108 protein-coding genes and 3 tRNA genes (2 of these 111 cut by a window edge) are annotated in these 115,343 nt (G+C 38.7%); 57 read left to right on the top strand and 54 right to left on the bottom strand.

Features of this window, described 5'->3' with window-relative positions:
- On the bottom strand, positions 1-380 hold the 5' portion of the coding sequence (locus tag EHQ52_RS07005) for an ABA4-like family protein (protein ID WP_135614512.1). The gene continues 46 nt to the left of window position 1, outside the view; the window shows 380 of its 426 coding nt (coding positions 1-380); its start codon is at positions 378-380; the stop codon falls past the left edge of the window.
- A gap of 121 nt (positions 381-501) precedes the next feature.
- Between EHQ52_RS07005 and EHQ52_RS07010 the strand changes: the two genes are divergently transcribed.
- Positions 502-1,152, top strand: a complete 651-nt coding sequence (locus tag EHQ52_RS07010) for a TetR/AcrR family transcriptional regulator (RefSeq protein WP_135614513.1) — start codon at positions 502-504, stop codon at positions 1,150-1,152.
- Positions 1,153-1,157: 5 nt separating this feature from the next.
- On the opposite strand, the gene EHQ52_RS07015 is transcribed toward EHQ52_RS07010, so the two are convergent.
- From EHQ52_RS07015 to EHQ52_RS07030, 4 genes are read right to left on the bottom strand one after another with little or no spacing between them, the layout of a single operon-like run.
- Positions 1,158-1,973 carry a PhzF family phenazine biosynthesis protein gene (locus tag EHQ52_RS07015; protein ID WP_135614514.1) on the bottom strand — a complete coding sequence of 272 codons (816 nt, stop codon included), beginning with the start codon at positions 1,971-1,973 and terminating at the stop codon, positions 1,158-1,160.
- A gap of 17 nt (positions 1,974-1,990) precedes the next feature.
- Positions 1,991-2,380, bottom strand: a complete 390-nt coding sequence (locus EHQ52_RS07020) for a DUF423 domain-containing protein (RefSeq protein ID WP_135614515.1) — start codon at positions 2,378-2,380, stop codon at positions 1,991-1,993.
- On the bottom strand, positions 2,361-2,951 hold the full coding sequence (locus EHQ52_RS07025) for a hypothetical protein (RefSeq protein ID WP_135614516.1): 591 nt from the start codon (positions 2,949-2,951) through the stop codon (positions 2,361-2,363). Before EHQ52_RS07025 ends, EHQ52_RS07020 begins: the two co-directional genes overlap by 20 nt.
- Positions 2,948-3,274 (bottom strand): TRL-like family protein, encoded by a 327-nt coding sequence (locus EHQ52_RS07030; RefSeq protein WP_135614517.1) that lies wholly within the window; start codon positions 3,272-3,274, stop codon positions 2,948-2,950. Before EHQ52_RS07030 ends, EHQ52_RS07025 begins: the two co-directional genes overlap by 4 nt.
- Before the next feature lie 145 nt (positions 3,275-3,419).
- On the opposite strand from EHQ52_RS07030, the gene rocD reads away from it, so the two are divergent.
- The 4 genes from rocD to EHQ52_RS07050 all read left to right on the top strand — a co-directional run bounded on the left by rocD (position 3,420) and on the right by EHQ52_RS07050 (position 7,131).
- Positions 3,420-4,655, top strand: coding sequence for an ornithine--oxo-acid transaminase (gene rocD / locus EHQ52_RS07035; RefSeq protein WP_135614518.1), 1,236 nt, complete (start codon positions 3,420-3,422; stop codon positions 4,653-4,655).
- A gap of 26 nt (positions 4,656-4,681) precedes the next feature.
- The gene (locus EHQ52_RS07040) at positions 4,682-5,011 is read left to right on the top strand and encodes a hypothetical protein (RefSeq protein WP_135614519.1); all 330 of its coding nucleotides are present in this window, start codon (positions 4,682-4,684) and stop codon (positions 5,009-5,011) included.
- A 141-nt stretch (positions 5,012-5,152) separates the two neighbouring features.
- Complete coding sequence (locus EHQ52_RS07045) at positions 5,153-6,931, top strand: cation:proton antiporter (protein ID WP_135614520.1); 1,779 nt, start codon at positions 5,153-5,155, stop codon at positions 6,929-6,931.
- An 8-nt stretch (positions 6,932-6,939) separates the two neighbouring features.
- Positions 6,940-7,131 carry a DUF1289 domain-containing protein gene (locus tag EHQ52_RS07050; protein ID WP_135614521.1) on the top strand — a complete coding sequence of 64 codons (192 nt, stop codon included), beginning with the start codon at positions 6,940-6,942 and terminating at the stop codon, positions 7,129-7,131.
- Between the two features lies 1 nt (position 7,132).
- Here the strand turns inward: EHQ52_RS07050 and EHQ52_RS07055 are convergent, their stop codons facing one another.
- Entirely contained in the window at positions 7,133-8,257 is a 1,125-nt protein-coding gene (locus EHQ52_RS07055) for a glycosyltransferase family 4 protein (protein WP_135614522.1), read from the bottom strand.
- 140 nt (positions 8,258-8,397) lie between these two features.
- On the opposite strand from EHQ52_RS07055, the gene folE reads away from it, so the two are divergent.
- Complete coding sequence (folE, locus tag EHQ52_RS07060) at positions 8,398-8,949, top strand: GTP cyclohydrolase I FolE (RefSeq protein ID WP_008591026.1); 552 nt, start codon at positions 8,398-8,400, stop codon at positions 8,947-8,949.
- On the opposite strand, the gene EHQ52_RS07065 is transcribed toward folE, so the two are convergent.
- The gene (locus EHQ52_RS07065; protein WP_135614523.1) at positions 8,906-9,646 is read right to left on the bottom strand and encodes a lysophospholipid acyltransferase family protein; all 741 of its coding nucleotides are present in this window, start codon (positions 9,644-9,646) and stop codon (positions 8,906-8,908) included. The two genes, folE and EHQ52_RS07065, sit on opposite strands and share 44 nt — an antisense overlap.
- A gap of 154 nt (positions 9,647-9,800) precedes the next feature.
- On the opposite strand from EHQ52_RS07065, the gene acs reads away from it, so the two are divergent.
- The 5 genes from acs (at position 9,801) to mtnP (ending at position 16,805) form a co-directional block, all read left to right on the top strand.
- Entirely contained in the window at positions 9,801-11,768 is a 1,968-nt protein-coding gene (acs, locus tag EHQ52_RS07070; protein WP_135614524.1) for an acetate--CoA ligase, read from the top strand.
- The gene (locus EHQ52_RS07075; RefSeq protein WP_135614525.1) at positions 11,765-12,562 is read left to right on the top strand and encodes a cobalamin-binding protein; all 798 of its coding nucleotides are present in this window, start codon (positions 11,765-11,767) and stop codon (positions 12,560-12,562) included. Before acs ends, EHQ52_RS07075 begins: the two co-directional genes overlap by 4 nt.
- 66 nt (positions 12,563-12,628) lie before the next feature.
- Positions 12,629-14,224, top strand: coding sequence for a methyl-accepting chemotaxis protein (locus EHQ52_RS07080; protein WP_208653494.1), 1,596 nt, complete (start codon positions 12,629-12,631; stop codon positions 14,222-14,224).
- Positions 14,225-14,271: 47 nt separating this feature from the next.
- Positions 14,272-15,861, top strand: coding sequence for a methyl-accepting chemotaxis protein (locus EHQ52_RS07085; RefSeq protein WP_135614527.1), 1,590 nt, complete (start codon positions 14,272-14,274; stop codon positions 15,859-15,861).
- An 80-nt stretch (positions 15,862-15,941) separates the two neighbouring features.
- A complete protein-coding gene (gene mtnP, locus EHQ52_RS07090; RefSeq protein WP_135614528.1) occupies positions 15,942-16,805 on the top strand; it encodes an S-methyl-5'-thioadenosine phosphorylase in 864 nt (287 codons plus the stop codon).
- On the opposite strand, the gene EHQ52_RS07095 is transcribed toward mtnP, so the two are convergent.
- Together EHQ52_RS07095 and EHQ52_RS07100 are read right to left on the bottom strand one after the other, a co-directional pair.
- Complete coding sequence (locus tag EHQ52_RS07095) at positions 16,796-17,653, bottom strand: alpha/beta hydrolase (RefSeq protein ID WP_135614529.1); 858 nt, start codon at positions 17,651-17,653, stop codon at positions 16,796-16,798. The genes mtnP and EHQ52_RS07095 overlap by 10 nt on opposite strands.
- The gene (locus tag EHQ52_RS07100) at positions 17,650-19,011 is read right to left on the bottom strand and encodes an alkaline phosphatase D family protein (protein ID WP_244244816.1); all 1,362 of its coding nucleotides are present in this window, start codon (positions 19,009-19,011) and stop codon (positions 17,650-17,652) included. Before EHQ52_RS07100 ends, EHQ52_RS07095 begins: the two co-directional genes overlap by 4 nt.
- Positions 19,012-19,073: 62 nt before the next feature.
- Here EHQ52_RS07100 and EHQ52_RS07105 point away from each other — a divergent pair, with 62 nt between their 5' ends.
- Positions 19,074-20,876: a methyl-accepting chemotaxis protein gene (locus tag EHQ52_RS07105; protein WP_135614531.1), complete on the top strand. Its 1,803-nt coding sequence runs from the start codon at positions 19,074-19,076 to the stop codon at positions 20,874-20,876.
- On the opposite strand, the gene EHQ52_RS07110 is transcribed toward EHQ52_RS07105, so the two are convergent.
- Positions 20,873-24,802, bottom strand: a complete 3,930-nt coding sequence (locus tag EHQ52_RS07110; RefSeq protein WP_135614532.1) for a PAS domain S-box protein — start codon at positions 24,800-24,802, stop codon at positions 20,873-20,875. The two genes, EHQ52_RS07105 and EHQ52_RS07110, sit on opposite strands and share 4 nt — an antisense overlap.
- A gap of 145 nt (positions 24,803-24,947) precedes the next feature.
- On the opposite strand from EHQ52_RS07110, the gene EHQ52_RS07115 reads away from it, so the two are divergent.
- The 4 genes from EHQ52_RS07115 (at position 24,948) to EHQ52_RS07130 (ending at position 30,998) form a co-directional block, all read left to right on the top strand.
- Positions 24,948-27,941 carry a DUF2339 domain-containing protein gene (locus EHQ52_RS07115; RefSeq protein ID WP_135614533.1) on the top strand — a complete coding sequence of 998 codons (2,994 nt, stop codon included), beginning with the start codon at positions 24,948-24,950 and terminating at the stop codon, positions 27,939-27,941.
- On the top strand, positions 27,931-28,815 hold the full coding sequence (locus EHQ52_RS07120) for a M48 family metallopeptidase (RefSeq protein ID WP_135614534.1): 885 nt from the start codon (positions 27,931-27,933) through the stop codon (positions 28,813-28,815). Before EHQ52_RS07115 ends, EHQ52_RS07120 begins: the two co-directional genes overlap by 11 nt.
- Before the next feature lie 109 nt (positions 28,816-28,924).
- The gene (locus tag EHQ52_RS07125) at positions 28,925-29,608 is read left to right on the top strand and encodes an SIMPL domain-containing protein (RefSeq protein ID WP_135614535.1); all 684 of its coding nucleotides are present in this window, start codon (positions 28,925-28,927) and stop codon (positions 29,606-29,608) included.
- A 238-nt stretch (positions 29,609-29,846) separates the two neighbouring features.
- Positions 29,847-30,998 carry a hypothetical protein gene (locus EHQ52_RS07130; protein WP_167492186.1) on the top strand — a complete coding sequence of 384 codons (1,152 nt, stop codon included), beginning with the start codon at positions 29,847-29,849 and terminating at the stop codon, positions 30,996-30,998.
- 174 nt (positions 30,999-31,172) lie between these two features.
- On the opposite strand, the gene EHQ52_RS07135 is transcribed toward EHQ52_RS07130, so the two are convergent.
- From EHQ52_RS07135 to EHQ52_RS07160, 6 genes are all read right to left on the bottom strand, one after another.
- A complete protein-coding gene (locus EHQ52_RS07135) occupies positions 31,173-32,090 on the bottom strand; it encodes an SHOCT domain-containing protein (protein WP_425269382.1) in 918 nt (305 codons plus the stop codon).
- Positions 32,008-32,268, bottom strand: a complete 261-nt coding sequence (gene csrA / locus EHQ52_RS07140; RefSeq protein ID WP_008589574.1) for a carbon storage regulator CsrA — start codon at positions 32,266-32,268, stop codon at positions 32,008-32,010. Before csrA ends, EHQ52_RS07135 begins: the two co-directional genes overlap by 83 nt.
- Complete coding sequence (fliW, locus tag EHQ52_RS07145; protein WP_100708573.1) at positions 32,269-32,718, bottom strand: flagellar assembly protein FliW; 450 nt, start codon at positions 32,716-32,718, stop codon at positions 32,269-32,271.
- 96 nt (positions 32,719-32,814) lie between these two features.
- Positions 32,815-34,080 (bottom strand): flagellar hook-associated protein 3, encoded by a 1,266-nt coding sequence (locus EHQ52_RS07150; RefSeq protein ID WP_135615674.1) that lies wholly within the window; start codon positions 34,078-34,080, stop codon positions 32,815-32,817.
- Between the two features lie 32 nt (positions 34,081-34,112).
- The gene (flgK, locus tag EHQ52_RS07155; protein ID WP_135614538.1) at positions 34,113-36,023 is read right to left on the bottom strand and encodes a flagellar hook-associated protein FlgK; all 1,911 of its coding nucleotides are present in this window, start codon (positions 36,021-36,023) and stop codon (positions 34,113-34,115) included.
- 22 nt (positions 36,024-36,045) lie between these two features.
- Entirely contained in the window at positions 36,046-36,582 is a 537-nt protein-coding gene (locus tag EHQ52_RS07160) for a flagellar protein FlgN (protein WP_162494895.1), read from the bottom strand.
- 239 nt (positions 36,583-36,821) lie between these two features.
- On the opposite strand from EHQ52_RS07160, the gene EHQ52_RS07165 reads away from it, so the two are divergent.
- From EHQ52_RS07165 to EHQ52_RS07185, 5 genes are all read left to right on the top strand, one after another.
- Positions 36,822-37,538: a glycoside hydrolase family 25 protein gene (locus EHQ52_RS07165; protein WP_135615675.1), complete on the top strand. Its 717-nt coding sequence runs from the start codon at positions 36,822-36,824 to the stop codon at positions 37,536-37,538.
- A gap of 155 nt (positions 37,539-37,693) precedes the next feature.
- Positions 37,694-38,068, top strand: a complete 375-nt coding sequence (locus tag EHQ52_RS07170) for an acyl-CoA thioesterase (protein ID WP_135614539.1) — start codon at positions 37,694-37,696, stop codon at positions 38,066-38,068.
- On the top strand, positions 38,069-38,533 hold the full coding sequence (locus EHQ52_RS07175) for a hypothetical protein (protein ID WP_135614540.1): 465 nt from the start codon (positions 38,069-38,071) through the stop codon (positions 38,531-38,533).
- A gap of 104 nt (positions 38,534-38,637) precedes the next feature.
- Entirely contained in the window at positions 38,638-39,552 is a 915-nt protein-coding gene (locus tag EHQ52_RS07180; protein WP_135614541.1) for an alpha/beta fold hydrolase, read from the top strand.
- An 87-nt stretch (positions 39,553-39,639) separates the two neighbouring features.
- Entirely contained in the window at positions 39,640-40,743 is a 1,104-nt protein-coding gene (locus EHQ52_RS07185; RefSeq protein ID WP_135615676.1) for a M23 family metallopeptidase, read from the top strand.
- A gap of 82 nt (positions 40,744-40,825) precedes the next feature.
- Here the strand turns inward: EHQ52_RS07185 and EHQ52_RS07190 are convergent, their stop codons facing one another.
- On the bottom strand, positions 40,826-41,959 hold the full coding sequence (locus EHQ52_RS07190; protein WP_135614542.1) for a citrate synthase/methylcitrate synthase: 1,134 nt from the start codon (positions 41,957-41,959) through the stop codon (positions 40,826-40,828).
- Positions 41,960-42,034: 75 nt separating this feature from the next.
- Between EHQ52_RS07190 and EHQ52_RS07195 the strand changes: the two genes are divergently transcribed.
- On the top strand, positions 42,035-43,282 hold the full coding sequence (locus EHQ52_RS07195; protein WP_135614543.1) for a citrate synthase family protein: 1,248 nt from the start codon (positions 42,035-42,037) through the stop codon (positions 43,280-43,282).
- 69 nt (positions 43,283-43,351) lie between these two features.
- On the top strand, positions 43,352-43,921 hold the full coding sequence (locus tag EHQ52_RS07200) for a DUF1569 domain-containing protein (protein WP_135614544.1): 570 nt from the start codon (positions 43,352-43,354) through the stop codon (positions 43,919-43,921).
- Positions 43,922-43,926: 5 nt separating this feature from the next.
- Here the strand turns inward: EHQ52_RS07200 and EHQ52_RS07205 are convergent, their stop codons facing one another.
- Positions 43,927-45,015 (bottom strand): hypothetical protein, encoded by a 1,089-nt coding sequence (locus tag EHQ52_RS07205; protein ID WP_208653496.1) that lies wholly within the window; start codon positions 45,013-45,015, stop codon positions 43,927-43,929.
- Between EHQ52_RS07205 and EHQ52_RS07210 the strand changes: the two genes are divergently transcribed.
- Positions 45,014-45,628, top strand: a complete 615-nt coding sequence (locus EHQ52_RS07210) for a hypothetical protein (protein WP_135614546.1) — start codon at positions 45,014-45,016, stop codon at positions 45,626-45,628. The genes EHQ52_RS07205 and EHQ52_RS07210 overlap by 2 nt on opposite strands.
- On the opposite strand, the gene hpt is transcribed toward EHQ52_RS07210, so the two are convergent.
- Together hpt and EHQ52_RS07220 are read right to left on the bottom strand one after the other, a co-directional pair.
- Positions 45,613-46,158: a hypoxanthine phosphoribosyltransferase gene (gene hpt, locus EHQ52_RS07215; RefSeq protein ID WP_135614547.1), complete on the bottom strand. Its 546-nt coding sequence runs from the start codon at positions 46,156-46,158 to the stop codon at positions 45,613-45,615. The two genes, EHQ52_RS07210 and hpt, sit on opposite strands and share 16 nt — an antisense overlap.
- Complete coding sequence (locus tag EHQ52_RS07220; RefSeq protein ID WP_135614548.1) at positions 46,155-46,649, bottom strand: SixA phosphatase family protein; 495 nt, start codon at positions 46,647-46,649, stop codon at positions 46,155-46,157. The genes hpt and EHQ52_RS07220 overlap by 4 nt, the downstream gene beginning before the upstream one ends.
- 89 nt (positions 46,650-46,738) lie before the next feature.
- Here EHQ52_RS07220 and EHQ52_RS07225 point away from each other — a divergent pair, with 89 nt between their 5' ends.
- Positions 46,739-47,401 carry a hypothetical protein gene (locus tag EHQ52_RS07225; protein WP_135615677.1) on the top strand — a complete coding sequence of 221 codons (663 nt, stop codon included), beginning with the start codon at positions 46,739-46,741 and terminating at the stop codon, positions 47,399-47,401.
- Positions 47,402-47,403: 2 nt separating this feature from the next.
- On the opposite strand, the gene EHQ52_RS07230 is transcribed toward EHQ52_RS07225, so the two are convergent.
- From EHQ52_RS07230 to EHQ52_RS07250, 5 genes are all read right to left on the bottom strand, one after another.
- Entirely contained in the window at positions 47,404-48,501 is a 1,098-nt protein-coding gene (locus EHQ52_RS07230) for a quinone-dependent dihydroorotate dehydrogenase (protein WP_135614549.1), read from the bottom strand.
- Between the two features lie 24 nt (positions 48,502-48,525).
- Positions 48,526-49,593, bottom strand: coding sequence for an ABC transporter permease (locus EHQ52_RS07235; RefSeq protein ID WP_135614550.1), 1,068 nt, complete (start codon positions 49,591-49,593; stop codon positions 48,526-48,528).
- A complete protein-coding gene (locus EHQ52_RS07240) occupies positions 49,590-50,528 on the bottom strand; it encodes an ABC transporter ATP-binding protein (RefSeq protein ID WP_135614551.1) in 939 nt (312 codons plus the stop codon). Before EHQ52_RS07240 ends, EHQ52_RS07235 begins: the two co-directional genes overlap by 4 nt.
- 33 nt (positions 50,529-50,561) lie before the next feature.
- Entirely contained in the window at positions 50,562-51,563 is a 1,002-nt protein-coding gene (locus EHQ52_RS07245) for a patatin-like phospholipase family protein (protein WP_135614552.1), read from the bottom strand.
- A gap of 71 nt (positions 51,564-51,634) precedes the next feature.
- Complete coding sequence (locus tag EHQ52_RS07250) at positions 51,635-52,822, bottom strand: class I SAM-dependent RNA methyltransferase (RefSeq protein ID WP_135614553.1); 1,188 nt, start codon at positions 52,820-52,822, stop codon at positions 51,635-51,637.
- 54 nt (positions 52,823-52,876) lie between these two features.
- Here EHQ52_RS07250 and EHQ52_RS07255 point away from each other — a divergent pair.
- From EHQ52_RS07255 to EHQ52_RS07295, 8 genes are all read left to right on the top strand, one after another.
- A tRNA-Ser gene (locus EHQ52_RS07255) sits at positions 52,877-52,962 on the top strand.
- 13 nt (positions 52,963-52,975) lie between these two features.
- Positions 52,976-53,064 (top strand) — tRNA-Ser (locus tag EHQ52_RS07260).
- 41 nt (positions 53,065-53,105) lie between these two features.
- Positions 53,106-53,552: a magnetosome magnetite crystal formation protein family gene (locus EHQ52_RS07265; protein ID WP_100708592.1), complete on the top strand. Its 447-nt coding sequence runs from the start codon at positions 53,106-53,108 to the stop codon at positions 53,550-53,552.
- Entirely contained in the window at positions 53,506-53,937 is a 432-nt protein-coding gene (locus tag EHQ52_RS07270; RefSeq protein WP_135614554.1) for a hypothetical protein, read from the top strand. Before EHQ52_RS07265 ends, EHQ52_RS07270 begins: the two co-directional genes overlap by 47 nt.
- A 6-nt stretch (positions 53,938-53,943) precedes the next feature.
- Positions 53,944-54,020: transfer RNA gene (locus EHQ52_RS07275), tRNA-Arg, on the top strand.
- Positions 54,021-54,316: 296 nt separating this feature from the next.
- On the top strand, positions 54,317-54,793 hold the full coding sequence (locus EHQ52_RS07285) for a WbuC family cupin fold metalloprotein (RefSeq protein WP_135614555.1): 477 nt from the start codon (positions 54,317-54,319) through the stop codon (positions 54,791-54,793).
- Positions 54,794-55,232: 439 nt separating this feature from the next.
- Positions 55,233-55,511, top strand: coding sequence for a hypothetical protein (locus EHQ52_RS07290; protein WP_135614556.1), 279 nt, complete (start codon positions 55,233-55,235; stop codon positions 55,509-55,511).
- 19 nt (positions 55,512-55,530) lie between these two features.
- The gene (locus EHQ52_RS07295; protein WP_135614557.1) at positions 55,531-56,241 is read left to right on the top strand and encodes a lysophospholipid acyltransferase family protein; all 711 of its coding nucleotides are present in this window, start codon (positions 55,531-55,533) and stop codon (positions 56,239-56,241) included.
- Here the strand turns inward: EHQ52_RS07295 and dapF are convergent.
- Positions 56,238-57,107 (bottom strand): diaminopimelate epimerase, encoded by an 870-nt coding sequence (dapF, locus tag EHQ52_RS07300; protein WP_135614558.1) that lies wholly within the window; start codon positions 57,105-57,107, stop codon positions 56,238-56,240. The genes EHQ52_RS07295 and dapF overlap by 4 nt on opposite strands.
- Positions 57,108-57,259: 152 nt before the next feature.
- On the opposite strand from dapF, the gene EHQ52_RS07305 reads away from it, so the two are divergent.
- Positions 57,260-58,120: a class I SAM-dependent methyltransferase gene (locus EHQ52_RS07305; protein ID WP_135614559.1), complete on the top strand. Its 861-nt coding sequence runs from the start codon at positions 57,260-57,262 to the stop codon at positions 58,118-58,120.
- A 16-nt stretch (positions 58,121-58,136) separates the two neighbouring features.
- Here EHQ52_RS07305 and EHQ52_RS07310 read toward each other — a convergent pair whose 3' ends face one another.
- Complete coding sequence (locus tag EHQ52_RS07310; RefSeq protein ID WP_135614560.1) at positions 58,137-59,306, bottom strand: FAD-dependent oxidoreductase; 1,170 nt, start codon at positions 59,304-59,306, stop codon at positions 58,137-58,139.
- Positions 59,307-59,414: 108 nt separating this feature from the next.
- On the opposite strand from EHQ52_RS07310, the gene EHQ52_RS07315 reads away from it, so the two are divergent.
- A complete protein-coding gene (locus EHQ52_RS07315; RefSeq protein WP_135614561.1) occupies positions 59,415-59,975 on the top strand; it encodes a TetR/AcrR family transcriptional regulator in 561 nt (186 codons plus the stop codon).
- A gap of 20 nt (positions 59,976-59,995) precedes the next feature.
- Here the strand turns inward: EHQ52_RS07315 and EHQ52_RS07320 are convergent, their stop codons facing one another.
- Positions 59,996-60,748, bottom strand: a complete 753-nt coding sequence (locus EHQ52_RS07320) for an HAD family hydrolase (RefSeq protein WP_135614562.1) — start codon at positions 60,746-60,748, stop codon at positions 59,996-59,998.
- A 115-nt stretch (positions 60,749-60,863) separates the two neighbouring features.
- On the opposite strand from EHQ52_RS07320, the gene EHQ52_RS07325 reads away from it, so the two are divergent.
- The 3 genes from EHQ52_RS07325 to EHQ52_RS07335 all read left to right on the top strand — a co-directional run bounded on the left by EHQ52_RS07325 (position 60,864) and on the right by EHQ52_RS07335 (position 64,084).
- On the top strand, positions 60,864-62,468 hold the full coding sequence (locus EHQ52_RS07325) for an NAD(P)-binding protein (protein ID WP_135614563.1): 1,605 nt from the start codon (positions 60,864-60,866) through the stop codon (positions 62,466-62,468).
- Entirely contained in the window at positions 62,468-63,613 is a 1,146-nt protein-coding gene (locus EHQ52_RS07330; RefSeq protein WP_135614564.1) for a hypothetical protein, read from the top strand. Before EHQ52_RS07325 ends, EHQ52_RS07330 begins: the two co-directional genes overlap by 1 nt.
- 99 nt (positions 63,614-63,712) lie before the next feature.
- Complete coding sequence (locus EHQ52_RS07335) at positions 63,713-64,084, top strand: VOC family protein (protein ID WP_008589759.1); 372 nt, start codon at positions 63,713-63,715, stop codon at positions 64,082-64,084.
- A gap of 82 nt (positions 64,085-64,166) precedes the next feature.
- Here EHQ52_RS07335 and EHQ52_RS07340 read toward each other — a convergent pair whose 3' ends face one another.
- A complete protein-coding gene (locus EHQ52_RS07340; RefSeq protein ID WP_086447553.1) occupies positions 64,167-64,367 on the bottom strand; it encodes a hypothetical protein in 201 nt (66 codons plus the stop codon).
- A gap of 69 nt (positions 64,368-64,436) precedes the next feature.
- Positions 64,437-65,165, bottom strand: a complete 729-nt coding sequence (locus EHQ52_RS07345; RefSeq protein ID WP_135614565.1) for an LIC10067 family putative lipoprotein — start codon at positions 65,163-65,165, stop codon at positions 64,437-64,439.
- Between the two features lie 125 nt (positions 65,166-65,290).
- Here EHQ52_RS07345 and EHQ52_RS07350 point away from each other — a divergent pair, with 125 nt between their 5' ends.
- Positions 65,291-66,064: an enoyl-CoA hydratase/isomerase family protein gene (locus tag EHQ52_RS07350; RefSeq protein WP_135614566.1), complete on the top strand. Its 774-nt coding sequence runs from the start codon at positions 65,291-65,293 to the stop codon at positions 66,062-66,064.
- A gap of 70 nt (positions 66,065-66,134) precedes the next feature.
- The gene (dcd, locus tag EHQ52_RS07355) at positions 66,135-66,665 is read left to right on the top strand and encodes a dCTP deaminase (protein ID WP_135614567.1); all 531 of its coding nucleotides are present in this window, start codon (positions 66,135-66,137) and stop codon (positions 66,663-66,665) included.
- 7 nt (positions 66,666-66,672) lie between these two features.
- Here dcd and EHQ52_RS07360 read toward each other — a convergent pair whose 3' ends face one another.
- From EHQ52_RS07360 to EHQ52_RS07370, 3 genes are all read right to left on the bottom strand, one after another.
- Complete coding sequence (locus EHQ52_RS07360; RefSeq protein ID WP_135614568.1) at positions 66,673-69,867, bottom strand: SpoIIE family protein phosphatase; 3,195 nt, start codon at positions 69,865-69,867, stop codon at positions 66,673-66,675.
- 199 nt (positions 69,868-70,066) lie between these two features.
- Positions 70,067-70,990 (bottom strand): hypothetical protein, encoded by a 924-nt coding sequence (locus EHQ52_RS07365; RefSeq protein WP_135614569.1) that lies wholly within the window; start codon positions 70,988-70,990, stop codon positions 70,067-70,069.
- Positions 70,987-74,172, bottom strand: coding sequence for a SpoIIE family protein phosphatase (locus EHQ52_RS07370; RefSeq protein ID WP_135614570.1), 3,186 nt, complete (start codon positions 74,170-74,172; stop codon positions 70,987-70,989). Before EHQ52_RS07370 ends, EHQ52_RS07365 begins: the two co-directional genes overlap by 4 nt.
- 188 nt (positions 74,173-74,360) lie before the next feature.
- Here EHQ52_RS07370 and EHQ52_RS07375 point away from each other — a divergent pair, with 188 nt between their 5' ends.
- Both EHQ52_RS07375 and EHQ52_RS07380 read left to right on the top strand, forming a co-directional pair.
- The gene (locus tag EHQ52_RS07375; RefSeq protein ID WP_135614571.1) at positions 74,361-75,671 is read left to right on the top strand and encodes a dicarboxylate/amino acid:cation symporter; all 1,311 of its coding nucleotides are present in this window, start codon (positions 74,361-74,363) and stop codon (positions 75,669-75,671) included.
- On the top strand, positions 75,668-76,993 hold the full coding sequence (locus EHQ52_RS07380) for an MATE family efflux transporter (protein ID WP_135614572.1): 1,326 nt from the start codon (positions 75,668-75,670) through the stop codon (positions 76,991-76,993). The genes EHQ52_RS07375 and EHQ52_RS07380 overlap by 4 nt, the downstream gene beginning before the upstream one ends.
- Here the strand turns inward: EHQ52_RS07380 and EHQ52_RS07385 are convergent.
- Both EHQ52_RS07385 and EHQ52_RS07390 read right to left on the bottom strand, forming a co-directional pair.
- Positions 76,986-78,431, bottom strand: a complete 1,446-nt coding sequence (locus EHQ52_RS07385) for a Vgb family protein (RefSeq protein ID WP_135615678.1) — start codon at positions 78,429-78,431, stop codon at positions 76,986-76,988. The two genes, EHQ52_RS07380 and EHQ52_RS07385, sit on opposite strands and share 8 nt — an antisense overlap.
- Complete coding sequence (locus EHQ52_RS07390) at positions 78,428-79,372, bottom strand: site-2 protease family protein (RefSeq protein ID WP_135614573.1); 945 nt, start codon at positions 79,370-79,372, stop codon at positions 78,428-78,430. Before EHQ52_RS07390 ends, EHQ52_RS07385 begins: the two co-directional genes overlap by 4 nt.
- A 150-nt stretch (positions 79,373-79,522) precedes the next feature.
- Between EHQ52_RS07390 and cysE the strand changes: the two genes are divergently transcribed.
- Both cysE and EHQ52_RS07400 read left to right on the top strand, forming a co-directional pair.
- Complete coding sequence (cysE, locus tag EHQ52_RS07395; RefSeq protein ID WP_135614574.1) at positions 79,523-80,236, top strand: serine O-acetyltransferase; 714 nt, start codon at positions 79,523-79,525, stop codon at positions 80,234-80,236.
- An 86-nt stretch (positions 80,237-80,322) separates the two neighbouring features.
- Entirely contained in the window at positions 80,323-80,589 is a 267-nt protein-coding gene (locus tag EHQ52_RS07400; protein ID WP_135614575.1) for a hypothetical protein, read from the top strand.
- A 54-nt stretch (positions 80,590-80,643) separates the two neighbouring features.
- On the opposite strand, the gene mpl36 is transcribed toward EHQ52_RS07400, so the two are convergent.
- Positions 80,644-81,546 carry an RlpA family plasminogen-binding lipoprotein MPL36 gene (gene mpl36 / locus EHQ52_RS07405; RefSeq protein ID WP_135614576.1) on the bottom strand — a complete coding sequence of 301 codons (903 nt, stop codon included), beginning with the start codon at positions 81,544-81,546 and terminating at the stop codon, positions 80,644-80,646.
- Positions 81,547-81,649: 103 nt separating this feature from the next.
- On the opposite strand from mpl36, the gene EHQ52_RS07410 reads away from it, so the two are divergent.
- Together EHQ52_RS07410 and EHQ52_RS07415 are read left to right on the top strand one after the other, a co-directional pair.
- A complete protein-coding gene (locus EHQ52_RS07410) occupies positions 81,650-82,558 on the top strand; it encodes a tetratricopeptide repeat protein (RefSeq protein ID WP_135614577.1) in 909 nt (302 codons plus the stop codon).
- A gap of 79 nt (positions 82,559-82,637) precedes the next feature.
- Entirely contained in the window at positions 82,638-83,528 is an 891-nt protein-coding gene (locus EHQ52_RS07415) for a tetratricopeptide repeat protein (RefSeq protein WP_244244817.1), read from the top strand.
- Here EHQ52_RS07415 and folP read toward each other — a convergent pair.
- A complete protein-coding gene (folP, locus tag EHQ52_RS07420) occupies positions 83,516-84,415 on the bottom strand; it encodes a dihydropteroate synthase (RefSeq protein ID WP_425269383.1) in 900 nt (299 codons plus the stop codon). The genes EHQ52_RS07415 and folP overlap by 13 nt on opposite strands.
- A gap of 51 nt (positions 84,416-84,466) precedes the next feature.
- Here folP and EHQ52_RS07425 point away from each other — a divergent pair, with 51 nt between their 5' ends.
- The 4 genes from EHQ52_RS07425 to EHQ52_RS07440 all read left to right on the top strand — a co-directional run bounded on the left by EHQ52_RS07425 (position 84,467) and on the right by EHQ52_RS07440 (position 89,683).
- On the top strand, positions 84,467-86,545 hold the full coding sequence (locus EHQ52_RS07425) for an OmpA family protein (protein WP_135614580.1): 2,079 nt from the start codon (positions 84,467-84,469) through the stop codon (positions 86,543-86,545).
- Between the two features lie 90 nt (positions 86,546-86,635).
- Positions 86,636-87,790: a DUF1577 domain-containing protein gene (locus EHQ52_RS07430; protein WP_135614581.1), complete on the top strand. Its 1,155-nt coding sequence runs from the start codon at positions 86,636-86,638 to the stop codon at positions 87,788-87,790.
- A 5-nt stretch (positions 87,791-87,795) separates the two neighbouring features.
- Entirely contained in the window at positions 87,796-89,118 is a 1,323-nt protein-coding gene (gene hisS, locus EHQ52_RS07435) for a histidine--tRNA ligase (RefSeq protein WP_135614582.1), read from the top strand.
- A gap of 52 nt (positions 89,119-89,170) precedes the next feature.
- Positions 89,171-89,683: a phosphatase PAP2 family protein gene (locus EHQ52_RS07440; RefSeq protein ID WP_167492210.1), complete on the top strand. Its 513-nt coding sequence runs from the start codon at positions 89,171-89,173 to the stop codon at positions 89,681-89,683.
- Here the strand turns inward: EHQ52_RS07440 and EHQ52_RS07445 are convergent.
- The 5 genes from EHQ52_RS07445 to EHQ52_RS07465 all read right to left on the bottom strand — a co-directional run bounded on the left by EHQ52_RS07445 (position 89,630) and on the right by EHQ52_RS07465 (position 95,810).
- A complete protein-coding gene (locus EHQ52_RS07445; protein ID WP_135614584.1) occupies positions 89,630-90,799 on the bottom strand; it encodes a Re/Si-specific NAD(P)(+) transhydrogenase subunit alpha in 1,170 nt (389 codons plus the stop codon). The two genes, EHQ52_RS07440 and EHQ52_RS07445, sit on opposite strands and share 54 nt — an antisense overlap.
- A gap of 78 nt (positions 90,800-90,877) precedes the next feature.
- Entirely contained in the window at positions 90,878-91,813 is a 936-nt protein-coding gene (locus EHQ52_RS07450) for a UDP-glucuronic acid decarboxylase family protein (RefSeq protein ID WP_425269005.1), read from the bottom strand.
- Positions 91,806-92,678: a M50 family metallopeptidase gene (locus EHQ52_RS07455; protein WP_135614585.1), complete on the bottom strand. Its 873-nt coding sequence runs from the start codon at positions 92,676-92,678 to the stop codon at positions 91,806-91,808. The genes EHQ52_RS07450 and EHQ52_RS07455 overlap by 8 nt, the downstream gene beginning before the upstream one ends.
- A gap of 28 nt (positions 92,679-92,706) precedes the next feature.
- Positions 92,707-94,401 (bottom strand): methyl-accepting chemotaxis protein, encoded by a 1,695-nt coding sequence (locus EHQ52_RS07460; RefSeq protein ID WP_135614586.1) that lies wholly within the window; start codon positions 94,399-94,401, stop codon positions 92,707-92,709.
- A gap of 170 nt (positions 94,402-94,571) precedes the next feature.
- Positions 94,572-95,810 (bottom strand): DUF445 domain-containing protein, encoded by a 1,239-nt coding sequence (locus EHQ52_RS07465; RefSeq protein ID WP_244244818.1) that lies wholly within the window; start codon positions 95,808-95,810, stop codon positions 94,572-94,574.
- A 64-nt stretch (positions 95,811-95,874) separates the two neighbouring features.
- Between EHQ52_RS07465 and EHQ52_RS07470 the strand changes: the two genes are divergently transcribed.
- Genes EHQ52_RS07470 through EHQ52_RS07485 form a run of 4 tightly spaced genes read left to right on the top strand, consistent with a single transcriptional unit; the run spans position 95,875 to position 98,562 of the window.
- Positions 95,875-96,348 (top strand): LIC_10042 family TonB-like protein, encoded by a 474-nt coding sequence (locus tag EHQ52_RS07470; RefSeq protein ID WP_135614587.1) that lies wholly within the window; start codon positions 95,875-95,877, stop codon positions 96,346-96,348.
- On the top strand, positions 96,341-96,862 hold the full coding sequence (locus tag EHQ52_RS07475; protein WP_208653461.1) for a UpxY family transcription antiterminator: 522 nt from the start codon (positions 96,341-96,343) through the stop codon (positions 96,860-96,862). Before EHQ52_RS07470 ends, EHQ52_RS07475 begins: the two co-directional genes overlap by 8 nt.
- Positions 96,863-96,864: 2 nt before the next feature.
- The gene (locus EHQ52_RS07480) at positions 96,865-97,833 is read left to right on the top strand and encodes a KpsF/GutQ family sugar-phosphate isomerase (RefSeq protein ID WP_135614589.1); all 969 of its coding nucleotides are present in this window, start codon (positions 96,865-96,867) and stop codon (positions 97,831-97,833) included.
- Between the two features lie 6 nt (positions 97,834-97,839).
- The gene (locus EHQ52_RS07485) at positions 97,840-98,562 is read left to right on the top strand and encodes a type I 3-dehydroquinate dehydratase (RefSeq protein ID WP_135614590.1); all 723 of its coding nucleotides are present in this window, start codon (positions 97,840-97,842) and stop codon (positions 98,560-98,562) included.
- A 4-nt stretch (positions 98,563-98,566) separates the two neighbouring features.
- Here the strand turns inward: EHQ52_RS07485 and EHQ52_RS07490 are convergent, their stop codons facing one another.
- From EHQ52_RS07490 to EHQ52_RS07520, 7 genes are all read right to left on the bottom strand, one after another.
- Positions 98,567-100,078, bottom strand: coding sequence for a tetratricopeptide repeat protein (locus EHQ52_RS07490; protein ID WP_135615680.1), 1,512 nt, complete (start codon positions 100,076-100,078; stop codon positions 98,567-98,569).
- Positions 100,079-100,189: 111 nt separating this feature from the next.
- Positions 100,190-101,803 carry a GMC family oxidoreductase gene (locus EHQ52_RS07495; protein ID WP_135614591.1) on the bottom strand — a complete coding sequence of 538 codons (1,614 nt, stop codon included), beginning with the start codon at positions 101,801-101,803 and terminating at the stop codon, positions 100,190-100,192.
- Positions 101,804-101,808: 5 nt separating this feature from the next.
- A complete protein-coding gene (locus EHQ52_RS07500) occupies positions 101,809-102,312 on the bottom strand; it encodes a hypothetical protein (RefSeq protein ID WP_135614592.1) in 504 nt (167 codons plus the stop codon).
- A 73-nt stretch (positions 102,313-102,385) separates the two neighbouring features.
- Complete coding sequence (locus EHQ52_RS07505) at positions 102,386-104,929, bottom strand: ribonuclease R family protein (RefSeq protein ID WP_135614593.1); 2,544 nt, start codon at positions 104,927-104,929, stop codon at positions 102,386-102,388.
- Complete coding sequence (gene tsaB, locus EHQ52_RS07510; RefSeq protein WP_135614594.1) at positions 104,926-105,615, bottom strand: tRNA (adenosine(37)-N6)-threonylcarbamoyltransferase complex dimerization subunit type 1 TsaB; 690 nt, start codon at positions 105,613-105,615, stop codon at positions 104,926-104,928. The genes EHQ52_RS07505 and tsaB overlap by 4 nt, the downstream gene beginning before the upstream one ends.
- A complete protein-coding gene (gene tsaE / locus EHQ52_RS07515) occupies positions 105,612-106,172 on the bottom strand; it encodes a tRNA (adenosine(37)-N6)-threonylcarbamoyltransferase complex ATPase subunit type 1 TsaE (protein WP_135614595.1) in 561 nt (186 codons plus the stop codon). The genes tsaB and tsaE overlap by 4 nt, the downstream gene beginning before the upstream one ends.
- An 8-nt stretch (positions 106,173-106,180) precedes the next feature.
- The gene (locus EHQ52_RS07520) at positions 106,181-107,038 is read right to left on the bottom strand and encodes an Hsp33 family molecular chaperone HslO (RefSeq protein WP_135614596.1); all 858 of its coding nucleotides are present in this window, start codon (positions 107,036-107,038) and stop codon (positions 106,181-106,183) included.
- A gap of 172 nt (positions 107,039-107,210) precedes the next feature.
- On the opposite strand from EHQ52_RS07520, the gene EHQ52_RS07525 reads away from it, so the two are divergent.
- The 3 genes from EHQ52_RS07525 to EHQ52_RS07535 are packed head-to-tail and all read left to right on the top strand — an operon-like array spanning position 107,211 to position 110,991.
- Positions 107,211-109,190 carry a beta-galactosidase gene (locus tag EHQ52_RS07525; protein WP_135614597.1) on the top strand — a complete coding sequence of 660 codons (1,980 nt, stop codon included), beginning with the start codon at positions 107,211-107,213 and terminating at the stop codon, positions 109,188-109,190.
- The gene (locus EHQ52_RS07530; RefSeq protein ID WP_135614598.1) at positions 109,187-110,128 is read left to right on the top strand and encodes an LIC_10030 family protein; all 942 of its coding nucleotides are present in this window, start codon (positions 109,187-109,189) and stop codon (positions 110,126-110,128) included. Before EHQ52_RS07525 ends, EHQ52_RS07530 begins: the two co-directional genes overlap by 4 nt.
- Positions 110,129-110,145: 17 nt before the next feature.
- Positions 110,146-110,991 carry an inositol monophosphatase family protein gene (locus EHQ52_RS07535; protein WP_135614599.1) on the top strand — a complete coding sequence of 282 codons (846 nt, stop codon included), beginning with the start codon at positions 110,146-110,148 and terminating at the stop codon, positions 110,989-110,991.
- Between the two features lie 46 nt (positions 110,992-111,037).
- Here the strand turns inward: EHQ52_RS07535 and EHQ52_RS07540 are convergent, their stop codons facing one another.
- The 5 genes from EHQ52_RS07540 to EHQ52_RS07560 form a co-directional block, all read right to left on the bottom strand.
- Positions 111,038-111,412, bottom strand: coding sequence for a c-type cytochrome (locus EHQ52_RS07540; RefSeq protein ID WP_135614600.1), 375 nt, complete (start codon positions 111,410-111,412; stop codon positions 111,038-111,040).
- A 10-nt stretch (positions 111,413-111,422) separates the two neighbouring features.
- Positions 111,423-112,127, bottom strand: coding sequence for a urate hydroxylase PuuD (locus EHQ52_RS07545; protein ID WP_167492188.1), 705 nt, complete (start codon positions 112,125-112,127; stop codon positions 111,423-111,425).
- Positions 112,128-112,273: 146 nt separating this feature from the next.
- Complete coding sequence (locus EHQ52_RS07550) at positions 112,274-113,473, bottom strand: LIC10025 family lipoprotein (protein WP_135614602.1); 1,200 nt, start codon at positions 113,471-113,473, stop codon at positions 112,274-112,276.
- Position 113,474: 1 nt separating this feature from the next.
- On the bottom strand, positions 113,475-113,978 hold the full coding sequence (locus EHQ52_RS07555; protein ID WP_135614603.1) for a hypothetical protein: 504 nt from the start codon (positions 113,976-113,978) through the stop codon (positions 113,475-113,477).
- A gap of 118 nt (positions 113,979-114,096) precedes the next feature.
- Positions 114,097-115,343, bottom strand: partial view of an adenylate/guanylate cyclase domain-containing protein gene (locus EHQ52_RS07560; RefSeq protein WP_135614604.1) — the 3' portion only. 688 nt of this gene lie beyond the right edge of the window; the window shows 1,247 of its 1,935 coding nt (coding positions 689-1,935); its start codon lies beyond the right edge, outside the window — the gene reads right to left on this strand; the stop codon is at positions 114,097-114,099.

The raw sequence follows: 115,343 nt of genomic DNA on the forward strand, positions 1-115,343 counted from the left end.
AATAATAAGTAACCAATTGGTCCAAACATCAGTGTGAAAAATAAACAAGGAATAAGTATCCATCTGGAAATTCCTAATTCTTCTGCTTCCTTAGTTTCCCAAATTCCAACGAACAGGTCGAATGCAAGATAGTGAACCCAACCTGCGAGCAATACCCAAGGATTAGCGAAAAGTTTAGTCACACCTTCCAAAGATCCAAAATCGAATCCTCCTCTCGCATGAAATGCAAGTATCAGCAAATATAATCCGGAAAGGATCAAAGGCCAAACCCCGTTCCTTACCAATAATTTGGTTACCTTAGCATTTGGCAGACCTGCGAGTAATAACCAGCCTATCATCGCAAAATTGCTAGCCAGTTTAAATGTTAGTTCTGGAGTCATAAAACCTCGTCCTTTCCCGATTTAAGCTGGGATTTACTTGAAATTCTAGGACCTAGTCCCAGAATGTTACTATTGGTAACACTAAATGTTACCAACGTCAACATTTTTTAGGAAATTTTTTATGCCTGCAAAGAAAAAAATGAAAAAGCCAGAAGGTTCCTATCACCATGGAAATCTGGCAGAAACCCTAAAAACACTAGCACTTAAACGTCTGGAGATAAGCAAAGATTCAGCGTTTACGATCAGAGAGATCGCAAGAGAAGCGGGAGTAAGCCATACTGCTGCTTATAGACATTTCCCTTCTCACAGGGACCTTCTCGCCGAAATTTCCAAGGATGGGTTTATAAAAATAACGGAAGAATTTACAAAAGCGGAGAATACTTCTTCTCCTTCTGATCCGTTTGATAGATTAAGAAGACTAGGACTTGCTTATATTTCTTTTTGTTTGGAGAATGTCGGTTATTACAGGGCGATGTGGCATATAGATCTTGGGCCCATTGGTGATTTAGAAGATCTATCCGAAGAGGGTAAAAATTCTTTTTTAAAACTTTGGGAAACTGTATTACTTTGTGAATCTCACAAGATCAATAAATTCAAAGCAAAAGAAATGGCTACTGCGGCCTGGTCATTAGTTCACGGATATTCAGTTCTTCTTAACGAATGCCAACTGAATAATCCATTATTACAAATTGATAAGAACAACGCTTTGCAGGAAGCGGAGAAGATATTACAAATCATAGATGCGGGTCTGAAAAATAAATCTTATAAGTAAAACTTTTACTCTATATAAAAGACACCTTTCAGATATAGTTTGCAGTTTCCTCCAATGCGGACTCTTTCTCCTCTATTCTCGCAAACTAAATGTCCACCTCTTGCAGAGGCTTGGTATGCATTCAGTTCCTTCTTCCCAAATTTTTCAGACCAAAAAGGGATCAATGTGCAATGAGAAGAACCAGTCACTGGATCTTCTAGAACTCCTTTTGCTGGAGCAAAAAATCTAGAAACAAAATCGTAGGACTTTCCACTGTCTGCGGGAGCAGTCACAATCGCCGCAAAGAATGGAAGATTTTTCAGAGCTTCATGATTCGGGATTAAATTTCGGACATCTGATTCTTTTTCGAAAACAAATAAAATATCTCGAGCTTTCAAAATCTCTTTTGCTTTTATATTAAAACAAGAAGCAACATCGTCCGGTGAATATTCAGTCTTTACCGGAGGCCTTGCAGGAAAATCCAAATAGTATTTTCCATTCTGTCTAAACACTTCCAATACTCCACTTTTAGTATGAAACTTTAAAGAAGGAATGTCGGATCTATTTTCCAATACTTCATAAATTGCAAATGCGGTTGCAAGAGTTGCATGGCCACAAAGATCCACTTCTACACCTGGAGTGAACCATCTTAGATCATATTCTCCCTTTTCTTTTCTTGGGCGAAAGAATGCAGTCTCTGATAAATTATTCTCTGCTGCTAGATCGATAAGTTTGGAGTCTGGCAACCAGTCTCCTTCCCAGGGAACAACTGCTGCAGGATTTCCTTTGAATAAAGAATCTGTAAATGCATCTATTTGAAAAATCGTATATTCGGTTTCCATATTACCAGATAGAGAATTTATTCTTTATCTGAAAAAGCAGAATAAGCGATCGAAGCCCAGCCAGTTAAAAATGCCAATCCACCAAAAGGAGTGATCGCACCTAAAATTCTGATCCCTGTTAAAGAAAGTGCATATAATGAACCGGAGAAGATCAAGATCCCACTGAAGATCAGCCAAAAACCAATTCTTCTAAACTTGGATTCTGAAAGTTTTCCACTCAATGCTAATACAAATAAAACTACTGCGTGGATGAGATGATATCTTGCTCCAGTTTCGTAGATCACAAGCAAGTCAGGAGTTAATATTGATTTTAATCCGTGAGCTCCGAACGCGCCAAGAGCTACTGCTAAAAAACCTAATATTGCAGATAAGAATAATGGAATAGAGTTAGAATTTTTGGATGCCATAACTATAAAACCTCAGACATTTTCTTCTGAATAATCCGAAGATATAGGCGGTATACTCTACGTCCAGCCTACTATCGAATAAGGCTTCAATAGAATTCAACTTCATCTGTTCGTCTATCTCTTCGTAAAAACTTTTGTTCCCGAAAGTAAAATGGATCGGGATAAATGCTTCGTTAGATCCTCGTTTAATTGGAAGAAACAAACGTACACCAAATTGACAGCCCTTACTTTCTCCTTTGAATTTTACAATCCTATGTTCAGACCAATCCCAACCATCTAAAGACGCATGAAACATATCTTTATGAGGAAGAGAAGTTGTAGTTCGGATATACCCATCAAAACCACCGGTCCGTAGCTTAGTGGATGATTCTCCGTAATGGATAGAAGGATCCCTAAAATTTGCACCATTCAAATGAACATCATTGTCAGGTGGAATTCCAATCCCTGTAGGATAAGGTTCAGGGTTCCTGCGAACCAAGGCCTTGTTCGCCCCACCCATCTGGATACAACTAACCAACTCAGTAAAGATCAGAATTAGAAAAAAGGTCCGTTTATAAGGATTGAGTTTCATTCTTTTTTAAGAAGTCTTTGAGGAAGTTTCACTCCAATACCGGTGACGCGGGTGCATTTCTCAAAATAAAGAGCGAATATAAAGGATTTGTAACTATAATCCGTTTGAACATCGAATAGAAGGTCCGCTTTATCCTTAATTGCATTTTGGACAGCAGCTTCGTAACTCTCATCACCGGTATAAACTGCCCAAAGCCAACTAGTTCCGCAGGAAGTACCTTCTAATTTTCCTACCGGTTCCATTCCTCTTACATCAGAATAACTTTGAGAATAGTACCAGCCTGGAGATTTGATATTCGTATAAAGGCAGTTCGTAAGGAACATAATCGCAAAAACGATCGGTATAAAAGCTGATATTTTCGGGGAAGAGAATTGCATGCGATAAATTTCAACAAGTTGAAACACAAAAGTCAAGGTAAAATACCGAAATCTCCTTGTGTGACTCTTGAACTGGTTAGAATCGAGTACGATGCACACGCAAACTTCCCAATTTTACTTCGATACTGAAAAAGAGTACGGAGCATTTAACTACGAACCTCTTCCCGTTGTGTTGGAGAAAGGGAAAGGTATCTTTCTTTGGGATACAGATGGAAAAAGATATTTTGATTTTTTATCTGCATACAGCGCAGTGAACCAAGGACATTGCCATCCTAAAATTATAGAAACGTTAAAGGCCCAATCCGAGAAACTAACTCTTACTTCCAGAGCATTCTATAATGACCAACTAGGTCCTATGGAAAAATTTTTATGTGATACGTTCGGATTCGATAGAATGGTCCCAATGAACACTGGAGTAGAAGCCGCCGAAACTTCTGTAAAACTCGCAAGAAGATGGGCGTACCAAATAAAAAAAGTACCTGCAGATAAAGCTAAGATTGTTTTCGCTTCTGGAAATTTTTGGGGCAGAAGTATCGGTGCAATTTCCGCTTCTACTGATCCTACTAGCAGAGGGGATTTTGGTCCCTTTGTTCCAGGATTTTCTATCATTCCATTTAACGATACAGAAGCTTTAAAAAAAGAATTAGAAGACCCTAATGTAGCTGCGTTCATGGTAGAACCAATCCAAGGAGAAGCAGGAGTAATCGTTCCGAGAGAAGGTTATCTAAAAGAAGTCCGCAAACTATGTTCCGAGCATAATGTACTTTTGATCTTGGATGAAGTACAAACCGGTCTTGGTAGAACTGGAAAACTTTTAGCAGCGGATCATGAGAATGTAAAACCGGATTTGCTAGTACTCGGCAAAGCTCTGTCCGGAGGAACCCTTCCTGTATCTGCAGTTTTGAGTTCTGATGAGATTATTCTTACCTTAAAACCAGGAACCCATGGTTCTACATTCGGTGGAAATCCATTAGCCGCAGCAGTTGCCAAAACTGCCATCCAAGTATTATTAGAAGAAAATCTTTCAGAGAACTCGGAAGCGAGAGGGACAGAATTCCGCTCTTCTCTACATGCTTTGAAATCTGAATATCCTGATAAAGTCAAAGAGATCAGAGGGAAAGGATTGTTAAACGCAGTGGAATTTTTCCCGGATGCGACTGGTCCAAGAGCAAAAAAAATCTGCTACAAACTTTTAGACTCTGGAATTCTCGCAAAACAAACTCATGATCATACGATCAGATTTGCTCCTCCTCTTTGTATTTCCAAAACGGAATTGGAAGAGGCGACTTCTCTCATTCTTCAGACAATCCGTAAAACCCTTGACTAATCTTTCGAATTCGTTTTTTTAAAAGAATGTCGGCAGAAGACAAAAAGTATATCCGGGTTTGGCAAAAACTGAGCATAGGCGAAGTTTCTTCTCAATTGATGATCATAGATGATCTATACGGAACTTGCGGAAAATGTAAACATCTGGGACTGAACTATACTAAGGACAAATCTTGTCCTGAATGCGGGACCAAATTCAAATATCTGGCAACAAACTTAAAATCTCCAGCAGACATCACCAAAGTATTGGCGAGAATAGAAAAAGAAAATTTAGATTTTATACTGATCGATAGAGAAGATTATACTTTATCCAAAGCGAAAGACGCTGTTAAGGATCTATTCAAGTCCAACGACTAAAATTTCTCTTGGAGCATTGCTCCCTCATTCTCTGGATACGAAAATTCATATTAAAAAGTGAATGGACTATATTCATTTAATAATTTCTTTTTGTAATATCCTTCCAACAAAACTAATCTAAGGGGAATTCATACCGAAAAGATGGAACATCATTCACTTACTCTATTAGTTGATATCGCCCTAAGTATTATTTTCGCGACCTTCTTCGCAATCATAGCAAAAGCAGCAAAACAACCTCTTGTATTGGGTTATGTAATCGCGGGACTAATCATCGGTCCATTATTCGGACCTTATGTAGGCGGGCAGCTTACCATTGGTTATGTTAAAAGTGAAGAAAGTATAGAGCTGATCTCAGAGATCGGTTTGATCCTTTTATTATTCATCATCGGTTTAGAGATCGACCTAAAAGAATTAGCCAGAATGGGGCGATCCATGTTTGCTCTGGGGGTTTTACAATTCTTCTTAGGCGTTGCGGCCGCTTGGTTTGCATTCCGCACATTCTTCCCACCTGCTCCTGGAAATTTTGATCTTCTATACTTTGCGATCGCACTTTCTCTCAGTTCCACGATGATCGTGGTCAAACTTCTACATGATAAGTTTGAGATCAGCACTGTTGCAGGACGACTTACGATTGGGGTTTTGGTCTTACAAGATATTTGGGCAATTCTATTTATGGGGATCCAGCCGGACTTACAAGATCCTCAGATCATAAATGTACTTATCTCTTTAGCCAAGGGTATCGTTCTAGTTGCGTTGGCTTTTGCAGTCAGTCGTTTTATTTTATCTTATTTATTTTTATTCGCTGCTTCCAAACCTGAATTAGTTTTGATTACTTCAATTGCTTGGTGTTTCTTCTTATGCGGCGTCGCAGAAAAATTCCAACTTTCTAAAGAGATGGGAGCCTTGATTGCTGGTGTGAGTATCGCTGCCTTCCCATATGGTGCAGATGTAATCAGTAAACTTTCCGGGATCAGGGACTTTTTCATTACATTATTTTTCGTAGCTCTTGGAATGAAAATCCAGGCTCCAAGTGCAAGTGATTTAGGTTTAGCATTCTTGGCAGTTGGATTTGTTTTAGTGAGCAGGGTTATAATCATTGCTCCAACTGTATTTTTCTCAGGCAAAGGTTTAAGAGCAGGGATTGTAGCAGGTCTGAACCTGGCGCAAATTTCAGAATTCTCTTTAGTAATCTTAGCGCTCGGAGTGCAAAAGGAACATATAGGAAAAGATCTGCAAGCGATCGTTCTTACTTCTATGATCATCGCTTCTATCATTTCCACTTATGTGATCTTGTTTAATGATAAGATCGCGAGGGGAATTATTGCCTTCTTATCTATTTTCGGAGTGAAAGAAAACAAAGAGCCATTAGAGTCCCAAGTTACCGGCGAGACAAAAAGAGATATCGTAGTATTAGGATATTTCAGAATAGCTCAGGGTTTGATCGATGGGATAGAAAATGATAAACCTTCTTGGCTCAAAAGAATGTTGGTAGTGGATTTTAATCCGATCTATAGACAAACTTTAGAATCTAAAGGAATTCGTTGGGCATACGGAGATTTAGCAAATCCGGAAAGCCTTCATCATTTAGGAATAGAAGAAGCAAGATATATTGTTTGTACAGTTTCCGATATGATCCTAAAAGGAACTACAAACCGCAGATTATTAGAGTCCTTAAAAAGTATCTGTAGGCATCACCAACCTAAGATCATTCTAACTACGGATGATCCAAAAGAGGCAGAAGTTCTTAGAAATAATGGAGCGGCCCATGTAATCGTTCCAGGTAAAATTTCAGGACTTTCTCTATTTACTGAATTGTCTGGAATGGTAGATCAAAACGGAAGCGTTACAATTGCAAAATCCGTAAAAGCAAAACCTAAAAAAACAACGTCGAATAAGAAGAAGGTCAAAAAGACCAAGTAGTTCTTAAGATGATTGTTCGTTCTCCATGCATCAAGATCTGCAATATGGATTATGACACCGGTCTCTGCGAAGGTTGTTATCGCACCTTAGAAGAGATCGGCAGATGGACTATGTATACGGAAGACGAAAGAAAAACGATCCGACTCAAAATAGAAGAAAGAAAAATTTCCCTCGGAAAACCTTCTTTCAAAAATCCTTAATTCAGTTCTTCACTAATTGCAGATATTCTTCTACGACCTCAGTCGCAGATTTTTTCCAATCAAACCTTTTAGAATTTTTTAAACCAACTTTGGTTTTAGAACTTAGAAGTTTAGGGGAATCTAATAATTTCACTAAGCCAATTTCGAAAGAATGCGAATCTGTTGGATCAAAGAAGAATGCGGTATCTTCTAAAATTTCAGGAAGAACACTTGAGTTAGAAGAATATACAGGACATCCGCATGATTGAGCTTCTACAGGAGGAAATCCAAATCCTTCGTACAAAGAAGGATAAACAAGTAACCCTGCTGCAGAATATAAAGTGGCCAGTTCTTGTTCAGACAGATAAGGAACTAGTTTAATTCTATCTTCCCAACCTTTTGCTTCTTCAGCTAAATAGTCAGGAAGTTTTCCGCCTGAGCCTGCGATCACCCAATCTGCTTTGATCTTTTTTTCGGACCAAAGTTTTTTGAGAGAATTAAGAACAAATCCTAAATTTTTATGCTCCTTTCCGATCCCAACGCTAAGTAAGTATCCAGGTTTGAGTCCATATTGTTTCAGGAACTTCTTCTTTTCTAAATCGCTTTTAGGTGAAAATATTTTTGAGTCCAAGCCGTTATAGATGGTTCTTATCTGTGATTTGGAGAAAGAAAAAACTTCTATAATGTCTTTTGCAGTAAAATCGGAAACAGTAATTATCTTTTTGGCCTTCTTCCTAATGAGCAAAAACACAAACTTCATATACGCTTGTTTCAAAAAAGAAGAATGGAACTGTTTCATTCTGAATGGAATAATATCGTGAATGGTAACAACACAACGATCTAAGAATTTTAAAGGCGCGTTAAAATGTGGGATATCCAACAGGTCAAAATCTTTCATTTCAGGAATGCCGAACCATTCTTTGATAGAATAAATCCCTGCATTGTATTCCAAGATTTCGTAATTAGCTAATACCTTAGGTGAAAGATTCTTTTTTATAAGAGTAGGATTTCCAAGAAGAACGATCTGGATTCCTTTCTTAGAAGCAATATCTCCCAGCCAATGTAAAAGTCCTTTAATTCTGGAACCGATCCCTGAATGGGTAATCATCCTTGCGTCGTATCCGATCTTGATCTTTCTGGCCATCATTGAAAATTAAACCATCGTATAGTTTGAAGTAGGAATGGCAAGCCAATCGCTTTTCCCCTTGAAAAGAGAACTAATTTACCAAGACTTGTCCAGACGAGTCTAACTACATACATTTTCGAAGCGAAGAACGGAGAGACACCTTGGAAAACGAAGTAACGAGTATATTAAAAGCAATCGGAGAAGATCCGAATAGAGAAGGACTTTTAAACACTCCTAAAAGGGTCCGGAAAGCTTATGAATTCCTGACCTCCGGTTATAAGGCAGACATTGATACAATTGTGAACGGAGCGATCTTCGAAGAGGACAGCCAAGGTATGGTTCTTGTCAGAGACATCGAAATGTATTCTCTCTGCGAACATCATCTTCTTCCATTTTTTGGAAAGGCTCACGTAGGTTATATTCCGAACAAAAAGATCATAGGGATTTCGAAGATCCCTCGTATCGTAGACGTATTTGCAAGAAGGTTACAGGTTCAAGAAAGAATGACTGAACAAATTGCATACGCCCTAATGGAAGTTTTAGATCCTTTGGGCGTTGCAGTAGTCATCAAAGCAAAACATCTTTGTATGATGATGAGAGGTGTCGAAAAACAAAACTCCGAACTTTTCACTTCTTGTATGCTCGGAGAATTTAAAACGAATATGGTGACTAGGAGCGAGTTTCTAGATCTAATCCGGACTGGCTCGACCTAGAAGATTTAGATCTAAGCTCTTCCGCTTTTTGCTCTGCTCGATTTTTATTTTCGAGCATTGCTTTCTCCACTCTTAGTCTTTCTCTTTCGAAGCCAGCCTCATCTAGATCTCTTGGGATCATGATTGGTTCCCCGTAAGAGATCACAAAGGTTGTAAAAGGTTTTGGGATCCTATGTTTATCCCAAGACTTCTCCGCGATCCATTGTTTTGTACATTCATAATGAAATGGTAAGATTGGGACCTGAGCGACTTGGGCGGCAGCAATCACCCCAGGTTGAACGATCCAAGCAGGACCTCTGGGCCCATCAGGAGTAAATGCTGCAGGAAGATTTTTTCTTAAATGAACGATCATTGCCTTAAGCGCTTTTGATCCACCCTTTGAGGAACTACCACGAATACTTCCGTTACCGAATCTATGCACTACTCCGGTAATAAAATCTCCGTCCTTAGATTCTGAGATCAAAACTGCTAACTTACGATTCTTATTCAAGTATGGTGAATAAAGAACGTTCGTATGCCAAACACATAGGATAAATGGCTTCTTCAAAGGATAAAGAGAGTTAAAATGCTCCTTACCTAATTCCACCTTTCTTGAGGTGAGTCCGATGATCCTTTGTAAAAAAACTACAATTGTAGGCACCAACCAAACTAAGAACCTACGCTTAAAACTTTCCCGAGTATCCAATTTTTCCGACATTGAGGCGAGCCTGGTTAGATGCGGTCGGGGGGCATTCTTTTTTTTACATAACGAGGTGGATTTTATACAAAAACTCTATTAAAAGTTAATGAGAAGAATGAGTGGACAATACCGAAATTAAAAAGTTTCGTATTCGATTGCGAAGGAATAAGCCATGTCGAAAGAAAGAATCGTCCAGCCGTTCGCCAATTTCAAAAAAACGGCAAATATCAACCTTAAAGATTATAAGGCATTATACAAAGAATCCATAGAGAATCCTAAAAAGTTCTGGGCCAGAGAAGCTTCTACCAGACTTACCTGGTTCAAAAAGTGGACCAAAGTTTTAGATCATGATTTTAAGAATGCAAAGGTAAAATGGTTCGAAGGAGGCAAGATCAATGTCTCTTATAATTGCCTCGATCGTTATATCGATACCCCTTTAAAGAATAAGGCGGCTATCATTTGGGAAGGGGATAATCCCCAAGAATCTAAAACTTATACCTATTACGATCTTTATCGTGAAGTGAATAAGTTCGCAAACGTTCTGAAAAATTCAGGCATCCGAAAAGGTGACGTGGTCATGGTTTACCTACCAATGATCCCTGAACTTGCCATTACAATTCTTGCATGTACTAGAATAGGCGCGATCCACTCAGTAGTGTTCGGAGGTTTTTCTCCGGAAGCTCTACAAAGTAGGATAGAAGATTGTAAACCAAGACTGATTATAACTTCCGATGGAGGTTATAGAGGCGGTAAAAGTCTGGATCTAAAAAAAGCAGTCGATACTGCTTTGGATCAATCTTCTGAAAAAGTAAATAATGTAATCGTTGTCAGAAGAACTGGACAAGAAACAGAACTAAATTGGAAAGAAGGAAGAGATCGTTGGTGGCATTATCTAATAGGTGATCCAAATCTCCCTGCGTATTGTAAGCCTGAACAAATGGATTCGGAAGATCCTTTGTTCATTCTATATACTTCAGGTTCTACAGGAAAGCCTAAAGGAGTTCTTCATACTACTGGAGGATATCTTTTAGGGGTCAATATGACCTTTCATTATGTTTTTGATATCAAACCTACAGACACATATTGGTGTACTGCTGATATTGGTTGGGTAACAGGTCATAGTTATTTAGTGTATGGTCCGCTTTCTAACGGAGCCACTTCTATCATGTTTGAAGGAGTTCCTACATACCCTGATGCGGGAAGATTCTGGGATGTGATCGATAAACATGGAGTCACTGTATTCTATACTGCACCAACTGCTATTCGATCTTTAATGAGAGAAGGAACAGATCGTATTGAAAAAAGAAACCTAAGTTCTCTTAGATTGATCGGATCAGTAGGAGAACCTATCAACCCAGAAGCATGGGAATGGTATTTTAAACATGTAGGGAAATCCAAATGTCCTATCGTAGATACTTGGTGGCAGACAGAAACTGGAGCCATCATGATCTCTCCTTTGCCTGGTGCAATCGCTCAAAAACCAGGATCTGCTACTCTTCCATTCTTTGGAGTACAGCCTGTTCTTTTAGATGATGAAGGAAAAGAGATCAACTCCAAAGGAGAAGTTTCCGGTAATCTCGCAATCAAATCTCCTTGGCCTTCTATGATGAGAGGAGTGTTCAAAGACCCGAAAAGATTTTTCGATACCTACTTCTCCGTTTATAAAGGTTATTATTTTACAGGAGACGGAGCAAGAAGAGATAAAGACGGATATTATTGGATCACTGGTCGTGTGGACGATGTGATCAACGTATCTGGTCACAGGATCGGCTCCGCAGAAGTAGAAAGCGCACTCGTAGAAAATCTTTCCGTAGCAGAAGCAGCGGTTGTAGGATTTCCACATGATATCAAGGGCCAAGGAATTTATGCGTATGTCACAGTGAAAGAAGGTGTGACTACGAATGATTCTCTTAAAAAAGAATTGATCGCCACTGTTGAAAAAATGATCGGAAAGATCGCAAGACCTGACGTGATCCATTGGGCACCTGGGCTTCCTAAAACCAGATCCGGAAAAATTATGAGAAGGATCTTGCGTAAGATTGCTTCAAGCGAGTTCGAAGGTCTGGGAGATATCTCTACCTTAGCAGATCCAAGCGTAGTAGAAAAATTAATAGATGATAAGAAGAAGTATCACAGTTGAATAAAATCGGTCCGCAAAGAATCGTATGTTTAACTGAAGAGACTACAGAACTTCTCTATTTATTAGGGGAAGAAGAACGGATCGTAGGAATTTCCGCATATACGGAAAGACCTCCTCATGCAAAAGAAGAAAAGCCTAGAGTATCTGCTTTTATTAACGGAAACATAAAGAGGATCAAGGAACTAAATCCGGATCTGGTTGTTGGTTTTTCGGATATTCAAGCACAACTTTCTCATGATCTAGTAAAAGAAGGACTGAATGTTCTGATCACCAACCAAAGAAGTTTGGAGGAAATTTTCCAAACTATTTTGATGGTGGGATCATTGATCGGAAAATCGGAACAGGTTTCTAAACTTGTAGAATCGTATAAGAAAAAATTAAAAGATATCAAAGAACGTTCTTCTTCTAAACCAAAACTTAAGGTATTTTTCCAAGAATGGGACCATCCGATTATCACCGGGATCAGATGGGTTTCCGAATTATTGGAGATCGTTGGAGCTATAGATTGTTTCGGTCATTTGAAAGAAAAGTCCATGGCCAAAGACAGGATCGTAAGTCTTCATGAAGTAGCCGATGCAAAACCGGATCTGATCATCGGAAGCTGGTGCGGAAAACCTATGGACTTTGAATGGGTACGTACTAGGGAAGAATGGAAAGACATTCCAGCGATCAAAAAGGATAAAATTTTCGAAATGGATCCTGCGATCATTTTACAACCAGGACCAGCCTTATTCGAAGAAGGTATCCTAGAAATGGATCGTATTTTAGAAGAAGTGAGATCTTCTCTTTTTTAAGATCCGAAACTAATATTAGGCGAATTTAATAAATTAAAATCTGCCGGAAGGTGAATGATGAATTCCATGGTAAATTCCGCGATCTCTAAAGAATCGTCTATAGCGAAAATCTGGACGAACGGTGCTATCGTTATCAACCGTATCCGATTAGGGTTAGTAGTTCTTTTTATTCTAACCTTGATCGGAGTTTCTAAAACAAATCACCCTACTCAGGTAATCGCTCATTCTGTAGGAACAGGCTTGATGGCATTATACTGTATCTTCGAATTTTTCCTGGCGAGAGGAGGAAAGGTTGGGATCGGATTCCAAAAGACATTAGTGATTTTGGATGTAATCATTCTTTCTGCGATTATGGCAGCGGACTGTAGTATCGGTCCAATAGTGGCGAGAGATACTCTTGCAAACATGATCCTATTCTTCATTTATTTTTATATAATGATCTATTCTTCTTTATTGGGAGAAAAAAAATTCGTACTTCTTATCGGCCTATTAACTGCTATCGGAGTTGCAATTGCACTTTATGTAGGTTGGAAAAGTGGACTTGTATTAACTGAGAACGCAAGTAAGGCAAAAGACCCTGACACTTTGATCTTCTCAGTTCAAATCGTAAAGCTCGGTTTTATGATCACTGCAAGTGTGATCTTATACCAATTGATGAGATTATTCGAAAACCTAACTGCAGAAGGTTCTAGATTATTTGGAGAATCCCAAGTATTCTTAACTCAAATTAAAGATAACCAAAACATCATTCGTAACTCAGCAGAAAACTTAGAAACATCTATTAAAGAATTTGCAGGTTATATCGCAAGAACTGGAGAAAAAATGGAATCCCAGGCTGCTGCTTTGGAAGAAGTGAACGCAGTATTAGAAGAACTTTCTGCCTCTTCTATCAATAATACACAATCTATTGAAACTCAGAATGAAGGTATTTCAGGTCTTGCTTCCAACTCTCAAAAGTTGGGAGGAATTATAGGAGATATTACAGAATACAGCGAAACACTTTCCGTATTTGCAGAAGAGAACAAAGCGGACATGGAGAATGTGACCATTGCCGCTGAAAAAACGAATTCTTATCTCGCAGACATTGCAAACTCATTCAATAGAGTAGATGAGATCAATCAGATCATGGGGGAAATTGCGGATAAAACTAACCTTCTCGCATTGAACGCATCTATCGAAGCAGCAAGAGCTGGAGTCGCAGGAAGAGGATTTGCGGTAGTTGCAAACGAAGTCAGCAAACTCGCAGACTTCACTTCTGAAAACGCCAAATCTATTTCTTCTATCGTGAAACAATCCCAAAGTTTTATCAACGAAGCTAAGGTAGCTTCTGCAGAAACTGGAGATCTGACCGAAAAACAAAAGTTCAAATTAACACAAACTACTGATCGGATCCTAAAAATGAATGAGCTCTATAAGGAGCAAAAATTTATTCTTAAAAGTTTCCTAAACGAATTGGATACAATCAAGTCCGCATCCACAGATATTCTTGAATCTACTAAAGAACAAACTCTCGGCCAGAACGAATTGATGAAGACGATGAGCCAATTGGAAAAAGACATAAACGAGATCAGCGAAGAATCCACCAAATTAAACACTGAGATCGATAAGATCAATAGCCAAGCTTCAGAGTTAAGAGTATTAAGCGGACATTCTACCGAATAAAAGAACTCCAACGTTAGTCTAGCCCGGGAAATTCCGTCTATTGATGGATGGAAACTTCCCATATAAAAACAGAGTCCACGATCCTACAGATCTGGAAGAATGGCGCTATTGTAATCAACCGAATCCGATTAGGTTTGGTCGTACTTTTTATCATTTCCTTAGCCGGAGCTTATAAAAGTTTTCAGCCCTTACAATTTATGGTCCACGCGGGCGGCACAGCTTTCATGGGGCTTTATTGCATTTTCAATTTTGTAGCGAATCGCAAAAGGAATATGTCCATCGGATCACATAAACTTTTCGTTTTATTCGATGTGAATGTTCTAAGTGCCACGTTGATCTTGGATACTTTCGTTTCTCCCGATGTAGCAGCCGGAACATTAAAGAACGTAGTATTATTCTTCATCTATTTCTATATAATGATCTATTCCTGCCTTTTGGGAGAAAGGATCTTTGTTTTGGTCGTTGGTGCATTTTCCACCGCGGGTGCGATAGTTGCCCTCGTATGCGCACTTCAAAACGGAGTTGGATTTGTAAATGATCCAGAATCAGCAAAACTTCCTTATAATATAAGCGGTTCTACTGAAATTATCAAGATTGCATTCATATTTGTCGCAAGCGTGATACTCGCTCAATTGATGAGGCTATTCTTAAGACTAACTGTAGAAGGAAACCGACTTTATACAGACTCAAAAGACTTGCTCGAAAAATTAAGCGAGAACCAAACAATCATTAAGGATTCTGCAATTAGTTTAGAAGATTCTATCGTTAAATTCGCTCAATTTATCAATCGTACAGGAGAAAAGATGGAATCCCAAGCTGCCGCCTTGGAAGAAGTCAACGCAGTATTAGAAGAACTTTCTGCTGCTTCTACAAATACTTCTATGTCTATTGAATCTCAGAATATAAGCTTAAGCGAACTTGCTGATGATTCTAAAAAATTGGGAGAAATAGTTTCTAATATTACAGGTTATAGTGAGGCACTTTCCACATTCGCAAATGATAATAAAGCAGACATGGAGAATGTTACTATCGCTGCTGAAAAAACAAAATCTTATCTGGCAGATATCGCTGGCTCCTTCGACAAAGTGGACCAGATCAACCAGATCATGGGAGAAATTGCTGATAAAACAAACCTTCTTGCATTGAACGCATCTATTGAAGCGGCAAGAGCAGGAGAAGCAGGAAGGGGATTCGCAGTAGTTGCAAACGAGGTCAGCAAACTCGCAGATTTTACTTCCGAAAACGCAAAGTCAATTTCAGCAATCGTAAGACAGTCCCAAAATTTTATCCAAGAAGCAAAAAGTGCTTCTGCTGAAACGGGAGACCTGACTGAAAAACAAAAATTTAAGATCTTGGAAACTTCTGACAAGATCGTTCAGATGAATAAACTTTATCTGGAACAGAGAAATATTATACGTAAGTTCTTAAATGAATTAGAAAGTATCAAATCAGTTTCGAACGAGATCCATGAATCTGAAAAGGAACAATCCGTGGGCCAACAAGAAATGATACGGACCATGTCCCAATTAGAAAAAGATATTAATGAAATTAACGAAGATTCAGCTAGCTTAAACTCAGAGATCGATCGGATCAAAACAAAGGCTTCTGAACTAAAAGTATTGAGCAATAATTCCTAAAACCTTTTCATTTCCTTCTTCTTTACAATCGGACCCATATTTCGATATATGGAATTTATTCCGATTCAAAGGAGAAGGATATGGGGACTAAAGTAAAAGCTGCAGTTATCGGAGGCACAGGTCTCTATAGCCTGGACGGAATGGAACTTGTAGAGGAAGTTCTTCCGGAAACTCCTTGGGGCAAACCTTCCGACACGATCAAGATCGGAAAGATCCACGATAAACTAATCGCATTTCTCCCTCGCCATGGTGTGGGACATTTTATTATGCCTCACGAAGTTCCAATGAAGGCGAATATCTGCGCTCTTAAAATTTTAGGAGTAGAAGAGATTGTAGCATTCAGCTCCGTCGGGAGTTTGAGAGAAGAGATCAAACCTTTGGATTTCGTTCTTCCAAGTCAGATCATAGACAGAACAAGAGGGAGAGAGTCCACATTCTTTGGAAAAGGTGTGGTGGCTCACGCTCCTTTCGCAGATCCTTTCTCTCAAAATTTAAGCGATAGAATTAATAAAGCCGCTGCAAAAGTAAATCTTCCGATCCACCAAAACAAAACTTTGGTTTGTATGGAAGGTCCTTTATTTTCTACAAGAGCGGAATCTCATATGTATCGTTCTTGGGGTGGAGACATCATCAATATGAGCGTTCTTCCGGAAGCAAAACTTGCAAGAGAGGCTGAGATCGCTTACCAAATGGTCTGTATGTCCACGGACTACGATTGTTGGAGAGAGAATGAAGAAGCAGTTACTGCAGAAATGGTAATGGCAAACTTAGGAAAGAATGCAGAGAATGCTAAAAAACTTTTAAGCGCTTTGATCCCTGCACTTGGGAACGGAGACGATCTTAGTTTAAAGAATAGCACCAAGTATTCTATCATCACAGCTCCTGAACGCAGAAACCCGGATACTGTTGCAAAACTGAAAGTATTATTCCCAGATTATCTCTGAGAGTTTGATTTTCTTCGGTTTAGATGAACAGATCCTAAAATATTAGCTAGTCCCTTTTGGTATTCTGGAAAGAAGGAGAGATTATTATGATTTCCTCCTTCTATTTCTAAAAATTCTATTTTTACTCCTGATTCCAAAGCAGTCTTGAATAATTTTTTTCCTTGTCTGAATGGAACGATCTCGTCCTCATTTCCATGTATAATCGTCGCAGGAGAATGGATTTTTCCTATCTTGTTTTCTGATTTAAGAGAATAAGCCAAAAACCATTCAGGTACAAATGGATAATATTCTTTTGCGAGATCCGCCAAAGAAGTATAAGGAGTTTCTAATATAATATAACCTGGATTTGTTTTGGTCCCTAAATCTACTACAACTCCAGTTCCGATAGATCTTCCATAAAGAATGATCTCATTTTCTTTTTTTAATTTATCCGTTTTCAAATATTCGTACCAGCGTTCTGCATCCTGGTACATTCCCTTCTCACTTAACTTGGCCCTACTTTTACCGTAACCTCTATAATCTGTCATGAGAAGGTCCCACCCTCGCGGAACAAAGTCCTCAGCAACACCTCCCCAACTTCTTAAACTTCCTGCGTTTCCATGAAAATAGAGGACCGTGCCCTTAGAAGGTCCTTGGGCTGGGAAGAATAATGCATACACCTTCTCTCCATTTTCCAACTCCAGAGAAACTTCTTGAAAAGTATAAGGAAAGGAGAAGTGAAAGTCCTCGGGTAAAATTTCTGGGAAGAAGATCAGCTTGTCTTGATTTGAATATAATAAGCCGAAGAGTCCCAGAAAAATAATAAATATGACCGAGAGAAGATATAACATAAACTTTTGGATTTTCATTTGGCCTGAATATCCTTGGACCAAAGTTCTTTTCCGGCAGAATCAAAAACTCTAAACACCAAGCTCCTTTGTTTTAAAGGACCTGTAATTTCTATTATTCCAAAATTCCTTTTGTCATCCACCATTGTGCCCTCAATCCTTAATGGATTTTTTTCGGTAATAGGCGCATGGGTAGAAGAAGTTAAAGGTGAAACAGTAAAATCATATACTGGATATTCGAATCCTTCCTGGATATATGATAATTCCGTAAAGTGTCTGTCCCCGGTCAAAAATACCAGGTTTTTTATCTTCAATTTTGAAATTTTGGAAAGAAGTTTTTCCCTTTCTTCTGCGTATGTTGAATAATTTTCAAAGACGGTTAACGGATTTAAGACCTGGCCACCTACAACCACAAACTTAAAAGTCGCTTTGGAGAATGCTAAGCCGTTTACAAGCCAATCCAGCTGTTCTTCTCCAAAAAATGATCTGGCCCCAGTTTTATTATCGTTCGCAGTCCTAAAACTACGATCGTCCATCAAAAAGAATTGTGCATCTCCCCAAGTGAAAGAACCATATATTCCTTTTTTTGAATAGTTTGGGTTAGCCCAAAATAATTTGAAAATTTCTTCTGCGGTAGCTCCCATCCAAAAGGAAGCGTCCCCATCATTAGGCCCCCAATCATGATCATCCCAAACTGCATAATGGTGAACATTTGCGAGTAATGGCTGGAGTTCCGCCAAAGATCTTTGTTCAGTATAACGATAAATGAATCCAGTGCGAGATTCCCAATCAGGTTCTCTTAGATAAATATTATCTCCGCCCCAGAGCATGAAGTCCGGTTTTTGAGCAGAGATAGATTTGTAGATAAAGTACTCTCCTCCGTATGGTTTCGCTTGCGTATCATACTTAGTATCGTTTACGAATGCACAACTCCCCAAAGCAAATTTGATATCCGGAGGCCCGCTTTGTTTTCCAATCCAAATGGGTTGTGTTCTAAATTTTTGTTCTGATTTAGGTTCTTGATATTTTCCATTTACATAAATTATATAATCGTATGTTTTTCCAGGTTCCAATACGTCAGCGATTAGATGGGCAACATTTCCTTTATGATGTTCAGTAGTTACTTCGCGAGTTACCTGGCTTTGTTCTGAATTTCCGGAAATAAAATATTTCGCATAAACTTTAGAAGGGTTCTTAGTCTGGACCCAAATTTTCACTTCCTTATGAGTTGAGTAACCTAACATCGGCCCTGATTGGATACTAGAAGGCGAAGCTGTGTCGGTTGACTGACTTTTTCCATAAATTGCAAAATCGAAGTAAAAGAATCCAAACAGTAAAAACAACAAAGAGGTGGATGATAAAAGCAATCTGCGTCTCATTGTCATGAAATATCTTGAAGCCGCTGGCTTCTTTCAAATCAAAAAAAAGGGAAAGAACGGAAATGACGAGGGGAGAATCTAGAAAACTCAGATGGAGACTTACCTTAGGCCTGGAGCTATTAACTTCCGTTCTGGCTGTCCCTTTAGCCGTTCTATTCATTATTGCAGCGGGAGCGTATGACTTCAATAAGGCGATCGCGCTGATTGGGTCCTCAACAGTCGTATTAACCACCTCTTATTTTTTCCCTACACTTCGATTCTTATATTTGGGAAGGCTCCTATCCAATCTGGAACCAAATAATTGGGAGAAATTAAATACAAAAGGTAAGGTAGCAGTTAAGAAAAAACTTCTAAACTTCCCTCTTCTAAATACTGGATTTTATATCGTACAGTGGAGTTACGGAATTCCTGCGGCTTGGAAAATGATGCATCTTTTCTTTATACCCGAATTCTTTGAGTCTGCGCCATTCTTACTCTTACCTTTGATCATTTACCCAACTTTAGGAATTTCCCATTTCTTCTTAACCGAGTCAGTACTTTCAGAAGTGTTGGAATCAGACAGATTGAATGGACTTCCTTTAGAAGAAAAAGACATTCGTAAAGTTTCAATCTTCGTAAGAATTATTTCTACGATCGCATCTATCGCATTATTACCGGTCGTGATCTTTGGTTATCTATTAGTGGAAGAGACTTCCGGTTGGTTAAAATTGGGTGATGTTACCTTAGCACTTTCTCTCACCATTCTTTTTATGGTGATCACTCTCACTATTTCTTCCTACTTATTGGCTTCCAGCATTCGTAGAAACTCTAAAAATATGATGAATGCGTTTACTGAGATGTCCCAAGGCGAGTTGAATATCCTACTTCCTATGGTTTCCACAGACGAATTGGGAAGAAGTAGCAAGATGTTAAACGATTTTGTGAAAAGACTTAGGATTGTTGTTAAAACAGTAATCAAAGAATCAGAAAAACTTTCACAAAGCTCCAAGGTACTGGAAGAAAAAACAAAAGATCTTTCTATAAAAATGCAAGAGCAAGCTGCGTCTACAGAACAGATGAGTTCCGGAGTAGAAGAAATTGCAGCATCAATTCAATCTACTTCTTCCAGAGCAGAAAGTCAGTCTAGTACTGTAGAACAAGCATCCGCATCTCTTACAGAACTCGAAGATAGGATCCGAAATGTTCATATTTCTCTAATGGATACAAAAAATGATGCGGAGAGAATGAGATTAGAAACTTCTAATGGAGAATCCGCGTTACAATCCACTCGTGATGCAATGGCAGAGATAGAATCCAATACTGCTAAAATGGAAGCGAGCGTAAATGTGATCCATGAGATTACAGATCGAATCGGACTTCTATCCTTAAATGCGGCAATTGAAGCTGCTCGTGCAGGAGAAGCAGGAAAAGGTTTTGCAGTAGTAGCCCAAGAAATTTCAAAACTGGGAGAACAAACCCAGGAGAATGCAAAGAGGATCCGTGCAACATTGGCAGAAGCTGTAAAGGCCACCAACTCGGGGAGAGAAGTTTTAGGAAATACTGAGGTAGCTTTCAGAAGAATAGGAGACACCGCTCAAAATACTTCTGAAAGAATTTTGCAAGTTTCCTCCTTGTCTGAATCTCAGTTGGTAGCAAGCGCTCAGGTAAAAAATGCATTTTCTGAATTGATCCGATCTGCAGAAGAGATCAGAAATCATACAAAAGAACAATCCCAAACTTCTTTAGAATTTTCTAAAACGATTGGAAGTATTTCAGAAGCTACTGAGTTTTTGAATGGGATAGTAAACGATATTGATTCTCTTGCTGAGAAGCTGGCTCACCAAGCAAGTTCTTTGAAAAAGGAAGTAGAATTCTTTAAAACCTAAATTTTAGGAAGAAGTACTTTAAATACTGTCTTTCCAGGTTTGGAGTTGAATTCTATTCTTCCTCCATGTTTTAAAACGATCCTTCTGGAAATATCTAAACCCAGACCACTTCCTTCTCCTGGAGCTTTAGTGGTATAAAAAGGATCGAAAATTTTAGATTTAATATCTGCAGGGATCCCAGGACCGTTATCCGAAATCAAAACGGAAACATCAGAGTCAGAATCTACAATGGAAATTTTGATCTTTCCTTTGAACTGCATGGCTTGCAAAGAATTGTATATTAGATTTGTCCAAACCTGTATCAAATCATCCGGATACGCGTGAATGATGGGTCTTGCTTGGAAGTCCAGCTCTACTTCTACTCCATTCTTGATCTGGTTATGATAGATTGTGAGAACTGTTTCTATATTCTCAGCAAGATCTGTTTCGATCTTACCTTCTCCAGAATCGATATGAGCAAAACTTTTAAGAGCATAAACAATTTTAGAAGTTCTATCCACCGCTAAACGAATGGATGCGGCATTCTTATATGTTTGGATCTCTTCGATCGCAAAATCCAAAAGTGCAAGATTTGTCTTAGCTTCGAAAATTTCAGGGAATTCTTGAGTAGAATGATAAAGACCTACATCCATCAATCTGTCAGCAAGATCATATGGATTTTCGAATCCAAGTTCACTTAGAGTATTTTTTAATTTTTTGAGTACATTCCTTCTCTCTTCTCTTGAAACCTGAATTTCCTTATTCGAAATTCCTGCGCGAATAAACTCTGATAATCGTTTGATATAATATGGTTCTGCTTCGGCAAAAACTGGACCTAACTTTTTCAAACGTTCTGGAGAAGAATCCAAATAAGCTCTCAATTCACCACTCAAAGCAGAGATCGCTCCTAACGGGTTATTGATCTCGTGAGCAATACCTGCAACCAACTGTCCGAGTGCTGCCATCTTTTCGGAAAGGATAAGTTGATCCTGAGTTTTTTTCAAATTATCCAAAGCGGATGCTAACTCAGATGTACGGATTAGAACTGCATGTTCCAATTCTTCTTTTGCTTCTCTTCTTTCGGAATTTAATAATAACTGAGTGACTTGTTCAGCGGCCGTAACTACGAATTGTTGTTCATATCCTTTCCATCTGCGAAGAGCACCTCTATGTTCTAAACAGATTGCTCCGTAAATCCCACCTCTTAAAAAGATTGGAGCATTCAATAAGGATTGGATCCCAAGAGGAATACTATAAGACTCAGCAAACTCAGAAGTTCTTGGATCATTCACCACGTCATATGCATCTACTAATCTTTCGGTTTTCATTGATGCAAAATATTTAGGATACACTTTCAGATCCATCGTATCTGAATCTATATAAGATAGAAGTTTTTGATCCCAACCCGAGACCAAAGACCAGACTGTTTTTTCCTTATCAGAAAAAAGCCATATAGAAGCACGATCACATCCCAAAGTTTCCGAGCACATTTTGACTATATTATTCAAACCGGCAGAAATATTGCCCGAAGCAAAATCAAGATCAGTCGCCATATTCAAAAGGACTCTAGCCTGTTCGGAGAGTTTTAAATTCTCTTCCTCTTTTTCTCTCGCTGCCGCTTTTCCTGCAGTATTATCCTTTGTAATGGCAACAATTGCAGGTCTTCCGACTAAATTTACAATACGACCTGAAAAAATAGAATCAACAGTAGTTCCATCTTTTCGAATAAAAGGTATATCAAGATCTCTTAATATACCCTCTTCTTTCATTTGATTGATCAATTTACGTTTGAGATTAGGATCAGGCCAAATCCCGAGATCTACAGAGTTCTTTCCGATCGCTTCTTCTTTTGTGTATCCGAATAGATCATAAAACATTGAATTTACACTGATATACTTGCCTGTTTCCAAATCGGAAATGCAGATAGTATCTGGATTTAGATCGAATACCTTTTCAAAAAGATCTTTGCTTTCTTCTAGTTGGTGAAGATACTGATCTCTTTCTTGCTCTACCTTTCTTTTGTCAGTTACATCGATCAGAAGAGCCAAAAGCATCATCTTATCTCCGATCTTAAACACTCTATTTCCCGAAATCACATGTCTTTCGGTATTATCAGATCGATTGATAGTTGCTTCTATATTTTTAGACCAACCAAGTTCTTCTAATTCTTTGCGGATCTTAGCTCTATCCAAAGGACCTTTCCAAATCCCTAACTCGAAGGATGTTTTTCCTATGATCTCTTCTCTAGAGTATCCAATCAGGTCACAGTATTCTTGGTTGATCTCTCTATAGGTCCCAGTTTCCAGATCGGAAAGAGAAACTGCAGCTGGATTCATCTGGAAAATTTTTTCGAAAAGTTCCTTATTATGCCGGACCTCTGCGTTCAATTTTCTGGTTTGTTCTTCCGCTTCTAAACGTTCTCTGATATCTGTTGCAAGAGAAATAACATGAGGTCTTCCGTTTAATTTTACGATCCTACCCGAGTATAGAACCGGGATCCCAGTTCCATCGGCCGCTCGAAAAACCGTTTCGATATTACTGACCTCACCTTTCTCATCTAACTGGCTATAAATTTCAGCTCTTCGATCCGGATCATAATCCCAGACCTTTATGTCTGTGGTAAGTTTTCCGATCACTTCTGATCTTTTGAGTTTTATAACTTCTAAAAATCTTTCATTTACATCTATAATCTTTCTGGAAACCAAATCTGTAAGAACTACTGCAGAAGGGATTAGCTGAAATAATCTTTGAAAAAGTTCCTTACTCTTTTCGAGTTCAGTAGCAAGATTTTCTAGATCCGATTGTGCCTCTTTAATATGAGTGATATCGTGACCAACCGCTAAGATCTTTTTTTCACCACCTGCTTCTATTACTCTAGCCGAAAATAGAATGGACCGGATCTTCCCGTCTGCAGTTCCCATCTTCACTTCAAGATTATCTACAGCGCCTTTTTGGATTAGAAGTCCTCGAATGATCTCTCTATCACTTAGATCGTAATAAACTCCAAGGTCCGTTGGAGACTTACCTATAATCTCTTCGTTCGTTTTGCCTATCAAACTTAAGAATACATCATTTGCATCTAAATACGTTCCGTCCGCCTTTGATAAAGTGATGGCAGTTGGATTTAGTCGAATGATCTGATTTAAAATTTCTTGGTTCTCTTTTAGGTCATCTAAAAGTTTTTGTTTTTCTACTTCTTCTTTTACCCTGTCAGTTATTGGAACTGTGATAGTAAGAAGTTTTAAAGAACCTGAATATTCAATAGGGTGAGCGGAGAAGAGTCCCCAAAATTCTTCTCCCAATTTATTAGTAAAACGTAATTCTATATCTCTGACAAAACCTTCTTTTTTAATGGCTTCTACTATATCTGCTCTGGTCTCGGCAGAACTCCAGAAGCCTAACTCTAATGCGCTCTTACCAACAATCTCATCTTCGGAATATTTTACCTGAATACAAAACTGTCTGTTTACTTTTAGGTATTTGCCTGTTTCAATCTCTGTGATCGCCATAGGCAATGGGTTCATGTCGAAAAATTTTTCGAGAGCTCTCCATCCAATTTCTGGATGAGTTATATCTTCTTTAGAAAGTTCACTTTGTTGTTTGGGAGAACGAATATGGATCCAAGTAGTTGTTTCTGGATCTGTTTCACCTTGGATCTTAAATCCTTGGCAATAGAATGTCCTGATCTCTTTACTCTTGAGTAAAAAATAACCTAAGTACCAATTAGTCTTTTCTTCTTTTTTGAGACTTTCGAAAATTCCGTTTCGAATATCAGAGATCAGATTAAAATCTATCTCTTTTAACTCTTTGGCAGAATAGCCCAAGATCTGTAACGCAGCAGGATTCGCTTCGATCAGATTTCCAGAAGAAGAGAATACAAGAACTCCGTCCCCGATCCTTTCGAAAAACTGCCTGAGGATACTGAGCTGTGAAACGGAAGATTCCAAACTTTTATCACCAAGGGAATAAACCCTCAAATACTAATGGACTAAATAACGCTAGAAACTACTTTTCTAAAACTTTCATTTTTTTTCCAAAATTCAAGAAAGTTGCGATCCTTAAGGACGCGTTACTCGAAAAGGCCTACCTATAATGGAATTTTTAATCGGTTTATTAGCATTCTTTGCCGGCGCATTCTACCTTATCATTCCCTTCGTTTTATTGTCCAAGATCAACGGACTTCTAGAAAGGATCCAAGATCTGGAAAATCGATTAAAGGATAAGGGACCTTCTACCCTTCCTGAAACTCAGGTAGAAAAGAAAAAACAACCTATCAAAGAAGAAAAGCCAATCTTGGTAAAAGAAACAATTCCTGAAGCCAAAAAAGAAGTCTCCACTTCTAAGCAGGTTACAAAAGATCCAAAACCTTCAGCTGTTGTAACTCCAACCATTATAAAACAAGAGCCTCAACCTATTGCTAAAAAATCAGAGGCTTGGGAAAAATTCGAGAAGCAGATTGCTAACAATTGGACCGGGATCTTAGGAACAATCATACTCGTGATGGGTGTTGGATTCTTAGGAATTTATGCGGCCCTAAACATGTCTCCTTTTTTCAGGTTCCTAATGGTATTAGGGATCGGTATTGGTTTATTCGTAATTTCCCTGCTTCTAGTTAAAAGAGAATTCTGGAAACAGATCGGTTATTGGATCAGAAGTGGTTCAGGTGCGGTTATCTTGTTTTCTTGTATCGCCGCTGTTTCTGTTCCAGGAATGAAATGGATTGAGTCTGAATATTACGCGCTTATCTTAATCATTGCTGGAATTTCAATAAACTTGGGACTTGCTTGGCAGACTTCGCAGCAAAAGTTCGCGAGTCTTCATATTGTATTAAGTTTGATCTCTCTAGCAATTCTTCCACTAAGCACTTTGATCTTTTTCTTAGCGGTTGGAGTTTCTGCTTTCAGCGTAGTTTTATCTTATAGAACTAAATGGGAATTTCATTTAATACAAACTGCGATCTCCTTTTTAATTTTAAATTTTCTTTATAAAGGACATTTCTCCGAACAATTACATGTATTAAATTCTCCTCTTTCTAGGACCTGGGGAATTTTAGGAACTCTTGTTGTTGGAATTCCATCCATCTTAGCTCATTATAGAAAAGTATATTCTTCCCCAAATCTACAACGACTTCCTTTTATAACCCACTTGATCATTTGGGCAGGAATTGGATTAGGTTTATCAGTTTATTCAACAGGATCTAAATGGAATCCTCCTGTATTGATCTTTGTTTCTATCGGATTATTTTTCTGGGCAAGAACTGCTCGAGAAAAATTAAACATCCGCTGGCTTTATCTCACTGATACTTTAGTTTCTCTGGCTCTTGCTTCTATCGGAATTATTTTACTCACTCGATGGGAAGTAGATCTATTCCTGATCAATGTTTATGTTTCACTTCTATTCTCCATCTTCTTTGTCGTAAGTGCAGAAGAAAAAGAAAATCTACTTAAGAATATAGGAGCAGTTCTTCTGCATATTTCTTGGGTTTGGTATATTCTTCTTCTGATCATAAAATACTCAGGTGGCGTCAATCTTGGAACTTGGCCAATCGTTATCACTACGATTGTGATGATCATTCTTACATTCTTGATCCAATTCTACGATGAGATACGAAACAAGGAAGTTTCCACTGCAAGTGACGATGTGTATGGGATCGGAGGAGAGGATAGAATTTCTCCTGCAGGGGTTTTTTCAGGATTATTAGCATCTGCTATTTGTTTCCAATTATTCGATTGGAAACATTCAGAACTCTATCTTCCAGCGTTCGGAGTCATTTTGTTGGCTATCCGACAAAACAGAAATTGGAATGGTTTAGGAGTTGGGATTTTCTTCTTTGTTGCTGCATTACACTTTGAAGTGATCTATAGAATTTATTCTTTAGAAAGATGTGAAGTTCTACTAAGAGATTTTCCTACAATTCTATTCTGTTTCCTAATGATCCCACTTTCTAAAGTGAAGATGGGTCCAGGCAAGATCAGATATTTTTCTTCTCCTGGAGCGATCCTTCTTTCTTTACATATCGTATTCTTAGCGTATTGGACTACCCAAAGTGTTTCGCCATTCTTACCTGGAATACTTTGGCTTCTTCTTTCCTTGGTATATCTAGAAACCAAAAACTTTTTCTCAGAAAGAGAGAAAGTATGGGAGAATACTTGGAAGTCTTCTATCAATTCTGCGGGACCCGTCTGGCAATTTTTTGCGTTGATATTCGTAGGATTATTCTTGGGCGCTCATGTTCTGGTTCATTTGCAATCAGAACTATATGTAGGAATTTTCAAGATCAGATTTTTGATCCAAGCATTAGCAATCGGAGTATTTTTATATTGGGCAAACAGTCCGAATCCTAAAAAAGAAACTCCTAATTATTGGAACTCTCTTCTTCCATTATTTTGGGAATTAACTGCAATATTCATTACGGCAATCATTGCATTAGAAATTCCGAATACTTGGCTGCCTGTTGCCTGGATTGTTTGGGCATTCTTCCTGAATCAGGTCAGTTTAAAAACCTCCTGGGAAATTTCTAGATTCAGATTTTATTCTCTCTGCTTCTATTGGTATTCTTGTATCCATGTTGCATTTATTTCCAGTTCAGCATTAACTCCTTCTGAATATTGGGCGAACCAAGAATGGCTGGGCGGACTAATCGGGATCGTATTACAAATTTCTTATTTAGTGAGGATTCAGCTTCTTCCTCCATTCCAAGGAATAGAAGCGGAAGGTTATCCTGGTAAGATCAGAAATCTCTCCGAAAAGCTGGACCAAAGATCCGACTATATCATATTCTATCCTTTGTTTGCAGCAGGAGCATTCTTCTTATTCTGGAGCTTTGATTCTTCTTTATTAACTCTATTATGGATGGTAGAAGTGTTCATCGTCTTCTTAATGGGGCTCATTCTTAAAAAAGAACATTTCCGTTATGTATCCTTAGTAGCGATGATCGTATGTTTATTAAGACTTATCTTCTGGGATCTTTCTCAATCTTCTACAATCACTCGCGCTTTAGTATTCTTGGGAGTGGGAGGAATACTCATCTTAATGAACACTCTTTACGGCAAATTTGGAAATAAGGAGAAAACAGATGCTCCGTAATCGATTATTATTCTTTGTTATACTTTTAGTTTCCGGAGCAGCCATTTCGTTTTTGGCGATAAAGAGTAAGGCAAATGTAGAAATGCCTGCCACCCTTTCTCCTGCATTCCAATTGCTTGGAAAACCGATCAAAACCTTGGATCGTTCTCTTACTAAGCTCATGCCTATCAGCGATTTGGATGAAAAGAAGTTAGGAGATTCAGTTGCATTACGTTACGAATCCTATGCAGATGAAAAAGATCCGGATCTGATCTATCTAAGAAGTTTGGTATCCAATCTTACAGTTGGAAAAAATAAAAGATTCGAATATAGAATTTTCGTAATGGATTCTTCCATTCCAAATGCTTATGCAATGCCTGGAGGAATCTTATTCGTGACCAAAGGACTTCTTTCTATGGTAAGTTCAGAGGCAGAATTGGTCGCTGTGATCGGACATGAAATTGGCCACGTTGAACTTTCTCACTGCATGGACATGGTCAGGGGAGAATTATTAGCGAAGAAGATCGGCGCCTCCACACTCGGAGAGCTCGCTGATATGACTGCTGCCTTACTTTTAAAACCTGCTTTCGGCAAAAACCAAGAAGATGAAGCAGACTCTTATGGTTATGATCTATTGCTCAGAGAATATTACGACCCATTCGCAATGGGAAGAACATTCCTCAAACTTCAGGAAGCCAGCGGTGGAAAAGAAAATGCAGCTTCTCCTATCCAAGAATATTTTATGACACATCCTTATCTTTCTCATCGTTCCGAAAAATTTACGGAAAAGGCAAAACGAGAAGAAGAAGGCCAATATTATGTAGGAAAGAAAAACTTAAAAAAACGGGTCAGCCGTTACGCAGACGAACTTGATAAAGAATTCGTAAAGTACTGATAGTTTCTTCTTACAGATTTCAATTTTTATAACTTGGAATAAAATCTAAAAATCCGGAACCGTTCGGGAATTTTCTCGGACGGAAAAAGGTCTTACCTTCGGAGTTTTTATGAAAAAGATATTATTCGGGTGCATATTATTATTCGCGAGTTTAGGTTCCGTATTTGCAGAACAGGAAAGAGTTCTGATCGTTAGCGGATTCTCTAAAGTAGCAATCCCTGCAGAACTTATAGAGATACGTATCGGAGTAGAAACAGAATCCAAAACAGCAGAAGAAGCTCATGAAAAAACTTCAGCCAAAACTGATTCTCTTGTAAAATATCTCAAAAAGCAGTCCTTGCTTTCGTTACAAACAGAAGCAATCCGTCTTCAAACTATATACGAATATCCTAAATCTGGAGCGAGACAGATCAAAGGTTATGTAGCGTCCAATACAGTTTTAATAAGAGCTAAAGTAGAATCTGCAGGAAAACTTATAGATGAATCCATTCAAAATGGAGCGAATCAAATTATTGGGATTCGATTGCAGTCAACGGATGCAAATTTAGAGAAGGCTTCTCAAGAAGCATTGCAGTTAGCAGCGAAGGATGCTCGCAAAAAAGCTGATATAATTCTCTCAGCACTTGGTTTGAAATTTAAGGATTTTGTAGAAATAAGAGCCGACTTCCAAGAAATTTCCGAACCTCTTCCTGTCATGGATGGTTTTCAAACTATGAGCGCAAAATCTGCGACTCCAATTGAAGCTGGAAATTTATTTCGCGAAGCGAAGATCTTATTGAAGGTTTCTTATTAAAAAATCAGCCAATAAGTGAAAAAAATCTGTCTTTTCAATCGGTTATATGGGTATGGTATTTATGGATTGTTACCTAAGTACCAATAACCCGGTAAATAGTTAACATATATCCAATTCTCTTCACTATTCTCACTACGTGAGCGGCCCTTTCGGGGGCCGCTCCGGTCTTTTGTTTTTTTCCTTGCCCTCTTCTAGAATAATTGGTGTTTTGGGAAAAAAATTATTACTCTGGCACCTCATGAAAAAAAAGATTCTAGCTTTATTGGCAACCTATCTAGTTTGCTTTTCCTTGTTCGGACAAACACCTCCGAATAATCAAAAGCCACCTAAAAATCAACCTACGAATAACCAACAACAACCTCAAAACCAGACTCCTATCGGAGACAGTGGTTCTTCTTCCTCCTCCTCAAGTAATGGAAGTGCATTCGAAAGCGGTTTATTACATATTTTGGAATTAGATGGAGTCGCAGGAAGCCTGAACCAAGGCGGACCTCAATCTATTAACGGAATCTTAAATAGCGTAAGGATTGCAGGAAGCGCATTAGGTGGAACTCCTGAATTCTTCAAAGAAGATAGTAAGACAACTCCGAGTGGTGGATTTCCTAAGATCAGATATTCTCACCAGTTATCAGATAATACTTTCATTGGTATCGTCGCTTCTTTGGGAGAAAAATCTACAACAGAAACTACTACTACCAGTACTTCTAATAGATACACCACTGATAAGATTACTACAACCACCAACGAGTGGAAGGTAAAATACGGCTGGGGACCTCTTAACTTAAACACTTCAAATAACGTAAGTTATGAATTTTCAATCGGCTATGGACAAGGAAAGACAAGTGGAGATTACTCCAACTTTGGACTCAAACTCCCTGGAATTAGCTCAGGAAGTTCAGATGGATTGTCAGGATTCGCAATCGGATTCGGAGATCTTAAATATAATATCACAACATTATCTTTAGATTATGGTGTTGCTGTTCCTATTTCAAGTTGGCTGAACTGGTACTTCCGAGGTGATACAAGCTTCTTCTGGGGAACATTAGCTTTAAGTTCTGCTCAGCTTGGTGTTGACACAGGATCTACTGCAGGAGCGTATAACGGTTTAGACTTCAACGCATTCAAATCCAAAGATGGATTTTTTGCAGGAGCTTCTGGATTTACTATGACCTTCGAAACAGGTTTCGTAGTTAAACCTTTTGATACCTTCGGTATTCGATTTGGTGGATTCTACCAGCTTACCTATTTCAGTGTAGGAGAAGTAAAAGGACCTTCCATTTCCGGAGGCCAGATTGTGGAAGCGGGCACTGTACCTAACTTAAGTTCCACTACTGATAACGAGCAATTCGGAAATTACGGAGGAACCGTAGGATTAGTTAAGAATCTATAGTCGGTAATGCCGGCTTCAGGAGCGAAGCGACTATAGTCCGCAACGCGGGCTTCAAGAGCCTGGACCTTTTGGGACAGGCTCTTATAATATTCTTTTCAATAAAACCCGGAGACAGAAAGGTTTCCGGGTTTTATTTATCATAATCCACATATGCAGACTTGAAGAGCTTGGTGACTATAACTCTTTTAGAATTTCTGCCTTCTTCTTTTCGTATTCCTGTTTAGAGATCAATCCCTTATCCAAAAGTTCCTGCAAGGTCCTCAATCGATCTTCTATCGTCTTAGGGATTTTTTTGGTAGGAGTTCCAACATTTTTCTTAGAAGGATTTGCAGTCCAAAAACCGTTTTTTACAAGGATACGATTTTTCACTTCTTCCCCGTCAGTTGTTGTAAGAAGGAATTCTAAACCTTCAGGTCGGATCTCAGGAAGATAAATAGAATTTCGGGAAGAAGGTTCCGGCTTTGAAATTGGGACCAAAGTCCAATCCCTAAAAGAATAAGTAGTCTGAAAATCAAGGACCTGTCCTATCTCAGAAAATTCTAATACGATTCCTTCCGGGCTATTTCTGATATAAAAAATAGTTCTTCTGATCCTGAGTCCTGGGCGGATCGGATCTTCTCTTTTAATAATTACTTGGTAAGCCTGCGGAAGTCCATCGGGGATTTCAGTCTCCGCTCTGTATAATAATTCTCCCAGGCGAGACGATTCTTCTTCCGTAAATAATCTGATTGGCTCCGAGTTGAAAACGCCTGTTTCTGAAACCCCAGTGAATTTAAAAAGTTTTTCCCATCTGGAAATGAACTCAGTCTTATCCAATTGGTCCGGCCCAGCACCAGTCAAAACTCCAGAAGCGATAGGCAACCAAGTCTCCGCTTGTAAGAAGAGCGGAGTATCTGAACTCTTTTTAAGATAATATAATACGATTGAATCCGAAGAGGAAGCCATTCCCTTTCTCTGGGAAGACAAACAGGAGATCGTAAATAAAAGGGTAAGAAAGAAACTTAGAAGTTTAAGGTTTTTCTTTTTTGCCCGAATCGGTTTTTTTAAGCATGCTGCCAATTTTTCCCAATTCCTCCGGCTTAATTTTCGCACCGGCGGCTTTCTTATTCTCAGCCTGGATTTCACGATATACTTCCGCTCTGTGAACAGAAACTTCTTTAGGAGCTTTAACTCCGATCTTTACTTGATCCCCTTTGATATCCACGATAACGATCTCAATATCGTCACCTATAATAATGGATTCATTAGTACGCCTAGCTAGTACGAGCACTTAGGACATCTCCACAGTGGCGCTTTCCAAAATTCTTTCACGAACAGAATGGATCTCGTTACGTGATACGAATTGGCGACCGGTTAGATCCGTCTTATTAATCAAAATAGGGCCTTGTAGATTTGCGGTCATAGAAGCCGGATCGTCGTTCGGAATCGTCACAATGACTAAGGTCAAAGCTTCCGAAACATCCTGCAACCCGATTTGAGAAAGTTCTTCTTGGCTCAAAATAGGTTTATATTCTTTTTTGAATAGAGAAGGTGGAATTACAACAAAAGCAAGGTCCACTTCGTCGATGGACTGCAGCCATTTAAATACTGACTCTTCGTCTTCTTCGATTAGGGCAAAACTTTTGTATCCCCCGAAACCTAGAAGTCCTTCCGGAAATTTGATAAGTTGTCGCTCCGAAACTTTTATTTTTCCGAAAGGTTTGCTTTGGATCTCAATCATCGATCGACCTATTTTTCAGAGCTTGGCTCTAAGTTTATACTTTTTTCAATTCACTACAAGAAGAATTCCCCGATTTAATATCGGGGAATTTCACTCTTATCTTAGAAAGTCCATCAAAGTGGATTTGATTACTTTGGATCCTACGTTAAGTGCATATTGATGGATTGTTTCCAGCCACTTCATGTTCATGATAGTTTCTGGGAAATCGATCCCTTCATTTTTAGCAAGTAACTCAGTCATGTAGGATTTATCGAAGGAAACTCTTTGGGAATGTTCCTCCATACGATTCATCCTTGCTCCAACTATAGATCTATAACGAAGGATATTTTCCAATGCAAGATCCAAGTCTTGGATATCACGACCTGAAATTCTTTCCTGATCTTTCTGGATCAAATCGTTTCTGAATTGGATGAGCACATCGAATACTGAAAGTCCAGTAACAGTTGCAGACTTGCTGTAATTATTAGGAGGTTCAGAATTTCCAGAATCGATCAAACCTATATCTCTTAGAACAGTTCCTCCATCTACATCCTCTAACCAGATCTGGTGAGGTGCAGTGGAACTAAGACTGATATTGTCCTGAGCGAGTTTATTCGCCTTAGCTTCGATCGGAGAGTTATTGATCTTGTCTATGATATCATCGATAGTATCACCGGCAGAAACCTGAACTTCTACTCCATCTATCTTGAACTTTTGATCAGAAACTGCAACGTAGCCTGAGTTATCCACACGGCTTGTAACACTCATGTTCGTTCCCCAGAACACTTTGTTTCCAGGAATAGTAACTGGGATATATTCTCCCTTTTCTATCTCTCTGATCTGTTCTCCGATATCTCCTCTATATTCCACTCCGATGTATTGGTTTTTTAATTCCAGTCCTTGGAGTCCTTTGATTTTGGATTCAATCGGTTCAAAAGGAGGTCTTTCGATCACATGTCCACCAAAAAGAGGTCTTCCCGTGGCATCTCTAGTGTTCGCAATATCGACTAACGCTCTAAGTAATTCATCTATCTCTTTACCAACAGCGACTTCTAATTCAAAACCTTTATCACCTTGATAAATACCGTTGGAAGCTTGGACTGCAAGAACTCTCGCTCTTTGGAATAAGTTACCTATTCTATCCAATTCACCATCGATCTGTTGTAATCTTCCGAAACCATCGTCAATGTTTGCTTGGAAAGTATCCAACTCGTTCATCCTAGATCGAAAGAACATTTGGTTGGTCGCTCTTCCAGGATCATCGGAAGGAGTCCTAATTCTTTGTCCTGTACCTAATTGGTTCTGGGTTTCGTCCAAAGACAACTGGTGACGATTCAAAGTCCTCACCAGACTGTTATTTTGCATCATGTTAGTGATCCGCATCATGGCTTCGCCTCCTTGCTATTCCGGCGGAATTACGCGCCCAAACGATTGATGATCGTATCTAGAATTTCATTCATAGTATTGATCATCTTCGCAGACGCATTGTACGAGTGCTGGAACTGGACCATATTGGCCATTTCCTCATCCAAACTTACACCCATCACCGATTGTCTCATATTCTCAAGTTCGGTCATGAGATCTGATTGGATCCCAAATTCTTGTTTTGATTCTCTTGCTTCTGTTGCAAGTTTAGAGATCAGACTATTATAAAAATCATCTGTGGTTTTGGAATAATCCACCATCACAGGATTATTTCTAAGGGAAGAAGCTACTAAAAGAGCATTCCTACCGTCCTTATGACCTCCAGGAGAATTATAATCTCCTGTTCCACCAACATCCTTTCCTCTTGCTGCTGCGATATTTGCTACGTTATTCGCAATATGCTCATTCACTTTAAAATGAGAAGAAGGATGAAAATGTGGAGTTAAAGTAATGTCTTCCGGCTTAGATTGAAGTTTGGTGATTTCTCCCAAACGTTTATAATCATAAGCGCCAGAAGGCCCGGAAGCCATTAGCATTCCAGTCAGACCTACTAATAATTCACCTGAATCTTCAATATGTCTAAGAATGAAATTTTTCTTAGCAGAATCTTCTGCAACAGTCGCCTTGAATGCCAATTGGTTATCGTGGTTCATATAAGCCACAACACCAACCTTAGAAGCATTGATACGTTTGATAATACCGTTCAGAGTATCATTTGCAGAATAAGGAATTAAAACCTGAGTTTCTTTTTCATCAGGTTTTAAGAATGTCATGGTTCCACTGATCCCTACTGGGCGATCCGGATCCAAAGTATTCTTACCTGTTACTCTAAAGATCGCAGAGATATCATTCTGACCATCGCCGTCTGAATCATACTCACCGAAAGTATTCAAAGCTAAAGAACGAATATCGAAGAAGTTCTGATTTGTATTTCCATTCAAACCAAAACCGTCTTTATGGATCTCGTTAATCACATCCATAACGTTGATCGCAAGAGCATCCACTTGGTCGATCTTCTCGCCCAGGATCTTATCTCTAACTTCGATCAAACCCTGTAATCTCCCTTTGCGGAGAAGGACCGGATCTCCAGTAACCTTCCAATAAAGATCTAATAAACCATCTTTAGAAGGATTTCCTAATATATCGACCTTATTGAGTTTGCCGCCTTGGACAAGGATCTGCTGGCCAATAAATACCATCAGCTCATCTTCGTCGCTTCTACCGATTGTGATATCAGTTAAGCCAGAAAGTTCTTGGAGAAGAGCATCTCTTTTGTCGTAAAGATCATTCGGTCTATCGCCCAATGCTTCCGACTTAGCAATCCTTTCGTTTAAGGTGCGGATATTCTCTCCAATCGTATTCAAATGAAGTGCATGAGCTTCGATCTCTCGGTTCGATTGATCTCTCAATTGAGAAAGTTTACGATATACATCCTCAATTCTACTTCCGAGGCCTTGTGCTTTTTCTAAAACCACAGAACGATGTGCGTTATCTTCAGGATAATTCGCGAGTTCTTCCCAAGAAGACCAGAATTTATCCATCAAAGTCCTAAGAGTAGTGCCGTTAGGCTCGTTGAAAATATTCTCAGCTTGGTAGAGATATTCGTTCTTCGCTGCCCAATAATCTTTTACACCGGAAGTTTCTATAATTCTATCATCGATAAAATTATCTCTAACACGTTCGATGGAACCGATCTCAACACCTTGACCGATCTGACCTGGAAGGTGAGCACGATTTAAAGAAGGTTCATATAGAGGATCAGTAGCTTGTAAAACAACTCTTTGGCGAGAATAATGTTTATTATCCGCGTTTGAAATATTATGGCCGGTAGTTTGTAAGGCTTGCTGGTGAGCCGCAAGACCTCTTTTACCAATTTCTAATCCGGAGAATGTGGATCCCATACTTCTTCCCTCCTATCCAATCTTACGCTGAAGCGTTTACGAGCACCGAGGAACGTTTCTTCTTGTTCCTAACTGTGCTTGGATTTTCATCCTCGTAAACTGCGACTTCTCCGCTGTTTGCGTTAGTTCGCATCGCGTCGATGGTGGCCTTCAAAAATTCCTGTCTGGTTCGGATCAATTTATCATTGGCTTTGATCTTATCTTTAAGCCTGTGAACCGTATCCTTTAATCTTGTTCCGAGTTGTTTCAACTTGTGCTCGGATTCACGGTCTATCTTATTTAAAAAATCAGTAAGAGTAAGTTCGCCTTCTTTAGGAATTCCTAAATTACCTGATGTATAAACATCATGAATAGCGGACATACGAACTCTTTCCAGTTCGCTTGCATGAACGATCAATTCATAAGTCTTTTTAGAAATCGTTTCCAAAGATCTTCCGTCCGCTTTCGTGATCGATTCAGTCTTTTCTTTCTCTAACTCCAGGATTTCGGAGTACAGTCGGATTTCTTCCTCGAAAAGAGAAGACACCCGATCCAACCATTCCTCTTTATTTAATATCATTGTCCGGTCCCTGTTCTTTGTTTCGGCGGAATCCAGAATTTTATGAGGGGTTTTTTTACAAATTCAGAGATTCAAAAGCGGAGAAGGAGACCTAAGAAGAATTTTCTAAAGTGGAGAAGGTCCTCTGCCGATTGTAGGAATTCCAATAAGAGACATAATATTTTTCAGTAATTTGGAAGAATTTAGAAAACGAATGACCTAATTTTAGAATAATACGGATTTCTTATTTGAAAAACCTAATGAAACTTACTTATAAATTTCTAATCCTCATTCTTACATTGGGCCTTCTTCCCCTTGCCCTATATACTGCTTTCGACAAAGGAATTTTCTGGTTTGTATATCCGTCCGAATCAAAATATCCAATCCGCGGCATCGACGTTTCTAATCACCAAGGAAATATAGATTGGAAGAAGGTCTCAGAAAACAAAATCAGTTTTGCATACATTAAGGCCACGGAAGGCGGAGATTGGAAGGACAAAGCATTCTCTCGAAATTGGAAAGAAGCAAATCAACTAGGGATTAGAGTCGGAGCTTATCATTTTTTCACCCTATGCCGTTCTGGAAAAGAACAAGCATCTAATTTTATTTCCTATGTTCCAAAAGATCCAAAAGCATTACCTCCTGTAGCCGATCTGGAATTTATTGGGAACTGTAAAGAAAGACCTCCATTGCAGGATGTAAAAAGGGAGATCCGAGACTTTTTAGTTGCATTAGAAAATCATTATAATAAGAAACCTATCTTATACCTTACCTATGAATTTATAGATCAATATTTAGAAGACGATCTTTTAGAATATCCGGTTTGGATTAGGGACGTATTTGGACATCCTTCTTCTTCGTTTGAACGAAATTGGATCCTATGGCAATACCATAGTCGTGCAAGGATTCCAGGGATAGAAGGTCCGGTAGATTTGAATGTGTGGAATGGGAGCGAAGAATCCCTATACAAATTATAGAATTAATAATCGGTGTTTCATTTTGTTTTGAATCAAAACAAGTCAGAGCAAATTTTCTATTTCACAATTTTTAAATTGATATTCCTTTTAATCAGAGTAAACAAATCACAAGCATCATGACGAATAAAGTTTTTACCACCAACAAGATCATTCGAATGCAACACTGCGACCCAGGGGGTGTGGTGTTTACTCCCCAATACTTCAATCTTTTTGTGGAAACAATCGAAGATTGGTTTAGAGAAGGGATCGGATTCGGATTTCCACAAATGGTAAGTAGCAATCACCAAGGTATTCCCGCCATGAAAATTATAGCGAAATTTTACAAACCCTCTAAGTTGGGAGATATATTAGAATTCCGAGTAAAACTAAAACGTCTTAGGCGTCAAAATATCTTGATCAATGTAGAAGCCATTTGCAATGGAGAAAGAAGATGTTCTGGAGATTTTTTACATGGATTTGCATCTCTTGCAAGCTTGAGTCTTACTGATTGGCCGCAAGATGTGCACAGAAAATTAGAAGAGTATCTATAAATGAAATTATTGTATAGAATCCTATTTATTTCTATTTCCGTTCTTTTAACTTCGTCTTGTTTTAGTTCCTATTTTTTCGAGGGAATTGAGGATCTAGATAGTTCCAAGATACACTATAAACAAGCCCAAGAAAAATTATCCGTTGCCGTTGCTAGCTTATCGGCAAGATGTAAAGGATTTCACGAATCTTTGTATAATTATGAAACTAGTTATCTCTTCATGGCAGCTTCCAATCCCTGTGGTGAACTAGATGAAGATCTGATCAAAGGATGTGCGGAACGGGATTATTACAAAAAAAGAGAAGTAAATCTCTGCTTAACTCTTATAACAGCAGACCCTTGTACCGATGCAGCGGGAGGTGACCCAACATCGGAACCTGAAGAAATGAAACAGTATAGATTTTCAACATTCGCATATTGTTCCGGCATCTTTGGTTCTATGATGCCAATGCCGATGTTTTTATAATAGTTTTCAAATATTCATATAAAAGTAAACAATCGTTTACACAAAATAAAATAGCGTATTCGTTCTTGCTTTAACGCAAAAGTAAAATACAATGCGCTTCAATCATGTCTATCGAACTATTAGAGAAACAAAATCTATTTCCATTTCCTGCTGATTTTCCGGAAGTACGTTCCAAATATGTTAACGCGAACGGACAAAAATTTTTCTTACTAGAGTCAGGCCCTAAAGATGGAAAGCCATTATTATTATTACATGGATTTCCTGAATTTTCTTATGCTTGGAAAAACCAAATCGGATATTTCGCAAAGCTTGGATATTTAGTAATCGCTCCGGATCAGAGGGGATATGCAAGAAGTTCCAAACCTAAATCCATTTCTGATTATGGACTAGATATTTTATCCGAAGATATCATTTCAATCTTAGATGTGTATGGAATTCCTAAAACGGATATTATCGCTCATGATTGGGGAGGAGCAGTTGCATATTGGACTCTTTCTAGATTTCCAGAAAGATTTAGAAAAGCATGTATCTTGAATGTTCCTCATCCAACGGTAATGAAAAGAAAAATCCTCTCTGATAAATCTCAAAGGAAGAAAAGTATGTACATTCTTTTCTTTCGAATTCCTTGGCTGCCTGAGTTCTTACTTTCCAGACTAAACTTCAGAAAATTAGAAAGATCCTTAACTAAAACATCTATAAAGGGAGCATTCTCTCCGGAAGAGATCTCTCTTTATAAAGAAGTTTGGGCAATACCCGGATGTATAAAGTCAATGCTCCATTGGTATCGCGCAGCAGTCAAAAATCCTCCTAAATTGATCAGAAGCAGAAAGATCAAAGTTCCTACTCGGATTTTCTGGGGAGAAAAAGACAGGTTTTTGGCAAAAGAAATGGCAGAAGAAACTTTGGAACTATTCTCGGATGCTTCCGTTCGTTTTTTTTCCAAGGGCACTCATTGGATACATCATGAGATCCCAGAGATATTGAACCCGGAATTAGAGTCCTTTTTATTGGAAGAATAGATTCTTTCCAAATCTGGAAAAATATTTCTGTACCAATATACGTCTTATCCGATTATGAGAATGTCCGTATCCCGGACTCTTTTTCCAATGCATAGTATTTCTAAAAATATCTTTCTATTTTTATCTCTAATTCTTTTTTTTAGCTCTCTGAATTTTGCAAAAGAGCCCAATAAAAAGAAAAAAGAAGAACCTAAAAAAGCTTCAGTCCTTCCTAAACTCAACCAAGTTGCTTTAAATTCTAAACCAGAAAAGAAGAAGGAAGAGAAAAAACCTAAGACGGTTGCCTCAGAACAAAAAACATCCAAAAGATTGAAAGGTGAGATAGTAGAAAAACAGGAAGAACTGTTTTCATTTTCTCTTGCAGGAAGAAAGTTCGCACAAGGGGAACTTCTATTTTTAAAAATAAAACCTTTACCTAAAATTTTAGATAAGCTCGGAAATTTTACAATCAGTTGGGAAGGACAAGAACTTCCTTTTAATTTAAGAGATGGTTATATTCTCACTTTTATTCCTATCTCTCCAGAATTTTCAAAACCATATGGAGTTTTGGAATTAACAGAAAAACATCTTTTTACTAAAAACGAGTCCAAGCAGTACGAGATCCCAATCCAGAAAACGTACTTCGCAACTTCTAAAGTTTCTCATCTTACGATGGATAAACAATATACAACTGACGAACTTTCAGAAGAAACAAAAGCATTTATCAAAGAATGTTCCGATGCAAAAGCGAAAGCATTTCAATCTAAATCGGATCTTCAGATTGTTACCGATTTCGAATATCCTGTTCCTAATCCAATCTTAAACAGTCCTTTTTACAAACGTAGGATATACAACAAAGAGAAAGGTCGTCCTCATGGCGGTTCTGATTTCAAAGGTGGTATAGGTGATCCAATCTATGCTATCAACGAAGGCACCGTGATCTTAGCAAGGTCTATGTATTACGAAGGTAACTTTACAGTGATAGATCATGGCTTGGAGATATATTCCTTATACATGCACCAATCTGAAATTTTAGTAAAGCCAGGTGATAAAGTGAAGAAGGGAGATTTGATCGGAAAGATCGGAACTACCGGTATGTCAACCGGACCTCATTTACATTTGGGACTTAGAGTTTTAGGAACGATGATCGATCCACTTTCTGTTGTTCAAACGGATTTGATCGAAATGAAAAACAGAACTCCTAAACGTTAATCTTTCAAAAAGATCCAAGCCAAAATTTTGCAGGAAATCAATTTATAGCCCGTATAAAAAGAAATCCTGCTTTCAAACCTTTTCAATTCCAAAGTTTTCCATCTTCTCCCGTATAGATCGCATCCGGTCGGACGATCCTTTCTTGCATTTGTTCGAAACAATGAGCCGTCCAGCCCGCTGCTCTTCCCATTGCAAATACTGGAGTAAAGATCTCGGTTGGAAATCCTAATCCATGCAAAAGTAATGCTGTATAAAATTCCACATTGGTTTGCAGAATTCTGTCCGGTTTATATTCTTTCAGCAATTCTAAAGCAGTTTTTTCCACAAACATCGCAAGATCATAGAATTCTCTTTTTTCGTCAGTGTCGTATAGAATTTTCGCAGCCTTAGCAAGAACATCCGCACGAGGGTCTCTGACTTTATAGATCCTATGCCCAAAACCCATTAGTCTTTCGTTATGTTTTAATTTTTCTCTTAGAACCTTCTCCGCATTTTCTTTGGCTCCTATCTCAAAGACAGTGTCTAATGCAGGCCCAGGAGCTCCGCCATGTAAAGGTCCTTTTAATGCACCAAGTCCACCGGTGACAGCAGAGATCATATCAGATTGAGTAGATATGATCACTCTTGCTGCAAATGTAGAAGCATTCAGTCCATGGTCGCAAACTGTATTCAGATATGTATTCAATGCACGGACACTTCTAGGATCAGGATCGGTACCATTCAACATGTACAAAAAGTTGGCTGCGATATCTAAGTCCTGTTTAGGAAGAACTGGGGCCTGTCCTTTCAACAAACGATAAGCCCAAGCAACTATCAAAGGAAATGTAGAAAGAACAGCCATCGCATCTTTTTTGGGATCTTCTTTTTGAGAACCTAAAGAAAGAGCAGCAGATCCAATCCGTAAAATATCGATCAAAGGAAGATTTGCATAGACTGCTTCTTCAATGATGGTTCGTATCACTTTAGAAAATCTTCTGGAAGATCTGAGTTCCTCAGAGAACAAACTTGTTTCGGTAGGTTTTGGCCTTCTATCATTCCAAAGTGTGAAGATAGTTTCTTCGAAGACCGCCTTGCCTGCGAATTCTTCTACTGGGTAACCTGCAATGATCAATCTTCCTCCCTTTCCATCTACTTGGGAAAGTTTGGTCCTTGCCGCAGGGATGCCTTCTAAACCTGGGCTATAATTTTTCTCTTTTTCCTGTTCAGAGAGTAGCATGATGTTTCTCCTTTGTTTCTATTAGAGTTTAGCGGGTTGACAACATATAGTCAATGTTGATTATATTGTCAACATATGGCTTTTTCTTCAAAAAAACCATTCTTGAATGCGGATGAGGCAGCCTCTGCTTTAGGGGTAGAAGTCCAAACCATATATGCATACGTTAGTCGCGGCTTATTACATTCCGAATCTGGAGGCAATAAGGACAGGAGTAAACGGTATAGAAGAGAAGATATAGAACAATTATTACTCAGAAGGGAAGAAAGAAGCCAACCTGGTAAAACTGCGAAGGCTGCTTTATCTTTAGGACAACCAGTTTTAGAATCCTCTATCACTTTGCTCGGCGAAAACTCTCTCTTCTACCGAGGAAAAGATGTTTTAGAACTTTCTGAAAATGGAAGTTTTGAAGATATAGCCTGTTTACTCTGGGAAGCAGAAGATACAAATCCTTTCGAATCAGATTGGCCTATATTATCTGAAGAATGTATTAAAATTCTGAAATTATTAGAAGGTCGTCCCATCTTGGATATTTCTAGGATACTACTTCCTTTTTTAGAATATGAAGATGCAAAAGCATTTCGAAAAGACCCTAAAACTTTCAGAAAAACTTCTTCTTCTATCTTAAGATATCTTACCTTGTTTTCCTCCGCCAAAATTGAATCGACAGGAAAAATTTCAGAAACACTTTTGAACAGCTGGAATCCCTTCAGGAAAAAAGAAGATCCTAATATCCTATCCAAACTCAAACTTTTAGAAGCTTCTTTAATTCTTTCTGCGGATCATGAACTAAATGTTTCCTCTTTTACTGCAAGATGTGTTGCTTCCAGTGAAGCTTCTCTTTATCAAGTTGTGCTCGCAGGACTTGCTGCTTTGTCCGGACCCAAACATGGATTACTCACAGAAAAGGCGATCCTTCTTCTTTCCCAGGCAAGCGGAAACAAAAAGAAAGATAAACAACTCTTAGAAGGAAAATTAAGAAGCGGAGAAAATATCCCAGGCTTCGGTCATCCTCTTTATAAAAAAGGTGATCCAAGAGGTAGAAAACTCATCCAGATAGTGGAAAGATTTTTTCCAGATGATGCAGATGTGCAACTCTACCTACAATTCTTAAAACAGATAGAAGAACTTTTAGAAGATTATGCAACGATTGATGCAGGACTCGCGCTTGTTTCTAAAGCACTCAAATTACCTAAAGGTGCGGGCATTGGAATTTTCGCAATAGGTAGAACTGCAGGTTGGTTAGCTCATGCAATGGAACAATACGATTCTGGAAACTTGATCCGGCCTAGAGCAAAGTATATCGGAAACCTTCCCCAAGAATAATCAAATTCTTGACTCTTTCTATCCTTTAGATTAGTTATAGGAAAACATAAAAGAACTGCGGAGTGCTCCATGTCGGATCCTAATTTTTCCAGAAAAGAATTTATTCAAAAAGCTGTTGCTATAGGAGTTCTAACAAGCTCTGCAACTGTATTAGGATCCTGTTCAAATGCTCCGGCTGGTGTAAAAGAAAGAGGACTTCAATTTTCTAATTTTTCAGAAGTAAATACTGAGTTAGAAAAAATCCTTCTCTCTAAAACAATCATTCAATACGGAGAATGGAGTCCTAGTCAGATACTTCTTCATTGTGCTCAAAGTATTTATTATTCTATTAAAGGTTATCCTGAAAATAAATCCGAAGTTTTCCAAAACACTTTAGGTAAAGTCGCATTCTGGAATTTTTCCAGAAAAGGGAAGATGTCCCACGACTTAAATGCACCTATTCCTGGCGCGGATGTTTTACAATCAGGAGTTTCCATTTCAGACAGCGTTCTTGAATTGAAAAAAGCGATTTCAGCATTCTCCAATTATACCGGAGAATTCGCTCCTCACTTTGCTTACGGAAAACTAACTAAACAAGAGTATGAACTCGCTCATGCGATGCATATTGCGAATCATTTAGATTACGTAAGTATCAGTTAAAAATCTTACTCTTCTATCTTTACGCTGGATAGGATTTTTTCCACGGATTCTTCGTGTCTTCTTCCTTTGATCAAACTTTCGTCTATAATAAAGACCAAACTATAAGGTTGTTTGTGTTTCGCTAAGAAAAACATTCCAGTTTTTGCATATCTTGGTCTTAGAACATCATAGAATGTCCAAAAAGTCCCGAAATATCTATCTTCAAAAACTTCTCTTTCTAATTCGTTCAATTCCTGGATATCTCCTCTTTGTACTTGGAGATCCAAAAACTTTTTAAATTCAGAAAGTAATTCGGATTCATTATCGAATCTGAATGGAACAAAAAAGATCCTGATAACTGGATAACGATTTGGATCTGAATCACTCGTAGAAATAATTCCAGCAATCTGTCCAATTCCAGTTTTATCTTCCAAATTTAAATTTTGAGGATTATGAAAATAAAATTCTTCCGGTAAAAGAATGCTGAGTTTTAGATCTTCGTTTTGTAAGGTTCTGTTCTCTGCATTATAATTCCAGCGAGAAAGGTCCTTTTGTTCAAAATCAGGTTTAAACATGGAGTATGCTACAAAAATCTCTGCTTTCTGCAAACTTTTAAAACTGATAAGCCCAGAAGCTAGGATAACCAATCCCAATAATCCGATTTTATAATATGTTTTATTGTCTATAAGCCTTGCGCTTAAAACTCCAAATGCATACACTAAAAGAAAAAGAATTCCAGATCTATTTTCGAAAAATCCAGTAAGCCAACATGCAAGAACGGAAAAAGCGAAGAAAGAAACTTCGACCCAAGGAACTAATTTGATAGTTGGTCTTTCGATCCCCACTTCTGCAAAAATCGCAGGTAATACGACCTTAGTTTCTAATCTTCGGAACGCAAATACGATCCCCCAGAAAAGAATGCCTGAGACAAGGTAGCCTATCAAAGACAGACCGACCATCCAGACTAATGGTAGATGGGCCTCATGATAGAATAAAAAATATAACGCAAAAATGGAATATACCAGGAAGAGTTTTTTAGTTAAGGAAAGTTCTTGCAGCTTTAGAGACAGGGCTGTTCTCTTTTCCCATCCTGGAATTTTAGGAAACGATTTAATGAACCAGATCACCCAGTTTTTCTCCAATCTAAAAGCAGACTTTGACAGGTTAAACCAATCCGTGGACGACCTGGTGAAAACCTATAAGGCCATCGTTCATTTTCTGGATTTGATTTCAAATCTCTTTCCTCTCGATTTGGTTTTGGTTTTATTACTTTCCCTGCCTTTATTATACGTTATCAATACCTTATCTCCTTCGACGCCAAGAGTGAACTATACGATCTCTGTGGTTTTTATCTCTGGACTTAGATCCTTCTTAAGTCATACGATTTCCGAGTCTTGGGAAATTTTTGCAGTTACAAAGACAGCACTCATTCTTCTTCTTCCTGCTTATATTTTGGTGGTGTTTAAGTTCGGACTTTCTTTATTTCAGAAGTATAGGATAAAGAAGAAGGCACTCTCCCCAGGACATTTAGAATCTTCTTTTATAAGTTTGCAAAAGGCGTATCACAATCTAAGTGCTGAGATCTATTCTGAGCTTGGAAAGAACGAAGGTAAAAGTTTTGTAGATGGGCAGAAGTTTTTGCCTAAGATCCAAGATCTGGAGACTTCAATTACCGGGCTAAAAACTTTGATCAAAAAGCCAGAAGATACTCCTCATTCTTCTGAATAAAGGAATACTCCAGGTAGATTCCTGAATTTGCCGTCGTAGTCCAGGCCATATCCGATCACGAATTCTTTTCCAATATTCCAACCTACGTATTTGATCGGATATCCTACAGCCTCTCCGCCTTCTTTAAATAATAAAGAAGCTACCTCAAGAGACTTAGGCTTTTTAGAAAGAAGATGGGAAATCAAAAATTTCAGCGTGCGGCCAGTATCTACGATATCTTCTACAATTAATACATCTCTTCCTGTGATGTCTGCGTCCAAGTCCTTGATCAATTCTACATTTCCAGAAGATTCGGTTCCGACATATGATTTTGCTTGGATAAAATCTAATTCAATTGGGATCGGAACCGCTTTAGTCAGATCAGAGAAGAAGTAAACTCCACCTCTTAAAACACATATAAAAATTGGATTTTTTTCTATATAGTCGCTTGCAATCTGCAGTCCAAGTTCTCTAACTCTTGCAGTAATCATTTCGTTACTGAATAAGGTTTGAAAAGGTATATTATTAAAATTTGAAGTATTATTCTTCATGGGATCCAAAATCTTTTGAGCCTACAACTTTGCCTTCCCAGATCCGCCCAATCTTTCTGATCTGTTACTAAACTAATAAAAGAAGAAGTGGGAAATTTTTCGAAAAGAGAGTCCGTATTATTTCCTAATAATAAATAATTAGCCAGATCTTCCATTCCTGGATTATGCCCGATTAAAACTACATTATTAATTTTAGAAGATAGTCCTCTTAAGATCCTAAGTAAGTCAGAATACTCCGCCTCATATATCTCACTTATAATCTTAGTGTCCTTTGTAATATTCTGAAAATCTTGTAATATCTTCCAAGTTTCTGAAGTTCTTATCGATGGCGAAACAAGGGCGACATCCGCAACAAAGGAAACCTTCTCCACATATTTTCCTAAAAATCGCGCGTTTTTACGACCTCTCTTAGATAAAGGACGTTCCTTATCCTTTAAATGAGTGTCACTCCAATCGGATTTAGAATGTCTTATAAGATGAATCTCTTTCAAAATCCTCTCCTCCGCGATAAAGTTTTCAAATTTAGAATTTCATTGACAAGGATCTTTCCTGACGATAAAACTCATGAGCTATGTTAAGGATGTATATTATCGGGGTTGTCCTATTAATATCCTTTGCCACAAACCTTTCTTCACAAATTGCAGGAACTCCTGATGAGGAAAAGGCTAAAAAAGAATTACAAAATCAATGGTCTAAAAAATTCCCAGGAGACAGAATACTTTCCGTTCAAGCTGCAGGAAAACCTAAGCTGATCGAAAAAGAAGCTCCGGAAGAAAATGCACCTACTGATTTAAGATATAAATTTTCCTTCTTCGTTACTACTCGCAAAAAAGAAGGTCAAACAACCAAAACTCCAGTTGGCGTCATCTACCAATTCGTAAGAGAAAAAGGTTGGGTCTTCTCTGATATAGGAATGGCAAGATCTGTCGTAGTGACTGAACCAGGAAAAGAACCTCCTTCTAAAGACGAAGTCTACCAAATAGTAGAAGAAGCGATCTTAGAAGAAAAGGGAAAATCTAAATCTGTAGACTTAATTCGTTTAACAGAGCCAGAATTCGGGCAGAATCTAACTCCTAGTAAAGAACAATTTTGGTTTAGGTATGAAGGGGATTTTGAGGTTTCTGAAAATGGTTCTAAAACGGTTTGTTCAGATATAGTAATTCGTTTAGTGAAGGAACAAAACTCTGCTGCTTGGAAAGCAGAATGGGATGAAAAAGGAAAATGTAAAGTGTCGGAAGAATAAGATCAGATCTTATTCTTTCCCACTAATTCACCAATCGATTTCGCTCCGGTTTTTTTCAGAACTCCATCTAAATATTCTAATATTCTAACCGGTAAGAAAGGTCCGTTGTATACGTAACCTGTATATAATTGGACCAGGTCTGCGCCCGCCAAAATTTTTTCTATTGCAGCTTCGCCCGAGTCGATACCACCAACTCCTATAATAGGAAGACTACCTTTTAAGATAGAGTAGGCATATCTTACAAATTCTGTGGATCTTTGACGGAGAGGTTTACCTGAAACTCCACCTTCTTTTTCTACATTTGGATATCTGGTTAAGACTGATTTGTCTATAGTAGTGTTGGTAAGAATTACACCTGATAATTTTGTATCTGGTAGGAGCTCCAACAAACCTTTCAGTTCTTCTTTTTCCATGTCTGGAGCGAATTTTACAAAAGTAGGGATTGGAAATTTTCCACCTAAGCCGCTTTTGATCCCATCCATCAACTTAGTAAAATTTTCTTTTTTTTGGAAATTTCTCAAACCAGGAGTATTGGGCGAAGATATATTGATCACTGCATAATCTGCATGAGGTGTAAGCTTTTTTAGAGAATACACATAATCATCTACTGCATCTTCTTCAGAGACAATTTTTGTTTTGCCTACGTTGATCCCTCTTATGCAGTTCTTTTTCTGTTTTTGAATTGTGACTTCTGCAGCATCTGCACCAGGATTATTAAATCCCATTCGATTGATTAAAGCTTCATCTTCCGCATATCTGAAAATTCTTGGCTTTGGATTTCCTAGCTGGCCTTGACCAGTGATTGTTCCGATCTCGATCGAGCCAAAACCTAATCGGGAAAGAAACGGATACAACTCTCCAGTCTTATCAAAACCGGCACCTAATCCGACCGGATTTGCAAACTCAATTCCAGCGACCTTTGTTTTCAAACGATCACTGGAATAAGTCATGAGTGATTCCAAAACAGGAAACACGAACGGAAGTTTTTTAGAAAGCCCAAGTAAGTTTTGGGCTAAGTAGTGGGCAGATTCCGGATGAATACTTAAGAAGAAAGGTTTTGCGGTTTTTTCATAAACCCATTGTTTCCATTCTGAATTCATCCGATCCCCTTGCAGATAAAACTGTTAAGACCAGCGAAATATACGAAGCCCAACACCCAAGAAGAAAAATCCAATCCCAACCATAAACACGCAAGGGTAAACTATTTCTGCGAGTCCGGCTCCTTCTATAAATACTGCTCTCAAAGAATCAGCTACCAAAGTCAAAGGTAGATGTTTTATAAAAGGAAGCACTAAATCCGGAAAATTTTTATAACTGAAGAAGATCCCGGATAAAACCATCATCGGAAATGTGAACGCGTTCACGAGACCATTCCCAACCTGAGCGCTTTGTGCTCTGGAACCTACAAAAATCCCAATGCATGCGAATACGAAATTTCCAGTTAGAAAAATCAGAAATGCAGCAGGAATAGAACCGAAAAACGCATTTTCAAAAACAGTAAATGTAAACGTTAGGAAGATGATAGATTCTACAGTCGTGACAAAAATTCGAGTGAAGAAGAAAGACATTACGAATGCCAATTTATTCATTGGAGTTGCAGACATTCTTCTTAAAAGTTTTTTCATCCTCATCTCGATTAGATTCCAGCCAACTCCCCAAAGACAGGAATTCATCACTCCCATAGCGAGCATTCCAGGAACCAGATAATCTATATATCTAGTACCTTTTGAATCTAATCTTCGGATACTTGAACTAGCCTCTTCTTTTCCTTGCATCGTTAAAAGAGCATTGGAAAGAAGAAGGTAATCTCTCTGAGCATTTGCATTGCTAGGATCAAAAGAAAATTCTAAATTTCCTTTTTCATCTTCTTTGACTAAAAGATTGATCTCTCCTCTTTTGAGTGCCTTGATCGCGTCTTCGTCAGTAATAACTTGAGGAATGATCACTCCTAACCCGTTGGAGTTCCCACCAACAGAATTCGAAAACGCTTTTTCGATCTTTGCGGAAAGTCCGCTTGCATTATGCGAAGAAGAGATAATTGCAACTCTGGTTTGAGGTACATCCTTCGTAGTGAATGCAAGTCCTAATACACCTGCAATCGCGATAGGAAATATGAATGCCCAGAAAAGAATTCCAGGTTCTCTATAAAATTCTTTTAATTGAATCGTGACTAAATGATAGATTTGTTTCATTCTTCCAACCCTCTTCCGGTCATGGAAAGGAATAAGTCGTCCAAAGTTTTTTTATGACATTCCAGTTCTTTTAAAACGATCCCCGCCTTAGAAAAAGAATCCAACATAGAAGGAAGATAATCTGTAATTCTTTCCACATTGATGCGGCCTTCTTTCGTGTCGGAATTCCAACTGAATTTGAATTTTCCTTTTTCAGGAAGATGGCTGCTTGGATCTGTTCCATTCTCCAAAGAGAAACGAACAATTTCGCCACCGCCTAGTTTTCCTAAAAGATCAGATAAGGTTCCTTGGTCTAAAATCCGGCCCTTATCCATCACTATAATTCTTTCGCAGAGAACTTCTGCTTCTTCCATATAATGAGTGGTGAGGATCATAGTAGTTCCATAAGCTCTTAGATCTTCGAGGATTTTCCAGATATCTCTCCTGGCTCCTGGATCTAAGCCTGTAGTTGGCTCATCTAAAAATAAGATTTCGGGTTTGTTCATGATAGAAACACCCAATGCCAATCTTTGTCTTTGGCCTCCGGATAAACTATTCACGAAAGATTTATTTTTTTCAGTAAGTTTAGTGAGTTCTAAAATTTCATGCAGTCGCGATTCAGGTGCTTTATAAAAACTTCCGAATAATTTGAGAGTTTCCCAAACTGTAGCCCTATCCATAAATCTGGTTTCTTGCAAAGCGAGACCGATATTACTTCTTAAAAATGTTTCGCTCTCTTTCCAGCTTGTGCCTAAAATTTGAATCTTTCCTGAATCTGGAAATTGGATACCTTCTAACATTTCGATAAGAGTTGTTTTACCAGCTCCATTCGGCCCAAGCAAACCTACAAATTCTCCCTTTTTAATTTCCAGAGAAAGATCGCTAACAGCAGTTACATCTTTGAATTTTTTAGTTACATTAGATACCGATATGATCGGGTTTTGAATTTTATCCACAGTACAACCTGAAGATCATAATTCAAAATCGGTTTAATTCTTACGAAGCTTTTCTGCTTTTTTCACCCAATCTTTTTTGAGATATTCTAGGATCTGATCCTTCTTCTTTAATGCGTCCGATTTTCCCATCTCGTAAGCTTCTCTCACACCTTTTGCATTTGTGTAATCGAAAGAAGTAATCGGCAAAGTTTTAGAGGGAGTTACTAAAAAACAACGATCCAATAAATGAGGATCTTTTCCAACAATCGTAGTTGGTTCGTAATGTATTCCTATAATTTTTGCATTTGGGGGAAATGCTTCTAAAAGTAAATTATTAGTGAGTCCTCCATCCAGATAATATTCTTTTCCAAGATTTTGAAAAGAAACAATAGGAGGAATAGAAGAAGAATTCATAATGATCTGTTCAATCACACTCGGATCTCTAAAGTCCGCTTCTGTAAAAAGGATTTCTTTCATATTCCAATTTCTTAAAACACGAAATGTTCTTTCCGTATAAAGTCCTTTATTACGATCTCTTTCGTCTTCTAAAAACGCTTTTCCAGTTTCTGCAATCAACCTTGCGAGTCTGAATGTGTTCTTGTTGGAATCGGATTTAGGAAATGCTTTGATCGTATGTATAAAAACTTTTGCACCAGAGCGAATGATCTTTTCGAAGTCCATTCCAAATCGGATTGTTCTGCGATACATATCCTCGTGAGGAAATGCCTTCTCCCCATTGAATAAACGAGTAAAATAAAAATTACGTGGGTTCTTGCGGACGATTCTTTCAAAAAAAGAAACTGATTCTTCCTCAGTCCCACAGATTAAAGAAAGAACCATTGCTGCACCCGCAGAAACTCCGGACACTTGTCTTAGTTTTAATCCCCAGGTTTTTAATTCATGGCCAAAACCCAAACCGTAGAATGCCTTACAACCACCACCTGCGATCGCAAAACAGATCTCATCTTCTAACCAAATCCCTTGCAGGACCTCGCCGAATTTGGAACCTGAATCTGACTTTTTAGAAGGAAGTTCGTATTCATCTATGATAGGCATTTAGTTTCTCCGGAGTACTGACCCCTTATGACCATTTTCCAATTTCAGATTGGAATTCTAAAAGTAAAAAATCAAAGATCTAAAAGAACTAGAACCTCGAAATGTTTGGTTCTTGGAAAAAAATCTGTAAGAACGATTTCCTTTGCCTTATACCCTGAGTTTTTTAAGATCCCAAGATCTCTTGCCAAGGTGCTTGGATTACAGCTAGAATAAATAACGCGAGAAGGTCTTGATCCATCCAGAAAATCTAATAGGGAAGAAGAAGCCCCAGCCCTTGGTGGATTTAGAATACATAATTCTGCACCAAAAGAATCCAGTTTTTTAGGCAGAGTTGAATTCAGATCTAATGTATGGAACTCTAAGTGAGAATACCTAACCTTCTCCGCATTTTTCACAGCTGCTTGGACAGAAGAGTTGGACAACTCGTAACCGGAAAGATGACTCACTTTGTGACCGATCGCCAAGCTGATCAGCCCAGCTCCTGAATAAAATTCTAATACAGAACCACAATCTTTTGGGATCCAAGAACGGATCTTGAGCATCCATTCTTCCAAAAGAAAACGATTCACTTGGGTAAAACCTTCTGCCGGGATTGTCCATTCTAGTTTTTCAGGAAGATAAGGACCAATCTTGACTTCCTTTTTATCATATTCTAAAATTTCTCCAGAAGAATATCGAAGTCTCCAATCTCCTTTCCGAGAGAATGTTTTCTTATTTCCTAAATTCTTTCTGACATATTCGTTCATTTCAGCAGGAAGATGTTTACAACCTTCTTTAGGAAAGTGGACCAAGGAGTTTGAATTTTCCTTATAGAATCCTGCGTTTGTTTTTCCTTTTTTGAATTCAATTTTGATCTGAGCAGTATTGCGATAAGAGTCAGAAGGCCCGCTTAAAATTTCAATCTCAGGAATTTGAGAAGGATCCAATCTAGAAACATATAAAAATGAATCCGACAAAAGAGATTTTTTGATCTGAAGTTCTTCCTCGTAAGGAATATGACGATAAGAACAGCCTCCACATTCAGGAAATGCAGAACAATCTGACTCAATCCGACGTGTAGAAATACTTTCTGCTGATACAACAGTACCCCAAATCAGTTTAGAATTTTCTTTATCAGTTCTGATCCGAACTGTTTCCCCTGGAACAGCTCCCTTTACAAAAACGGTTTTATTTTCCGCATGAGAAATACAAGTACCAAGATTCGCCCATTTCTCCACGACCAATCCTGAAATTTCTCTACGGTTCTTTTCCGTACTCATAGGTAAATCACCTTGACAGGGTCCCCCATCTTGTCAGTAAAGTAATCCTTAACCGGAGAAGTGGCCGAGTGGTTTAAGGCAGCGGTCTTGAAAACCGTCGTGGGTAACTCCCACCGTGGGTTCGAATCCTACCTTCTCCGATGGAACACTGCTGGAGATGTGCCTGAGTGGCTGAAAGGAGCAGTTTGCTAAACTGTCGTATGGGGTAACCTGTACCCAGGGTTCGAATCCCTGCGTCTCCGAAAGTTCCAAACTCTCACGCTGACCCCCGAGAAATAAGAAGATGTCTGACCAGAGATTCAACACCCGGGAATTCCTGGAAGAGACAAAGCGATTATTAGAAGGAGATGAATATCCCAATTTATTCGCTGCTATTTCTTATATTCCGTTTTTAGGATGGGTTATTCCTTGGTTTTTTAGAAAAAAACAGGAAATTTGCAAGTTCCATGCGCTCCAAGCAATTAAGTTAAATCTAGGATTTGTATTTTTATACTTGGTGGTTTGGTTCTTAAGAGAGTTCCCTATTTTAAGCACCATTTTAAAATGGATACATGCGAATCCAGTCGTGACCGACTTTATCAGCTATGTCGCATGGTTGGCATTACTCGGTTACGGAATTTTAGGAGCCTTGCAAGCTTACCAAGGCAAATTGTTCGTATTACCATTATTCCCGGAAATAGAGAATGAAGTTCGAAAAATACTCAGCAAAATTAGAGGAACTCAAGGCTAAGGGCCTCGATTTTCTCGCTCCTTACTGGAACCAAACCAAAACTTTTATAAACACTGAAAGATTTCGTATCTATCTGGTGACTCTTCCTTTATTCGGAAATTGGCTGATCGGATTTTCTTTTTACTCAAACGAATCAGAAGTTTTCAGACATTCTAAACTTTCCTTTATAGGTGTTCTCTACTTTATCGCATTCTTAGTATTATCTTGGTTCTTCTCTTTTATTCCTGTTGTTGGAGCTTGGTTAGCTAATCTTGCTCATTTAGCTGGAGTCATTATCTATCTTGGCTTGTCCGGTTTACTGCTATACAATTACACTAAGGGAAAAAAACTGGTCCCGAAACTTCCCCAAGAGCATTTAGAGCTTTTGGAAAAGAAATTCTTTTAATCACCCGCGCCCATAGCTCAGCTGAATAGAGCGTCTGACTACGGATCAGAAGGTCGGAGGTTTGAATCCTTCTGGGCGCACCAACTTCTTCTTCCCCCCATAAACTCTGACATTATGTCCCATATAGTTTAGAAAATATTCTACAAATTCTATCAGAAAACTTGACTTTAATACTGAGTCTCAAAAACGATAGTTATAGAGAGATCGGGAACCAGAATGGAAAAGTGCCATTGCGCTCAAATCACATTTGAAAAAATCGTAGAGACTGCTAAACAACAAGGGCAAGATTATCGTGAAGTGGTAAAGGCTTGCGGAGCTGCGGATACTTGCACAGCCTGCACTGATTACCTTGTCGCGTATTGCGAGCAGCATCTACAACTTGTCACGGCCGGATAAATTACTAATCGATCAGGAGTTATTTGATAAACTCCTTCCACTTGCTTCCTCTTCTGCTAGAGGAAGAACAAATCACAATTTCCACGAATTACTAGAACCATATCAGAGATTTCTGAACGTGCTTACCAAGGACACTTACGTCCAAGCTCATCGTCATAAAAATCCTCCTAAGCCTGAAACCTTTTTAGTGATAAAAGGAAAACTAGGCTTCGTACTATTCGAAGAAGATGGTACAGTTCGAGATAAACATATCCTGAGTTCGGATGGGCCAATCTATGGGATAGATATTCTTCCGGGAGTGTACCATACATTGGTCTGCCTTACGGAAACCTGTATCTGCTTCGAAGGAAAATCAGGACCGTACGATCCGACCACCGACAAAGAGTTCGCTTCTTGGGCTCCACCGGAGAACAGTGAAGGCAAAACTCAATATCTGGATTTTCTCAGATCTCTTTTCTAAAATCAGAAACGATATAGTCGCAAAGCTCCTGGAGCCCACGCAAGCACGGACTATTAAGGCTTCTGGTCGAAAATATCCTCGTACAATTCCCGGATCTTTTTCAAATTTCTTCCTGGCGGGGAAGGAAATGGAATGATCCTGCCTAGATTTTTCGCCGTACCGGTTTCTTTTATATCTTCCGATTCTTTATGATTATGTCTGTTTAAAGGGGGGAGATTCTCTCTCTCCATAACTTATACCTTCGGAAAATCGAAGTCCTAAATTCAGTGACATTCGCTAGATTTTTTAAAAACGAAATCAGAAAATCCGGTTTGAAATTTACGAAAACTGTTGCCATAGTATTTTCCCAGGCAAACATGCGAATGGTTTGAAAGGATTTTGCTTTTAGGCGATTCCGATCATATCTTATTCGAACTTCCCCTTAACGGAAAGGAAAAGTATGCCTGAATTCGATCAAATTGATCTGTTCAACTATGCCGCTTATGGCAATGAAGACGATCCTCAATGGGACGATATACGTAATTATATTCGCTCTAATGCCAACGCTTCGAAGGAATATGAAGAGATTAAAAAAAATCTCACCAATGTTCAACCGAAACGAAAACAAAAAGATTTTGGAAGACCTCGACAAGAGATGAAATCCTCTGATGGAGATCCGAACTCAGACAAGCCTGCAGGTCAGGATAAAAAATGGTGGAGCGTTTTCTTAGGAGAATAGTCGCTTAGGAAGGTTGACCGTGGAGAAAGAAGCAAAGACATATCTTCGGATCAAAAATTTCGTGGCTCCCTTTATAGGTTTAGCCGTGGATATCACTGCGTACGGAACCGAAAATATAGTAACTAACGGTAAAGTAATTCTTACCTGCAATCATAGATCCGATATGGATCCGTTTATTCTTTCTTATACTTTTCCTAGATTCATTTCTTGGATCGCTGCAGAATACACTTTTAGAATTCCTATCTTCAGAGACCTTGCAAAGATCGCTGGCGGGATACCGATGTCAATCGACGGAAATATTTCCATCGGTTCCATTAAGATGATCCAACAGGTTTTTAAAAAGGGAGAGACCTTAGGAATTTTCCCAGAAGGCCATGACTATATGGTCAAAAATGATTTTAAATCCGGAATGGTGGACTTTCATTCGGGATTTGCAGCATTCTCCATCCGAAACAAAGTAGATATTCTTCCTTCTGTAATTATACCTGTCGAAGAATCTTATTCTGATATCCCAATTCCGCCTATCGTTCGCAGCTTCATGGGAATGCCTAAAGAAGTTTGTGAGATCAAAAAACGTGCGATCTATAAAAAGGTAAAAGTGATCTACGGAGAGAAGGTAGATCATAGAGAATTTCTTTCAGGAACATTGGAGGAGAATATGAAACAACTCTCCAATGTGGTCAGAACTAGAATGATCGCATTACAAGAAGGACAGTACGCGGAAGCTTAAACTTCCACGACTCCACTGAATACTTCCGTTGCAGGGCCTGTCATTAACACATGGCCTGATTCTAACAACTGCACTCTTAAGGTTCCCCCTCTTAGATCGATACGAACATCTTTGCCTGTTTTACCATTTAGGTGAGAAGCTGTCATCACTGCACAAGCACCTGTTCCACAAGCTAACGTTTCTCCGGCACCTCTTTCCCAAGTTCTTTGATACAGGTGATCTTTCCCTCTTAAAGAAACAAATTCAACATTCACTCTACGAGGAAATAGTTCAGTATGATTTTCGATCAAAGGACCGATCTCTCTGACTGGAAACTTATCAGGATCTTCTACATAAATAATACAATGTGGATTTCCCATACTTACGGCACTGAATTTTAGATTATAAGAAGAATAACCTGGTAATCCACTTAAGAAGGAAAGCGGCTGTTCTAAGATTGGATTTTCATTTTCCCATTTAACAGGGATTAAAGAAGGAACTAAGATCGGTTTTCCCATATCTACGGAAACCTGTTCCACTTTGCCGCTTCCATTTACTTTAAGGTCGAGTTCTAAAACTCCTGCCCCGGTTTCTATCTTAGGTTGTTTTTTATTCGTAAGACCATGATCGAAAACATATTTTCCAACACAGCGAATTCCATTTCCACACATCTCGGAAGAAGAACCATCCGCATTGTACATATCCATTTGGAAATCGCCTTTACTAGATGCGCGGATAAAGATCACACCATCACCACCGATCCCAAAATTACGGTCGGAAAGTTTTTGGATCTGCTCCGGGTTCAGACGTAAATCGTCTTTAGTTGCATCCACATACACGTAATCGTTTCCGATCCCTTCCATCTTGGTAAAATGTACTTTAGCCAAACGAATCTCCTAATCAAACCTGAGAGGTTGTTTCCATGCTTCCAATGGGACCTTCTCCGGAAAATCCAAAAAGCCCCTGTTATGCTTTGTTTTTTACTGGAATTTAAAGACTCACCCCGAAGGATAAACTATCACCTAAACGGACTCTCTCTTTGAACCAGACCTGTTATCTTTGCGGAAGCCAGAAAAACAAAACCTTATTCGTCGAAAACGGAATCCCAATCGTGCGTTGTTTAAATTGCAGCCACGCATTCTCCACTTACGAACAAGACGAGCATTACGAAGGATACTGGGACGACGAAACCGGTTATGATTTAGACTGGTGGGATGTTGCTCATAGAGACATCTATAAAGACTTCATAGGCAAATTTCTTTCGGCTCCCAAGGGAAAAATTTTGGATGTTGGCTGCGGACTTGGTTTCTTCGTAAAAACAATCGGAACCACAAGACCGGGTTGGGAAGCAGTAGGTTATGAGATCTCCGAAAAAGCGGTTAAATTCGCTAGAGAAAAGAACGGACTCAAACAAGTATTTCCTGGAATCGTTCAGGACAGCGGCCTTCCAAAAGAAAGTTTTGATATCATCACTCTTTGGGACGTGATTGAACATATCCCTAAACCACATAGCCTCATCCAATATCTGTTCGGACTTTTAAAACCAGGTGGATTCTTATTTGTCCAAACTCCTAATTTCCCAGTCCAGCTATTCAAAGCAAATTTGAAAGTTGCATTGAAAGGTATGCAAGAAGGTGGACATTACTTAGAAGCAAAAGATCATATTAACGATTATACAGAAAAGACACTTGGCCTCTTGGCAGAACAATGTGGATTCTCTTCTGTAGAATTTTCTATCTTAAAACCGATCGCTTCTGTATCCGGAGTTTCCGGTCCCAAAGCAAAATTAGGAGTTTTCCTAAAAAAGACATTCTATTACGGAACTCTAATGCTTTGGTATTTAACATTCAAACAAGTGAATTTAAATCTGACCTTGTTTGCATTGCTTAGAAAGAAGTAACGTTCTTACAGAAAGATTAACTCAACATCTGCATTAACCTTTCTGTTGCTCCTTCGGAATGCATCCATTCTGTCATTTCTAACGATTCTTGTGCTTCTTGAGCAGCTCTTGCTTGCATTTGTTTTTCGTATGCTTCCATTGCTGCATGTATGTCCTTAAAATTTCCATTCGTAAGACATTCACTTAATTCCAAAGAATCTAACATTGCCAAGTTTACACCTTCACCAGATGGAGGCATTGGATGCGCTGCATCTCCCAAGATGGTAAGATTAGGTAAAGTATCCCAATTCTGATCTAACGGCATACAATACTGAGGACGAAGAAGAAGAGGTAAACTTACATTTTCAGCCAACTCAAGCCATACAGGATCCCATTTTGAGAATTCTTCTTTAAACCATTCAATCACTTGTGCTTTGTCTGAGAAATTTATCCCGCTGTTTTTTATCCAGTTTTCATCCTTCTTGCAGCTAACATAAAAATCTAAACTTCCATCGCCTTTTGAAGATACATGTAAGAATTTCTCACCGTCATAAGCATAAATTTTTCCACCTTTCAATAGTTGATGAATATTAGGTGTAGATGTTTCTGAATCAGGCACATTTCCCTGTATAATTGTTACGCCAGAATAAAAAGATTTGATAGAAGTTATAAATGGTCGGATCTTAGAATTTGCACCATCTGCTCCAATTACAATATCAGCAGTGGCGGTAGTTCCATTTTTAAATTCCAATATCCATGTATCTTCGACTTGTATCATAGATTTGAACTGACTGTCCCAAACAACAGCATTTGGCTTTAAAGAATTTAATAACATTTCTCTTAAAGGACCTCTGTCAATTTCAGGTCGGAACATCGTGTCATCGAAATCTTCATTCGATTCTTTATCATGCTCGTCGTAGATTATTTTAGCATGAGTATCTACAACTCTGCCTTTATCTGCACCAGGCCTGTAATTGGCTTTGAAAGAGTCCAACAAGTTTGCTGCTTTCATTACTTTTAAACCTGATTCAAAATGTAGGTCAAGGGTCGCACCTTGCACCCGGACATCTCTATTAATATCCCTTTCATACACTTTTACATCTACACCTTTAAGCTGTAAAAGCCTCGCAAGAGTTAAGCCACCTGGCCCACCGCCAATAATGGCTACCCGTTTGTTTTCTAAATTTCCCTTCATGTATAGGATCATAACGAATAAAAATATTTAAGTCAATTAAATATTTTATCTATTTAAATATTTATATAATATAAAAATTAATCCTATTTACCTATTCTATCAGTTTTAGAATAATGCCTTATGGGCCTAAGAGAGCTTAAAAAAGATAGAATGCGCAAATCTATCTCCAATCTTGCGACTAGACTTTTCATAGATAAGGGTTATCATAACGTCACAATGGCAGAGATCGCTGAGAAGGCCCAGGTCTCCGTGCCGACCCTATTCAATTACTTTCCATCGAAAGAAGCCTTAGTATTTGATGAGGACAAGGAACAGGAGAAGGAGCTAATTGATGCTGTTATTTCCAGAAAGCCAGGGACATCCATCTTGGATGCACTTAGAGAGTTTACCATCCAGCACGCAACTCTTGAACCAGAAGAATTAAAAAATTTTAAAACATTCAATCATCTGATCGATTCCACTCCAGAATTAAGCAATTATGCAAAGTCCATGTGGATGAGACATGAACAAACTTTAGCTTCTACAATCCAAAAAGAAGCTAAGAAAAAGATCAGTAAGATCGAAGCAGAAGCGATTGCCCATTTCTGTTTGGATTCTTTACATCGATCCTTGAAATTCGCAAATCCAAAGACGAGTATAGATTCTCTATTTTCTTTGTTGAAGAATGGCTGGAACGGATAAGTAAATCTTAATCTAAGCAATTACAGCACGATCCCTTTCTCTAAGCTTAAGATATAATTTAATGCAGAAGATAGATCAGGCGATTCCCAATATTCTTTTCCTTCTAAACTTTTCTTTTCCAGAACCGATTTAGTTTTGCTAGAAGAGATTGGACTTTTAAGATAAAAAGATTCTAATCCAAAAGAAAGTCCTCCGCCTACATCATCCTTTAATGAATCTCCGATAATATAAGACTTTTTAGGATCAACGCCTGCGAGAGCCTTATTAAAGATCAAAGCAGAAGGTTTTTCTGCTCCACTTTCTTCTGAGGTTACTAATTTGTATTGGATGTCTTTGGGAAATAGAACGGATAATTTCAGTAATTGAGTTCTGAGAGATTCATTTGTGATGATGACCAAATCCTGGACTTCTTGCAAAGCTCTTAGTAAAGACAAAATCTTTTTGAACTCTGTGGCATTCTTCTTCTTCCAATCTTTAATCCCTTGCAGAAAAAGTCCAAAGTAAGCAGAGTCCAATTTCAAAACGAAAGCAGGATCCAACTTTCCAAAAAGAAGTTCCGACATCTTCTTGAAATATAGAATTCGTAATCGATTGACTGGATTGTTCGGAAGTTCTTTTTTCACTTCTGAGCGAACGATATCATAAGCCTTTTTAAATTCTTTGGAAGAAGAGAAACCCAAGGTCTTTGCCTTTTTTTCCATTTCACGGATCGTAAACTCATAGATCCCTATAGAATCGAAGACCGTATTATCCAAATCCAAAAGAACTGCCATAACTCTAAAATTCCCGGACCAATCGAAAAGCCAAGGAGAGTTTTGGAAAATGTTTAGGAAATTTCTTTTTCCTTGCTTCTTCTTCCCTCAAAACTAATCTGCAATCCGTTCCTTTATGTCCGAAGATCGTTTTTCCAGAAAAGTATTCCTCTCCGCATTAGCATTTTGCGCGGCCCTATGGGGGATCGGGTCATATTTTAGTTTCAGAAAAAAAAAGATCCAAGGAAGTATTTTAGGCCCGGACAGAGAAACTGGTCATAGACTTAGACAAGCAAGGGCAGACTTTTCTCCTACAAGTACAATCCAAACAAAGGTGCTCATCGCAGGAGCAGGGATCTCAGGACTTTCTTCCGGATATTATCTATCCCAATTCGGGATCTCGGATTATTTGATCTTAGATCTGGAGAAGGATGTGGGCGGCAATTCAAGATATTCCGAAACCAATTCCTTAAAATACCCTTGGGGTGCACATTATCTTCCGCAGCCAGGACCTGAGTCAGTACTCGTTCGTAAATTTTTAGAAGAGAATGGACTAGTCCAAGGTAAAGACTCGAATGGAAATCCAATCTATCCCGAAAAGTATCTTTGTTTTGATCCGGAAGAGAGACTTTTTTACCAGGGAAGATGGCAAGCTGGTTTAGTTCCTAGAAGAAGTGGAGAACCTGATTCACAAGAATTATTATTTCGTAAAATTATAAACTCTTGGCAGAACAAAAGAGGAAGAGACGGGCAAAAAGCATTTTGTATTCCAATAGATCGTTCTTCCAGAGATCCTGAAATTTTAAAATTAGATCGTATCACTTTTGCTGATTATCTAAAATCGTTAGGAATCCAATCACCTGAGATCTTATGGTATGCAGATTATTGCACAAGAGACGATTACGGTGGGAATTCCGACAATATCTCTGCTTGGGCAGGACTTCATTATTTCTGTTCTCGATTAAGAGAAGATGAAGATTCTCCTCCAGTTCTTACCTGGCCAGAAGGAAACGGATTCTTGTTGGAGCACCTACTAAAGCCATCTAAAGATAAGATCAGAACTTCCACACTCGTAGAAAGAATTCGTAAGAATTCAGGAAGCTGGGAAATCAATGCTTATGATGTAAAAGAAAAGAAAGACATTCTTATCAAAGCAGAACAAGTGATTTACTCTATGCCTTCTTTCACCAGAAAATATATCTTGGGAGAAAAGGAACCATTCTTACAAAATCTGGAATATTCTCCTTGGTTGGTTGCAAATCTATTCGTAGATGAACTTCCGCAAGGAAAGGGACATCCTCCAGCTTGGGAAAATGTAATTTATAAAAGTAAATCTTTAGGCTATGTCGTATCTACTCACCAAGATCTAAGAGCACTCAGGCCAGGGTCAGTTCTTACTTACTATCTTGCTTTTGGAGAAAAAGATACTCTTGCTGCAAGAAGGTCTATTCTTCCTAAAACCTGGGACGCTTGGAAGGAAGAGATACTTTCCGATCTAAAAAGACCTCATCCAAATATAGAAAGTTTGGTTTCACGGATCGACATCATGACTCATGCTCATGCAATGATACGTCCTGTTCCTGGATTTCTTTGGGGAGGAGAAAGAGAGAAATTAGCAAAATCAGAATCAGGAATTCATTTCGCTCATTGTGACCTGAGCGGGATTTCTATTTTTGAAGAAGCTTTATATAGAGGATTCGAAGCTTCTAAAAAAGTACAAACTTCCTCTAAGAGATATTGATGGAAGAGAAGAAGACACTCAGTCCATGGATCATTTCTAAAAGATTCGATCTTATTTGGTTTATCGCACCTGGGTTGATTTCAGTAATTATCGTCTTGGCAGCGCAACAACTTGGATTTCCGGAACCTTCTCCACTTGGTTCTTCCAGAACTAGCGGAAATGCATTACCTCCTTGGCTTTGGTTACTTTTGATTCCAGGCATAGATGTTTCACATGTATATTCTACTTTGTTTAGAGCTTACTTTGATAAAGAAGTTTGGAATCGAAAAAAAGTACTTCTTAGTTTGGTTCCATTCCTTTGTTTTATAGCAGCATTGATACTTTACTCTTTTGGAAAATTATTCTTCTGGGGAGCTATGGCGTATCTTGCAGTATTTCATTTTATCAGACAGCAATATGGTTTCGTCCGTTTATATGCGAGAACAGAACCTAAAACTGAAAACAAGATCCCCTTTCTATTAGATAAGATCTGCCTGTATATGGTAACTGGTTTACCTGTTCTGTACTGGCATTTGGTTCCGGGCGGGAGACATTTCGAATGGTTTATGGAAGGTGATTTTTATCAATATCCAAATCATTCTCTTTCAAACTTCATTCATATATTATTTTGGGTATGGGTGATCGTATACTCTTTGAGCCAGGTCTACCTTCTTCTTATAGGAAGAAGTATCAGTGTTGGAAAACTTCTGCTCTTATTAAACACTGCCTCAGTTTGGTATGTGGGAATCGTATTATTAAACGATGATTTTGCGTTCACTCTTACGAACGTGATCAACCATGGAATTCCTTATATGGCCTTGGTATTCGCATATTCTAATTTTAGAAAGGAACAGCTTTCCTCCTTCTTCTATAATAGCTTTCGTAAGGGAGCATTTGCCATTCTAAGCTTCTCATTAGTATTATTGGCATTTGCTTTCTCTGAAGAATGGCTTTGGGATAGTTTTGTATGGAGGGAACATCCGTATCTATTCGGAAACTCTTCCGTAATAAAAGCTGAACTAGGACTGGGCCTTGAGGGAATCTTAGTGCCTATCTTCTTTCTTCCCCAATTCACTCATTATATCTTAGATGGGTTTCTTTGGAAGGGAGGAAAAAACAACTCAGAGCTGGAAGGCTTTATAGGCCTCCGAAATTTAGGCTCATAAAGCCCATCTGAATTGAAAAACGAGTATCTTACGGTTTTCCGATAGACAAGCCCGGTTTTCATCTCATAATGACGAAAAAGGAAAACAGGATCTACCTCAATGATCATCGTAGAAGGAATCGATTATATTGTAATACCTACCGGGGATATAGAAGCCTCTGTAAAATTCTATTCCGAACTATTTGATTTCGAGACGATCGAGGAAAAAGGAAACGAATTCGCAATCATCGGTTTGGATTCTGTGAACATTAAACTCCTCAATACCAACGGAGTTAAAAGTTCTTTAACCGAAGTTAAATCCCCTGTCCTCAGTTTCGTATTGGATGTGGATGATTTTACCGAAGCGATCGTAGAACTCGAGTCTAAGTCAGTTCAAATCGTAAGAGGCCCAGAAGCCAGAGACGGAGGAGAGTTCCTTCATTTCTTGGATCCATCCGGTAATATTTTAGAGATCAATTACAAAGAAGATTAAGATCTGAACATTGGCTCTGATAAAGAAAAGCCCTCAATTTGAGGGCTTTTTTATTGGGTTTAGACAATCGGGCCAAAAGAAGTTAGGAGATCTTGTCTACAAATGCTCCCTTAGTTTTATAAATATCGCCCGCATAACTAGGATTCATTGCTTTTTGGTCAAAGGTTTCAGCCTGTTTGTTTTCATAAGGCTTATTGGGGATTCCTTCTACCTTTGGCATTTTACGTGGATCGGAAGAGGCCTTTTCAGCAAGTCCGAGATATATAGAGGTTATTGTTGACATTCAGTAATCCCTCCATTCCGATCCTAATCCAAATCGAATAATAAACCAAGTATTTTTTTACTCTAAAAATTAAGGAAATGATACCGTACAATCACCCTTTCCGGCAGTAACAAACATCTGGACTGTATAATAACTGGAGAAGGTCAAAGTAGGCTCAAATATCCAAGTGTTAGTGTCGCTAAAAGTTCCTACATCCGTGCGGGCACAGGTTTTAGAAAACTTAGAATAGATCAGATACGTATCACAGGCAATCTTAACATTGGTAGGCCCGTCAGGGTTCAGGTCAATTCTAAGAGCCTTAGTTCCAGTTTGGCCGGTAATCGCAAAGGTTTTAGAATCAGGATAAGATACTCCCAATTCTTCTCCATATAAACTGTCGAAGGACTTATAACAATCTATGTAAAATTTGCTACCATAACAGTTAGTAGCCGTATCCCCGTTATTTTCATCACAAACAACAGGCCCATCTTTAGTCACAAATAATGTTCCGGTGGAGGCACCGGCAGGAACTACTGTAACAATCTCTGTCTCAGTGGCGCTTAGAACACTTGCAGAAACTCCGTTAAATTTAACCGTTGTTAAGCTTGTATTAGCTGAGAATAAACGACCCTTGATTGTGACCGTTGTTCCAGCAGTTGTTCCAATTGGAGGAGATCCACTAGGAGGATCAATTTCTGTGATCACAGGATTACCCAAACCTAATTGGGTGGCAAGGTCTGCGTCTTTGCTCGAAGAACAACCAAGTCCAAAGATAGATAGAAACAAAATAATAGCTAAGATCTGAGTCTGAAATCGCATTTTTTCTTTAACCTAGAACCGTTCGTACGTAACGCTTTTGCTTGCCGTTTTTAAAAAACCGCAGAATCTACCCAATTATCGGAAAGATCCGGCCTATCCCAGGAAAGATTTTTTAGAAGGCAAATATGAGCGAGACTGTTCTTTATTCCATCGAAGATTATACGTGCATAATCAGTTTAAATCGACCCGAAAAACGAAACGCAATTTCTAGAGAATTGCTATATCAGCTTATGTCCCATATAGAAAGAGCAAGTAAGGACCCAAAAATCCGGGCTCTAGTACTCAGGGGAGAAGGTTCCGTATTCTGCGCAGGAGCCGACCTGAAAGAAAGAGCGGATATGTCCGAGAAAGAAGTACATAAATTTCTGGACCAAGTAGGGAAATGTTTTCTGGCTCTGGAAAATCTTCCCTTCCCAACGATAGCTGCTCTCGATGGAGATGCTTACGGTGGCGGATTAGAAATGGCTCTCTGTTGTGACTTCATTCTTATGAGCGCAGAAGCAAAAGTAGGCCTTACTGAAACTGGACTGGGAATTATTCCAGGCGCAGGTGGAACCCAAAGACTTCCTCGAAGAGTAGGAAAAACAAAAGCATTAGAGCTTATTTTAACAGCATCTGTGATAGATGCGCAAACCGCGTTGGATATCCAACTTGCAAATTCTGTATGGCATGACTCAGCATTTATGGCCGGAAAAAAATTGGCCTCCTTACTTTCTGAAAAGGCTCCTATCTCCTTAAGACTTGCTAAAGAAGCAATTAAAGAAGGAGAAGGAAAAGATATACAAACAGCCTTAAAGATAGAAAGAAAACATTATAATAAAACACTAAAAACAGAAGATAGGATAGAAGCCTTAAAGGCTTTCCGAGAAAAAAGAAAACCGGAATTTAAAGGAAAATAGAACTCCGAAAAAGGGAGGCGAGACACAAGGCCGGCCCGAAAATAGGCAAAACAAGGAAGCTGGAATACGAATGATTCTAACGGGTAAGGAAATTAAAAAAAGATTAGAGAAGGATATCATTATAGATCCTTACTCCGACAATAGATTAAATCCAAACTCTTATAATCTAAGGCTTCATAACGAATTAGTTCGTTATACAGAAAGCCCTTTAGATATGAAAAAATCCAATCCTTCCGAAAACCTGATCATCCCTGATTCAGGATTACTTTTACAGCCTGGAGTTCTTTATCTAGGTAGGACCTTAGAGTACACTGAAACACATAATCTAGTCCCAATGTTAGAAGGTCGCTCTTCTATTGGTAGATTAGGAATGTATGTGCATGTGACTGCAGGATTCGGAGATGTAGGATTCAAAGGATTTTGGACCCTTGAAATTTCAGTTATCCAGCCTTTAGTCATTTATCCGAATGTAGAAATTTGCCAGATCTTCTACCACACTGTCGAAGGTGAGATCACAGAATATAAATCAGGCAAATACCAAGGCAATAAAGGTATCCAAACCTCTATGCTTTATAAGGATTTCGAGAACGGGAAATATTAAACTCCTATTAAGAAGCTTTTCTATCTCGTTCGATCAATCTTACTAATTTCTGAGCGTTCTCGTCCTCTGGGTCCTTCTCCAAGGCCAAATGAGCGTATTCCAATGCTAACTCAAACTGTTCTGTCTGACGGTATAAGTCGGAAAGATTGATCAGGTTCATGGAATTGTCCGGTTGGAGTTCCTCCATCCTTTTGGCAGCCAGGATGGCTTCGTCCATTCTTCCAATCCTGCGATTTGCCAAAGATAGATAATACCAGTATTCTACTAAGTCAGGATCTGATCCCAAATACTTATTCAGAACCTCAACTGCCTTGCCGTAATTTTTACCTTTAAAGCTAAGAAGTCCAAGTAGTTTGGTCACCTTTGTATTTTGAGGATCTGATTTGTATAGACCTTCGAGTGCTCCAAGAGCTTCACTCAAACGGCCGCCCATATAATCTTCTTTTGCTTTTTTATATATGAACTTCCAGTCGAAAGGATCTGTGATCTCGTCTTCTTTTCCGTTTTCTTTTGGAGAAGCAACAGGAGAATATTCTACTCTAAGAAGAGAAAGGTCGTCGGTTAATTCTCCCACTTTGAGAACTTCTTCCTCTATTCTTTCTAGATCACCTTGGCCTTTTTCTACCATTTGTAAGAAGAGCATTTCATCTTCATTGATAGTACGGACTTCTTTCTCAGGAGTAAGATCCAAATCGTCTTTACCATCTGAACCTATGATTAATACATCGCCAGGTTCTAATCTTCCTGAATGGACCTTGAATTCATATTCTGAATCCAATCCAATTTTTCTGAGAGTAAGTCCTGTTTCTAAGAAGCCTGCTCTTCCATCTCTATACATTACAGAGAAAGGGTGCTCTGCGTTGAAGTACCAGAATTTACCTGTCTCATCTTCAACTACGATAAACGTTCCTGAGATAACCATTGATCCGTTAAAAGATTTGAAAACGGATTGCATCTCTTTATAAATTTCAGTTAAAAATTCAGAAGGAGTAGTATCTAATACTCTATCGTTTGCGGCGGATCTTGCAAGAATGGAGTTAACCACAACTCCCATCACGAGAGAGCCTCCGGCTCCTTGCATGGACTTACCCATTGCATCCCCGTTCATCGCGAAAGTATAACGTTTATAATCGTTTTCTTTTCCGAGACGAAGGTTTCCAGTCACACAAAGGTCTCCACCCAAGTCCGCATGTTTACCTTTGAACTCAAATTTTTTCTTTTGGCGAAGAATAAAGTCAGTGCTTACCTTTGTAGATTTGTTCGCATTATAAAAAAGCGGTTTTGCTAATAGGGAAGTTAAGAAGTAATCCCCGTCTTGCTGTACTTTAAGGCGTTGGAGTTCCTCCATCTTTTCAGAAAGTTCTCTAGTTCTTTCTCTAACCTTGGTTGCCAAATGTTCTGCGTAATCTTGGAGTTCCCCTCTAGCTTTTCGAATAGAAGTTACCATGCTATTGAAAGAGTCAGACAAAAACCCGATCTCATCCTTTAAATCTACCTTAACTTCTACGTCTAAGGCACCTAAGTTTACTTTTTCCACCCCGGACAATAATCTATTAAGTGGTGAGACCAAACTTTGTCGGAAGAATAAAGGGAATACGAAAAATACTACAACCAAAACCAATCCCAAGATCAGAGTTTGTTTTGCTGCAGTTGGGTGCATAAATTCTCTATACTTGCGGTAAGAATAACCTACTTCGCTTACCACATCCTTCTTCACATCATAATGAATATAAGTTACGAAATGTTGGTGTTCATCTAAACTTTTTCTATAATGACGATACAATGCAGGTTGGAATGGACGGAAATATAAAAGTATTTCTGCTTTTAAATGTCCTATCAGCAAATCCTTTCCATCAAACGTACAAGTTCCATCCTTCTCTTTCCATTTTTGAAGAAGATGTTCTTTGAAAGGAATAACTCCTTTGTTCCCGACACCTTTCAGATAATTTCTACCATCTACACAGAATTCTTTCGGGAAAATATAATCGAGTTTGTTAGAAGTTACAAATACTGCCGTGTTTAAACTTGTCAGATGATCGAATAATTTTGTTTTTAATTCTTTTCCTTCCAGATTCGGATAATCATCCAAAAACTTCAGGATGGCAGCCTTATATCCGCTGAAATATTCGTGAGTATCTTTTAGAGTTTTCTTAACTGAGTTTCTAAAATCTTCTTCCGGCAAAAGTTTCATATGCTCGAAGATGATCGTATTCTTAAAGTCGATCTCTAATTGAGGAAGTCTGAGATCATATTGATTATCATAGCGGGAATAATCCACATTCTTGGATCCACCTTCCCACTGAACTATATACAACATCTCAGGGATCTGCTTTCCACCCTCTAGAGCTCTCGACATGTTCACGATACTTTTCGTATCGTATTCAGCTTCTTTATCTTGGTTAGAGATAAAGACCAGGGCTTGCATGATCAACATCAATGTCACAAAAGTGATCCCTACAATCTTGACCATAAAAGTGGTTTTTTCTTCGCTAAAGTTTAAGAAGATTACAAGGATCAAAAAGATCCCGAGCGTCATCAAAAGAACAATAGAAGTTAAATAAGTAGAACGTTCAATCCACCCGTCTCGACTCAGAATATTCGTAAGCGCAGGAACCACACCACCCGCAAGAAGGGCCGCCATAAAACCGCCTATCGCGAATCGGATCCTTCCTTTTGTTTTAGTCATCCTATAGATGGGAAGGATCAAGAATGAGATCAAAACGAATAGGCCAATCAAAACCGCAATAATTGAAGAAGCCTTTTCCGCATTAAAGTCCCAATGGTGAGCGGTGAAGTGATATTTCCTTGGAGAACTAAGAGTAATATAATAAAAATAGGAAATCCCTATTGCTCCAACCGCATACATTCCAATCAGAAGATTTCGGTTCATTTTAGGATTTGCGTGTCCCGGATAACGTGCCAAGAACTGACCCAAGTGAATGAGCGCTGGAAGAATAAATCCTACGGTCAACCATCTATGATAAGCAGCAATCGGGTTATACAAGAATGCTGCGAAAAAATATCCGGCGCAGAAGAAGGAGAAAAATAGAGCACCTAATGCAAGATGCATTGTGCTTGAAGATTTTTCTTTCAAGAAAAGGAAAAATAAGGAAGTACATAAAAACGCTAAAATCGATAGCAAACTTCCGAAAGAATAATAGTTCAGCAGAACATCGTTTTGTAAGATTGAAAATATTTCCATGTAAACAAAAAGGAATCGATCCTAACTTCGATTTGGTGCATCAAATCGGCCGATTCTTGTGACAAGCTTTTATAATCCGGCTTGAGCCAACCTCTTATAAATGGATTATATTAAAGCTGGAACCGATCTGATCAAATCAAAAAAGAAATTCGCTTAGAATTCACCATTTTGTATAACGACTGCAATATAAAAATCAAGCTTAAAGTTTTTCTAGGTCCTGGATTTTCATAAAGGAGTTGGGAGGATAAACGCTATATGGCCCCGCTTCCACCCAACCTTGTAGGATCTTATTCCAATCTTTTCTCTGAATCTTATTCAAAATTTTGAAAACTAGTTCTGTGTTCAGCATTTCAGAAGATGCAACCTGCTTCAGGAATGATTTATAACCTTCGTAACCAAGTTCTTTGTGAATGATAAACTGAGTTCGCACTGACTTGGAATAGAACCAAGGACCCAAAGCAGGATTGGTAAGATGAAAATCCTTGGAGAGAGGAGGATCGTTTTTAGGGATCGCTTCTGCCAGACTCCATTCTTCTGTTACTGACTGAAGCTCATCCGCATCTAATTTCAGATAACCTCTTTTGGACAAAAGGTAAGGAAGGTAAGAAACAATCCCTTCGCTTAACCATGAAGGTTCTGTAAAATAATAATGTCCCAACTCATGTAATAGCAATGCAGGATAACCGGGAGGAACCAGGCCAAGTTCCATAAAGATCCCGAGTTCTTTTCCCAATTCTCCGGATACATTATTATATCCTCCTACTCTTGTTCCATTTAGAAACACAGTGTCCTTTAAGACCAATCGTATCTTATCTTTTTCAGAAGAAGGTAGAGATTTGAATATGGGAGAAGAAGCCTGATGAAATGGGATTCCCAAATAAGACTCATAAGCATTTAAGATCTTTTTTGTTTTTTCGAAAGCGTACTTGTCCCATTCTTTCAGTTCAGTTTCATTTCGAACTGCTAGTCGAATCTCTCCTCCTTTTAATTTAAAGGAGAAGTTTGACTCATTTGTTTTAGTGGACTTCTTATTTTGAGAAAGAACAGGAAGAACAAAAAGGAATGCGGAAAGTATCCCGATCCGCATCCATAAAGAGAACTTAAGAGAAAAACCGTTGATCAACGATCTCTCTCTATCAAACGGATCAGTTTATGAGCGTTTTCGTTCCCCGGTTCTTTTTGTAATACTTTACGAGCATATTCTTCTGCTCTATCGTACATTTCCATCAAACGATAGATATCAGATAGATTGATCGTATTGGAAATATTATTAGGATCGATTTCCAAAAGTTTTAAACTTGCAGTCAGAGCTTGATCATACTTGCCCATCTTCTTGTTTGCAATAGAAAGATAGAACCAATACTCATGAAGATCTGGATCTGTTCCGAGGTAGTTGTTCAAAACTTCTACCGCAGTATTATAATCTTTACCTTTAAAGCTTAGAAGTCCCAAAAGTTTATTTAACCTTTGATTAGCACTATCATGCATATAACCTGTTTTCAGAAGTTCTAATGCTTCGTCCAAACGTCCGGTCTTATACATCTTTTTAGCGTCTTCGTAAACTGAATCTGTATTTAATGCTTTGTCGATATGGTCAGAAGACTCGAAAATCTCTTCGATCTCGTCGTTTTTAGGTTCTCCTTGGAACTCTATCTTGAGTAGAGAAAGGTCATCCGTAAGTTCTCCGGTTTTGCGGATCTCAGTTTCGATATCTTCCAGATTCGCTTTTGCAGTTTCTACATGTCGTAGAAACAACATCTCATCTTCGTTGATAGTGCGGATTGTCTCTTCAGGAGTTAGATCCACATCATCTCTACCGTCCGAGCCGAGGATGATAATATCGCCTTTTTTAAGTTGGAAACTTCTTACCTTAAATTCGAATTCTGAATCCAAACCTAATTTTCTGAGAGTTAATCCGTCTTCGATAAAACTTGCCTTTCCATCTCTATACAATACCGAGTAAGGGTGCTCAGCGTTGAAATACCAACAAACTCCAGTTTCATCTTCTATCAAATAGAGAGAAGCAGAGATGACCATCGAACCATTGAATGATTTGAATACCGCATGGATCTCGTCATAAATTTCAGTTAACCATTGCTCAGGAGTTGCATCCAAAATCCTATTGTTTGCTGCTGAACGTGCGAGAATGGAGTTCATAACAACTCCCATTACAAGTGCTCCTCCCGCACCCTGCATGGATTTACCCATTGCATCACCATTCATGGAAACCGTATAACGTTTGAATGAATCAGGACGTCCTAGTCTTAAATTCCCTGTTACGCAGATATCACCACCCAGGTCGGAATGTTTTCCTCTGAACTCGAATTGTTTCTTTTGGCGAATGATAAAATCAGTAGAAACCAATTTGGATTTGTTCGCGTTATAGAAGAGAGGTTTCGCTAATAAGGAAGTTAAGAAGTAGTCACCGTCCTGCTGCACTTTGAGGCGTTGGACTTCCTCCATCTTCTCCTGAACTTCTCTAGTTCTTTCACGAACTTTTTCTTCCAAGTTTTCTGCATAATCTTGCAGTTCTCTTCTGGCTTGTTTGATAGAAGCCACCATTGCGTTGAATGAGTCCGCTAAGAATCCGATCTCATCTCGGACCTTGACCGGAACCACTACGTCCAGATCTCCCTTGTTTACCTTTTCCACCCCGGAAAGAAGGCTATTCAAAGGATCTACTAAACTGTTTTTGAAGAAGAGTGGAAACAACGCTAAAACGATAAAGATCACCGCGAGCAAGATCCCAGTTTGTTTCACAGCTGTTGGGTGCATGAATTCTCTATATAACCTATAAGAGAATCCAACCTCACTCATCTGTTGTTTTTCAGGTTGGAATTTCATGAAGGCAACGTAATGCCCTGTTCCGTCATGACTTCTTCTGTAGTGACGAGTTTCGCTTGGTTTAAAATATCTAAAGTATCTTAGAACTTCGGAACGAAGCTGTGCTTGGTCTAAATCTTTTCCGTCCCAAAGACAATCTTCCGACCAATGGGAGAAAATTTCTTCTTTAAAGCCGAACTCTGAATCTCCTAAAGCATTTACGAAGTCTCTTCCCTTTTTACAAAAAGATCCTCCTACAATCGCTTCGAGTCTGTTCGTAGAGACGAAAGCACGTTTGTTCCATTGTTCCGCATTTTGTAAGATCAGTTTTTTAAGTTCTGCATCGGAAAGGTCTTTTTTATCTTCCAATAACTTTTGGATAAAACGTTTATAACCACCGAAATAAGTATGAGTTCGATCTAAAAGTGAACTTACGGATTTTCTAAAACCTTCTTCCTTTAAATTGCGGATCTCTTCGTAAGTAGTGACGTTCTGTAAGTCAGCCTCGATCTCTTTGAGGTTTAACTCTTTGTTAGGATCGTATTCTGAAGAATTCAAACTTTCCTTGGAATCATCCCAATGGAAGGCGTACTCTATATCTCCGGATTTTACACCATTCTCCAAAGCTCTTTCTATATTCACCATACGCAAACTATCATATTCTGCGTCTTTTTCTTGGCTGGAGATATAAACAAGAGCCTGCATGATCAAACAGATCGTGAAAAGTGTGATCCCCACGATCTTAACCATGAAGGTAGTACGTTCCGCACTATTATTGATAAATGCAATTACTAAGAATGAGAACGCAGTTAAGAATAAGATTACGTTCGAAGTCATGTACGTGGAACGTTCCATCACTCCATCTCGGCTGAGAATATTTGATATATTTGGATAAATTGCAGCGATCAAAAATCCAATATTGAACATGAGAAGAGCGATCCTTCTCTTGTCCTTTGTGATCACTACTCTCCAAGCAGGAACGATAATAAAACCTACGATGGAGAATATCCCAATCACTAATGCAAGATAGCGACTGGCATCAAACGCATTAAAGTCCCAATGGTGAGCAGTGAAGTGATAGATCTTTTCTGAAATATAGGTGAAGTATACGAACAAACTTACAGTGATCACTGAAACAGAATGCTCTGCGATCAAAACCCATTTCGCTATACGTTGGTTGCTATTTCCAGGAAACCTAAGTAAGAATTGGGTAAAATGTGCAAGAGCAAATAGAATGAATCCACCGGTCATCCAACGGTGATATGCTGCGATTGGATGGTATAAGAATGCTGCTAAGAAGTATCCGGTCTCGAATACACCTAATAGCATGAAACCAATCCCAAGGTGAGTGGTAGCTATGGTCCTATTCTTTAGGGTAAGAAAGAAGATACCGAGGAATATGGTGGTCAAAGTGACCAATAAACTTCCAAACGAATAATAATTAAAAAGGACCAGGTCCCAAGAAATCGGATTTAACCCCATAAACTCCTGCAAGCAATTCCGGATGCCGGACAATCGAAACTGACTTCAAACCGAATTTTTTATTTTTAGTTTACCGGTTCCGGAATACAACTTCAGAACTGGTAAAAAATCGGCTAAAGCCTTCACTATCATTTTGAAAAGGGAAAAATCAATAGAAAAATAAGAATGCGACTCCTATTCTGTCGAGTATGTCCGCTGACTCGAACCAAAACCTTCCGAATGCTCGTAGATTTTTTCCATTAGAGAAACTCTGGTTCAGAGTTTTGTTAGGTTTGGTGTCCGGACTTTTAGTAGGTCTATATCTAAGTCCTGAAAATTCGTTGGTAGCCCAAGAAGTTTCTAAGCCAATCATTTCTTGGTTAGGCCTTCCTGGTCACTTCTTCCTGATCTTATTGCAAATCATCATGATCCCTTTGGTGTTTTGTTCCATCGTTCTAGGGATACACGCCGGAGAAACCCTGGATAATCTGAAAAGTTTCGGATTAAAAGCATTCTTATACTTCGTATTTACCACAATATTAGCCGTATCGATCGGAATCATCTTAGCAAGTACGATCAAACCAGGAAGTTTTGTAGACCCGGCCGGGATCCCAAGAGTACAGGTCCCAAATAAAGTATCCGAATCCTCAGGCACTGTCTCAGTGGAAAAGGTCCCTGACTTAATACTTTCTGTTCTTCCCAGAAATCCATTCCAAACATTTGCTAATGGAGATATGTTAGGTGTAGTTTTATTAGGACTATTAGTTGGGATCGCTATTCTTTCGATAGAACAACAAAGTGCTTCTTATGTTCTACCTGTACTCCAAGCTATATTCAAGACAAGCATGGTATTCGTTCAATGGGCAATGAAGATCGCACCTTTTGCAGTTTTCGGACTTATCGCTCAAATCACTGCTAAGATTGGGCTCAAAGTTTTATTGAGTCTTGGAGTGTATTTTTTCACCGTGCTAGGCGGACTAGTCTTAGTGCTACTCATGTATTCAATTATACTGATACTAGTAGCAAGAAAGAGCCCTGTTTGGTTTTTGAAACGAGCGGGCGAAGTACAGTTGCTCGCATTCTCCACTTCTAGTTCTGCAGCAGTTCTTCCTTTTTCTTTAAAGACTGGAATAGAGAAGATGGGGGTCTCTCGAAAGATTGCAGAATTCATTCTACCATTGGGAGCTACAGTGAATATGGATGGGACTGCACTTTACCAAGCGGTTGCCACAGTATTCTTAGCTCAAGTATATGGAATAGAATTAACAACAACGAATCTTGCATTTGTGCTAATCGCAACTGTGGTAGCCTCTATTGGAACACCAAGTACTCCGGGACTTGGTATAGTAATTTTAGCATCTATCTTAGCTGGTGTAGGAGTTCCTACAGAAGGGATAGGGATCATCTTAGGAGTAGATCGTATTTTGGATATGTGCAGAACCACTGTGAACGTCACAGGGGATTTGGTTGCTTGTAATGTTTTCCAAAGTATAGAAGATAAGAAACGACCGAGCACCTGAGTCTTCTCTTGGAAAAAAAATTTCTCACTCTAACATTCTTCAATATAATCGCGAACTTAACTGTTCCTCTTACAAGCTTTGCAGATGTTGCAGTACTTGGCCAATTAGAGTCTCATACTTATGTAGCTGGAGTAGCTCTTTCCAATGTATTATTCGATTATCTGTTCTGGGGATTTTCATTTTTAAGAATGAGCACTACCGGTCTTACTGCCCAGGCAGAAGGAAATGAAGATAACAAAGAATCATTTCAGATATTATTAAGATCCTTATTGCTCGGATTTGGGATCGGTGTTTTGATCCTACTTTCTAAAACTTATTTAGAAGAATTCGGATTTTCTGTTTTAGAAGGGGAGAAGGAAGTAAAATCCGCAGGCGGAGAATATTTCAAATCCAGGATCATAAGCGCACCTGCAACTCTTTGTAATTTTGTTCTCACTGGCTGGTTTTTGGGAAGATCCAAAAGTGCTACTGTATTAGTCGCAACAGTCATTGCAAATCTAGTCAATATAGGACTGAATATTTGGTTCATTCTATTTTTAGATTGGAAAGCTTATGGAGCCGGAATTGCAACTTCTATCAGCCAATATCTGATGTTTACATTCTTCCTTGTTTTATTATTCAAGGAGAAGGACCGGTTCTTACAAGTTTATCATAAGATCCAAATTTTCTCTCTGAAAGGATATATTTCACTTCTATCTTTGAATTCGGATATAATGATCCGAACCTTACTTTTGATCACCACATTCAGTTTATTTAGAAATTACAGCTCTGGTTTGGGTTCTGAAACATTAGCTGCAAATGCAATACTTCACCAATTGATTTTGATCGGTGCATTTTGGATAGATGGCGCAGCAATCGCAATGGAAACTGTTGCAGGAAATCTAAAAGGAAATAATAACTCAGAAGGTCTAAGAAAGATCCTAAAAATGGCAATTGTTTCTGGGTTCGGGATCTCTCTGCTTTTTTGTATTATGATCCTTCTTCCTGCCGGATACTTATTCGAATTATTTAGCAAATCCAAACCAGTCGTGGCTCTCGCAAAAGAATATGGCTATTGGATCGCTCCGGTGCTCATCTTTGGATCTTTTGCATTCATATTTGATGGATTCTTCTTAGGAATTTCAGAAGGTAAAATACTGCGAAATTCAATGATCGTTAGTTCCGTCATATTCTTCTTTCCGATCGCTTATTGGGGAAAAATCCAAAACAACAATCATTTACTTTGGTTTTCGCTCTCTTCCTATATGTTAGGAAGAGCGATCACACTCGGCGTTGTTGCTTATAAAAAATATTTTGTAAGCAGGCAAGAATCTATCAGTTAGAAGAAAGATCAGTTCCCTTAGGAAGAAGTGTAACTTCTATCTCAGCAGGTAAAGGTTTCCAAATTTCAGAATCTTTTGCTTTAAATAAAATAGGAGAAGGTAAAGCAGCCCAAGCCTCACTGCGGAACAGATCCACCATATCCTCTCCTTTTTGGTAAGCGCGAGAAGATTCTATCTTCTCCGGTTTTACACTTGCAAGAGGCACCCAACCGAAACTCGGAATATAAATATCCAAAGTATCTTTGAAAGAAGGATTCGAATTTCCGGAAAACACTAAACTTTTCACTGGGCGAACAGGCAAACCTGAATCAAGTAGTGACTTTTTGAAACTATCCCAATCAGAACGGAATAACCTCGCGTCGAAAATTTTATCTAAGAAAAAATTCCCAGCCTTCTCTTTTACCGAAACTCGGTTTTTGGTGAATGCTCCTAGATCAGTGGGAATTTCTTCCTTCTTCTTCAAAAAATCGTCCAGGACGTAATATCTGACGTTAGTCGTTCTTGCTTCAAAATGATATTCTAAGGTTTGAGGACCTTTTGGATCGTCTATGCCCAATTTTTTGGAAAGTGCACGAACTCCCATAACCAGATCCCCTTTAAATTTAGGGTCTTTGGTTTTTAGATTTCGGATCCTTTGGTGTTCTGTTGTAGGAGGAGGAAGAAGTCCCAGAACTCCACCGACCAATGTAGCCTCATCCAAAGAATATTTGATCTTTACATTGATAAGGTAGGTTGCTTCTCCGGAAGCAAGGAATCGATCCGTTTCTACAAAGGAGATCTTTTTGACTTCTCTAGTAGTTCTATCTACAACGTAGATCCTACTTCCAAGAATTGCAATACCCCGGATATCTTTAGAAGGAGAACGAATGGAACCTGTGATCTTTCCACTAGTTGGATCATATCTATATACGTTTCCATCAGAAGAGTCAGTGATCCAAAGACTATCTCTTGCAAAACAAATATCTTTTGGTTCCGATCTATCGGTTAAGAAACCGCCGAAAAAACTTTGAGTTCCCTTATCATAAACGGAAACCTTTCCTGTATCAGAATCCAGGATATATAGATAATTTTGAAAGTTCGCTATCCCACCTATCTTATCGATTGGGACCTGTATTCTTTCAGTAACTCCACCGGTATTCGGTTCTACTTTCAAAACGACCCTTTTGCTCGCCACGAAAAGTTTACCTTCTCTTGGATCGAAGTTTAAACCTGCAATAAATGGAATTCCTAGATTGAACGCTTCTTGTCTGCCGCTTGGATCCACACGAATGATTGCTCTTCTTTTGCTATCAGCGAACCAGAAATTTGTTCCGTCGTAAGAAAGACCGTAAGGACTCTCTGTCAATTGAATGTCTACGTCACCTTCTTCTTGTGAATGGATAGAAAGAGAGATTATTAGAATGAGTAGGATGGAACTTTTAAAGATCAATTTTTTCATTTTGAAAATACTTCGAGTAGAATCTTCCATAGATCTTCTCCTAGACTACTCTTGGCTCCAGTAGAAGTTACAACAGTGATTGGAGAAATTGGAAAAATAAGCAGGAAGGATAATAACATACCCCAGCCAAATATCTTTCTAAATTTACCGATTGGATATGTAGCATCCGGGACAAAAGGATGTTCTACTCTGATAAAATAATAGATGAGCAATCCCCATAAGATCCACGAATAATTCCAAAGAGAGAGCAAAAGAAATGCAGAAAACAAATAGTAGATCCACTTTCTATAACCTTCTCCTGCTAATGAATAAACAACATGACCACCGTCTAATTGACCGAAAGGTAAAAGATTTAATGCGGTAATTAGTAGTCCAACCCAGCCCGCAAAAGCAAGAGGATTGTATTCTACTGTAAAGAGAGAAGGATCAAAGGGACCTAAAATTTTCTGGGACAAAACGTAAGTGAGAATACTATCCCCAAAATTAATATCCATCAACTCTGGATGAGCATGTAATATTGCAGTTCTTTCTGCTAGAGAAACTAATTGAGAATTATATAATCCGATCACGAGACAAGGGACCGAAAGCAACAAACTCATTGCAGGTCCCCAAATCCCAATATCGAATAATTGGATTTTGTTTCTGATAGGTTCCTTGATACGAATCACAGCTCCCATTGTTCCTACAGGAGAAAGTGGAACTGGTAAAAAGTAAGGAAGAGTTGCCTTGATCCCATAATATCTGGCGGCTAAGTAATGCCCCATCTCATGGCAAAAAAGAATTCCAAGTAGAGAAAAAGAATAAGGAGTTCTGATCCGAAAAATCTCTGAGATTGTTTCAGAGTTTAAAAACGGAAGGTTGAATATATCATCCTGAAAGGTTAAGGTAAAAAAAGTCAGAACGAAAAGAAGTACGTTCCATCCGTAAGATGACCTATTCAATTTTTTAGACCGTTTTCCTTTAGATTCCGACTCAGGTCCTCTCTCAAAATGATTCCTCCTTTACATACCTGTGCACAGTTTCAAGCTTATTCATAACTAAAGATAACATTATTCTTCTATCGACCGTCAAAGAAGAACCGGGATAAACATTTGTTCGAAAACATCAAAGCAATTAAAAAAAACGATCCAGCAGCAAAGTCTTATTTGGAAGTCATTCTTTGCTATCCGGGTTTACATGCGCTTTGGTTCCATTCTTTGGCACACTTTTTATATAAGATCAAAATTCCTTTATTTCCTAGGATCATCAATACTTTCGCAAGATTTTTGACTGGGATAGACATTCATCCGGGAGCAAAAATTGAACCTGGGATCTTTATTGATCATGGCCAAGGTGTTGTCATAGGAGAGACCGCAGAAGTCGCAAAAGGATGTTTGATCCTACAAGGAGTAACCTTGGGCGGAACAGGCAAAGAAAGCGGCAAAAGACATCCCACCTTAAAAGAGAATGTAGTAGTTGGAGCCGGAGCAAAAATTTTAGGAAATATAGTCATCGAACATAATGTTCGGATTGGTGCCGGTTCTGTGGTGCTCAGAGATGTTCCTGCAGATTGTACTGTTGTTGGAGTTCCAGGAAAAGTAGTCCGTTCCAAAGTAGATTTCGGAAAAGAAGGAGAAAGAATGCTGGATCATGGAGAACTTCCTGACCCGGTCGCAAGAGTTTTCTCCATTCTGGTAGAAAAGATAGATACATTGCAAAAAGAAGTGAACGAGTTATACGCAAAATCCAATATCAAAGAAAAAAAGTCTGACTCTAAAAACGAGGATGAAGAGTTAAATGAGTTCATCCACGGCGGCGGAATCTAAATTTCGGAAAGTTTTTTTTTGACAAACTGACCTTCTTCTAAATTCTTTAGGTTATATTCGTTAGCCGCCATTGCGGCAGAGGGTTTATGAAGTCGAAAATAAGGGTCTTTTTTCTAGTTTGTTTTTCTGCAATTCTACTCTATTCATTTTCAGATTGTGGGATCTTAGTGAGTCATGAGGATCTTTGCGCAGAAGATCTGAAAGATTATGATAATTGTTTTGCAATGCTATTAATAGTAGATCCTGCTTGCGGGCAAGGAACAGGCACCTGTCTTCCGGCTTATGTTCAATTATCTAAATCAGTATGTGCTAGCAGAATGAAGCTCAAAGGTTGTAGAGCGCACAGGAATTAAATAAAAAAGCCTCCAATCAAGGAGGCTTTTTCTTTCAGAGACCGAATGATAGTTTTATTTTTTAGGGATAAAACAATCCACTCCGTCTTCCTTCAATTTGGATTTTAGAAGGTCCGCTTTTGCGCGATCCATAAAATCACCCATTTGAAGAACAAACATTCCTTCTCTTTCGAATAGATAAACTTTCTCACCATATTCTGCAGAAAGATTTTTTCTGTAATCTTCAGCAAGTCTGCTGTTTCTGAAAACGCCAACTTGGACAGTTTGTCCTTTTGGAGCTCCCTTCACTAACGGAGCCGGGGTCACAGCTTTTTTAGGAGTAAGTCTTTCAGGTTTGTTTTCTTTTAGAAGAGCTTCTTCATCTTCCAAACCTTCCATGTCTTCTGACTCAGCTGCTCCACCTTTGCTAACTACAGTGAGACCAACTCTTGCAATTCCAACATCTTTGAATTCCAAGTTCTCTGCTGCTTTTTCAGAAAGATCGATGATCCTATCTTTTACGAAAGGTCCGCGGTCATTTACTTTTACTAAAACTTCTTTATCGTTTTCCAGATTTTTAACTCGAACCACTGAACCTAAAGGAAGGCTTGGGTGAGCGGCAGTCAGTTTTGTTTTGTCGAAAATTTCTCCACTAGCTGTTGGCTTACCGTGAAATTTAGGGCCATACCAAGAAGAATATCCGACCTCGTCGAAATCTCCATTGGATCCTGATTGTTGTCTGGAAGGCGTAGTGGCTTTTACTGGTTTATTATCCGCAAGAAGATCATCCAATCCTCTGGAAGCGGAAGAGTTCTTAGCCAGAACCATATCTCTTTTGGACTCTTGGTCCATTGGGACGATTTCTTTTTCAAAAAATATTTCGGAAGGATCTCCGGACGCGCTGATACTTCTTCTTGTTTCTGAAGAAGCGCAAGCGGTAACAGTTATCAATGCGAAGATAGCAGCTATCTGTTTCATTTCGGACCTCTGTCTTTCTATGTTATATTTTCGGAGGTTTTTACATTTTACCTGAAGTTTTTTTCAGGTTGTTTTCTGGGGAATTTTAGTCGATATTCCAGATATGACCGAGGCCGATATCAAACGAAAGTTCAACGAGGCTTTAAAACTCGAAAAAGAAGGGAAAATCTCCCAGGCGGCCAAAATATATTCTGAAATTTTGGGAATGAACCCCAAATTCCAGAAGGCTTATTTAAACCTCGGTGCACTTTATTCTCGGACCGGAGATTCTGAGAATGCAATTAAGACCTACCAAAAGGCACTCGAACTTGGAAAAACCACTGAACTTTATTATAATCTTGGAGTAGAGTTATATCGACTCGGAAGTTTAGATGCTGCAGTCAAAGCACTCAAAGGTTCTCTCGAGTTAAATAAAAAATATCTGAACTCTCATCTACTTCTTGCATATTGTTATAAACAATTAGATCGCCCGGACAAATCAGAACTTTATCTAAAGAATGCAATCAAGTTAGATCCTAAAAATAAAACCGCTTATGCTGCACTTGCCACCATATACTTTGATACTGAAAAATGGGAACAAGCATTAGCAGCTGCTAACATAGCGATCCAGATCAACCCGAATGATCCCAGAATGGAAATCCTGATGACGGAGATCCATGTTAAACTTGGAAATTATAAACAATCATTCGAAACTCTTAAGAAAGTAACTTCAACCGCTCAAGGATTTGTGCAGTTCAATGATTCGATTAAACAAGCCAAACAAAAGCCAAAGGCAGAAGAGAAAGTATTCTTTGATAATCTAGAAGTTTTAACTCGAAAAAAATTGGATGAATTTAAGAATAAACTTACTCTCTCTAAGGAAAGTCCTCAGGATTTCGAGGCTCCGGAAGCACAGGACGCGCTTGATCTTTCTCTTATGTATTTGTTTCATGGAGATTCAGAACGGGCCCTAAAGTATTTATTATATGCACAGAAAAACCTACAGGAAAATCCAACTTCTGAAACCGGTTAATCTTTTTCTTTTACCCGTCCTTCTATTTTTCTCCTGCTTATATCCAATCAGAAATAATGAACAGATCGAAAACGATCCTATGTTTTTGTATCTTACTGCTACAGATTATACAAGGGAGAAGGTGGACTCTGTAAAAAGTCCTTGGGAAGCAAAAACCCATAGAGGAAAAGCAATCCTTGCTCCGGACAAAAACAATCTGGGAATTTTATTCGTAAGATTCTCGCTTATCGATGATGCAGAAGACGAGTTTCTAAGTTCACAAAAACTTCTCCCTAATAATCCGATACCTTCACTTAATCTATTACGTTTATATTATCTAGTAGAAGATATTTCAGAAGCCAAAAAATACCTGGAAACATTCCTAAAACAATCTCCTCCAATTGAACGCAAAAAATTCGAAAACCTTTTAATAGAAGCACAAAGAGAAGAAGAGCTTGTGATCTTTAGAGATGCACTTTCTACAATTCCAGGTCAGGAAGTTTATGCTTGGGAAGGTTTAGCAGAATATTTTTTCTCGAAACAAGAATGGTCCAAAAGTTATTATTATCTGGAAAAGATCTTACAACAAAGTCCATTCCATAAGAACGCAAGAGGCCTAATGTTAAAGATGGCCCATATCCTAGAGAAATGGGACGATGTTTTGGTTTTTGGACTTAGTTTGAGTGGTACTGGAGAACGTATTCCTGAATTAGAATATTATATCGCTCACGCGTATTACGAAAAGAGAAGATATTCAGAAACATTGGATTGGCTTCACAAAGCACCTGAATCTGAAAAAGAATCTTTGGTATTTTTAGAATTATGGAAACTTTCTCTACTTTCCAAAAATCCTAAAGCGGATGTTTCTCCACTTCTTCCTTATTTTAGAAAATTGAAATCCAAAGGATTACAATTCACCGAAGAGGAATTTTTTCCTACCTTAACTCCGGAAGGAAAAGAAACAATGGATCGAGTTCGTTACGGGCGATAGTCGCTTCGCTCCTGAAGCCCGCGTTGCGGACTATAAACTCCGTGGGACATTTCCCAGGTCTTCATTGCTAATAAAAAAGATTTGGGAGAATGAGTTCTGATCATCCGAACTCCTTTGGACCAAAGATATGTTTCTGAGATCGCAGTCGGAACAATTCTATCTTCTACAGACAAACCTCCGAGAGCATTTCCCAAAAAAGATTTTTTAGTAACTGAGACCATAAGGTTTGGAAACTCAGAAAGAATTTCGACGATCTTTGCAAGAACTGCAAAACTTACTTTATAATCAGGACTTAGAAAAAATCCCATTCCTGGATCTAAAATCAAACGATCCCCTAATCCTAAAGCCTCGAATGTTTTTGTTCTTTCTCGAAAAAACTCCAGAGCAAGAGGCACAACTGTCTCCGGTTTTAAATCCGAAGATTCAGACGCTTTGATGGAATGATCCTGAGAAAACATTGCCACGTATTTTGTGGACTTGCTGCTCTCGGCTTTTAAAAGATCCAAACTTTCATGATCTACAAAACCTCTGATATTATTGATATAATCTACATCTGCTTCTAACGCCTTTCGTATGACATAAGGACGGAACGTATCTACTGAGATGGCAACCTTCTCCTTTTTGAGCTCGGAGATGATCTCCTTCATTCTATCCCATTCCATCTCTTCCGAAATGGGCTCCGCTTTTATATTAGAAGATTGGGCCCCAATATCTATAACGTCCGCGCCTTCTACTATTAGAGATTTTGCCTTAGCTAAAGCCAGGTCCTCTCGGAGGTATTTTCCCCCATCCGAAAAAGAGTCGTTGGTTATGTTCAAAACCCCGAATAGGATCGGTTTTGGAGGGAAAATTTCTTCCTGGTTTCTATTAGGCAGGTCGGATTCCATCTTAGTTTCCATCTTGATACTTGGGGTCTTTGTTCCGATACTAATTACAAGATGTTTTTTTACAATCAAGGAAAAGGACTCGTTCTAAAACGAAATCACTTTCTTAGCTCCGTCCTTGCCGGAACTCTTCTGTTTTTTTTATTTTCCTGGGATGGATCCGCCCAACCTGTTCCTACACTTTTGGAAAGAAATTTTGGATCTCCTTTAAATACACAAAACGTAGAATACAATCCTATCATCAGCCCTGACGGAAGATATCTGATCTTCCAATCCAATCGTCCAGGCGGAGAAGGAGAGATGGATATCTGGCTCTCCGAAAACGCTAATTATAAAAAAAGAGATGGGGAAGCTGATTGGAAGAAGCCTGTCAACCTGAACCAAGACATATGGGAACAGAATAAAAAGGAACTTCCTTCCGGAGAAAAAAAATCCAAACTATTCAATACTGATAAGTACGAAGGTGGGATCTCCATTCGATTCGATGAGTCCGGAAACCCTGAGGAAATTTTTCTAACTTCTGTCCGAAATGTAAAAGCAGATAGAGAAGGTTTTGACGCATTAGATATTTATTATACTAAAAGAGATGAAAAAACAAGACGTTGGAGCGACTTGATTGGTATCTCTGAGATCAATTCTAATTGGACGGAAAAGATGCCTTCCATTTCTCCGGATGGAAAATTTCTGATCTTTTCTTCCGATCGTCCAGGTGGATATGGAGAATATGATCTTTGGGTAAGTTATAGAACTGTTCCCACTGGCGTTTGGTCCAGTCCTATCAATCTAGGATCGGAGATCAATTCCAAGGCCAGTGAAATTCTTCCTTATATTCATCCGGATGGAGAACAATTATACTTCTCTTCTAATAGAGAAAACGATCGCAAAAAGTTTTCCTTATACCGCAGCTTTTTAAATCTTCCAGGAAGCTCTGACACTGAAGATGCAGAAGATAAACTTACAGTTTCTAAAACAAATCTTCCTCATCCAGTTCCTGAAATAGGAAGTTTAGAAAAACTTCCTCATCCATTTAATTTAGATACTGCAGAAGGAATCGATTCAGAAGGAATTTCTTTCGATCACGAAGGACTTTGGGCTTATATTTCTTCCAACCGAAATGGAGGACAGGGCCAATATGATATTTATAGATTCCAAGTCCCTGAAAACCTAAGGAACTCCTACGATGTATCCTTTCAGGGATTGGTCTTAGACGGCTCAGAAGCCACAATGATCGGTTTGGATGCGACTATCAAAATTTCTGATAGTATAGGACCTTCTCGCACGATTACTTCCAAAAGAATAGGTGGAGATCTTTCTAAAGGAAACCCGACAAACTTTAAAACCGTTTTAAAAACTGGAAGATTATATAAGGTAGAAATTTCTTCTCCAGGATTTTATCCCACTGAGGACAAGCTAGACTTACGTGGTAACGTAGAAAGAAATAAGAAAGTTTATAAAACTTATGTGCTTCTTCCTATCAAAGATGAAGAGAAAGGCAAAATAGTTAACACAGGCGACGGTGATAAAGGAAAGGGACTTAATGTGGTAGTAGTTGATGCCGCTACTAAAGAGCCAATCGCTGGAGCGACCGCTACAGTTTTTACTCCTAAGAATAGACAGGGAGAAATCTTAAAATACAACAGTTTGTCAAAAAATTTCCATATCGAGTTGATCCCCGACACTGATTTTGAAATCTTTGCAAAGGCTGAGAAATATATTTCCGAAAGTGTTAATATCTTGAAGAAAGATATTAAACCTGGCTCTACAATTTCTATAGCCTTAAGGAAAGATTCAGAAGTTCCAGTTGTTTTAGGTACTAGACTCTATTTTGAATTCAATAAGACTGAAGTAACTGAAGCACATCGCAAACAACTTGATCTGATTGTAGACTATCTCAAGAAGAATCCGTCCGATAAAATAGAGATTGGGGGCCATACAGATAATATAGCTTCCAAAGAATATAATACTCGCTTAAGCGGGAACAGAGCGCGGAAAGTTTTTGACTACATTCGTAGCAAAGGGATCCAAGCTTCTAGGTTAAAAACCAGAGCTTATTGGTATTCCAGACCTGACGAAGATAACTCTACCGAAGATGGAAGAGCTAAAAACAGGAGGGTCGACTTCCGCAAGCTATAAGAGCTTGTCCCTACGGTCCAAGCTCTTGAAGCCTGACAAGCGCAGTGGTTCCAAAAACTTTAGTTTTTGGACGGCTATAAAGGAGAGCAGATGGAAGTCGAGTACCGATCTTACCTACAATCACCAAGAATATGGGATACCATCAAGGATCCTCAAAAAGTAGGTTATATTCTGAAAGAGTACGTACATAATAACGGACTCTTTCTGAAAGAAAGTCCCTTAAAACAAGAATTACAAATCTTACAAACTACTCCTGAAGGAAAAATTTTCCTTAGGGTCGACCCTGAATCTTTGAATGAAGAAGGCGAAATCACAGTTTACAAAACCTTAAGTAAACATATGGAAATCGGCTTTAAAGTAGAATCCGTGAATCATGAGGACGGAGTAGTGATCTGTTCTCCTGAATACGTAAGGATCGCAAAAGACGGCCGTATTCTTCCAAGAATAGAAGGATTACAAGGCAAAGTAGTAGCGCATAGATTCCATATGCTTAAGAAAGAACAGGATTCCACGAAAGTTTTGGGAACTTCCGGCCAAATCCTACTTACAGACTTACATAAGAATATTTTATCCGAATATCCGTATTCCAGACTGGTATTTCCTACCGGGAAAGAACTAAGCTTCGAACAAGACTTAGCAAAACGTACAGGCAAAACTATCTTTGTAAAAGATGCGATCAATATGGATCCTCTTTCTCAAGAAGAGGCAGGCGGTTTCAATATTCTAGATCTAAAACAAGAATTAGAAGATGAGATGATCCTAGAAGATAGAACCAAAGTTTATCGTTCAGGGAAAATTCAATCTTTTGCGGTCTATCCAATCTATTACAAAGATCCTTCCGGATCAAAGCTCGTTGCTTTAGGTTATGCGGAGACTAAGGATAGGATCTTAGATCCAGCTATTCTAAAAAAATATGTAGAGTTAGAAGACGTGTTTAATGAAAGGATAGAAGACTCCAATACTCTGGATGTCGATATCCGTCAAAACGTGATCAACGCTTCCGAAGGTGGAATTCTTTTAGAAGTAACCGAATCCCAGCTAGTCGAATCTTTTCTGCATAAACCTTTCTTTACTGCGGATATAACTTTTAAGATGCAAGCTCCACTGAGATTCGCATTTAAAATCCGACATATTTCTCAGATCGGGGAAATTTACCTGGTCGGTGCAGAAATAGTTGGCTCCAACGATGCCAAGACGAATATGACTCTATTAAAGAAGAATTTAAGCTTCATTAAGAGCGTCTAAGAGACTTGGAAAAACAGAAAGCCTTTTTACCCACAGCCCCATACAAGGGGACAAGAGATTTTTATCCGGAAGAAATGAGATTCCGAAATTGGATGTTTTCCGTAATGAGGAAGACTGTCCAATCTTTCGGGTACGAAGAATACGACGGCCCGATCCTAGAATCTTTCGAACTCTATCTTGCAAAAAGCGGAGAAGAGATCGTCCAACGACAACTTTACAATTTTATGGATAAAGGCGATCGTCATGTTGCGATCCGTCCAGAAATGACTCCTACTCTGGCAAGAATGGTTGCCGGAGAAGTAAGAAATCTTGCTAAACCTATCCGCTGGTTTTCCGTCCCGAACTTATGGAGATATGAGCAACCTGGAAAGGGACGTCTTAGAGAACATTGGCAGCTCAATGTGGATCTGTTCGGAGTAAATTCTTATAGAGCAGAAGTAGAGATCATTCTGATCGCTAATGCAATTTTAGAAAATTTTAAAGCTCCTAAAGGAAGTTATCAGATCAAAGTTTCTCATAGAGGAATTTTGGATTCATTCTTAAACCAAACTTTGGCTTTAGCTCCAGAAAAAGCACATTCAGTTTCCAAACTTTTAGATAAAAAATCCAAAATCAGCAAAGAAAATTTTGAAGAGGAGATCAAACCTCTACTTTCTAATCCAGATAAACAATTAACTCTTATTTATAAATACTTAGATACCAATCTACAAACGATCGGAGATTTAGAAGGTATAGATCCTTCTTCTGTTGAATTTATTCGAAATCTATTTTCTGATCTGGGTTCTCTGGGGATCAAAGACCAATTGGAATTTGATCCCTCTATCATTCGTGGGTTTGATTATTATACAGGTTGTATTTTCGAAGTATTCGATACCAATCCTGAAAACAGAAGATCCTTATACGGCGGAGGAAGATACGACAACTTGATCGGGCTCTTCTCCAATGAACAACTTTCTGGGATCGGTTTTGGATTAGGAGATGTGACCTTCAAAAACTTTTTAGAAGGACATGGACTCGTTCCAAAAGATCTGAATTCTAAAAATGCTGTTTTAATTCCTTTGATGGAAGATAAAGTTTTTCCTGAAGTTCTGAAACTCGCAGAAGAACTGAGAAAAGAAGGAATCGGAGTGGAAACAATGCTCGAGCCTGCAAAACTCGGCAAACAAATCCAGACGGCAGAAAAAAAGGGATATCGTTTCTTGATCTTCTTGGGAGAATCCGAACTCTCCGAAAACAAGGTCCAGTTAAAAGATATCGTCTCAGGAGAACAATCTTCTGTTTCTAGATCCGATCTAATCTCCATTTTACGGAAATCCTTACTTGGATAAGAACACATTGGAAAAATTATCCGCTTTCGAAAGAATCGATTATGCGATCGCGATGTTTATTCGCGAAAAAATCCATTCACCACTTCTAAACAAAACTCTCTCTAGGATCAATCGTGGAGAGATAATGTTAGTTCTTATTCTTCCTTATCTCGCATATGCAGCATGGCAAGGAAGCCTTCCTTATCCCTGGTGGATTGTAATTCCTTATGCAGGGCTTGTCGCCTATGCAAATGATCGTTTTGTTTTAGTATTAAAGAAGCTAATCGCTCGTAAGAGGCCGCTAGTTACTGTGGCTGGAAAAGTAGATCAGAACCCGGATATGAAACATTCATTTCCTTCTGCCCATGCATCTAACTCGATGACAGCAGCATTGATCTTAGTGTTCTTGTTTGGTTTTCCGGAATGGTTTTTGGTGCTGAGTCTTTTGGCGGGAATCGGAAGATTATTATCTCTACACCATTTTCCCTCCGATGTGCTCGGAGGGTGGTTGATAGGAACTTGTTTCGGGACCTTAGGCCTTTTTCTTGGCCGCTGGCTTCTTCCCTTGTTGTTTGGAACCACCTAAGGCATCCAAAGTAAGTTTGTGACGGATCTCTCCTTCGTGAGTGATCGTCGTAGAAGCGATAACTTCGTCGTTCAGGTCAAAGTTAATCTTCTTCTCTTTAACCAATAGTTTCAGATAATTTAATACGTTCTTAGCGAACATTCTAGAAGCATCTGAAGGAAGGGAACCTGCCAGGTTTTGGTGACCAACTACGGAAACTCCGTTTTTCGTTAATACAACCTTACCATGTTGAGTGTACTCGCAGTTTCCTCCGTTTGGAGAAGCAAGGTCCACTACTACGGATCCAGCTTTCATTCTATCTACGATCTTTTTAGTGATGATGATAGGAGCTTTTCTTCCTGGGATCAAAGCTGTAGTGATGATCACGTCCGCTTTAGAAGCGAATTTTTCGATCGCTTCTTGCTGACGTTTTTTATATTCTTCAGTTTGTTCTACAGCGTAACCACCTGCAGCGGCAGAGTGAGTTGCACCTTCGACCTCAACGAATTTAGCACCAAGAGATTGAACTTGCTCTTTTACTTCAGGGCGAGTATCGAATACGTCTACTACAGCGCCTAATCTTCTGGAGCTTGCAATTGCTTGTAAGCCTGCAACGCCAGCACCAATGATAAGAACAGAAGCAGGAGTAATTGTTCCTGCAGCAGTAGTTAACATCGGGAAAAATCTGGTCAAATGAGTGGAAGCAATAAGAACAGCTTTGTATCCAGCAACAGTTGCTTGGGATGAAAGAACGTCCATTGACTGAGCGCGAGTGATACGAGCGATCGCATCTAAACTCAATACTGTAATATTTTGAGCAGCAAGCTTTTTGATAACCTGAGGATTAACTGCAGGTTGGAACATTCCTAAATAGAAAGCTCCTTTTTTGATCTTAGATAAACTTGCTCCATCCGCTAAGTGAATGCTCACTATTAGGTCGGATTTTTTCAGAACGTCCGCGCGAGATTGAATCGTCGCTCCGGCTTTTTTATAATCTTCGTCGGAGAAAAAAGATCCTTCTCCAGCGCCTTTCTCGATGATAACAGAAGCACCGATTTTTTTAAAGGCATCAACTACGTCCGGCGTGACCGCAACTCTAGTCTCTTCTTTAGCTTCTTTTAAAACTCCGATATTCATACAGCCTACTCGAAACTCAATTTTTCGGTTAAATTCCCTTATAGGGGAAAAGTAGGTCCAGATTTTCTCGGCGAACGATTAATCCAAGTGATTTTTGAAATAATCGACCGTTTTCCTGATTCCTTCTAATAAAGGAACCTTAGGTTCATAACCCAGTTTTTGTCTAGCTAAAGTCAGATCTGGCTTTCTGCGGGCAGGATCGTCTTGAGGAAGAGTTTTATAAATGATCTTGGAAGAAGAGCCAGTCTCTTTTAAAACTAACTCTGCTAATTCTTTGACAGTAAACTCTCCATCATTCCCCAAGTTCACAGGTCCATTGAAGTCCTGAGTGTTCATCATTCTGATGATACCATCTACAAGATCATCTACATAACAGAAGGATCTGGTTTGAGAACCATCTCCATAAACTGTGATGTCTTTTCCTGCAAGTGCTTGGACCACAAAATTACTTACAACTCTTCCGTCGTCAGGAAGCATACGAGGTCCATAAGTGTTGAAGATACGAATGACTCTTATGTCCACTTTATGATTTCTGTGATAATCGAAACAAAGAGTTTCAGCTACCCTCTTTCCTTCGTCGTAACAACTTCTGATACCGATTGGATTTACATTTCCCCAATACGTTTCTTTTTGAGGATGTTCGATCGGATTTCCATAAACTTCGCTGGTAGAAGCTTGTAAGATCCTTGCTTTTACTCTTTTAGCAAGTCCCAACATATTCGTGGTTCCGAGAACATTGGTCTTTATAGTTTTGATTGCGTTGGATTGATAATGGATTGGGCTCGCTGGACAAGCGAAGTTATAGATTTGATCTACTTCGAGTCGGATCGGCTCAGTGATATCATGACGTATTAGTTCGAAGCGAGGATTGGAGAGAAGTTTTTCAACATTCTTCTTTCTTCCGGTGTGAAAGTTATCTACGCAGATAACTTCGTTACCTTCTTGTATCAATCTTTCACATAAATGAGATCCGATAAATCCGGCTCCGCCGGTCACTAGCACTCTATTAGCCATCAATTCTCTCTATATCCATAAATTCCGGTGGAAGAGGTTTACCATTCAGATCCAAACCTCTGCTTAAAAACCATTCCAATACTTCTGGAGTTACTTCTCCAGGAAATGGATTGTCTAAACCTAGTACCGGCCCTTCATCAAATCCAGGAGTCTCATCCGGAACCGGACGAGGAGCTACTGCTCTCTTCAATGAAAAGAATATGATGGATACGCTAAAAAAGGACCAGAGCAGAGCAATCAAATATCCCAAGAACAAAACCGATTTCGGAACAGTTCCACCTGGAGAAGTCCCAGTTGCCCAGTATGCTAAGATACCTGCATCAGTGTTTTGAACATTTTCAGTAAAATCTAAAAGATCATAAAGGCTATATAAACTTACGCTAGTCCCTAAAAACACAGTGATCAATCTATCCCAACCAAATGGAAGGAACGAAGAGACTAAAAGGAAAATCCCCCAAAGCAAACCTGTTCTTTGAGCAAGTCCTCCGGAAGAAGTGTACTTTAAAGTGAGTAATAAAACGGCGCCTCCCAAAAGTAACAAAGTGGGACGGACCAGATTTCCTTTGAATCCTCTGTTGATCAGAAATCCTCCGACCAAACAAGAACCCAAATAACCTGCAGAGACTACGAATATAAAAGGACTTTTACCAGATGTAGGAGATGCAACAGTTTGCCCTGCTTCGTCACCGTTCAATTCTATCATTTGAACAGAACCACCGGAGATCAAAGTTGCGATCGCGTGCCCTGCTTCATGAATAAAAACCACGAAGTCTTTTAGATAAGAAACCCATCCATGATTCCAATAGGAAAGAAGAGTCACTATGATCGCGAGTAAGAGTGCAAGCCTTAGGAAACGATTCTCCATTCTAGAATCAATATCGGCTTTTTACGATTTAATCTGTTTTAAAATGGCTCAAAATTCCGCCAAATTTTTGGGAATGTTCCAAAGTATCTTTTACCGAATGTCTAATATTTTCTGAAGTAGCAGCTATGTCTTCTGCTGATTTGGAGATAGCACTCATAGAATCTGAAATTTCACCTGCGGAAAGTTTTTGCTGTTCAGAAGTTCCAGCCATCATCTTTCCTAAAACTAAAACCTGATCAGAACTGCTGCGAATTTCTCCGAGTCGTTTAGATTGTTCTAATAAAAGGCTTTTTACTTTGGATGCAGAATTATGAACTTCTTCAATATAGTTCTGAAGATTTTCAAATACATCTACAGATTGTCCTACTTTCAGAGCGCCTTCTTCCACTGAGTTAGATGTGCTTTTTACAAGATGAGTAATGTCTTTGATACTAGACTTAGTTTGTTCTGCAAGTTTTGAGATCTCATCTGCAACAACTGAAAATCCTTTTCCTGCTGCTCCAGCTCTTGCAGATTCTATCGACGCGTTTAGAGCGAGCATATTTGTTCTTTCTGAAATACTTGTGATGATGCCTACTATCTTGTTGATCTCATTTGAATAAGAACGTATCTGCTCCATAGATTGGATTGCTTCATTAAAGATCTGCTTTGCTTGGTCAGCTTTGTTTGCTACATTCCCAGCTTGAGACTCCAAGTTTTGCATGGACTCAGAAGTTTTTCCCAAAGACATATCTATGGACCCAATACTATCATTTACATTGGATAAACTTCTGGTTTGCTCACTGATCGTTAATACGATCTCATCGATTGTTTTTGAAAGTTCATGAGAAGCAGCTGCAGTTTCTTGAACAGCATGTGCCTGTTTTTGGGAAACTCTTTCGAAAGAACCTACTGATTGAAATAATTCTTCATATAGTTTTAAGTTTCTCTGGTAGTTCTCTTTCATTTGTACCAAAAGTCCCCAAAGACTGATGGTCATACATCTAAAGTTAGAATAAATTTTGTCAGCGTCTTCTATCCCTTCTTTCCTTGGAAATTCGGAAGCAAGATTTCCATTTACTACCTTGCCTACGATTTCTAAGGTCTCAGACATTTTCTTTTTCAGTTTATGGATAGTTCTCAAACAAAGTGTAAATCCAAGAACCACTGCAAGAAAGGTTATGGTGGAAGCGACAGGATCTGTTAAAAATAATTTCATCCCTAAGTAAGAAGAAGGAATGAATATACATGCGAATGTGAAGGTCACAAGACCAAGATATCCGAATTTCACTCGGATCGAATTTATAAATGAGAAGAAGGTCCTAAAGAGCCTTGTTTCTCCGTTCATTCTCGCAAAAAGTTTTTCTGCCTTTTCTATTTGTTGCCTGTTTGCCTTTTTACGAACAGACATATAACCGATGATCACTCCGTTTTCAAGAACAGGAGTAACAGTCGCATCCACCCAATAATGGTCTCCATTCTTTGCGCGGTTTTTAACAATCGCATTCCAAGGGCGGCCGGATTGAACAGTGCCCCAAAGATCTTCATAAACTGCAGGAGGTATATCGGGATGGCGGACAATATTATGAGGTTGGCCCAGCATCTCCTCTTCTGAAAAACCACTTACATCCGCAAAGTCCTGGGAAACGTAAGTGATCTTTCCTTTAGAGTCAGTTCTGGAGATGATTACCGCCGATTCAGCGAATTGAATTTCTCGGCCAGTGATCGGTAGGTTCTTTCTCATATTTTCAGTAATTTTATGAAGTCAAGATTGGTATAGCGAATTTAGGAAACTCGCTTCTTGATTTTAGCAAACAAGAATTTGAATGAGAAATAATCTGTAAAATATACTCTTAAACAATAATACTTTCGGTTTATTTTATAGAAGAATGTATTTTAAAACCGACCGCACTCCTACTTTATAAAAACGAGATATGCTTGGATACATCCAGCAATGCCACCAAGGAAAGCACCTAAACTGATTAAGGTGGCTTCATCTTCTTTAAAGACAGAATGTAAGAGATGTTCGAATTCTTCGGGAGGAAGTACGCTTAAATTATCAAAGACCAATTTTTCGATCTCCAATCTTTCTTCGATATAGTCCTTCATTTTGTCTGCAGTCTCAGGAACGAGCTCCAAAATAGAATTCGCAATCTTCTCCTTTAGCTCTTCTAACTTTTTAGAACCTAATATTAAGGAAGCATAAGGAATTTTTTTCTTTAACTTTTCTTCCATTAATTCCTTGGATTTGGAAAGAAGTTCTGTGATGATCAGATCTCCTCCTTTCCCTTTAAAGATGACACCTATCAAACTTTCAGGGTTTAAAATTTTAGAAGCTACTACAGATGCAAATTCTCTGGAAACATCTATCTGTCTTTTTAGGAAAAGACCTTGGTACTTGAAAAATAGAAAGTTCTTAGGCTGCAAAGGGGAGAAGATCATAAGGATCGCTAGCCAATTAGTGATATAACCTACAAAAATCCCCATCAGTGGCATGGTCCACCATTGGTTCAAATACGCGATGAACAAGACTTGGACACAACCGATCAGAAAACCAAAATAGATCCCAGAACGAACTATAAATCTAAACTCTGGTCCTCCACATCTTCTGAAAATTTCAGAAAGAATATTTGCATTTTCTCCCGAAAGGGATTCTTTGATTAAATCACCAATCCCTAATATACTTTCCAAATCTTTACCGAAAGAAGTGTAGATCTCTTGTATCTTTTTTGGAATATCTTCTCTGATCTCTTTTTCTAAAATTTGTTTCGCTTCTTCTGGGACCATCTTCCAGATAACAGGATTATCTGCGAAAAATATATCTTTGACTATTGAGGAAGATTTTTCTCCAATCCTATCTCGGATCAGATCTGAAATTTGCACCGGATCTATCTTTTTATAAAGATCATAAGGCCTAATCAATCTCTCCATCATCACATCTGAAATGAGGCCAGCCATTTTTTTAGAATGCCTTGGAATGATTCCCTGCCAGCCTAAAATTCTCCAACCTCTAAACTTAACAGGATAGAAGATCATTTGCACTGCTATATAGTTTGTGATCCAACCTACAAAGGAGCAGGTCACCAAAATCGAAATGATCTCGATCGTAGAGCCGTGAATTGGATCGAAAGATTGCATCGGGCCGAGTTTCATAGGTCCGAAAATTCGATTCAAGAAAAATTCAACACTTAATATACTTGTAAAATCGTATCAGCAAATGGGCTCCAGGGTTTCTTTTTTCATTTCTCTCTCTATTCATGCGGCCCTATTTTTATCTTATTATTTGATCCGAAATCTAGGTCCTGAAAATTTTTCAGAACAGATCAAACTAAGCCTCAGCAAAGGCCAAATCCCAAGTTTACATTTTTCGCTTCCTAAAAGTTTGGGAGAAGGACCAGATGCTTCTTCCAATTCAGGCCTGGCGGGAACTCCTGAAGCAGAGATAGAAAGATTTAAAAACGAGATCCATTTTCCTCCAGAAGCATTGGAACAAAGACTAGAATCTGATTGTTCTTGGGAAGTGGTGATTGGTTCTAATGGAGCAGCTAAAAAAGTCACTACTATCAAACCTTGCAAATATAAGGTTTTCGAAACTCAGTTTAGAAGATCAGTTTCTAGCTGGAAATTTCAACTGCCTGAAGGAAATATAATAATTATTCCGGTATCCTTTCGTATTGAATCTGATGAGTGAATCTTCTAAATCGTGGTATGCAGTTTATACCAATTCTAGGGCAGAGAAGAAGTTAGCACTAGAACTTTCCAAAAAAGGAATAACCCAATACTTGCCGATTATTTCGACCAAAAAAAAATGGTCTGATCGGATCAAAATGATCCTGTTACCTGTTTTTCCTTCTTATGTATTCGTAAAAATTGATATAAGAATAGAAAAACTAAAAGTCCTGGAAACTCCAGGAGCAGTAAAGTTTATCTCTATTGGGGAAATTCCTTTCGTAATTGATGAGGAAGATATTGATGCTATCCGCCAACTCGTAACTGAGTATCCGGATAAGATCAAGATCGAAAGAGAGAATATGCTAGCTCCAGGTAAAAAGGTACTTATTAAAAATGGTCCTTTTAAAAACATTAGAGCTAGAGTCATCCGAAAAGGAAGTAAATCGTCTATTCTTGTTTCCCTTTCTGGAATGGATACTACAGTATCTTTGGAATTGGATTCTGAGTTATTAGAAACGGACGAGGAGAGTTAGAAATGGGAAATACATTAGATAAAGTTAAAAAAGCTTTGGACATAGAGATCGAAGCAATCCTCCATTTTAGAGAAAACCTAGATCCAAATATAGAAAAAGCAGTCGAACTCATCTTCCAATCCAAAGGAAAAGTGATCGTAACCGGCGTAGGAAAATCAGGAGACGTTGGTAAAAAGATCGCATCCACTTTATCTTCTACAGGAACTCCTTCGTATTTTCTTCATCCATCTGATGCGGCTCATGGCGATGCTGGAATTTTAGCCCAAGGTGATGTGGTCATCGCAATCGGTAAGAGCGGAGAAAGTGAAGAATTACTTAACCTTCTTCCTACCATAAAAAGTATTGGAGCCAAATTAGTAGGTTTAACTGCAAATCCCCAATCTAGATTGGCATTGGACTGCGATATTGTAATCTTAACTCCAGTACTAAAAGAAGCATGTCCTTTGGAACTGGCGCCAACATCCAGCACTACAATCGCATTGATGTTGGGAGATGCGATAGCAATGGCATTAATGGAACTTAGAAATTTCCAAAAAGAAGATTTTGCATTATACCATCCTGCAGGAAGGCTCGGAAAAAGATTGTCCCTGAAAGTGGACGATGTGATGAGAAAGGGAGACAAACTGGCAAAAGTAAGTTCTGATGCAAGCTTAGAAGAAGTTCTTTCCGAGATCACAAAAAAACTCGTGGGTGCAACAGGTGTCGTGGACCCGAGCGGAAAACTGATCGGATTCGTGACCGACTATGATATTAGAAAATTATTAAATGATGGAAAATTAGATAAGTCCATCAAGGCAAAAGATTTAATGAACTCTAAACCTACTGTATTCGAAAGTGGGATCATGGCTTACGATGTTTTACAATCTATGGAAAGAAGGGAAAAACCTATCTCTGTAGCTCCAATTATTTCTAAAGATGGGGCATTATTGGGGATCGTTTCTATTCACGATCTATTACAGAAAGGACTCTGATTTTCCATGAGCGACAACTCTCAAAAAATAAGGGTCATTCTTACATTGAACGAAGAGGAGTTTTTTGGTTTAGATTCTCTGCCTAAAGCCGATTTTTTAGAGATACGTTTAGACCAATTTCGTTCCGACAAAGATGCTCCAGAAAAGATCTTACAAAAAATAAAAGATCTAAATGCTGCTTGTGTATTCACTTATAGACAACCAGAAGATTCCAGCCTAAAAAGTTTAGGAGTCTGGGATATAGAAAATATCGCACCTTTACTTTCCGGATTAGAATCAGGAAAACATTATATAGATCTTGAATTAGATAAGGACAATCCCGTATTTAACGGAATAGACGAGGATCGATTTGGGATCATCCGATCTGTTCATAGTTTTTCAGGAATTCCAGATTACGAAGAATTACTCTTTTTCTTAAGACCAGTCACGGAAGAAGTTTTAGCAACTGTTAAGTCTGAACTCCCTTTCCAAAGGATTTTTAAAATTGCTGCGCTTCCAAAGAACGAGCAGGAATCGCAGGAATTCCAAGAGTATTCTATTAAACTTTCTAAACTATGCGCTAAACAAAATATTCCAATTGGTTTCTGCGGAATACTCATGGGAGAATCTGGAAAAGAATTCAGGATCTTTCCTGAAAAGATAGGATCTCAATTTACTTATTGTTGTTTGGGAGAACCGAAAGCTCCCGGGCAAGTTGATTTGGAAACTTTATTATCTAAAAGAAAATAAACGACTAGTCCCTATCTTGGGAATCATCGTCTTCTTTATCATCTTCAGATTTTTTATGATCTCTGGTTCCAGCACGAGTTTCCAGAAAATTCTTAAAACTTTCGTCTGATCTAAATTTTTTGAATGTTTTATCTTTTTCTGCGGATGACCAATAGGAAGATTTGATATTTCCGGATTTTTTAATATAGGACATTGTCTTGTCTTGATCATTCTTCTCTGCGTAACATTTTGCTAAGAGATAATAGGCTCCAGCGGAATCTTCTACCTTTTCTAAATGAGCAATTGCTTTGTCTACGGAACCTGTATATAAATAGGTTTTACCTAAATAGAAATTATATTCTCTGATCTCTTCTTCGTCAGGTTGGACTGCATGAAAATATTTAAGAGCTTTTTCGTAGTTTCCGTTGTTTGTATAATATCTAGCGAGTTTTAAGATACCGTCATAATATACATCCGGAAGTTCTTTCAGTTCCGGATTTTCTTTTTCGATAGCGGCACCGATCTCTTTCAGAAGATCATAACCTTCTTCTTTTTTGCCGATCTGTATTTTGCAGAGGCCGATATACATTCGGATCTCTCTGGTTTTTTCCCCGTATTCGAGTGCTTTTTCGGCAGTTTTAATCGCACTATCACAATCCTTTTGCTGCCATTTAATTTTGGTCAGACCGATCAAAGGAAGAACCGTATGCTTATTTGCGTGTGCCTTTCTATAATACTTAGATGCTTCTTCGAAATTTTTCTTTTTATGATAAGCGGCCGCTTGCGTAAGATGTGTATAATAGAGTAATTTTTCTCTTTCAGAAGAGATCTTAGGTTCAATACGATTCAGAACAACGAGTGCATCGTCGTAATTTCCGACACGCACAAGAAGAGCCCCATATTTATAACCGTACTCCACATTCTCCGGTTCATTTTTGACTAATCCGGAAAGAATAGATTCGGATTTAGCAAATTCTTTTTCATTATAATAAGCTAATGCAAGTCTCCATAGGATCTCTTTATTGTTTGGTTCTTGTTTTAATTTTTTCTCGAGACTGGAAACACTTTCCTGTTCAGTTTCTTCTTCATGATAAACAGGTTTACGAGATCCCCCGGAAGAATATCTCTCTTCTGCGGCAGCTCTGATCTTTTGGATATGAGAAAGGTCAGGATCGATCTTCAATAATCGACTGGAATAAGAGAGAACTTCTCCATAATCTCTTTGGTAATTATGATAAAGAATGATCTTTGTAAGAGAGTTTACCAGATCCTTTTTAGGAAGATTTAAACTGACAGCTTTCTTGAAAGCTTGGATGGATTTAGTATAATCTTTTCTGCTCTCATAGATATAACCCATGTACATCCAAGCTTCGCCGGAAGAAGGGTTTCCATCATTATACTTTTGGAATTGTTTGAGAGCCTCTGTGTAGTCTTTTCTGGAATAAGCTTTTTTACCTTCTTTCATGTCTGCGAAGACAGAATTGGAAGAGAAGAATATACAAAAGCAAATCAGCAGAGAAAAGAAGGACTTACCCATACTAGTAAGACCTACATTTTCCCTCCGAATACTACAAAAGAAGGAAGGCATTTATCCAATTTTGGAAGAGAACGCCACGAATAAAGTGGAATTCTCGCCTTCCTAAAGGAATTATTTATTTCCTAAAACCTCTGCCTTTCTTTGAGCCAAGGCTCTTGCAGCTCTAAGATTCACGCTCATGGTCGTAATTTGAGGATTTACCGATAATCCTGTAGGATAAACGGAAGCATCCATTACAAAAATATTCTTATGACCATAGAGTTGGAAATCCATATCCACTGCACCTAAGTCGGCTGATTTAGCTGCTTGGATAGAACCATGAGGGTGAGCAGAACCAATTGCGATCTTTCCTGGCTCGATACTCTTATCCAAGATCCAATCAAACTTAGAATTTTTATCCACAGGGATTGGATCTTGTACATCAGGGAATGGGAATATGATCGCCTTCGCACCCGCAGCAACTTGCACTTCTGCGAGAGATTTCAAACCTTTGAGTAAATTTTTACCGTCGGTAGGAGTAATCTCGAAATAAACTTTTCTTCTTCCCAAGGACCATTTTACAGAAGCATTCGCCTCGCCATCAGCACCATCACGCACTAGCACAATACCTGCGCTCATGTTCGGATACTTCTTCATAGCATCGAATTGTCTCTGTCCATAAAAAGGAATCAGTGAACTCGCTAAGGTAGGACGGAATGGCGCAACTTCTAACCAATAGCCATAACCTGTATTATCTTGGTTATGACCATCTTTGATAACTGCAGATTGAGGAGGTCCAGAGAACATATTGATCGTCTCATCAAAGATCGCAAAGTTCGTGCTTGTAGGATGGACTTTTAAATTTCTTCCCACCCAGTCATTTCCGAGTCCGGATCTTTGCAGTAGTGCAGGACCTTCGATAGCGCCTGCGCTTACGATCACTACTGGAGCTTCGATCACTACTTTTTCCAGAATATTGCTCGGAGCTTTTTCATAAGGATCGGGAGTGAATTCTGCAACTACAGTTTTAATATCGCCGTCTTGGATGTATTGTGCTCTCATATTAGAGATTACAGTCGCACCTGCTTCTATCGCATCTGGGATCCAAGTTAAGAATGCGGATTGTTTTGCATTAATAGGACATCCCAAACCACAACGGCCGAGACCAATACAGCCTCTATTATTATTCTTTAATACTTCCGGATGCAGACCTAATACCTTTCCACCTTTCATTAAGGTGCCATTGTTTGCATTGATCAGATTTGGCGGAACTTCGTGGACACCAATCCTTTCGTGGACTTCTGAAATATAAGAGTCCATTTCCTGTCTTCCATAACCTTTCCAACCGAAACGGGAATCCCATTCGTTAGTCACGTAATCAGGAGGATAAAGAGAAGTTTGCCAGTTTACAGTGGTTGAACCACCTACTGTTCTTCCTTGTAGGATAGAAAGAGTTTGCTCTTCTGCGATGATAAACCCTGCGTCTCTATATAATCTTGCTTGGGAAAGAAATTCATCTCCAGTGAATTTTGCAGGAGTAAAATATCCGCCTTCTTCGATCAGGACTACTTTCCAGCCTGCTTTTGCGAGAGTGGCAGCGACTACTGCTCCTCCAGCTCCGGAACCTATGATAACAGCTTCTGCTTGTAATTTCCAAACTCCGTCTTTGATACCTTTTTCTTTGATCAAAGATTCATGTTTTTCCGGAGTGATGATCTCAGAATTTGCGTTAGGAATTCCGCCCATAGTTCTTAACCTTTATATCCCACTAGTTCGTTATAATCTCTTTCCATTGAAACTAAGAAGAAGGACAACTGGCGCATGATATTATAAGCGCCTCTTTTCAAAGATAAGGAAGAGTTTTTCCAGGAAAGAAGTCGTTTCTCTCTATCTTCTTTGGAAAGCCCCACCATAGAGGTGAAAGAAAAATCCAAAGCGAGAGAAACAAGAGAAGAGCCAGGCAAGAATGCCAATAATTTCAAGACGGACTCTGTATCGATAGGATATGGATGACCATAGATATACTTATCCGCAGCCACTCCCAAGTCGAATCCTTGGATTGGATTTCCTACCAGGAAAACTTCTTCCAATGATTTGAAGGCGAGATATTCAGAATCACTCAATCCATGCAATTTAGGAATTGATCCAGGTTTGCAGGAAGCTTGAGGAACTAGGATAGCCGAGATGGCCGCCGTTTTGAGCAAAAATTTTAGAAAGCGACTACGAGAAACTTTCTCATCCAGAAACGATTCCAATTCTAACTCCTAAACTTTGTTCGAAATAACAAAGTTTGCCGTAACGAATGTTCTGGAATATGTTCGACTTTGTCTATCCTTTCTTTTGGAATTTTTTCATCTTCACGTAAATTTTGATTTCTTCAAAATCAATTCTATCTAATTCAACAGGGAATGTTTCACCTAATGAATATTGTTTGGTATATTTTTTAGAATAGAATGTGAAGTCTGTCTCTGCTTGTAACTCACCTTCGTCTGTGAATTCTATTGCAGGGATGATTGCTTCCACTGGAGGATTATTCAATTCCACAAATGCAACTGCTGCTTTAAATCCTACAAGAGTTGCGGTAAATTCTTTGATTCCTGTTTTCTCTAAGAACCTACAAGCCTTGAGTTTATAATAATCCCTTTCAGAATCAGTTGCCTTTCTTTCTTCGTGAGAAGTATGAAGACCCATTATTTTGATATCTTCCTCGGAATATGGCTCTTGTTCAGAGAGTAGGATACTTTCTAAAACTCTATGACAAACCAAGTCAGGATAACGACGGATTGGAGAAGTGAAATGACAATAGTCTGTGAAACCTAATCCCCAATGCCCCAGATATTCTCCCGAATAATAGGCCTGCATAAAACTTCTCAAAAGAGAAATATTGAACAAACGCTCTGAAGGACTTCCTTCAATCACTTGTAGAACGTGTCGAATGGACTCGTAGTTTGTGTCTTGCAGCTGAGCATTAACTCCATTCAAGCTTAAGAATGAATTCAACATCTCCAGTTTTTCTACATCCATTGGTTCATGGACACGATACAGAGTAGGTCTTTCTTTTTTGCGAATATACTCTGCTACTTTTATATTTGCAGAGAGCATAAATTCTTCGATCAAAATATGCGCCTGAAGTCTATCCACAGGTTTGATCTCTACTACATTATGCTCTGAGTCTGTGATTACTTTATTCTCTTTCAGATTTAGATCTACTCTTCCAGAGTTAAGTCTTCTCTTTCTGAGAATATCTGCAAATTTCATCATCTGGAAAATCCAATTCTTAGGATCTCCAGATTTGATCTCTTCTTCTGCTCGATTATATGTATATCTTTCTTCTACTTTGATTATGGATTTATAAAACTTAGCATGGAAGATTGTCCCGCTCCAGTCTGCTTCCATCTCTACTGTGAATGCCAGTCGATTCTTCTTAGCTACGAGACTACAAAGATTTTCAGAAAGTTCAGGTGGAAGCATAGGAACAACTCTACTTCCCAAATAAACAGAAGTAGCTCTTGCGTAAGCCTCTATATCCAGATCAGAACCAGGTTGTACATAATGAGAAACGTCTGCGATATGAACGTAAAATCGGATCTTCTTCCCTTCATCTATAAAGGAAATTGCATCGTCAAAATCCTTGGAATATTCTCCATCTATCGTGATGGATTTGAGTTCTCTCAAGTCCACTCTGGAGTTCCAATTGTCGACAGTGGATTCATCCACTTCATCTGGAAGTTTTTCCAATTTTACTTCTTCCGGATAGAGGATCGTATAATTGTACTTCATAAGCATTCTCATCAGATCAGTGTCTTCTTTGGTATCCGATTCAAAACGAACAAAGTGAGCTTCGTATAGATTTTTTTCGTGATCAGAATCCTGCTTTAAGGTAACGATCAAAACATCTCCGATATTGATCTCATCTTGCAGATCTTGGAGTAATGTTTTGCGGGGAAGGAAACCTTCTTTCAAATCTCCTTCCATATCTAAGAAGGTCCCGACTATAAATTTATAATCCTTCTCAGTGACCTTCATTCTATAAAGTTCACGACCTCTGCGTAGAACAGAGACAACTTCTCCTTCTAACTTTCCTTTGCGGCCGATACCTGTAGGAAGAATTTCTACAAGATCACCTTGTATTGCAGAAGAAGTGTACTGACCTGGAACGAATACCTCGGTTCCTGTAGTCAGCTTTACGAAACCATCTCCCTTTTTACTTAAAGAGATAGTTCCGCTTAAAGTTTGGTTAGGACGAACGATGATATTCTTTTTTTGGATCTCAATCAGACCTTCTTTTTCGAAGAATATTAAAACTTCTTCCGCAGAACGTTTTTGTTCTTGGGCTTCCCATTTTTCTCTTCTAAAACCTTTTTTCTGTCCTGCATGAGCAATGAACTTAGAGTAAATCTCTTGCATAGAGAGAACCTTTCCAGCGTTAGAACGGAAAAATTTTAGAAGTTTTCTGCCAGGTTCATTTTCTCTTTCCCAATCATGACTTCCTGATTTTCTATCATAGAACTTGGGCTTTGGTGCTGGAACATGTGATTCCGGTTTGGATTCTTTCTTAAACTTAGGAGCCTTAAATTCTTTTTCTTTTTTAGGCGGAGAAGAAGGTGGTGGAGGCGGATCGAATTTCTTATCTTTATGATCTCGCGGAGCTTTTTTTTCGACCGGAAAGATTTCGGACTCGGTGGAGCGGGAAGACTTATGATCTTTTTTCTTTTTAGCAACCTTCTCCTTTGCTTCTCTGAGTTTTTTTCTTAAATCATTATCTTTCGATTCTTTTGGAACAGATCGTGTAGATCCTTTGATCTTTTCAATATTCTCTTTGGTTTTCTTCTTTGTTTGTATTTGTTTAACCATTTTCTTTTTTTGTGTCATGTATAATATACCTTAGGCTTATCATCAGCGTAAGTTCCTCTCAGATAATTCGGAACCAAATGCAAATACGAATGATCTTCTGGTTTTGCTAATGCCTTTTTGATCTCGCTGGACTTCTCTAATATAATCGCTTCCGACGAGGGAAGATTTTCTTTCATATTTGTTCCCGCAAAAAATTCGGGAGAGTCACTGAACTTAATTCCAGTAAGATAAGAGCCTATCCTATCTTCCGGGATGGTTTCCGGAATCAAATCCGGAGCAATGTCTATTGTTCCCCAATAACCTCTGGAGTCTCTTAGACCGAAATATACTTTTCCTTGTTTCGCTTCTATTCCTACACAAACGGGAGATTCTGATTCCGCATAATATTGGCAGGAGTACAATTCTAAACTATCAATTCCCAAAACCGGAATATTCCAGATCTGTGAAAAATTCCGAGCAGTCGCCACCGATATCCTGATCCCAGTAAAAGACCCAGGGCCAGTAGTAGTTACTATTATATCAGGTTTTTCCCAATTAGAAACCTTCAAACAATTAGAAATTTCTTTAATAAGCAAGAGAGAAGATTCTCTATTATGCAATTCTCTATGTTCGGAAAGTTTTTCTAATTTGCCATTTTCCGTTTTAAGATAACAGCCTACTAAGATCCAAGTGTTGGTAGCATCGAAGAATAATATTTTTGTCATAGTATTTTCTCCGAGCTTAAGAAGGACTCGATCTCTAAATCGGACCTTCTCCATTCTTCTCCCAAAAACTCAATCTGTAGATTACGAGTGTCTTCGTCTGCTTCTGCCAAATCGATCTTGATACGGAACTTTCTGTCTTTAAATTCAGGCTCTGCTTTTTCCCACCATTCTATTAGCGAAATCCCTTTACCGTTCCAATATTCTTCAAATCCAAGATCTGGAATTTCTTCCGAAGAACCAATTCTATACAGATCGAAATGAAAGATCTCTAACGGATCTTCCGATTTGTTTTGGATTTGAGGAAACGGATACTCATTCATCAAAGTATAAGTAGGAGAATTTACAAATAGTTTGGATTTATCCAATCCAGGTTTTAATTCATCCAATAAAGCTTTTACAAGTTTAGAAACGAAAGTGGTTTTGCCTGAGCCCATTTTTCCGGAAAGAAGAAGCAGGGGAAACTTTCCTTCTTTCCAGACTGCCGCAAGGATCCCTGCAAGTTTTGAGACAGGGATATCTATAGAATCTAAGGTAAGATTTTCGAACCGTCCTAACATTCTATTTCTTAAAATAACTCTAAGACCTCTGCCTTTGGAAATCTATAGATGGAATTACAGAATTCGCAGGTTACTTCGATCTGTCCTTGCTCTTCTGCAATATCCATTGCTTCTTCTTTTCCTAAATTTTGGATCAGTTCTTTGATCTTCTCTTCGGAACAATCACATCTATATTCAGGTCTTCCGGTTGCCAAAATCTCGAATTTTGTATTCCAAGAAGATTGCAAAATTTCTAATGCCTGAGAAACAGTTCCTTCGTAAACTTTGGATTTTTCCTCTTCTAGTTTGCCGGCTAATTCTCTAACTGCATCTATATGTTCCGGTCTTGCTTCCGGCAATGCTTGTAAAAATAAACCTTTGATCCTCCAATGCAAACCTTCTAATTTAATATAAGCTACTAAGAAAGAAGGGACTTGCTCAGAGTCTCTTAAATAGTTTTCAATATTTGTTTCGAAACTTTGGTTTCTAAAAGGAACTATGGATTGATAAATACATTCTCCGTCTTTCCAACGGAATACTTTTAAAATTCCTAAATTTTCCTCAGAGATCTGTCCAGATTCTATATCTTCTTCCGGGCGATGTCTTAAGGTTGCTTTTAGTCTTCCGTCACGAGTACTATAAGCTAAAACTGAGTGTATCTCAGTATCATCATAAAAGCGGATTTGAACACTTACCTTTGTATCATCTTTTACTAGATCTGCTAAGAAGAATGCGGCAAGCATTGTCCTTGCCAGAAGTTCCGTACCTGCGTCATCGAAACCATGTAAGTTAGATGCTGCGGTTACTGCGTAAGAAATTTCGGCTGAGGAAAAACGAAAGTGAACGTCGGGAAGAATCCCATAATGGTATATGTCGTGATTTTCCATGTAATGTTTGGATTCCCGACCTTGTAGGACGAGGTTCTAATCTATTCTCCCTGAATCGTATCGAAAAGACAGTATTTTTTCCGAATTTCGATGGGATTTAAAGGTTTTCTTTCTGGAAAGATCTTCCCTCAAGAGAATCATCGTCTCTACCTTTTTAACATGCGAGGACCGAATGATTTTCGGAGCTGATTATTATCCTGAACAATGGACTCCCAAAGATTGGGAGGAAGACATTCGGATCATGAAGGACATGGGACTGACCAGAGTCCGTCTCGCAGAATTTTCCTGGGCATTAGTCGAACCTAAAGAAGGTAAATTCGATTTTTCTTTTTGGAAGAAGATGTTGGATCTCTTTCATAAACATAAAATGGATGTGATCCTAGGAACTCCAACAGCAACATTCCCACCTTGGCTTGCTAAAAAATACCCTGATGTTCTCCAAGTGAGAGATGGGGTTTTAAGAAATATAGGAACAAGAAGACAGGCATGTTTTTCTTCTCCGAATTATAGAAAAGCAGTGATTCGGGTCGTGACTAAGATGGCCCAAACATTAGGAAATCATCCAGCTGTAATCGGTTGGCAGATAGACAATGAGATCGGTCACGAAGGGTCAGACATAGATCATTCAGAAACTTCTCTCAAAACATTTCGTCTTTGGTTGAAATCAAAATATAAAACGATCCAAAATCTAAATGATACTTGGGGAAATATTTTTTGGGGAGTGATGTTCAACGATTGGAATGAGATCCCTCTTCCAGGTCCTCATGTGAGTGCAGGATTTAATCCTTCTATGATCCAAGACTTTTACAGATTCCATTCAGATACGATTGTGGACTTTGTAAAATTGCAGTCTGATATTGTTAGAAAGTTTTCTCCTAACAGAAAGCTGACTACGAATTTATATCCTAGTCCTTTTCTTCCTGTGATTGATATGAGCGAATTATTCACTCATTTAGATTACGTTTCTTGGGATAATTATCCTACCTGGGGAGACCAAGAAGAACCTTTCCCTCATCCATTTATCTCAGCGATGCATCAGTACAATCGAGGATTGAAAGATCTTCCTTTCACCGTGATGGAACAAATTTCAGGATTCCAAGGACATGATACCTTAGGTTATCTTCCTGCTCCAGGTCAAATACAACTTTGGATGAAACAAGCAATCGTCCAAGGTGCAGAACAAATTGTATTTTTCAGATATAGAACTGCAAGATTCGGACAAGAACAACTTTGTTATGGAATTTTAGATCACGACAAATCACTGACTGATAGATACTTGGAATTGCAAAAAGGGATCTCTGAGATCTTACCTGAAGCCAAAGATTTTGCTTCGGAACATTTTCCTGCAGATGTAGCTGTTCTCCATGATATTGAGAATGCTAGGAATTTTAAACACCAACCTATCTCTGCCGGTTTAAAACATAGCCCTGTTCCATTTGCTCAAGTTGGCTACGATATTGAGATGGCGACTTGGTTTGCAGGTCTGAATATTCTAAATGTAAACACACATTTCTTACCTATCTCCAAAGCAGACTTTTCCAAGTATAAGGTTTTGGTACTTCCTCTCTATGCAATGGTAGATGATTCCATTGTTAAAAAAATGGAGCAATTCGTTAGAGAGGGAGGTGTTTTAGTTTTAGGATATAGATCAGGATTGAAGGACAAAAATTCCTGGATGTTAGATTCTCAGGTGCCTGGTCCATTCTCCGAAATGGCAGGGGTTAAAGTGAGAAAGTTTGAAGCAGTGGGAAATCGAAACGTTAAGTTCCGATTCAGGGTTTTACCGGGAACCTGCTCCAAAATTTGTGAGATCTTAGAACCTACTACGGCCAAGGTTTGGGCAAGATATTCTGATAATAAGAAATTTTATAAAGGAAAACCTGTCATAACTTGTAATCGATTCGGAAAAGGATCTGTCGTATACGTTGGAGCGAGTCTGAGTCCGATCTCGTTTATGTTATTATATAGAAGAACCTTAAAAATGGCAGGCATTCCTTTTACTTTTTACGGCCCATCAGTGGAGCGTACTTTTAGAAAAGGAAAGTCCAAAAACTACGAAATTTTTATCAATCATTCCGGTAAGAAGGCTCTTGCCGGTTTCAAGCTACTCAAACCATTTGAGGTGAGGATCCTGCCTAAAACGAAAAAATGAAGCTAAGTGAAGTTAAAGAATTAAATAGACTCTTACGAAATAATTCGAATGGGAGAAATAAGACGAATTCCATTTATGTGGATAATCTTCATACTTCCTTCGTTGAATTCGAAGAAAAATTTATTCTACCTTCTACTTCTGTTTTCGAAATAGAGTTTAGCGCTGCAGAAGATTTTCTCAAATCTATTCTGCAATATGCTCCTGAGTTAGTTGCAGATTCTCTTGTTCTTCCTGAACCCAGACCTAAAAGAGATATTGATCGTTTATTTCTGATCAAACCGTTTTACACAGAAGGAGAAGTCTTCAGAGAAAATTCTCCAGAAGTATGGAGAGAGAAACTTCCCCCATTTGCAATCGTTACCAGTTTTCACCTGATGCATCTTGGTGGAGCTCCCAAGGAAGATATATATGCACAAGCTTCTCAAGGAAAAACTATGTCCGTTTACACCAAGAGAGCTTACTTCACCGTTCGCGTAGTTCCCTTAGATTCACTTACAATTTTGGAAGGAGCAATCATAGATTTTACCGCTAAAAGATACCAAGAATCGGATTTTATGGTTCAAATTTCAAGAGAACCTGGCGAAGGGATTCGACATACATATTTCGGGATCTTTGAAGAGATCGATTATTCTAAACAAGTCAATCTTATCCATGAGTCTCTCGGGATCACTCCTTCAGATTGGACTCTAGGAAAAATATTCGCTCCTTTAGCGGTGGAATACCTTACTTTAACGGCCAGGTTTCTGGATCCTTCTCTAGACAAGATCGCAAAGGATTTTAATTCGTTTCACCAAGTTGTTGATCTTTTGTTAAGACCAGGCAGCATGACCTTAGAAGAATCTGCCCGAAATTCATTCTTCGCTTGGCTCCGATCTCATAAATCAGAGAGGATTATTTCCCCCTCGGGGAACATGGCTTGGAAAATTTTACGGGTATAAAGGACATAAGCCCGAACATGGAATCCTTAGCACCTCCCATAGATTTCCCTCTTGAAGAAGTGAAGAAGAGAGTGAAATCAGTCCAATCCGTATCCGGGCTTATATTGGAATCCGCTCGTAAACTCCAAAAAGAGATCCGTGTTTTCGGGATCGTAAGTGACTCCGAAGAAAAAGACCGTATTCATAAAGCGGACGAATTGATGGGAAAATTCCTGATCGATTTTATCCGACAAAACTTTCCAAACGACTCAATCATCTCCGAAGATTATTTCAAACATGACGGAAGCAATTCTTTCCGTTGGGTTTTAGACCCTATCGACGGCTCTATGAACTTCGTAAGAGGAATCCCTCTTTATTGTGTGTCCGTTGGTTTAGAGCATAGAGAAACTCCAGTCGCTGGAGTTGTATTCGCACCTGAATTGGACACACGTTACTCTGCAATCTTAAGCCAAGGTGCATTCAAGAACGGACTCAGAATTGATGTCTCTAATACAGATGCACTTGCAAGATCTCTTTTGGTATCCAGCTTTCCTACAAACAGAAAGGAAATTTTGAACGAAGTTATCTCAGACATCACTGCATTTATCAGCTGCGGTAGATCCATGAGAAGGACAGGATCTTTTGTTTTAGATACTTGTTGGGTCGCAGAAGGTGTACTCGATGGGATCTGGGAGAAGGGTGTAAAACTCTGGGATACAGTAGCAAGCTCAGTGATCTTAACAGAAGCAGGCGGCAAACTTACTGACTTTCAAGGAAAACATTTCTTATCCGGCCAAGCAGAAGTAGTAGCTTCTAATGGAAGAATCCATAAGCAGATCATCGACATTCTTAGAAATGTTCGACTCTCCATCGGACGAAATTAAGAAGAAGGTACGGCGAGCGGAAACCTTCTCGCCGAAGCTAAACTTCTTACTGCTTCAAAAACTCTTCTAAAGATTTTATCTGAGCTTCAGTAAAATTAAACCGGGTCATCGCAGTACTTTGGCGTTTAGGAACATATCCAGGAGGATATTCTCCTCTCATTCTTGCTTCTAATAATTCATAAGAAGAATTTGCCACAGAAGGTCCAACAGCCCCATCCAGTTTTGGATTAGCATTATGACAAGCTAGACAGTTTGCCATATACAATCCTCTACCAGCTTCTGCTTCTGGAGAAAGAGGTTTAGATTCTTTACATAAAGAGAATGTTGCTGCGAAAATAGCTAAGAGTAGAAAGCTAAAAAAAGAAAGGCGGTGATTACCGCCCTTCTCGCTTCCACTCCGATTGATTTGGAATGGGTTCATTCAATATTCCTTAAGCAGTTAAAAGAACTTCCATCAGAACATAAGTAACTAAAGCAAAGATCACTCCGCTAGTAATTACTGCTTTTACGGTTTTGATTGGCTTAACAGTAGGTCCGTTTTGGTCTGCTCTTAAAGCATTTACTTCAAAGATCACAATCAAAAGTACCATAATTCCAAGGAAAACTCTTAACTTCTCTGGGCTATAGTTAATAGGAAGGTTACGAGCCGCTCCCATAGCAAATAACATTGGAATAGAGAAGAAAGTGTTAGTTCTAGAAGCTACGAAAGCGCGGTTTGCATTAGGAGCAGGATCCACAGTGGTCTCTCCTTTAGCTTTCGCGATCACAACTTTTTGATTCGGCCAGATAACGAACCAAACGTTCGCCCACATTACCGTTCCGAAAAGTGCACCTACTAGAATTACTACTACCCATTGGGAATTATGCGGAATGCCTTGCGCTCCGAGTGCGATAGCGATCATCGCAATACCGGACAAGAAGGTAAACATAGCGCCCCAACGGAACCACCATAATGCGCGTGGAACTAATTTCTGAGTTGCGTTCTTCTTTGTATCCGCATCGGTTTCGTTGAAGAAAGGACCTTGTACAAAGTTAAAGTAGTACAACATTCCAATCCAGGTTACCCCAGCTAAAAAGTGAATGTACTTAACTAAGTAATAAAGCCCGTTCGTGGTGGTAAACAGGGTAAATTCCATGATTCCTCCGAACACAGTTCTAAAAATATTATTCGGTCGTTAACCGAATCCGATTAGGATTATTTGTGAAAGAGGTCCAGTCAAGCAGTTTTGGAAAGTTTCTAAATTGGTTTTACGAACTTCAAGTTTACTTGAAGTTTTGAGGATCATCTACCTCTTAAATCTAATACGATATTTTTTCCAAGCTCAGTAAAAAAAGAAGGCTCATCATCTTCGTCACTCGACTTGAAAGGAAGAAAACGATCTCTGAAAATTTCAGATTCAGTAGTAAGTAGAACCTTGGTTTTGTTCCCGTTACGCTTGGTTTTATTTTCGAAACGTGTCCCACCCTTACCATCAGACCCTTCTACCAAAAGTTTAAAACTTCCTTCGGCATATTCGTCCATATTTCCAGGGATGAAGAAATTCACTGCACCAGGAGGGAAGATAGAAAGAAATCTACCACCTATTGTAGTCTCAGGGATCTTACTATAAAATCCTGTGACAGTATCTGTATTTCCAGAACGACTAAATTTAAGAGTATATCCTAGCCCTCGAATATCTATCTTTAACCCGAAAACATTGATAAACATATAAGTTCTGAGATGTAAAGTTTTGGGAGAAGACCAGTAACCCTTAGGAGATTCAGGAATTCCTAATATAATTTTTTTTCCTTCATTGTAAAATTCCCACCCTTTAGAAAAACCGTTTGGTTGGAATAACTGAAATCTAAAAGCAACCTGACTCAAACGTTTATTCCATTTTTTATAAGCTAGCGGGAATTGTTCCTTCATTCTTTCTGAAAGTGTATACATCAAAAAAAGTTCACCATTTTCTCTTTTAATCTCACAATCAAATTGATGGCATAAAAATTTTTGAAGAGGAGAATGTTCTAAAATTGTATTCGGCTCTGCCTTGCGAAGATATTGTACGGACTCTTCTATCAATGGAAAAATATCGAATACACTCACTTCTGGGGAAATCATCTCAACAGTTCGAGTGATCCTATAAGTCGGCTTTGTAAAAAATTCTGTAGGTTCTGTTTTTACAAAAATTGAATAAGGACTCTCTGGAAATACAGAAAGGGGAGAATCTGATAATTCTTTTCTGAAACGGCCGCCACTCTCGCTTAACCGAAAGGAAAGAGCAAGATACCCATCCTTCTTGTAAAACTTCTCCTCTGAATCTGCTTCTGGATTTCCGTATAAAATCCCGCGAACTGGATCGTCTTTGAATTCAGTTTGGATAAAATCTTGGTATTTAAAATATCTTTCGAAGTAATCGGCAGCATGTGGATTCTTTTTTATACACCCAAAGAAGGGAAAGACTAACAAAAGTGAAAGGCAGGAAGAGATCTTTATATTCATTTTATTTTCCGCTTCGGATCAGTTTATAAAGTTCAGAAACTTTTGCATCATCTACAGACTCGAAATATTCTTTGTGGATGAGCATGCCTTTCGGAGAATATACTCTCAAAAACGATTTTCCCTCTGCTAAACCGTTGGATAAAATCCCTTTCTTATCCAACAAAATACTTTCGTAATCTTTCTTCTTTTCTTGGAGAATATAATCAAAAACTTCAGAAGGAGCGTTTTTTAAATTCAAATAAGCGGAGAAGATAACACGATCCTCATCTTTCAATAATGTCTGCATTTTCCAATAGATCTTGCGGCCGTGTTTTCTGCAAAGGATCACATCTTTAAAACCGCAACCGAGTAAAAAGTACATATTTCCTTTTACAGTCGATGAACTGAAAACTTTTCCTTTTTGATCGGCCAATTTGAAATCCGGGAGTTTTTCTTTCTCATCAGCGCTCAATCCGAAAACAGAGAGAAGCAAAACTATAGAAACGATTCCGATCTTATACTTCATGTGTTAGAATTTCCTATTTGAATGAGGTTAAATTCGGATTACAAAACCGAGCAAACATCTGACAGGAGAAGATTTTATACGTTCCCCAAATTTTAGAAGAATAGATTGAAATTGGAAATTATTTTCTGTGAAGCCTGAAAATCCCATCCCAATCTCCTGGAGGAGCCTGGCCAAGGATCATTTTGGTTCTTTTAGCATACAGTTTTACGATATTGTCTGTAGGCTTTTCTTTGTATAATTCCTTAAAGATAGAGAAAGCATTCTTGAATTGGCCTGCTTTATAGAGAGCGATCCCTTCATTCAGTTTCATTTTGGAGCCTTCTTTCCAATCCACTGATTCAGGTTCGTCCGCCTGAAAGACTTCATATAAGATGACCGGCTGAGTCTTACCTTTTACGATAACTGTATCTATCTCTCTTGCCATTACATCCGATAACAAATTCAAACGTAAGAAAGTATGATGGGTTACTAAAATTTTACTTTTATAAAAACCAGAAAGACTTTGGACTCGAGAAGATAAATTTACAGTATCACCTACAACTGTAGTATCAATCCTTCTCTCACTACCTACAGTTCCTAAGATCAAAGGCCCAGTATTAACTCCGATTCCCAGATCGGCGCCGATCCCAATTCCATCATTTAGTGATTCTACATAACGGACCATATCAATCGCTGACTGAAGAGCGTTGTCAGCAGAGTTGAAATTCTCCTTCTCCGCTCTATCGCTATGATCGGAGAATAATGCCATAATCGCATCACCGATATACTTATCCACGAAACCTGCATTCTTAAATATAATATCTTCAAATGCAGAGAAGTATCTATTCAGATATTTTATATTCTCATCTGGACTCAGCTTTTCAGAGACAGAAGTATAACCTCTTAAATCCGCAAAGAATACAGACATCGTCTTTTCTTTAGAGTCGCCTATTTTGATCTCAACAGGACTTTCTCTATCTAAGATAGAAATAAATTCGGAAGGAACGAATCTGTAGAATGCATCTCTTTGTTTTGCAATCTCTAAGTTGAGAGCTTGAGATTGTTTGTACAAACTCACATATCTAGAAACCAAAAGGCTAATGATCACGAGAATGAAAACAGAGAAAGAAATCTTAAAGAAAGGATAATGGAATCCTGCAATCTTAGTCATCGCATCAATCGTATCCCAAAGTCCAAAAAGACCACAAACCCCAATACCAACTGCAAGTTTAACTGAATCAGGTTTTTTCAAACGGATCGCATTTGCAGAGAAGAAGATCACATACAAAAGCATCAAAAACAGTAGAATTTGGAAAGCAGTCAAATTCGGAAGAACATATTTATAAGGAAGAACCCAGTTTGCTAAGAACAAAATCCCACTTAAAG

This window comes from Leptospira koniambonensis (assembly GCF_004769555.1).
GTDB classification, from domain to species: domain Bacteria; phylum Spirochaetota; class Leptospiria; order Leptospirales; family Leptospiraceae; genus Leptospira_B; species Leptospira_B koniambonensis.

Coding starts and splice junctions, on each gene's coding strand:
- EHQ52_RS07010 (WP_135614513.1), top strand. CDS start 502: ATGCCTGCAAAGAAAAAAATGAAAAAGCCAGAAGGTTCCTATCACCAT.
- EHQ52_RS07015 (WP_135614514.1), bottom strand. CDS start 1,973: ATGGAAACCGAATATACGATTTTTCAAATAGATGCATTTACAGATTCT.
- EHQ52_RS07020 (WP_135614515.1), bottom strand. CDS start 2,380: ATGGCATCCAAAAATTCTAACTCTATTCCATTATTCTTATCTGCAATA.
- EHQ52_RS07025 (WP_135614516.1), bottom strand. CDS start 2,951: ATGAAACTCAATCCTTATAAACGGACCTTTTTTCTAATTCTGATCTTT.
- EHQ52_RS07030 (WP_135614517.1), bottom strand. CDS start 3,274: ATGTTCCTTACGAACTGCCTTTATACGAATATCAAATCTCCAGGCTGG.
- rocD (WP_135614518.1), top strand. CDS start 3,420: ATGCACACGCAAACTTCCCAATTTTACTTCGATACTGAAAAAGAGTAC.
- EHQ52_RS07040 (WP_135614519.1), top strand. CDS start 4,682: ATGTCGGCAGAAGACAAAAAGTATATCCGGGTTTGGCAAAAACTGAGC.
- EHQ52_RS07045 (WP_135614520.1), top strand. CDS start 5,153: ATGGAACATCATTCACTTACTCTATTAGTTGATATCGCCCTAAGTATT.
- EHQ52_RS07050 (WP_135614521.1), top strand. CDS start 6,940: ATGATTGTTCGTTCTCCATGCATCAAGATCTGCAATATGGATTATGAC.
- EHQ52_RS07055 (WP_135614522.1), bottom strand. CDS start 8,257: ATGATGGCCAGAAAGATCAAGATCGGATACGACGCAAGGATGATTACC.
- EHQ52_RS07065 (WP_135614523.1), bottom strand. CDS start 9,646: ATGTCGGAAAAATTGGATACTCGGGAAAGTTTTAAGCGTAGGTTCTTA.
- acs (WP_135614524.1), top strand. CDS start 9,801: ATGTCGAAAGAAAGAATCGTCCAGCCGTTCGCCAATTTCAAAAAAACG.
- EHQ52_RS07080 (WP_208653494.1), top strand. CDS start 12,629: ATGGTAAATTCCGCGATCTCTAAAGAATCGTCTATAGCGAAAATCTGG.
- EHQ52_RS07085 (WP_135614527.1), top strand. CDS start 14,272: ATGGAAACTTCCCATATAAAAACAGAGTCCACGATCCTACAGATCTGG.
- mtnP (WP_135614528.1), top strand. CDS start 15,942: ATGGGGACTAAAGTAAAAGCTGCAGTTATCGGAGGCACAGGTCTCTAT.
- EHQ52_RS07095 (WP_135614529.1), bottom strand. CDS start 17,653: ATGAAAATCCAAAAGTTTATGTTATATCTTCTCTCGGTCATATTTATT.
- EHQ52_RS07100 (WP_244244816.1), bottom strand. CDS start 19,011: ATGAGACGCAGATTGCTTTTATCATCCACCTCTTTGTTGTTTTTACTG.
- EHQ52_RS07105 (WP_135614531.1), top strand. CDS start 19,074: ATGACGAGGGGAGAATCTAGAAAACTCAGATGGAGACTTACCTTAGGC.
- EHQ52_RS07115 (WP_135614533.1), top strand. CDS start 24,948: ATGGAATTTTTAATCGGTTTATTAGCATTCTTTGCCGGCGCATTCTAC.
- EHQ52_RS07120 (WP_135614534.1), top strand. CDS start 27,931: ATGCTCCGTAATCGATTATTATTCTTTGTTATACTTTTAGTTTCCGGA.
- EHQ52_RS07125 (WP_135614535.1), top strand. CDS start 28,925: ATGAAAAAGATATTATTCGGGTGCATATTATTATTCGCGAGTTTAGGT.
- EHQ52_RS07130 (WP_167492186.1), top strand. CDS start 29,847: ATGAAAAAAAAGATTCTAGCTTTATTGGCAACCTATCTAGTTTGCTTT.
- fliW (WP_100708573.1), bottom strand. CDS start 32,718: ATGATTGAGATCCAAAGCAAACCTTTCGGAAAAATAAAAGTTTCGGAG.
- EHQ52_RS07150 (WP_135615674.1), bottom strand. CDS start 34,080: ATGCGGATCACTAACATGATGCAAAATAACAGTCTGGTGAGGACTTTG.
- flgK (WP_135614538.1), bottom strand. CDS start 36,023: ATGGGATCCACATTCTCCGGATTAGAAATTGGTAAAAGAGGTCTTGCG.
- EHQ52_RS07160 (WP_162494895.1), bottom strand. CDS start 36,582: ATGATATTAAATAAAGAGGAATGGTTGGATCGGGTGTCTTCTCTTTTC.
- EHQ52_RS07165 (WP_135615675.1), top strand. CDS start 36,822: ATGAAACTTACTTATAAATTTCTAATCCTCATTCTTACATTGGGCCTT.
- EHQ52_RS07170 (WP_135614539.1), top strand. CDS start 37,694: ATGCAACACTGCGACCCAGGGGGTGTGGTGTTTACTCCCCAATACTTC.
- EHQ52_RS07175 (WP_135614540.1), top strand. CDS start 38,069: ATGAAATTATTGTATAGAATCCTATTTATTTCTATTTCCGTTCTTTTA.
- EHQ52_RS07180 (WP_135614541.1), top strand. CDS start 38,638: ATGTCTATCGAACTATTAGAGAAACAAAATCTATTTCCATTTCCTGCT.
- EHQ52_RS07185 (WP_135615676.1), top strand. CDS start 39,640: ATGCATAGTATTTCTAAAAATATCTTTCTATTTTTATCTCTAATTCTT.
- EHQ52_RS07190 (WP_135614542.1), bottom strand. CDS start 41,959: ATGCTACTCTCTGAACAGGAAAAAGAGAAAAATTATAGCCCAGGTTTA.
- EHQ52_RS07195 (WP_135614543.1), top strand. CDS start 42,035: ATGGCTTTTTCTTCAAAAAAACCATTCTTGAATGCGGATGAGGCAGCC.
- EHQ52_RS07200 (WP_135614544.1), top strand. CDS start 43,352: ATGTCGGATCCTAATTTTTCCAGAAAAGAATTTATTCAAAAAGCTGTT.
- EHQ52_RS07210 (WP_135614546.1), top strand. CDS start 45,014: ATGAACCAGATCACCCAGTTTTTCTCCAATCTAAAAGCAGACTTTGAC.
- hpt (WP_135614547.1), bottom strand. CDS start 46,158: ATGAAGAATAATACTTCAAATTTTAATAATATACCTTTTCAAACCTTA.
- EHQ52_RS07225 (WP_135615677.1), top strand. CDS start 46,739: ATGTATATTATCGGGGTTGTCCTATTAATATCCTTTGCCACAAACCTT.
- EHQ52_RS07230 (WP_135614549.1), bottom strand. CDS start 48,501: ATGAATTCAGAATGGAAACAATGGGTTTATGAAAAAACCGCAAAACCT.
- EHQ52_RS07235 (WP_135614550.1), bottom strand. CDS start 49,593: ATGAAACAAATCTATCATTTAGTCACGATTCAATTAAAAGAATTTTAT.
- EHQ52_RS07245 (WP_135614552.1), bottom strand. CDS start 51,563: ATGCCTATCATAGATGAATACGAACTTCCTTCTAAAAAGTCAGATTCA.
- EHQ52_RS07250 (WP_135614553.1), bottom strand. CDS start 52,822: ATGAGTACGGAAAAGAACCGTAGAGAAATTTCAGGATTGGTCGTGGAG.
- EHQ52_RS07265 (WP_100708592.1), top strand. CDS start 53,106: ATGTCTGACCAGAGATTCAACACCCGGGAATTCCTGGAAGAGACAAAG.
- EHQ52_RS07270 (WP_135614554.1), top strand. CDS start 53,506: ATGAAGTTCGAAAAATACTCAGCAAAATTAGAGGAACTCAAGGCTAAG.
- EHQ52_RS07290 (WP_135614556.1), top strand. CDS start 55,233: ATGCCTGAATTCGATCAAATTGATCTGTTCAACTATGCCGCTTATGGC.
- EHQ52_RS07310 (WP_135614560.1), bottom strand. CDS start 59,306: ATGATCCTATACATGAAGGGAAATTTAGAAAACAAACGGGTAGCCATT.
- EHQ52_RS07315 (WP_135614561.1), top strand. CDS start 59,415: ATGGGCCTAAGAGAGCTTAAAAAAGATAGAATGCGCAAATCTATCTCC.
- EHQ52_RS07320 (WP_135614562.1), bottom strand. CDS start 60,748: ATGGCAGTTCTTTTGGATTTGGATAATACGGTCTTCGATTCTATAGGG.
- EHQ52_RS07325 (WP_135614563.1), top strand. CDS start 60,864: ATGTCCGAAGATCGTTTTTCCAGAAAAGTATTCCTCTCCGCATTAGCA.
- EHQ52_RS07330 (WP_135614564.1), top strand. CDS start 62,468: ATGGAAGAGAAGAAGACACTCAGTCCATGGATCATTTCTAAAAGATTC.
- EHQ52_RS07335 (WP_008589759.1), top strand. CDS start 63,713: ATGATCATCGTAGAAGGAATCGATTATATTGTAATACCTACCGGGGAT.
- EHQ52_RS07340 (WP_086447553.1), bottom strand. CDS start 64,367: ATGTCAACAATAACCTCTATATATCTCGGACTTGCTGAAAAGGCCTCT.
- EHQ52_RS07345 (WP_135614565.1), bottom strand. CDS start 65,165: ATGCGATTTCAGACTCAGATCTTAGCTATTATTTTGTTTCTATCTATC.
- EHQ52_RS07350 (WP_135614566.1), top strand. CDS start 65,291: ATGAGCGAGACTGTTCTTTATTCCATCGAAGATTATACGTGCATAATC.
- dcd (WP_135614567.1), top strand. CDS start 66,135: ATGATTCTAACGGGTAAGGAAATTAAAAAAAGATTAGAGAAGGATATC.
- EHQ52_RS07360 (WP_135614568.1), bottom strand. CDS start 69,867: ATGGAAATATTTTCAATCTTACAAAACGATGTTCTGCTGAACTATTAT.
- EHQ52_RS07370 (WP_135614570.1), bottom strand. CDS start 74,172: ATGGGGTTAAATCCGATTTCTTGGGACCTGGTCCTTTTTAATTATTAT.
- EHQ52_RS07375 (WP_135614571.1), top strand. CDS start 74,361: ATGTCCGCTGACTCGAACCAAAACCTTCCGAATGCTCGTAGATTTTTT.
- EHQ52_RS07385 (WP_135615678.1), bottom strand. CDS start 78,431: ATGAAAAAATTGATCTTTAAAAGTTCCATCCTACTCATTCTAATAATC.
- EHQ52_RS07400 (WP_135614575.1), top strand. CDS start 80,323: ATGAAGTCGAAAATAAGGGTCTTTTTTCTAGTTTGTTTTTCTGCAATT.
- mpl36 (WP_135614576.1), bottom strand. CDS start 81,546: ATGAAACAGATAGCTGCTATCTTCGCATTGATAACTGTTACCGCTTGC.
- EHQ52_RS07410 (WP_135614577.1), top strand. CDS start 81,650: ATGACCGAGGCCGATATCAAACGAAAGTTCAACGAGGCTTTAAAACTC.
- EHQ52_RS07415 (WP_244244817.1), top strand. CDS start 82,638: ATGTTTTTGTATCTTACTGCTACAGATTATACAAGGGAGAAGGTGGAC.
- folP (WP_425269383.1), bottom strand. CDS start 84,415: ATGGAATCCGACCTGCCTAATAGAAACCAGGAAGAAATTTTCCCTCCA.
- EHQ52_RS07425 (WP_135614580.1), top strand. CDS start 84,467: ATGTTTTTTTACAATCAAGGAAAAGGACTCGTTCTAAAACGAAATCAC.
- EHQ52_RS07430 (WP_135614581.1), top strand. CDS start 86,636: ATGGAAGTCGAGTACCGATCTTACCTACAATCACCAAGAATATGGGAT.
- EHQ52_RS07440 (WP_167492210.1), top strand. CDS start 89,171: ATGTTTATTCGCGAAAAAATCCATTCACCACTTCTAAACAAAACTCTC.
- EHQ52_RS07445 (WP_135614584.1), bottom strand. CDS start 90,799: ATGAATATCGGAGTTTTAAAAGAAGCTAAAGAAGAGACTAGAGTTGCG.
- EHQ52_RS07450 (WP_425269005.1), bottom strand. CDS start 91,813: ATGGCTAATAGAGTGCTAGTGACCGGCGGAGCCGGATTTATCGGATCT.
- EHQ52_RS07455 (WP_135614585.1), bottom strand. CDS start 92,678: ATGGAGAATCGTTTCCTAAGGCTTGCACTCTTACTCGCGATCATAGTG.
- EHQ52_RS07460 (WP_135614586.1), bottom strand. CDS start 94,401: ATGAGAAAGAACCTACCGATCACTGGCCGAGAAATTCAATTCGCTGAA.
- EHQ52_RS07465 (WP_244244818.1), bottom strand. CDS start 95,810: ATGAAACTCGGCCCGATGCAATCTTTCGATCCAATTCACGGCTCTACG.
- EHQ52_RS07470 (WP_135614587.1), top strand. CDS start 95,875: ATGGGCTCCAGGGTTTCTTTTTTCATTTCTCTCTCTATTCATGCGGCC.
- EHQ52_RS07475 (WP_208653461.1), top strand. CDS start 96,341: ATGAGTGAATCTTCTAAATCGTGGTATGCAGTTTATACCAATTCTAGG.
- EHQ52_RS07480 (WP_135614589.1), top strand. CDS start 96,865: ATGGGAAATACATTAGATAAAGTTAAAAAAGCTTTGGACATAGAGATC.
- EHQ52_RS07485 (WP_135614590.1), top strand. CDS start 97,840: ATGAGCGACAACTCTCAAAAAATAAGGGTCATTCTTACATTGAACGAA.
- EHQ52_RS07490 (WP_135615680.1), bottom strand. CDS start 100,078: ATGGGTAAGTCCTTCTTTTCTCTGCTGATTTGCTTTTGTATATTCTTC.
- EHQ52_RS07495 (WP_135614591.1), bottom strand. CDS start 101,803: ATGGGCGGAATTCCTAACGCAAATTCTGAGATCATCACTCCGGAAAAA.
- EHQ52_RS07505 (WP_135614593.1), bottom strand. CDS start 104,929: ATGACACAAAAAAAGAAAATGGTTAAACAAATACAAACAAAGAAGAAA.
- tsaB (WP_135614594.1), bottom strand. CDS start 105,615: ATGACAAAAATATTATTCTTCGATGCTACCAACACTTGGATCTTAGTA.
- tsaE (WP_135614595.1), bottom strand. CDS start 106,172: ATGTTAGGACGGTTCGAAAATCTTACCTTAGATTCTATAGATATCCCT.
- EHQ52_RS07520 (WP_135614596.1), bottom strand. CDS start 107,038: ATGGAAAATCACGACATATACCATTATGGGATTCTTCCCGACGTTCAC.
- EHQ52_RS07525 (WP_135614597.1), top strand. CDS start 107,211: ATGATTTTCGGAGCTGATTATTATCCTGAACAATGGACTCCCAAAGAT.
- EHQ52_RS07530 (WP_135614598.1), top strand. CDS start 109,187: ATGAAGCTAAGTGAAGTTAAAGAATTAAATAGACTCTTACGAAATAAT.
- EHQ52_RS07535 (WP_135614599.1), top strand. CDS start 110,146: ATGGAATCCTTAGCACCTCCCATAGATTTCCCTCTTGAAGAAGTGAAG.
- EHQ52_RS07540 (WP_135614600.1), bottom strand. CDS start 111,412: ATGAACCCATTCCAAATCAATCGGAGTGGAAGCGAGAAGGGCGGTAAT.
- EHQ52_RS07545 (WP_167492188.1), bottom strand. CDS start 112,127: ATGGAATTTACCCTGTTTACCACCACGAACGGGCTTTATTACTTAGTT.
- EHQ52_RS07550 (WP_135614602.1), bottom strand. CDS start 113,473: ATGAATATAAAGATCTCTTCCTGCCTTTCACTTTTGTTAGTCTTTCCC.
- EHQ52_RS07555 (WP_135614603.1), bottom strand. CDS start 113,978: ATGAAGTATAAGATCGGAATCGTTTCTATAGTTTTGCTTCTCTCTGTT.